We start from the raw sequence: 114576 nt of genomic DNA, 5'->3' as shown, positions 1-114576 counted from the left end.
CTCGGAGTTACTGGCGCTGCTCGATCCGGTTCGCCCGGCGCTGCGACATGCGCTTGCCGCGGAACTCGCCGCGCGACGCGCGCATCCCCAACGGGCGGCGGAACTTGCGGCGGCCTATGCCGGACAGGGCTGGATGACGGATGCCATCACGACGTGGCAAGCGATCGGCCGCTTCGACGAGGCCTCCGCCGTCTACGCTGCCGGCGGTGGCCGGTTCTACCTCTACCGGCACGGGGCCGCGGCGTTTGATCGCGTGCTCGCCGGCTTTCCGTCCGACTATGCGCTCGGCAACGACACGCTGGTGATGAGCCTCGCGATGCAGGCGCTCAAGCATGGCGAGGTGGCTCGTGCCCGCCGGCTGCTGGCCGATCGCTTCGGTAGCGGCATCAACGACTTCCACAGCGTCTTCACGCACCGCGAGAAGTACAGCACCGACCTGCTCGCCTTCCGCGTCGTCATGCTGATCTACGAGGATTACCAACTGACCGACGAGCTGTTTGAGCAGGTCTTCGACACCTTGGGCGACCTGCCGCTCGACGATCACATCGTGCGCGGCAGCTTCTACAACTCAGTGTTAGAATTCTACATCCGCGGCCGGCGCCTCGCGGCCGCCGAGGACGTCGCGCAGCGCGCCCTCTACCACTACGAGCAGGCCAAGGTGCCCATGCTCGCCTTTTACATCAGCCTGCACCAGGCGCTGGTGCGCCTGCTGATGGGCGATGCCAACAATGCCCGTCGGCACGCCGAGCAGGCGGCGCGTTACCTGCACGCTATCGCGTTCGACAGTCCGGGCGACGAGCGCCTCTTGGCGCTGCTCAACGCCTGCATCGACTACGAAGGCGGTAAGCCCGAGCCGCTTGCCCGCTTCCTCAGCACGGAACTCGACGATTTCGTCCACGGCGAGATCTGGCCCAGCCTGATCGAGTTCGCCCTGCACTATGGCAGCCAGGCGCTGAGCGAGCACTTTTCCACCCTCGCGGCGCGGAATTTCCTTGATCGCTGGCGGGTCTACCAGATCTCCAACCGGCAGTTCGGCCTGATGATCGAGCTGCGCGAGGCGGCGATCCTGCAAAATGCCAACCGCTGGCAGGAGGCGGCCGAGAAGATCGCGGCCCTCGCCACTCGCATCACCCGCTCATGGGTTGCGGCCGCCGGCGAGGAACTCGAGCGCCTTAAGGACCGCGACGAGATCGTCCAGGCGATGATCTGGCTCCGGCACATCGTCTATGAGCAGCCGACCCGCCCGCATCTCGAGCGGCAGCTTGGCTTTATCATCGGCAACCTGAACCTCACCGGACGCCAGCGGCTCTGCGCCGAAGTCTGGCTGGCCTTCGTCCACAAGCGGCAGCGCAACCTGTCGCGGGCGCGGGCACTGCTGCAGAAGGTGTTCGAGGAGGCAGCGCGGCTCGGCGCCATTGCCCCGCTGGCCGAGGAGCGGGTGTTCCTCAGCGAACTGGTGGAGCAGCAGCGTATCGGGGAATATCTCGAAATCTCCGCCCCGGTCCGCCAGGTGCTGCGGCGCCTGCGCGATGGCGGCCTGCCCAACTCGGCGCTTGGAGCCCAGAACGGGCTCAGCCGGCGCGAGACCAAAGTGCTGATGATGATCTCCGAGGGATCATCCAACAAGTTCATTGCCAACGCGCTCGGGCTCAGCGAGGCGACGGTAAAATTCCACCTGTCCAACGCCTACCGCAAACTCGGCTGCAAGCGTCGCCGCGAGGCGATCAGCGCGGCGCGTGCCCTCGGACTGGTGAGCTAGAACCTAGCCGATTTAGTCGAAAACCTAGCCTTCTTTGCGCCTTGAGCCTGATACCCGCATGTTGCGAAGCTTCCCCTATCGGGCTCGTGCGACCGCAAGGTGACAGCGAGCCCCGAGGGGCGCCGGCGCAGCCGGGCAGTCTCCGGCGCGCGGGGCTCAAGCGCCGGGTGGACAAAAAACGGGACAGGGAACAGCACAGTCATGACCAAGCACAGGCTTCTTGCAGCAACTGCACTTTCGACCCTCATGCTGGGCGCAGCGCCCGCCATGGCGGTCACCGTGACGATGAACACCGTGCAGATCTTCGGCACCATCGATCCGGCGAAAATCTCCGACTACACCGACTACATGGCGGCCGTGAACCTCTATGACGGGCTGGTCACGGTCGACGCCGCCGGCAACATCATCCCCGAGCTGGCCGAAAGCTGGACGGTGTCGGACGATGCCAAGGAAGTCACCTACAAGCTGCGCGACGATGCCAAGTTCGCCGATGGCTCGCCGGTCGAAGCCAGCGACGTGGTCTATACGGTCGAGCGCCTGCTGCGCATCAACCAGGGCCCGGCCAACCTCTTCGCCGGCGTACTGGCGCCCGGCTCGGTGACCGCCGTCGACGCCAAGACGGTGAAGTTCACCCTCTCCAAGACCTTCGCGCCGTTCCTCACCACCGTGCCGGCCATCTTCATCCTCAACGAGGAGGTGGTGAAGGCCAACGAGGGGTCGGACGACGGCCAGACCTGGCTGGCGACCAATGTCGCAGGCGCCGGCGCCTACAGCCTCAAGAGCTGGGATCGTGGCAGCCAGATGACGATCACCCGCAACGCCGACTACTACAAGGGTTTCGGCACCGGTCCGATCGACGAGGTGCATTGGATCATCACCAATGACGAGGCCACCGTGCGCTCGCTCGCGGCTTCCGGCGAGCTGACCATGTCGAGCCAGTTCCAGTCGCCCGACACCTATACCGCGCTCGAGGCGATGGGCCGCTTCGTCATCGCCAAGGAAGAGACCTCGACGGCGTTCTACCTCAAGCTCAACAGCAAGGCCGCGCCGACCGATGACGTGCACATCCGCAAGGCCATCGCGCTCGCAACCGACTATGCCACCATCCGCGAGGTGATCTCGCCCGGCGGCGTGCTGTCGACGCCGCTGCCCAAGGCCTTCGCCGCCTTCCATGCCGACGATATCCCCGAGCCGGTCTACGACCTTGAGGCCGCCAAGGCGGAAGTCGCGCAGTCAAAATATGCCGGCGCGCCGATCCCGATCACCCTCGCCTATGTGGCGGGCACCAAGTTCGAGGAAGAGATCAGCCTGCTGATGCAGTCGAACCTCGAGCAGCTCGGGTTCGTGGTGACGCAGCAGGCGGACCCCTGGAACCGCATCACCGAAATCGCCGGCAAGGTCGAGACCACGCCGAACGTCAACCAGATCTTCTTCGGCCCGACCTATCCGTCGCCGGACTCGATGTTCTTCACCCAGTACCACTCAGAAGCGGCCGGCACCTGGGCCTCGATGGAGTGGGTGCAGAATCCCGAGATCGACGCGATGATCGACGAGGCCCGCGGCACCGGCGACACCGCCAAGCAGGCTGAAATCTACAAGGCCGTGCAGCACAAGCTGGTCGACCTGCAGTCCGACGTGTTCCTCAACACCCAGACGGTGCAGCATGCCATGGACAAGTGCCTCACCGGCTTCAAGGCCGTGCCGATGATGTCATTCGACTACGACTTCACCCGCTACAGCTGGACCTGCTGATCGTAGCCGTCCCCGGCTTCGGCCGGGGACGCCCCTCCCGCACCACCCCTTCTCGGCTTACCAGGGCGGCTGCCTCTTGGAATTCCTGCTTTTCCTGTTCCGGCGCATTTTGTGGTCGATCCTCGTCCTCGTGGGCCTGTCGATCGTCATCTTCGCCATTGCCCGCGTGGTCCCGGGTGATCCGGCGCGCATGGCGCTCGGCCCCACCGCCACGGCGCAGCAGGTGGCGGACCTGCAGGAAAAGCTCGGGCTCAACAAGCCGATCGTCGAACAGTACGGCATGTTCATCGCCGGGCTCAGCCGCGGTGACCTCGGCCGCTCGCTGCTGACCGAGCGCCCGGTCAACGACGATATCCGCGATACGTTTGCGGCGACCTTCGAGCTGGTGCTGGCGACGATCACCCTCGCCTTCGTGCTGGGCGTGCCGCTGGGGGTGGCGGCGGCGCGCTGGAAGGACAAATGGCCTGATACGCTGGTTCGGGTGCTGGCGATCTTTTCGGCCGTTACCCCGAGCTTCTTTGCGGCGCTGCTGCTGCAGATCCTTGCCGGCTACGTGCTGCACATCCTGCCGACCACCGGGCGGCTGCCACACAATATGGAATTCGTCGCCGGAATCACCGGGCTCCTGACCGTCGACTCGCTGCTGGCCGGTCGCCTTGATGTGTTCGGTGAGGCGCTGCGCCACCTGCTGCTGCCGGCCACGGCGCTGGCGCTTGCCACCATGGGGCAGATCGCCCGCATCACCCGCTCGTCGATGATCGATGTGGCGAGCCAGGACTATATCGAGGCGAGCCGCGCCTTCGGCGTGCCCGAGCCGATCCGGGTGTTCAAATACATGCTGCGCCCGAGCTTCGTGCCGCCGCTGACCATCCTGGGGCTCGAGTTCGCCTCGCTGATCGGCAACGCCTTTGTCGTCGAGCTGGTCTTCGCCTGGCCCGGCATGGCTGCCTATGGCATCCGCACGATCCTGCAGAAGGATCTCAACGCGGTGATGGGCGTGGTGATGGTCTCGGGGGTGTTCTTCGTCCTGGTCAATCTGCTGATCGATGTGCTGGTCGGGTTCGTCGACCCCCGCGTCCGCATTCGTGGGAGCCGCTGATGGCCCAGGAATCGCACCCTAAAACCGTTCCCACCGCTCCGCCCCGCCGGCTCTCCAACGCCTACCAGAACTGGTATCGCTTCTCTCGCAACCCGACCGCGGTGATCGGCGCGGCGATCGTCATCCTCGCCATTCTCGCGGCGCTCCTCGCGCCGTGGATCACCCCCTATCCCGAGCATGTCGGGGCGGTGGTGAATTTCAGGGCCCGTCACCTGCCGCCCTCGGCGGAGTACTGGTTCGGCACCGACAATGTCGGGCGCGACATCTTCACCCGGGTGATCTTCGGGCTCAGGATCTCGCTGCTCTTGGCGCTGGTGGTGCTCGGCATCGCCATCCCGGTAGGCACGACGCTTGGCCTGCTCGCCGGTTATTTCGGCGGCTGGGTCGAAGTGGTCATCATGCGCCTGACCGACATCGCCCTCGCCATCCCGCCGCTGGTGATGGCGCTGGCGGTGGCCGCGGTGCTGTCGCCCGACCTGATCAACTCGATGCTGGCGATCGCCGCGCTATGGTGGACCTGGCATACGCGGCTGATCTACTCGATCACCCGACAGTTGCGCACCCAGGAGTTCGTCGAGGCGGCAGAGACGCTGGGCGCCAGCAAGTTCCACATCCTGTTCCGCGAGATCCTGCCCAACTGCGTTTCGGCGCTGGCGGTAAAAACCTCGCTCGACGCTGGCTTCGTGATCCTCGTGGGCGCCTCGCTGAGCTTTCTCGGCCTCGGGATCCAGCCCCCTACCCCGGACCTCGGCACCATGGTCGCCTCGGGTTCGGCGTTCCTGCCCGATTATTGGTGGGAATCGGTGCTGCCGGGCTTCGCCATCCTGATCGTCGCGCTCGGCTTCAACCTGCTCGGCGATGGCCTCCGCGACCTGTTCGACGTGCAGGAGGTGCGCTGATGGCCGACGCCCTGCTCTCCGTCCGCAACCTCAGCGTGCAGTTCACCACCTATGGCCAGACCAACCCGGTGCTGAAGGGGGTATCGCTCGACGTGCCGGCCCGCTCGCAGATTGCCCTCGTCGGCGAGAGCGGTTCGGGCAAGACCGTGACGATGCGGGCCATCATGGGGCTGTTGCGCAGCCCGCCGGCCAAGGTTACCAGCGGCGAGATTTTCTACGATGGCCGTGACCTGCTGACGATGCCGGACCGCGAGCGGTTGAAGCTGCGCGGCACCGCCATGTCGATGGTGTTCCAGGACCCGATGAGTTCGCTCAACCCGGTCTTCACCATCGCCGACCAGATGGGCACCATCCTCAAATACGCCGATCGCCGCCTCGGCCGCAGCCGCAGCGGCCGGGAGCGCATGGCGCGGGTGCATGAAGTGCTGGGCCAGGTGCGGATGCGCGACCCTGAGCGGGTGGCGCGCTCCTACCCGATCATGCTGTCGGGCGGCATGCGGCAGCGCGTGCTGATCGCCATGGCGCTGCTCAGCGAGCCCAAGCTGCTGATCGCCGACGAGCCCGGCACTGCCCTCGACGTCACCACCCAGGCGCAGATCCTGAAGCTGCTCAAGGATCTCGTCGAAGAGCGCGGCCTCGCCCTGCTGATGATCACCCATAATCTGGGCGTGGTGCGCGAGACCTCGAACTACGTCTACGTGATGAACAAGGGCGTGGTGGTCGAGCACCGGCCGACCGCCGAGCTCTTTGAAGCGCCGCGCGACGATTACACCAAGGCGCTGATCTCAGCCGTACCGCGGCTGACCGGCGGCACCAGCTTCGGCAATGCGGGAGCGGCCGCATGAGCGCCATGCTGGAAATCGTCGGGCTGACCAAGCTGTTCCCAGTCCGCAACGGCTTTGGACGGAAAACCGGCGATGTGCGCGCCGTCGACGACGTGTCGTTCTCGATCGAGAAGGGCAAGGTCTATGGCCTTGCCGGCGAGAGCGGCTCGGGCAAATCGACCATTGCCCGCATGATCATGGGGCTGGCCAAGCCGACCGGCGGCGACATCCGGCTCGATGGCCACAGCATCATCGGCGAGACCGGCACCCGAGCCTATGGCCGCAAGGTGCAGATGGTGTTCCAGAACCCCGGTTCGTCGCTCAACCCGCGGCGCACCGTGGGCCAGTCGATCGCCGTACCGCTCGCCGCGCACGGGACACCTGGCGGGGAGCACAGGCGGCGGATCGCCGAGCTGCTCGAGATGGTGCAACTGCCGGCGGATTTCGCGCTGCGCTACCCGCACGAGCTGTCGGGCGGCCAGAAGCAGCGCGTCGCCATTGCCCGGGCGTTGGCGGTGGCGCCGCAACTGCTGATCCTCGACGAGCCGACCTCGGCGCTCGATGTCTCGGTGCAGGCCCGCGTCATGGACCTGCTGGTCGATCTCGGCCGGCAGCTCGGGCTCACCTACCTGTTCATCTCGCACGACCTCAGCCTGATGCGGAACTTCGCCGACACGGTCGGGGTGCTCTATCTCGGCAAGATCGTCGAGACCGGCGCCACTGCGTCGGTGTTCGAGGCGCCGCAGCACGATTACACCCGCCTGCTCCTTGCCTCCGTGCCGGTGATCTCGGCCGAGGAGGAGGCGATGCGGCCCACAATTCCACTGATCGACGGGGAAATCCCGACGGCAGAGCAACTTATCGCGCTCCGCGCAGCAGTCTCCCAAAGGATAGAAAAATGATCAGAATTGGCATCGACGTGGGCGGCACCAATACCGACGCCGTGGTCATGGATGGCCCGACCGTCATTGCCGGGGTCAAGGCCGCCACCACCGCCGACGTGATGACCGGCGTGGTCAACGCACTGAAGGCGGTGCTTGAAGCCTCGAAGCTGGACGCCTCGGCCATCGACGTGGTGATGATCGGCACCACCCATTTCACCAACGCAGTGGTGCAGCGGCGCGACCTGGCAAAGACCGCCGCCGTGCGCCTCGGCCTCCCCGCTACTGCCTCCCTGCCCCCGATGGTCGATTGGCCCGAGGACCTGAAGCTGGCGATCGGCGGCACCGGCTACCTCGCCCATGGCGGCAACGAGTTCGACGGCCGGGTGATCTCGCCGCTCGACGAGCAGGAGCTGCTCGGCATTGCCGAGGACATCAAGGCCAAGGGCATCAACACCATCGCCATCACCTCGGTGTTCTCACCGGTGACCGGCGAGTTCGAAAAGCAGGCCGGCGAGATCTTCGCCAAGGCGCTGCCGGGCGTCCACATCACGCTGTCGAGCGATATCGGCCGGGTCGGCCTGCTTGAGCGCGAGAATGCGGCGATCATGAACGCCTGCCTGCGCGATCTGTCCAAGCACGTGATCGAAGCCTTCCGCAAGGCGATCACCGAGACCGGGATCAGGGGCCGCTTCTACCTAACGCAGAACGACGGCACGCTGATGGATGCGGCGTTCGCGGAGAAATTCCCGGTGCTGACTTTCGCCTCGGGGCCAACCAACTCGATGCGCGGCGCGGCCTTCCTCTCCGGGGTTGCGGACGCCATCGTCGTCGATATCGGCGGCACCACCTCCGATGTCGGCTCGCTGCATAAGGGTTTCCCGCGCCAAGCCACCGTGGCCGTGGAAGTCGGCGGCGTGCGGACCAACTTCCGGATGCCGGACGTCTTCTCGATCGGCCTCGGGGGTGGTTCGCACGTTGTCGAGACCGGCGGCGCCATCAAGGTCGGGCCCACTTCCGTTGGCTACCGGATCGCCACCGAGGCGCTGATCTTCGGCGGCTCGACGCTGACCACCTCCGACGTCATCGTTGCCTCCGGCCGCGCCGAGCTCGGCGACAGAGCCAAGGTCGCGCACCTGACGCCCGAGTTCGTCGCGCGCACCCAGGCCAGGATCATGTCGATGCTGGAGGATTGCGTCGAACGCTCGCGCCTCTCGCCCGAACCGCTGCCGGTGATCGTGGTGGGCGGCGGCTCGATCCTCGTCGATGGCCCGATCGGTGGCCTCGAGGTGGTGAAGCCCAACCACTTTGCCGTGGCCAATGCCGTTGGCGCCGCCATCGCCCAGGTTTCGGGCGAGGTCGACCGCGTCTATGCGCTGGCCGAGATCGGCCGCGACCAGGCGCTGGCCGACGCCAAGGAGCGCGCCACCGAAGCCGCAGTCGCCGCCGGGGCGCTGCGCTCGTCGATCGAGATCGTCGATGTCGAGGACGTGCCGCTGGCTTACCTGCCCGGCAACGCCACCCGCGTCCGGGTCAAGGCCGTCGGTGAACTGCATGTCGGATAAGGGTTATCTGCTCAAGGAGAGCGACCTGCTTCCGCTGTCGATCGGCGCGGCGCTGCTCGGCACCGGCGGCGGCGGCAACCCCTATGTCGGGATGCTCAGGGCACGCGAGCTGATCCGCAAGGGCGCCGAAATCCGCGTGCTGCCGCTCGATGCGCTGCCTGACGACGCCTGGGTCGGCGAAGTCGGCGGTATCGGCGCGCCCGTAGTGGGGGTCGAAAAGATCGAGGAAGGCGGCGAGTGCTATCGCGCCATGCGCGCCGTGGAAGAGACGGCCGGCGTGAAGCTCTCAGCCACCATCTCGGCCGAGATTGGCGGTTCCAACGCGCTCGAACCGGTGATCGCGGCGGCCTATGCGGGCCTGCCGGTGATCGACGGCGACGGCATGGGGCGGGCCTTCCCCGAAGTGCAGATGACCACCTTCTTCATCTATGGCGCCAAGGCCGCTCCGGCTGCCATCGCCGACGAGAAGGGCAATGTCGTCGTCTTCAAGGAGGTGATCGACATGTTCTGGCTCGAGACCTTCGCCCGCGGCGTCTCGGTCAACATGGGGGCGGCCGCCGGCCTCGCCATCGCTCCGATGTCCATGGAGTTCGTCCGCCGCACCGCCGTACCCGGCACCGTGACCCAGGCGCTCCAGATCGGCCATACCGTGCTCGAGGCTCGCCAGAAGCGGCAGAATGTCGTCGAACGCGTCGTCGCCTCGACTGGCGGCAAGCTGTTCTTCACCGGCAAGGTCACCGATGTACGGCGTGAACTGGTAGGCGGCTTCGCCCGCGGCCATGCGCATATCAGCGGCGTCGGCGATTGGGCGGGCTCGGAGGCGCGCATCGCCATCCAGAACGAGAACCTCGTGCTCTGGGTCGATGACGTACCGGTGATCATGGTGCCCGACCTGATCATCAACCTCGAGCTCGATACGGGCGAACCCATCACCACCGAAGTGCTGCGCTACGGTCAGCGCATCGCGGTGATCGGGCTGCCGGTGCATGACCTGATGAAGACACCCAAAGCGCTGGAAATCGTCGGCCCCAAGGCTTTTGGTTACCCCGAACTCACCTTCAACCCGCTCCAGCCCCAGCCCGTTCTGGCCTGAGGCGAAAGGAACCGCAGCATGAAGTTTCTTCGCACCATCCATGCCGAGGACATGGAAGACATCGCCACCGGCGGCGCCATTCTCGGGACCGGCGGCGGCGGCGACCCCTATGTCGGCAAACTGATGGCCCAGCAGGCGATCAAGCAGTATGGCCCGGTCAATCTCGTCGACATCGACGAGCTGCCCGACGACGCGCTGGTGGTGCCGGTCTGCATGATGGGCGCCCCCACGGTGATGACCGAAAAGCTGCCGCAGGGTGAGGAGCTGATCAACGCCTTCCGCGCGCTCGAGCAGTTGCTCGGCCGGAAGATCGACGCCGTGCTTTGCGGCGAGGCCGGTGGCGTCAATTCCACCACTCCGTTCGTCGTGGCGGCGATGGCCGGCTTGCCGCTGGTCGATGGCGACGGCATGGGCCGCGCCTATCCCGAGTTGCAGATGGTGACCTTCACCATGCACGGCGTTTCCGCCACGCCCATGGTGCTCTGCGACGACAAGGGTAACTCGCTGGTGCTGGAGACGGTCAGCAACGCCTGGACCGAGCGGCTCGCCCGCGCCGCCACGGTGGAGATGGGCGGCTCGGCGCTGCTGGCCTTCTACTCGATGTCGGGCGCCGTGGCGAAGAAGGCGATCGTGCGCGGCACGCTGACGCTCTGCTCCGAGCTCGGCCGCACGCTGCGTGAGGCCAAGGCCGGCCACGTCGATCCGGTCAACGCCATCGTCGACAAGCTCGAGGCCGATGTGATCTTCCATGGTCGCATCAAGGACATCGAGCGCCGTACCGTCGGTGGCTTCGCCCGCGGCACCGCCCGCTTCGAAGGGGTCGAGGAGTGGAAGGGCCACAGCTTCCGGCTGGATTTCCAGAACGAGTTCCTGATGGCCGAGCGGGATGGCGAGATCATCGTTACGACGCCCGACCTGATCACCGTGCTCGATGCCGAATCGGGGCTGCCGGTCACTGCCGATGCGCTGCGCTACGGCCTGCGGCTCAAGGCGCTGGCCATGCCATCCAACCCGCAATGGCTGACACCGGCCGGCATCGAACTCGTCGGTCCGCGCTACTTCGGCTACGACACCGACTACCGCGAGTATTTTGGGCGCTGACGGGGGAGCCTAAAACCGGGCCCCGCGTGCGGGGCCCGGCCAATCACCAGCGCGATCAGAAGTGGAAGTTGACGCCGACGCGGACGGCCGAGCCGTCGATGTCGAACTCATCTCCGTTGTTGTAGCCCTCGACCTCGACGGTGCCGAAGTTGGTGTAGAGGTACTCGGCCTTTAGCGAGACAGTGTCGGTCACCATGTATTCGGCGCCCACGCCGGCGACCCAGCCACCGATGCTCTGAGCCTGATCGTCAACATCGAGGTTGGCCACAGCGAGACCGGCCGTGCCATAGAGCAGCAGATCACCGACGGCGAAACCGAGGCGGCCACGGAGGGTGGCGAGCCCGTTGATCCCGTCGTCCGCGTCCCAGTGGTCGGTATCGCTGCCTTCGAGGATGCCGGCAGCCGATAAATCGGCCTCAACGCCGAGCACGACGGAATCGAACTGCACGTTGTAGCCGGCCTGGACGCCACCCAGCCAACCGTTGAGGGTGGCAAGGTCGCTGTCGTTGCCGTCATGCGCGGCATCGAAATCAGCGTAGCCAGCATGGGCGCCGATGTAGAAGCCAGTCCAGTCGCGGCTGGCGCTGACGATGGCTTGGTCCGGCGAGGGAACGTAGAGATCGGCAGCGCTGGCGGTGCCGGTGAGCAGCCCGGCAAATGCCAGGGCGGCGAAGATACGCGTAGTCATATAGACTCCAGTAAACTGAAGCCCCCCACCGCCGCTCCTCTATGGCGGAGGGGAATTTTTCAAGACCACCAAGGCGGTAGAGCGCTCTGCTATGGCAAAGAATCAACACTCGATCGCCGGCCTGATCTTGGCTGGGGGCCGCGGCGAGCGCCTCGGTGGAGTGATCAAGTCCGAACTGGTGCTTGGCGGCGTGCGCCTGCTCGAGCGTGTGGCGGAGCGGCTTAAGGCCTGCTCGCCGCTGCTGACGGGGCATGGGCGAATCGATCCAATAGCGCTGCACCTGCCGTCCGGGATGATCGCGGTGCCCGACCTCGATGGCGATTATGCCGGGCCCCTGGCAGGCCTCGCCGGCGCTATCGCCTACCTCAATGCCCTGGCCACGCCGCCGGAGCTGCTGGTCAGCGTCGCGGTGGACACGCCGTTCCTGCCGGCCGACTTCGTCACGCGCCTTCTCGAGGGGCTCGGCGAGGCACCCGCCGCTGTCGCGGCCTATGATGGACAGCCCTACCCCACCAACGCGATCTGGCGCGTGGCGCGATTCCGCGACCTGCCGGAGCGGGTACGGGCCGGAACCGCACCACGCAGTCTAAGATCGCTGTGTTCCGCGGCTCAGGGGCTCACTATCGAGTGGCCGAAAAGCGCTGCTGGCGATCCCTTCGCCAACGTCAACACCCCGGAAGATCTGGCCAATCTGCAGCTGCGAGTGGCCACGGCCGGGTCGCTTCGCGATTGAGTTTCCGAGATCGGAAATTCGGGCTTGGCAAAGGAAATCAAAACCGCTACACGGGCGCTGCTTCACACGAGGCACGTGTTCCGCGGTAGCTCAGTTGGTAGAGCATTCGACTGTTAATCGAATGGTCCTTGGTTCGAGTCCAAGCCGCGGAGCCAATCTTTTCCCCTCAGATCTGAGATGATCAGCGCAGGCCCCAAGCCGGCGCTTCTGGCGTTGCTCACCAGGCCAGCGACTTGCCGTCCAGCGCGGCCAGCAGCTTTTCGTCGTGGCCGTAGATATCCGAGCTGAAGTGGACGCCATCGGCTTCGACCCAGGCGGTCAGGTAGGTAATGTGCACCGGCAGCGGCGTCTTGAGGTTCACCACGGTGTTCTTGAGCGATGCGACGACGGAATCGATGCGCTGGTTGGACCAGCCGTCGACACCACCCGCCGCCAGCACCTGATCGGCCAGCTCGAGCGGCCGCGACAGGCGGATGCAGCCGTGGCTGAAGGCGCGCTCGGCGCGGCCGAACAGGCTGCGTGACGGGGTATCGTGCAGGTACACGTCATGGGCATTGGGGAACATGAACTTCACTCGGCCCAGGGCGTTGTTGGTGCCCGGCTTCTGGCGCAGCTGGAACGGGAAGCGGCTCGGCGTCACCTGCGCCCAATCGACCTGCCGGACGTCGTAGATATCCTTGCCGCGCACCGCCTCGAAACCGGCGGCGGCGACGGCCGCCGGGTTGCTCTTGAGCTTGGGCAGTTCCTCCTTGGCGGCGAGGCCGGCCGGCACGTTCCAGTACGGGTTGAACTCGAGGTAGCGGATGGCGTCGCTGAACACTGGCGTGCGGCTGTAGGGCTTGCCCACCACCACCGCCATCTTCTCCTTGATCTCGCCATCGGCGATGCGGCGCAACTCGAAGCCGGCGATGTTGACGATGATGTATTGCCGGCCGAGATCGTCCGGCATCCAGCGCCAGCGCTCCATGGCGAAATCGATCGATTCGATGCGATCCTCGATCGGCACATTCATGGCGACCAGTGAGGCCGGGCCGACGACGCCATCGACATCAAGGCCGTGGCGCGCCTGGAAGTGCTTCACTGCTTCGACCAGCACTTCGTCATAGAACTCGGGCTCGCCCGGCGCGGTGGCGGCAGCGCCGTCGGTGACGGCGAGACGGGCGCGCAGCGCCGGGATGCGCGGATCGGTCATCCCCGGCTTCAGGGTGTCGCCAAGTGGCACGGTGCCCCAGCCGCCGAGTACGGCCAGCGCGTGGTAGTCGTCGAGCGCCTTGCGCAAGGCTTGATACTCGGCGTTCTGCGGCTCCCAGGCGTGCAGCACCGTTTCGACATCGGCCACCTTGGCGACGCCCGCCAGTGCAGCGGCTTCGTCGATGGTGCGTGGGGTGAGGAAAAAGTTGGGGTCGATCTTGTTGGGCAGGAAGCGGCCGACCTTGAGGTCCGAGGCATATTCGAGGAAGGCGGCCGAGAAGTAGAGCTCGATGATGGCGAGGCTGCGCTTATCGGTCTCGCCGGCGGCGACCAGGAGGCTCGCGAGCTGCTGGCCTGGGTAGTCGTCCGGGTTGAGCCCGTCATCGGTAGCGTTGGTCAACCGCGAGACCATGACGCCGGCCCGGGCGCTGTTGAGCCAAAGCAGGTCGCCGCTCTGCTCTTCGTAATAGGTACGCAACACGTCGCGCCGCTGCTTGATCGGCAGCGGCAGGCGGGGCTCGTTGGCCAGCAGGTCGATGATGTTGATGCGGACCACCGCCAGGTCGCGCGGCGACAGGTCGACGCGATCCTGCGCTACCGCCGGCATGACAAAGAGCAGCGCCAGCAGCGCGACGACAAGGTTGCGGATCAGGTCAGGGCATGGGCGGCGCATAGAGAATCCCGCCTTGGGTCCAGAGGGCATTGACGCCACGACTGAGCTGCATCGGCGTTTCCTCGCCGAGGTTGCGCTCGAAGACCTCGCCGTAGTTGCCGACCCCGGCCAGCACCTTGACCAGCCAGTCGTCGGCAAGGCCCAGCGCCTTCACTGCCGGAGCCCCCATGGCTTTTGCAGTGTCGGCCCCGGCGCCCGCCATCGATGCCGCATCCAACTCCTGCTCCTCGGCATCGATCAGCGCGTAGAGGGTCCAGCGGATGAGGCTGGTCCATTGCGGATCGCTGTCCCGCACCACCGGGCCGAGCGGCTCCTTGGAGATGACGTCCTTCAAAATGACGTGCTCGTCGGGGGTCGGCAGTGCGGCGCGCTCGGCAGCCAGCGCCGAGCGATCGGCGGTATAGGCATCGCACCTGGCCTCGGCGTAGGCGGCGCGCGCCGCATCGCGCTCCTCAAAGCTCAGGAACGAGACCTTGAGACCAGCTTTTTCGAAATAGGCCGCCGCGTTGGCCTCAGTGGTGGTGCCGCTGACCACGCAGATGCTGGCGCCGTCGAGCTCCAGCGGACTGATCGCGCCGAAGATGGCGGGGATCATGAAGCCCTGCCCATCGAAATAGCTGGTGCCGGGGAAATCGAGCCCGAGGTCCAGGTCGCGCGACATGGTCCAGGTGCTGTTGCGCGACAACAGGTCGATCTTGCCGTCGCTGAGCGCGGCAAAGCGCGCCTCGGCCGAGAGCGGCAGGTATTCGACTTTCCCGGCATCGCCGAGCACCGCCGCCGCAACGGCGCGGCAGAAATCGACGTCAAACCCCTGCCAGACCCCTGCTCCGTCCTGTTTGGAAAAGCCGCCGAGGCCCTCACTGACGCCACAGATCAGCTTGTCGCGGGCGCGGACGTCATCGAGCGTGCCGGCAAAGCCGACCGAGCTCGATGCAAGAAAAGCCAGCAGTGCTGCTGCCAGTTGTCCTCGGTGCATTGGCCACCCCTCATGGCTGGATGCGAACCTGACAAGTCTTGTCCGCAACGGCGGCGACGCACAAGCCCTAGGCCATTGCCGCCGTTACGTGATCGTTGCCTCCCCCTCGCGGCCGCCTGCTCAGGCGCCGCGCGGCGGCAGGTTGGTCCGGGCACGCGGCACCGTCCCGGTCAGGCCCAGCTGGTCGAGCGCCCGCTCGATCTCGGCGTGGGTGTAGGGCTTTTCGAAGTAGCGCGCGCCCAGCGGCAGGTCCGGTGTTTCCCCGGGGCGCGGACGCGACACCACGATGATCTCGATGGTCGGCCACCGGTTGCGGACCGTTTCCGCCAGTTGGGCGCCGTCGATGGTACCGGGCACGTCGTATTCTATGAATGTCACGACGATGCCAGAGCGCCCCTCAAGATGCGCCACCGCCTCGTCGGAGCTGAAGGCGACCAGGGCTTCAAACCCCGCCGCCTCGAACAATTGCACTGCCCCAAGCATGATCATGGGTTCGTCCTCGACGATGAGGACCAGTGGCCGGCTGCTTCCGGTTGATGTCAATTATAGAGACCCGCATTTTTGTCACCCATTTCGCGTGGCGTTCCCGGCGCCACGCATTCGAGCCGAAGAGGCACCTCCTCGACTCCGAGCCGAAGAGGGCCCTCTTCGACTCGGCCCACGCGAATCCTTTCGCTCAACGACGGCAAAAGCGCGACCAGTGGCACGCACTCCCGTTCCACGCGCGAGGTGCGCATAAAGACCTAACGAATCCTCGCCGAATTCGTGCGACGATTAGATAAAGCTCCGAACAAAAGCGGCGACAGGCCCGATTTGCTTGGATTTTCGGGTACTGGCGCAAGGCGGCCAAGGTGGCTGGCGCGCAAATCGGCATCGTTGTCATCCCGTCGTCATCCGGGACGGAATGGGCAAAAACTGCCCAAAAAGTAATCACGCGACCGTGAGCATCGGAGCGAGGCACGGTTTCGCCGCAATGCGACCATGCTTCGAGCACGGATGAAATGCGCGGCCAACTGCCGCAACTCCGCAGGCTGCGTACGGTTTGGCGCGCTGGTTTCCCAAACACTGCAGGATGATGACGGTCGTACGTCATGCGCCAACCGCATGGCTCGTATGAGTCCGGGTTGCTTCTCAGCTTGGGGGCCAGCGAACAGGCTTTCACCCATCGGATGGCGAACAACGGCCATCCACCGGCAAGGATGCCAATACTAAGCGCCAACAACGATCACTCCAGCGGTGGAGAGTACGTGTGATGTCACTTAGCGTAACGGGGCCAGCGAGCTTGTAGCTCGTCGTTCTGTACTCAGTCGCCACTCAACAAACTTGCCCGTCGGGCGAGAACAATATTGCTCAACCTTCTGAAAGAGGACCGTCGTGGCCAAAATCAGCGTCTTTGGTATCGGGTATGTCGGAGTCGTCTCCGCCGCGTGTCTGGCGGATGATGGCCACGAGGTGGTGGCGGTCGATCTCGATCCCGCCAAGGTAAGCGCCGTCAATGCCGGCCTCTCCCCGATCGTCGAGAACGGGCTCGATGAGATCATCGCCCGTGCCGTGGCCTCGGGTCGGCTGCGCGCCACCACCGACGGCCAGCAGGCGGTGCTCGACACCGACGCCAGCTTCGTCTGCGTCGGCACCCCGAGCGACGACACCGGAGCGGTCGGGCTCAAATACGTGAAGGGCGTCTGCGCCGATATCGGCCAGGCGATCAAGCACAAGCAGAGCTTCCACTCGGTGATCATCCGGTCGACCATCGTTCCGGGCACCATGGACGAGACCTGCATCCCGGTGCTCGAAGAGGCCAGCGGCATGATCGCCGGCCAGGATTTCGGCGTCGGCTACTATCCCGAGTTCCTGCGCGAGAGCACGGCGATCGCCGACTACTACGATCCGGGCCTCATCGTCTTCGGCGCGCTTGAAGACCGCACCGCGCAGATCCTCAAGGACATCAACGCCCAGATGCCCGTGCCCTCGCATGTGGTGACGCTGAAGACCGCCGAGGCGGTGAAATATGCCTCCAACTCGTGGCGCGCCGTGAAGGTGACCTTCGCCAACGAGATCGGCAACATCGCCAAGGCCTCGGGCGTCGATGGCCAGCAGGTGATGAAACTCATCTGCGCCGACACCAAGGTGAACATCTCGCCTTACTTCATGAAGCCGGGGTTCGCCTTTGGCGGCTCGTGCCTGCCCAAGGACGTCCGCGCCCTGCAGCACCTCGCGGCGAGGACGGGCGTCCCCTCCCCGCTCCTCGACTCCGTGCTCATCGCCAACGCGGCGCAGATCGACCGGGCCGAGAAGATGGTGGCCAATTCCGGCGCCAAGACCGTCGGCCTCGTTGGCATCGCCTTTAAGCCGGGTACCGACGACCTGCGCGAAAGCCCGCTGGCAGAGCTCGCGAGCCGGCTGATTTCGAAGGGCCTCGAGCTGCGCGTCTATGATCCGTACGTCTCGCAGGCTGTTGCCGGCGGCGTCAGCGCCATGGGCCGCGGCAATGACGTGGTGCCGGACCTGCCGTCGCGGCTGGTCGGCAAGATCGAGGACCTGATCGCCGGGTCCGACGTGATCCTCGTGGGCAACCGTTACGAGGAGACCATCGCGCCGCTCAACTCGGTGAGCGAATACCGCTCGCTGGTCGACCTGACGCGCATCAACGCGTCGCTGCGCTCCAACGGCACCTACGAAGGCATCTGCTGGTAAGCCATGAACCTTCTCGCGCACGCCATCTACATCCTCTCGGTCGCGGCTATCGCCAGCACCGTGCCGGCCTCCGCCTTCTCGGGCGGCGCCGGGGTCTTCCTCACCCTAGGGGTCATCGGGCTCTGGCGCTACAGCTGGGCGCTGGTCAACTTCGTGCGTGCGCACCTCTATATCCGCGTCTTCTACCCTCGGCGGCGCGCTGCCGCCGAGGCGCTCTACGCCACGCGCCGCCCGGCGCACGCCTTCTTCCTCGCCACCAGCTACAAGATCGACGCGGCGATCACCTCGCGGGTCTATCGCTCGATCTTCGAGGCGGCGCGTCGCTCGCCCGGCGGTTCGACGGTGGTTGCCTCGGTGGTCGATCTCGCCGATGAGCGGTTGATCCGCGCCGTCGCCGCCCAGGTGCTTGAGGGCACGAACACGGTCGAGGTGGTGATCGACCGCATCGATGGCACCGGCAAGCGTGATGCGCTCGCCACCTCGCTCCGCTCTATCGCCCGCCGCTATCCCAGTGCCGACGACGTAGTGCTGCTGATCGACGGCGACACCCAGATCCCCGAGGACATCGTCGAGCGCGCCGCGCCCTTCTTCGCCAATGGCAAGGTCGGCGCCCTGACCACGCATGAACGCGCCGAGATCGACGATGCGCCGTTGTTCCGCGACTGGTTCAAGCTGCGCTTCACCCAGCGCCAGATGATGATGTCGGCGGTGGCGGTTGGCGGGCGCGTGCTGACGCTGACCGGCCGGATGTCGGTGTTCCGCGCCGACCTCGCCACCAACCCGGAATTCATCGCCTCGGTCGAGCAGGACTATATCGACCACTGGCGGCTGGGCCGGGTGAAGTTCCTTACCGGGGACGACAAGTCGACCTGGTTCTGGCTGCTCAAGAACGGCTACGAGATGGCCTACCTGCCGGATGTCGCCTGCGTCTCGATGGAGACCCAGCCCAAGCCCGGCTTTGTCGAGAGCGCCATCACGCTGATGCGCCGCTGGTTCGGCAATATGCTGCGCACCAATGGTCGCGCTCTGGCGCTGTCGCCGGCCAAGATCGGCCCGTTTGCCTGGTGGTCGATCCTCGACCAGCGCGTCTCGATGTGGACGACGCTGACGGCGCCGGTGGGCATCGTGCTGTTCTCGGTGTTCGTCGATCCGTTGATTGCGGTCGCCTACATCGCCTGGGTGATGGCGACCCGCTACGCCTATTGCTGGCTGCTCGCCAGCTTCGGCGGACCGTTCCCGATCACCTATCCGTTCCTGCTCTATTTCGGCCAGCTGTTCGGCGCCGCGATCAAGACCTCGGTCATGTTCCGCCTCGACCGCCAGCGCTGGACCCGCCAGTCGGCGACCAGCGTCAGCAACAGCGGCGGCTCCGAAGGGCGGGTCCGCTCCATCAGCTCCAGCTACATGCACGTGCTCGCCCTGGGCCTGCTCGTCGCCGGAGTGATCTTCGTCACGGGGCTCCTCAGCCCCTTCCCGATCCATGCCAACTGAGGGCTCAGTAGCAATGACCGAAGCGCATGCAGAACTCGACAAACCAAAAGCCAGCAGAAGCGCCTCGCCTGCCCCGTTCGCGGCGGAACCCGCCGTGCACGGCGAACACCCGGTCATCCGGCTGCCGTTCAACGTCATCATCAACGGCCGTTCGTTCCAGGGCCATGCGCTCAGCATCGTCGGGGCGGAAGCTACCGGGCTGATCGACCCGCAACTGCATGGTCGCGTGCAGTTGGTGACGCTGGTGTTCAACTTCCCCGGCTACGCCATCAGCCTGCCGGTGGACGCAGCGATCGGCGCCGGCGCGCCGGAAGCGGGCACGGTGACGCTCCGCTTCCTCGAGCCGACCGGCCCACACCTGCCGCAGCTGCGCTACATCCTCAACTCGGTGGTCGGCGGCGAGCTGATCGGCGTCGACGGGCTGATCCGCACCGCGGATAAGCCCGAGAAGGTGAAGTCAGAACTGCCCAAGGCGCAGCGCTCCGCTACGCAGGGCATCATGACCGGCATCCGCTGGGGCGCCTTTGCCGGCCTCGGCCTGCTGCTCGTCGGCTTCGTCGGGGTCAAGCTCTACGAGCGGCTGTTCGTCCTGCCGGTCACCGGGCTCTCCACCATCACGCTCGACGGCATGGATCTGAGGGCGATCAGCCCGGGCCAGCTCGATTTCGTCAATCCGGCGGCGACCAAGGGCGAGATCGCCTTCGCCATCCGCACCACCTCGGGCGAAGTGCTCGCCGTCTCCATGCCATGCGATTGCGTGGTCGCGCCGGGCGCAGCCGAAGGCGGCGCCACGGTGCTGGCCGGCGACACGGTGATGACCGTCGCGCCCAAGGATGCACCGGTGGTGATCTCCTCCAAGGTCGATGGCAACGGGCTCAGGGCACTCGCCTCGGGCGCCCATGCCGAGGTGCACATGCCAAACGGCGCCGTCACCACCGCGTCGCTCGATGCCAAACAACTGCCGGGACTGCTGCGGAGCGCCACGGACGGCACCGCCATCCCGGTCACGCTCGTGCCGGCCACCCAGCTCGACCAGAGCACGGTGGGCTCGCCGGTCGACGTGCTGATCAAATCCGACCCGCTGGCGGCGGTGGGGCGGTTCTTCTCCTTCAACGGACCGGCGAACGAGGGCCACTAAGATGAACGCCATCCATCCAGTCGTGCTTTGCGGAGGCGTGGGTACGCGGCTTTGGCCGTTGTCCCGCAGCCAGCAGCCGAAACAGTTCCAGCCGATCGACCATGAGGGCTCGATCACCTTCTTCCAGACCACCGTGCAGCGGCACCGGGGCGAACTGTTCCACGATCCCGTGGTGTCGGTCGCCGGCGGGCACCTGGGTACGGTTCGTCGCCAGCTTCGCGATGTACAGCGCAACGCGCGGGTCATCGCCGAGCCGGTGGCGCGCAATACCGGGCCGGCCGTGCTGTCGGCGGCGCTGCTGATCGCCCGCACCGATCCCGATGCGGTCATGCTGATCTGCCCCTCGGACCACGTGATCGAAGGCGATCTCAACGCCCGCATCCGGGAGTCGCACAAGGCGGCGGCGGATGGCCTGATCGTCACCTTCGGCATCAAGCCGCGCTACAACGAGACCGGCTACGGCTACATCATCGATGGCGGCGAGTTCTCCAACTATCGCGGCGTGCATCGCGCCGAGAAGTTCATCGAGAAGCCGAACGCCCAGACGGCGCAGTCGCTGATCGAGACCGGGCTCGCCTACTGGGCCTCCGGCATCTCGCTGATGCGGGCCGACACGGTGATCGAGGAATATCGCCGCTTCGACCCGGTGACCTTCGGTGCAGTCAGCGCCTCGCTTGCCAACGCGGTCAGCGAAGACGGCGCCCTGGTGCTCGAGGAAGCGAGCTTCGGCTCGGCCGAAAGCCTGCCGACCGAGCGGGCGGTGTTCGAGAAGTCGAAGACCGTGGCACTGGCGCCCGCCGATGTCGAATGGGACGACGTCGGCGCCTGGGCGGCGTTCCACACCATCGGCAAGAAATCGGAGGACAACAACGTCGTCAGCGGCGACGTGATGATGGTCAATTCGCGCGGCAGCTATGTGCGCGGTTCGGATCGCCTGGTTGCCGTGGTCGGCGTCGACAACCTCGTCGTCGTCGATACGCATGACGCCTTGCTGGTGACCACCCGCGAGCAGTCGCAGGACGTCAAGAAAGTGGTCGAGCAACTCAAAGCGCAGAGCCGCCGCGAGGCCGAGGACCACTCGTTCGGCGCCACCGACTGGGGCAAGCAGGGCAAGCTCGCCTCGGGCGCCGGCTACATGCTGCGGCACCTCACGGTGAACCCCGGCGCGAAGCTGCCGGTGGAAAGCGGCTCGGAGTTCCGGCGGCTGATGGTCGTCGCCTCGGGTGGCGGCATGCTGCACATGGGCAGCCGCCGCCGCGAGATCCGCGCCGGAGCCACCTTCGAGATCGGCCCGGAACAGACCGCCGAAGTGATCAATGACGGTACAGGCCCGATGCAGGTCATCGAGGTCGCCTGCCATGTGGACGGTCCCCTGACGCACCTCACCCCGCTGCTGGAACTGGCAGCGGTGGCCGACGGGAGCCGCGAACATGCGTAAGGCGTGGGTCTGCGCAGGTTTTGCCGCCGCGGCATGCTCTCTCCCTTGGGCCGCCACGGGAGCCGACTACGCGCGGACCCTCGCCTATGAAAAGACCGTCGCCGCCCTCGCGGCGATGGTCGAGGCCGGCCGGCCGGCCACCGACCTCCAGTCGGCGGCCGCGCCTCTCGGCTTCAGCTACAGCGCCGCCGAGCCGAAGCCGATGAAGGGGCTGGCGCTCGGTGGAGCGCAGGTCAGCGTCGTCTCGATCGACCTGGTACTGAGCCAGCTGGCGCTGCAGGCCGGCGCCAACTATCACGTGGCCCTGCGCCAGGCGCAGGCGAAGCCGGAAGTGCTGCTGGTCGAAACCGGGGTTACCAGCCTCGCGCAGCTCTATGACGCGGTGACCGCAGCCAAGCTCACCGGAGTGCTCGACAAGACCGACAGGGGCTATGTCGCACACCTGCCGATCGCGGTGTGGAACGGCGCGACGCTGTCACTGCAGCCGGGCGAAACGCTGCTGCTCGACCGCTCTACCGGCGCGTTCCTGCTTGCGGCCGGAAACCTCTTCGGCGATGCCGCCGCGATCGCCGGGATTGGCGAGGCCAACCCCCGCCTCAAGGATTTCAACCCGTTCGTCGTGGTTGCCCTGTCGGGCAGCGCCAGGCTGGAGCGGATGAGCTTTGCCGATCTCGGCTATGGGTTGTTCCCGCCGCTCACCGGCGTCACCATCCTCGAGGGTGGCTTTTACGCCAAGCCCTCGCCCTCACTGATCCGCGACAGCCGTTTCGACAATGTCGGCTCGCTGGCGCTGGTCGATGCCGATGCGGCGGTGGTCGACGGCAATGTGTTCGGAGCCTCGACCGGCCCTGCCCTGCTGCTGAGCGGCGGCACCGATATCGCGGCACGCGGCAACGTCGTGCTCGCCGGATCGGCCGCCCACGGCATCAAGGTCACCGGCGGCGCCAAGGCGGTCGAGCTCTCCGGCAACATCGTCATCGACGCCGGACTCAACGGCATCTTTGCCGACGCGGGCGCCGCGAACCTCAGGATCGACGGCAACCTCATCGCGGGCAGCAAGCGCTCCGGCGTCTCGGTCGCCTCGGCCGATTGCATCGACGTCACCGACAACCTGTTGCTGCAGAACGCCCAGTCCGGCCTCGCGGTGCGCGACAGCGCCGGCCTGAAGGTCAGCGCCAACCGGCTGATCGACAACGGCAATGCCGGGATCAGCGTGACGCATCAGCCGGATTACGGGGTGATCGAGATCGCCTCGAACGAACTCGATGGCAACCGGGTCGGCATCAAGGGCTCGACCACGGCGCGGCTCCAGTTCGCCATGAACGATTTCACCGGCCAGGCGCCACGACTGCTCGACGGTGAACTGGTGCAGTTCACCGATCGCTTCTTCAATCTCAGCGCCACCGACGCAACGCCGACGATCATCGACGGCCTGCAGCTCAAGGCCGGCGCCAAGCTCACACCCACCGGCGCCCTGCGCCCCACTAGCTGTACCTTCGAGGGGGATGCCTGATGGTCTTTTCGTCCGAGACGTTCCTGTTCCTGTTCCTGCCGATCTTTCTGGCGGCGTATTACCTGACGCCGCCGAAGTGGCGGAACCTGACGCTGCTGATCGAATCCTACCTGTTCTACGGCTGGTGGCGCTTCGACTTCCTGATGCTGCTCTGCGCCAATACGCTGTGGGCCTATGTGTTCTCGATCCTCGTCGAGAAGTATCAGGGAACGCCGAAGGCTAAGCTGTTCGTCGCCATCGGCGTCACCGGGCACCTGCTCGTCCTCGGGGTGTTCAAGTACCTCAACTTCTTCGTCGACAGCTTCGCCTCGCTGTGGGGGACGACACCCGATGCGCTCGGTATCCACTGGCAGCTGCTGCTGCCGATCGGCATCTCGTTCTACGTCTTTCACTCGATCAGCTACCTGGTCGACGTCTATCGCGGCGATGCCAAGGTTTCGCGCAACATCATCGACTTCGCGGCGTTCCTGGCGCTGTTCCCGCAGCTCGTGGCCGGCCCGATCCTGCGCTACAAGGATCTGGCGCCGCAGTTCGAGCACCGCGAGCACTCCTGGGAGCTGTTCAACGCCGGCTGGCAGCGCTTCCTGATCGGGCTGTCGATGAAGGTGCTGATCGCCGACCCGGTGGCGCCGCTCGCCGACGCGATGTTCTCGGCCCCGAACCCCACCGTCGTCGAATCCTGGCTGGGCGCGCTGGCCTATTCGATGCAGCTCTATTTCGATTTCGCCGGCTATTCGGCGATGGCGATCGGGCTGGCGCTGATGATCGGCTTCCGCTTCGCCGAGAACTTCAACATGCCGTACATCAGCCGCTCGATCACCGAGTTCTGGCGCCGCTGGCACATCTCGCTCAGCACTTGGCTGCGCACCTACCTCTACATCTCGCTGGGCGGCAACCGTAAGGGCACGGTCCGCACCTACATCAACCTGTTCCTGGTGATGCTGCTGGGCGGGCTATGGCACGGCGCTGCCTTCACCTTCATCCTGTGGGGTGTCTGGCACGGCGGCATTCTCGTCGTCGAGCGGCTCACCGGCTACGACAAGACGGCGCAGAACTACTGGTGGAGCCTGCCGCTCTGCTTCGTCGCCGTGGTGCTCGGCTGGGTGATGTTCCGCGCCCCCGATGTCGGCCAAGCGTTCCAGATGTATGCCGGCATGTTCGGCTTCAACGGCATCGGCATTCGCCCGGAAGTGGCCTGGATGGTGAGCCGCGAGGCGATGACCATGCTCGCCATCGCGATCGCCATCACCATTGCCGAACCGAAGATGCGGCACCTCTGGGAGCCGCAGATCACCGTCAACGCGGACGGCACCGCCACTGCGGCCGCCACCAGCCTGGTCAAGGCCGGAGCCCTCAGTGCGCTCGCCATCTTCTGCCTGATGCGGCTCGCCGAGCAGACTTACTCGCCCTTCCTCTACTTCCAGTTCTGAGGCCGGAAATGACCGTCGAATCCAACTTCACCGTGAAGACTTTCGCCTCGGCTGCTCCCGCCTTTGCACTGCCGGTGCTGTTCCTCGGCTATGCGGTGGTCGCCAATTACGAATTCGTCACCGGGCTCGGACGCGATATCGCCGAGATGCCCAAAACCGCCTCGGCCTACCTGAGCGGCGAGGCCGCCGCGCAGATCGATACCTATTACAAGAAGATCATGCCGCACCGGCTGCCCTCGATCGATGCGATGGGCGCGGCCCGCTACCTCGCCTTCCGCGAGGGACGGCCCGGCGTGGTGGTGGGCGAAGACGGCTGGCTGTTCTCCAAGGAGGAGTTCGAGGCGACGCTGAAGCGCACACCGGATCTGCGTGAGGCGGCGGCCGGAGTGACGGAAGTTCGCGACCAGTTGGCCGCCAAGGGCATCGAGCTCGTCGTCGTGCCGCTGCCAGCCAAGGCCGACATCTACCGCGAGCACGTCAGTTATCCGGCGATCCCCACCGATCTCGAGCGGCTCTACGAAGACTTCCGCACCGTGCTCGACAATGCCGGGATCAGGAGTATCGAAACCCGCGCGCCGCTGCTCGAGGCCAAGGCCAAGGGCCAGCTGTTCCTCACCACCGACACCCACTGGACGCCGCTCGGCGCCGAGGTGGTGGCGGACGCCGTGGGGGCGGCGCTCGGCAAGCGCGACACCACCTACAGCATCGCCGACACCGCTCCGGTGGAGCGTGAAGGCGATCTCTCGAAATTCATCGTTACCGGCGGGTTGGCACCTCTCGTCGGTCTGGGTCCGGAGACTGTCGTGCCGCGCGAGGCGTCTGCGCCCCCTGCAGCCTCGAGCACCGACATCTTCGGGCCCTCCTCTATTCCCTTCGTCCTGACTGGCACCAGCTACAGCGCCAATCCGCAGTGGAGCTTTGGCGAAAGCCTCAAGGTTTCGCTGGCCTCGGACGTCTTGAACCTCGCCGAAGAGGGCAAGGGTCCGGTGGCGCCGATGCGCGCCTTCCTCGACAGCGCAACGCTGCGCGACACGCCGCCCGAAGTGGTGATCTGGGAGTTCCCGATCCGCTACCTCGGCCAGACCCAGCTATGGAACGCCGAGCCGGCGAAGGCGGCAACCGAATGATCCGCGCGCTGACGCTAGCAGCGGCAAGCCTGGTCCTTGCGGCGGCGAGCTTCGTCGTCGCGGCTCCAGCCAGCGCCGCCACCTGCATGGTGCGGGTGCCGGAGTCGCTGTCGAGCAGCTCGGAGCGCGCCCGGCCGATGGTGCCAGGGCCGTGCAAGCCCGGCCAGGGGACCAAGCGCGTCGCCAAGCCGGTTGATCCGCTGAAGCAGATCCGTAACCGGATGGTTTCCGGTAAGGACGTCAGTTACAAGGACATGCAGACGCTGGCGGATTCCGGCGACGACCTGGCGCAGCTGCATCTGGCCAAGCGGATCGAGGCCGAGAACGATCCGGCGACGCTCGACGCCGCGGCCCGCTACTACCGGCGAGCCGCCGAGAATGGCCGCACTTCAGCCGTCCGCCCGCTGATCCGGCTGCTCAATGCCGACGTCTTCCTCGACCAGCCCAAGAATCTCGCCTCGTCGCAGGAGCTGCTCGAGAAGCTGGCCGCCGACGGCGACGCGGCGGCGCGGGACGGGCTGATCGCCATGTATCGCGCCGGCAAGCCGTTCGGGCTCGATCCGGCGCGTGCCGACGAGCTGCTGGTCGCCTCGGCCAAGGGGGGCGACGCCAAGGCGGCGCTAGACCTCGCCTTCGCCCTGCTCTCGGGCACGCCGGACGCGGCCAGGATCGAGGAGGCCAAGGGCTATCTCAAGGTCGCTGCCGCCTCCGACACGCTCAACATCCGGACGATGGCGGAGAACCTGCTCCGCACGCTCGAACCACAACTCACCGCCTCCACGGAGACGTCACAATGAACAAGACCCTGCTGCTCGGAGCGGCCCTCGCCGCGGCGCTTTCGGCCAGTCCGGCGCTTGCCGCCAACTCGGCCTTTGGCTGCAAACACCTGGAAGACAACCCGACCCTGCCATCGGTCGAAGGGCGTGACGGGTTCTTCTTCCGCATCTTCGCGGACCTGCGCATGCAGCACCCGTTCACCGAGGATACGGTGGCGCAGATGGGCAAACTCGCCGAAGCGCTGAAGGCGCGTGGCACGACCATGCTTTATGTGCCGATCCCCACCAAGAGCGTGACGCTGCCGACCTTCCTGCCGGACGAAGCCAAGCTGTTTGGCTTCAACGAAGATGTGGCGGTCGCCGTTTACGAGGACCAGGTGGCGCGGCTCAACGCCAAGGGGGTGATCGCGGTCGACCTGCTGTCGGCGCTGCGCACCACCAATGGCGGTGATCCGCCGTTCTTCCGCTCCGACTTCCACTGGACGTCGCGCGGCGCCGAAACCGCGGCGCAGACAATCGGCGGGATGATCAAGCAGCTGCCGGCCTATGCGGACGTCACGCCGGTTACCTACGAGACCAAGGCGACGGGCGCCGAGCTTGCCGTGTCGGGCATGCGCCGCACGCTGCAGGCCTATTGCGTGCTCAGCCTGCCGCCGGTGATCAGCACGTCCTACGAGACCGTGGAAGTCGCCAGCGCCGATGCCAGCCTCGACATCTTTGGCGACAGCGGCGGCGAGACGGAAGGCGCCACCAATGACGAGATCGCGCTGGTCGGCACCAGCTTCTCGGACGCTTTGGTGCCGAATTTTTCCGGCTTCCTCGCCCAGTATGCCAGCCTGCCGGTCGCCAATATGGCGATCACCGGCGGCAACCAGTTCGGCGCCATCACCTCGTATCTCACCTCGCGCGAGTTCCAGGCCGACCGGCCGAAGTTCCTCGTGTGGGAAAACCCGATCTACAACAACCTGGCGCAGTTCGGCACCGGCTCGTTGACCGAACTGATCGCGGCGGCGCGCGACGACTGCCAGCCGGTCGGCAATACCCCGGTCATCGACAAGGCCAAGGGCCTCTACCAGGCCGACCTGACCGGCACGCCGATCGCCCCGAACCAGGTGCTGCTGGCCGACGCCGGCGACAATGGCAGCCGAGACGTGGTGCTCAACTTCGAAAGCACCGACGGGCGCACCTTCACCCGCGAAGTGCATCGCGGCGACCGCTTCCGCGGCACCGGCCGCTTCTTCATCCCGCTCGAGTCGCTCGACAGCCTGGAGCTGTCGAAGGTCTCGATCCAGTTCGATCGCCTCTCCGAGGAGAAGGCGGCGATTTCCCTCTGCAACACCTAAGGAGAGCCAACATGCTGCGCTCAACCCCCAAACTCATCGCCCTGACCACCCTGATGTTGCTTAGCGCCACGCCTTTCGCACTGGCTCAGGATGACGGGCTCTACGATGCGCCGGTCGATCCGAACTCCGCGTTCGTGCGCGTGCTGGTGCCCGGCGCCGCCGTGGCGGTGGTGAACGGCACCACGGTCGACGACATCACCGATGGGCTCTCGGCCTATGTGAACGTACAGCCGGGCGACATTCCGGTCTCGGCCGGCGACGTGTCGGGCTCGGTGACCACGTCGCCGGGCGCCTACTACACCTACGCCTGGAGTGTCGAAGGCGAGCCGCTGGTGCTGCAGGACGATCCGGCCTCGGACCCCAGCAAGGCCACCGTCTATTTCTACAACCTCTCCGACCTTGCCAGCGTCGACCTGTTCGTGCCTGCCGCCAAGACCAAAGCGATCGAGGCCATTGCCGGCGACACCGGCAAGTCGGTGGCGCTGAAGGCCCCGCTGACCCTCGATTTCGAGGTGCAGGCCGAAGGCAAGCCGGTAGCCACGGTGGCCGCGCTCGACCTCAAGCGTCGCGGCGGCGTGTCGATCATCTTCAGCGGCTCGAACGGCACCTATACCGCCGCCGCTGTCGAGAACGCCTTCTTCCGCGCGCAGTAACTGTCCTAGAGCGGTTCACCGTTCAATTGAATCGGTGAACCGCTCCAAGTCTTTGATTTCGTCGCGCTTTCGACCGGAAGAGTCTGCAATCCCCGCCTTCGCGAGGACAGGCGTTTTCCTGTAAGCGCTCCAACCGGAGGCTCCGATGCCCTCATTCGTCCCCCGCCTCGCCACCGCCCTGCTGCTTGGCTCAGGTCTCGTATCCGCCGCTGTGGCGGCGCCTGTCGAGGTCACCTTCCTGCCGCCGGAAATTCCGGCACAGGAGGTCTGTGTTGCCAAGAAGGCCGACCCCGACGTGGTGGCGCGCTGGCAGGCGTGGGACGGGGCATCGGTGCCTGAAGGCGACCCCGAGCTGGTGCTGCGCGACGCGCGGCGCCTCAGGGACCTGAACCCAACCGGCAATTTCGAGCTGGTCGACAAGATGCTGGCAATCGTCGGCAAGATGCCAGCGCCCAAGGTGCCGGACACGGCGATCGACCGGATCAACCTCTATCTCAAGGCCGGCAAGGTGCCGCAGTTGCGCGAGACCGGCGTCATCGACGGCCTCGAGGCCAATGCGGGCGGCCTCGCCCCCAAGGCGCTCAACCTGCTGTCGACGCTCTATCTCGACGGGCTGGTGGTGAAGAAGGACAAGGAGAAGGGGCTCGGCTACCTGACCCGCGCCGCCATGGGCGGCAATGCCGACGCCCTGCTCCGCCTCGCCTCGATGAATATCGGCGGCGAACAGGTGCCGGGCTGGGAGCTCGATCCCAAGCTGGCCGTGACGATGGCGTTCGGCGCCCTGGTGGGCAAGCTCGACCCCGAGATCTGCGACCGTATCGGCCGCATCGCCCGCGAATATTCCAAGGGCCTGGTGGTCAAGCAGGACCACAACATTGCCGAGCAGTGGCTGCGACTGGCGGCCGACCTCGGCGATGCCGGCGCGGCCTGGAAGGTGGCGCAGCTGCATCTCGAGAGCGAGCTGATCGTCAAGAACAATGACAACCTGCTGAAGTACCTCAACCTCGCCTCCGACCGCGGTGTGGCGGCGGCACAGGTGGAACTGGGCAAGCTCTATGAAGCGGGCGCGCTGGTGCCCGAGGACAAGAACAAGGCCGAGGCGCTCTATGCCGAAGCCTCGGACATCGGGAGCCGTAACGCGCTGTTCCGGCTGGCGACCCTGCTCGAAAGCGAGCAGATGATCCCAGACAAGAAGCAGGCTTACCAGGCGCGGCTCAACCAACTCGTAGAGATGTCGCAGCCGCCGGGCTGGGCATTTTCCAAGCTGGCGAAGCTGGTGCTGACGGACAAGGGCCGCTGGGCCGGCGAGGCCGAGGCCAAGGCACTGCTCGAAAAGGGCGTAGCGCTGGAGGATGCGGACTCGGCGCAGGAACTGGCCTTCATCCTGTTGCGGCACCGGGACGAGCCGGGCGTGTTCGAACGGGCGACCGAGTTGCTCAGCTTCGCGGTGACCAATGCCGGCAAGATCGACCCGATGACCGACCTGCGGCAGGCCTACCTTTGCCGCGCGCCGAAGGGTGCCGACATGCGCCTTGCCGGCTTCTGGCAGCGCACCGAGGACGCCGCGGGCAACTCGACCGAGTTCATGGATTCCGACGATATCGACGCGCTCGACCCTGACGCCGACCCGCTGGCGCTGGCCAAGCTCCAGACCCATGCGCTCTACGGCCGGCCGAACTCGGTGGCCTACTACGTAGACTACCTGAACCGGAATGGCGCCAGCCCGGAAATGCTGGCGTTCTGGCAGTCGCGCATCGATCCGGTGCCGGCGACCATCGATGCGCTGGCACGGCAGCGGCTGACCGTATCGCCGACGCCCGAAGTGATCGAGGAGTCCATCGCGGCGCTGAAGCAGGCGCGCGCCGACGGCCTGCCGCGGGCGGCAGTCGACCTCGGTTCGGTGCTGCTCGACTACTTTCCAAACGACGCGGAAAAGCGGAGCGAAGCCATCGGCTACCTGACCGAAGCGGCCCAGCAGGGCTCGGGCGAGGCGATCCTGCGGCTCTTGCCGATCATGCAGGCCGAGGGCTTCTCGGATGCGGAGCTCCTGGCGCAGTATCAACAGGCGATCGAGCAGCGCGGCGACGCCGACGCGCTGATCTTTGCGGCCTCGAACACCAAGGACGAGGCGCAGCGGCACGACTATCTCTATCGCGCCGCCAGCGTGGTCGACTGCACCTTCGAGAACACCATCAAGCTGGCGGGCGCGTTCGTTGCCACCGAAGACGATAGCGAGACCGAGCACTGGCTGCAGGTCAGCCTGCGGCTTGCCGGCGAGGATGGCTGGCGCCACACCGCGATTGCCGATCGGTACATGGCGATGGGCGGCGAGGAGCGGGCCAAGACCGCCATCGAGCTGTTCGACCAGGCGGTGGCGCTCGGCGACGATACGGCAGTGAGCCGGCTGGTGAAGATCTATGCCGACCCTGACAGCGAGGACTATGCCCCGACCAAAGCGGTGGCGATGTTCAAGCGGATGATTGACAGCGCCCAGGTCGCCGATCTCGGCAAGATCCGCGACAAGGTGCTGAAAGCGCCGCCGGCGATCCAGACCGCGGTGATGGAGGAGGTCGACTGGTCGGCCCGCTATGCAGCGGCCGCCGCCTCTGGCGACGCGGTGGCAATGCGCGAGCTGGCGCTCTACCTGCGTTCGACCGGCACCACAGTGGCCGAGGCGAGGGATGCCAGTTCGTGGCTGAAGCGTGCGGCAGAAGGCGGCGACGCCATCGCGATGGTCGAACTCGCCAAGGCCTACGCCATGGGCATCGGCATCGAACCCTCGATCCAGGAGGCGACCGTGTTGCTGAAAGATGCGGCCGGGCTCGGCAATCCCGAGGCGCAGCGGTTGCTGGCGTCGATGGCAGTGGAGAACTGAGATGCGGATTGCACTCCCCCTGATCGCGGCGATGACGCTGGTGCTCGGGACTTCGGCTGGCCGGGCGGAGGACAAACCGTTCGCTTGCCCTGCGGTCCCTGCCCCAGTGGTCGCGCTCAATTTCGGCAGCCGCTACACCGACGACAGCAAGACCCGCTCGGATATCGATGAGGTGTCCAATGCCGAGGTCGATCGCGCCCTGCAGCCGGTGGAGAAGTTCATCGGCGAGCTGATGAAGATGGCCAACACCGCACTGATGGACGGTGACACCGCCCGCGGCGAATGTGTGCTCGACTGGCTCGACCAATGGGCGGCGGCCGGCGCGCTCACCGAGCTCGAGACGCTGAACGTCAAGCTCGCCATCCCGGCCCGCTATGCCGGGCTGGCGATAGCACTGCTGCAGGCGGAGACCGCCGGCCCCCTCGATCCGGCCAAGCGCACGCGCGTCGTCGGCTGGCTCACCGATGTGGCCACTGCGATGGAGCAGTTCTTCGACAATGACGCCCCGAAGAATGCCAAGCGGGCGAACCTGCGGGCCTGGGCCGGGCTCGCGGCTGCGGCGATCGGGCGGCTGAATGGCGACACGGCGATGCTCGATTGGGCCAAGGGCAGCTTCGAGCTCGTGACCTGCCAGGCCTCGCCGGATGGCAGCCTGCCGCTGGAGATGAACCGGGCCGACAAGGCGCTGAACTACCAGCTCCATGCCACCGCGCCGCTGATCGTCACGGCGGACCTGCTGAAGGCAACCGGCTACGATGGCTATGCCGCGTGCGACGGCAAGCTCAGCACCATTGCCGCGTTCAGCCTCAAAGCGATCGAGGATCCGTCGATCGTTCAGAAGATCAACGGCAAGGAGCAGACGTTCCAGACCGGCAAGCAGGCGCTGGAGCCATTCATGCTGGCCTGGGTGGAGCCGCTGCTCCGCCACGCTCCAGATCCGGCGGCCGACGCGTTCGTCGCGCCGCTGCGCCCGCTGGCGCATGCCAAGCTCGGCGGCAACCTCACCCGGCTGGGCGATTGGGTTGCACGTTTGCCGGCATCAACTAGTTAACCCTTCCGCCCGAATGACGGCGCCGCCTGCCCAATATGTGGCGGGCGGCGCTTTTCATCGTGGGTTCAGGTAGGTACCGTTAGAGCGCGGTAGAAAACTGCGCTTAGAGCTCTGTTGCTTGGCCCACAGCGCGCTTTCCGAATGAAAGCGAAATTGTACTTTGTCCAAGAAGCGTTCCTTAAAAGATTCTGCAGTAGGCCCGCGCCCGAACAGTCGGGGGCTCGTCCGACTTCGCCGCTCCCTTTCAGAAAGTGTGGCCGTGGTCTCTGCAACTGGTGTTGATGCACCCGCCGATCTGGGTGCGCGTTTTTCATCCGTCCTCGCCAAACTCGATGGCCGCAAGGTCAGCGCAGATGTGTTGTTCGAGACGTTAAGACTCGAAACGCTGGACTGGGGCATCGACAACAATGTCGAGACCTCCGCCGTCGCGCTCGAGGAGAAGCCGGTCACGGCAGGCGACGAGCGCTAAGTCATTGCACCGCGATAACTTCGCGTAGCGCAGCCGCGCCGCGGGCCGCCGCACGGCCCAAAATGCGTCAATAATTTGGCAACGCCCATTGCCGGACGCAAGTTATTGCAAGTTCACATTGTTCGAAACCGCACATTCGCCATCCCTGGCGCTCGATTCCCGCTGATCTGACAACAACATATCGACACTTCGCACTGTTTCGCACAATTGTCGGTTGTTTGTCGAAAATGCAACAACACCCTGCATTTACCGCCTTGTTAAGGACTCCAGGGACGAGTCCACCTAAACTCTTCGCTGCATGGGGCGTCTTTTCGCTCTATTATTGGAGGGTTGACTATGCGGACGAGATTCTTAGCTCTCGGTGCGACCTGCGTTTTTGCCACTGGCGCGGTTGCGGCCGATCTCCCAATCATCGAACCGATCTATTCCACCCCGCTCTACGACTGGAATGGGTTCTATGCCGGTATCAACGCAGGTTATGGCGGCGGGGTATTCAAGCATCCGTTCCAGATCATCGGGCCCGAGCCCGTTGAAGAGGAACCGGCACCGGCACTTGTGCCGCCCGGCCCCGGCGAGATCATCTTTGCCACCGGCTCGGCCGACGTCACGGCCGGCGGCTTCATCGCCGGCGTGCAGGCCGGCTACAACTGGCAGTGGAGCGAGAACGTCCTGCTCGGCATCGAGGGCGACATTCAAGGCTCATCGATCGATGGCCGCGTCTCGCTCAGCATCACCGACGAAACCGGCGAGTTCCTGCCGCCCGGTGAATCCGCCGACTTCGACCTCGGCACCCGCCTCGACTGGTTCGCCACGCTCCGACCCCGCATCGGCTGGGTGAACGATCGCTTCGTGGTCTATGCCACCGGCGGCCTCGCCTGGGGTCAGACGACTTCGTCGATCAACGGCACCATCGTGGGGCAGACGGTCATAGACGAGTCGATCACCAATGACCGCTTCGGCTGGACCATCGGCGCCGGCATCGAGTATGCGCTGACCGACAACATCACCTTCAAGACCGAGTATCTCTACACCGACCTCGGCAGCGAACAGATCGTCGATGCCGATTTCGGCGACGGCTTCAACTTTTCTGCCGACAGCGATGTGGCGTTCCACGTCGTTCGCGCCGGGCTCAATTTCCAATTCTGAGACGTGGGCCAACTGCCCCTCGGTCATCCGGCCGAGGGGCTCTTTGCCGCCCGTCTCTCAGTCCTGCGGCTGCTTACGCACAAGCGAGTCGAGAAAGGCCTTGAGGGGCGCTTTCCAGCTCGCTTCACGGCCTGCGGTAAGCGCCAGCGCATGGCCGTCGCCGCGCACGGCCGGCAGCAGGCGATACTCCGCATCCCCACCTGCTGCGACAAAGGCATCAACCATGCGGCGCGACAGTTCGGGCGCGAAGTAGGTGTCGTTCTCCGCGTAGAGCCAGAGCGTCGGGATCCGGGCCGTCCGGCCGTAGGCAGCGGCTGCGGCCACCAGCTTATCCGGCGCGCAATTGTTGTACGCTTTGTTGCGCTCGCGGCCGCCGCGCCCCCCGGAAAAGTCTACCACCGCAGCAACCCCGGCTGGGTTGTGGCTCGCCAGCGCCAGCGCAGCCCAGCCGCCGGCCGAGTTTCCGACGATCACAATACCACCGGGCTCGATGAACTTCTGCGCCTGCATGAAGTCTACCGCACTCTCTATACTACTGGCGGCAGCAAGTCCGGCGCGCTCGAAGTCCGGATTACCGCAAGCCCCCTGCCCCTCGAGGTAGCGCCCGCCAGTAATGCCGTGCCCGGGCCGCTGCGGCAGCAGCACAGCATAGCCACGCGCCACCAGCCAAGCCGCGAGCGCCGGGAATGACGGCATCGCCACCCTGGCCCGGCGCGCCCGGTCTTCGTCTGAGCCATGGTTGATCACCGCCAGCGGAAACGGGCCGTCGCCCGGGGGCCTGTAGAGGTAGGCGTGCATAAGCACGTCCTTGAGGGGGGATGGCACCAGCCAGAGTTGCTCGCGTTGCGGCCCTCCCTCGGGCCCGGCCGGACCGGCGCGAAGGTCTCCGGCTGCTTGGCTAGCCAGCGGGCTCCAAACCGGTAGAGCGACCGTGAGTATCGCGACCACAAGGACGGAAACTATCACTCGATGGATGCCTGGCATACCGCCCTCCGCCGCCCACGGCCACTCTGGCACCGTCTCGCCGCCGCGGCGACGATGGCGAGGCGCCACCGTATCAATTTCGTGACGATCGAGTCGTCAAACAGACGATCTTGATTCGCTTGGAGTCAATCTCATGCGAACAGCCGACGTGATGCAGATGAACTACATCTCTCTACATGATAACGCTATCCATCGTCTTGGAGTCTCTGCAGTTGTGGCTCACCTGCAACACCGCGAAGACTCCAGACGGAGTCCTTGAACGAGTTGTTAGACTCTCCTTGCTGTAATCGTGGAGTCCACCTAAGCATTTCGCTATCGCGTGGTAATCGGCCACAGGCGCCCAAAAGACGTTTGGCGTCGTCGGCACCAGAGGGACGGGGGACTGCATGTCGTTTATGGCAAAGCGCAAGACAACGAAGGGTGCTCGCGGGGCGGGGCGGCGCGAATTCAAGGTAATTCACGCACCGCGGACCAAGCGCTCATGGCTTCTGGGCAGTACTGCATTGATGGCAGGCGCGATGGGCGGGGCGCTGTTCGGCATTACTCCGGCATTCGCCGCGGCCTGCAACGCCAACCCGAGCACTTATTACACCTGCGCCGGTCCGGAAACCAACGCGGTGACGCTGGCGCCAAACGGTGACTTCCAGGCGGACCTCGGGCCGAACCCGAATTTCAATCCCTTCGTTCTGAGCGTAAACGACCCCGGTGCCGCCCTCACCATCCAAGCGGACGGCTACTCGACCGACAACGATGGTGTCCGCCTCTATCCCAATTCTTCCATCAACAACGAAGACGGCGTCGGCGTTACCATCCTGAACCCGGGCGAGCCCGGCGACCCGGTGACGTTCCGGATCGAGAACTGGGAAGACTCAGAATTCAGTGCGGCGAGCGTTACTGGCGGCACCACTGGCATCTTCGTCGGCAACACCGGCTCGAATCTGAGCCACGTTCGCATCGAAAACAATGGTCACGTTCAGGGCTTCGACGGGGCGGCGATCGAAGCCACCGGGGGCAACGAAGACGGCGCGCTGATCTTCGAACTGCAGAACCACAGCTATCTGTCGTCGATCGGCGCCATCGACGGCGTCTACGTTCATGACGACATTACCTGGACTGAGATCAGCAACGGCAACGGCCTGATCGCCGGCTTGACCAGGGACGGCGTCCGCATCGTCAACGTCGACAACGACACTGACCACAACGCTGTGCAAATCAACAACAACAGCGCTGGTGTCATCGCCGGCTACGGCAATGGTATCTATGTTTCGGATGTGTTTGGTGTCACCGAGGGCGACAACGGCAACGTCCAGATTAACAATGACGCGTTCTACGACTGGATGGGAACTGACGGGGATCCGCTCGACGATGTCTACCAGCGCGGCGGCTTGATCACCGGCGTTAACGAGGACGGTATTTACGTTTCCGATATCGGCGGGGAGTTGAACATCAACAATGCCGGCACGCTCGGCGATATGTTCGACTTGAGCGTCCTCGACCCTCAGGTTTGGAACAGCGAAGACGGCCTGCTGGACAATGGCTACCTGTTTGGCGGTGTCGCTGCGGAGATGGGCATCTGGGGCCAGCAAAATGGCGTCAGGGTCTACAATGTCGACAAGACCGTGAACATCAACAACGGCAGCTTCACCGATGAGTTCGGTCGTGAGATCGGCGGCGGTTTGATTGTCGGCGTCAACGAGGACGGCGTTCACATCTACGGCGTTGAAGGCGTCTATCGGGAAGAAGGCAGCAATAGCTGGTATCAAGCGGTCAACGTCAACAACAGCGACGGCCTGACGTGGGGCGGGGATGACGGCGTGTATGTCAGGAACGCCGACGGCAACGTCAATGTCGATAACTGGGGCGGTACGATCTTCGGTATCGAGGATGGCGTCCAGATCGACGACACCTGGAGGGGTGACGCCTTCGTCGGCAACGGCGGCGGACGGATCCAGGGCTTCTATGGCGATGCCATCAAGATCAGGGATGTCGACTCGTCCGGGATCTACGGTGGATGGGCGGGCGTCGCCAATGGCGACTTCGGCGGAAACACGGACCCTGAAAGCGAAGACTTCAATCCGAACTGGGGCACCGATGGCGGTCTGATCTGGGGCGCCGACAGGGCAATCAATATCGAGTCCGAGCGCGCCTGGATCGGCAACGGCGTTGGCGGCATCATCGTCGGCGACGGCGACTGGCAGCAGCCGGTGATCCGGCTTGAAACCTCCAATGACGAAGGCGCGGGAGGTGACATTGTCAACCTTGGCCTGATGACCAGCGGCAACATTCCGTATTTCGAGCGCGGCTGGACAGCGCCAGACGCCAAGATTGTTCCAGCTGATCCTCTTGATGCGGCTGACATCGAGCAGCTCGAAACTGATTACGCCGATGTTACAGACTTTGTCTGGAGCGGCGGACAGGCGGGCGACATCGGCAATCTCGACCTCTACGCCGATGCCGCCTCCGACATGCTGATGTGGACGCGTGGCGGCCGGACCTACACCGAAAACTACGGGGTGATGATCGGTCGTGTGAACATGGACGGACACACCGGCGACTGGCCGGACGTCGATGGCAACAGCATCAAGAATTTCGGTACCTGGCTGGTCACGGATAACGGCGAGTGGGGCACCGAGATGCACGGCAGCTCCAACGATGAGATTCAGAACGCTGGCCTGATCCAGACGGCGTTCGGCTGGGACACCTACGAGACGGCCAACTTTGGTGGGGTAAACAACTTCACCAACGGCGGTTATTACGACGATGGCTTCCACGCCGAGGCCGGCCTGCTCAGCATGATCGATGACGGTACGGGCGACTATACCTGGATCGACCATAACTTCCGCGGCGCCGAGGATGGCAGCCTCACCAGCTTTGTGGGCCTCGACGTGAACTTCGGCCCGCAGACCACCGCCATCGATGAGATGGATCCGTCGACGTGGCGTGGTGACTATCTCAATATCTATGACACGATCGAGGGCTCGACTGGCCTGATCATCAACAAGGTTGGCTCGACGGGCACCGATCTTCTGGGCGACAGGATCTATGTTGCCTATGCCTCGTGGGACAACAACAACCCGGACATGATGTGCGTCGATCGAGCTTGCGCCGAAGGCGACACGATGTACATCGACGCCGCATCCGAGGGTTACATCAACGTCAATGGCGTCGGAGCCATCCAGGACGGCTTCTATGCCTGGTATCTCTACGAGGAAGAAGGCCTCATGGCGCTCACCGACGCGCCCTCTGAAACTGCCATCGACCCGGACTTTGTGCTCGAAAGCGCTTGGGCGCCTCAGGCGGCGCAGTTGCCGACGCTGATCACAGCCGCTCAGAATATCTGGCACGATACAGCCGGCGTGGTTGCCGATCATATCTACGGCAATCACTTCCCGCTTTCGGGCAGTGGCGGCGCCGGTGCCGATCTGCCGGTGGGCGAACTGCCGGTTGCTCCGGATGCTGCTCCGGGTGCCGCGGTCTGGGCCAAGGTCACGGGCAATTGGACCGACCAGAACACCGAGGTCACCCAGGACATCCCGCCCGGCGCTCCGGTCACTATCGACACCAGCTTCGTGCAGAACACCTTCTCCATCCTCGGGGGCGCCGACTTCCAGCCGATGGGCGGTGGGGAGGATGGCCTGCGGGCTGGCGTGTTCGGCGGCTATGTCGGCTCGAACCTCGATTTCGACAGCTACGGAGCGGCCGCGGACTATAGCGGTGGCGTGATTGGTGCCTATGCTGCCTTCACCAGCGGCGGCTTCTATGCCGACGCCGAGGTCAAGGCCGACCTGCTCAACGTCACCTACACCGCGCCGATCAGCCCGGGCTTCGAAGTCTCGGGGGCCTCGACCAGCGTGGGTATCCTCGCCAACACGGGCTATCGCATGGAGCTCGGTGACAGCGCCTTCTTCGAGCCGATCGCGTCTGTGGCCTTCGTCTCGACCCAGCTTGACGGTTTCGACGCCGGCGGCGCCTCGGTCGAGTTCAGCAACGGGACAAGCCTGCAGGGCGGCATCGGTGCCCGTGCCGGCGTGACACTCGGCACCCCGGGCGACACCACCACCGAAATCTCGGTGATGGGCAAGATCTGGAACGAGTTCGAGGACGCGAACCAGATCACCATCAGTGACGGCATCAACAGCACCACCTTCAGCGACGGCATCAGCGGTGTCTTCGGGGAACTCAGTGGCACTGCCACTGTGTACAGCGCCGACCGGAGCTTCTCAGCCTTCGGCTCAGCGGGTGTGAAGTTCAACGAGGACTTCACCTCGGTCGACGCCAAGGCAGGCCTGCGCAAGGGCTTCTAAGGCTACCTCCAGAGCCAATCGAAGGGGCCGGTCGCAAGACCGGCCCCTTCTCCTTTAGGGAGGCGCATTCGGCGCTGCTTGTTGGGCTGCAGAGGAGAACGGGAGCGGACCTCCTCGCTGGACCCGCGCATCTCGAGGACAGCCCCACGACGAACCTGCGGGCCCATTTCTTTCCACAGTCGCTGGCTGGTCGGCTCGGCGATCCGATTTGACAGTGAGGCGCGCTAAATCGCCTCCCGTCGTGTCACTTCTGCCAGGACATGTGCTGCCGTGCCGAAGGCATCCAGGTGCGAGCGCCGGCGCGCTTCGTGTTCAGCACCGTCGATGGCACGCAACGGCGCCTGAAAATCCGAAGAGAAATGCCAGGTATTACCGCCAGGATTGAGCTCCAGCACATAGAGCCTGTCGGTGGCGGCATCGCGGATAATGTCGCAGCCTTGCAACGGCGCCTCGGGGACCGCCCGATAGGCGGCTCGCGCCAGCGCCACAACGTCCGCGCGATAAAGGAAGGTCTTGGTCTTGCCCAGCAGCACATTCATCGCAATGGGCGCGGCCTCGATTGTTTCGTCCGCGCTTGACAGGTCGACCCGGTTCTCGGCAGCCTCCGACATCTGGCAATAGAGCGGCTCACCAAACAGCGTCAGCACCCGATAGTGGGGCATGCGCGGGCCTGAATTGATGAACTGCTGCACCACCATTGGACCACGGCGTCCCGGATGATCCTCGGGATAGTCTTCCGGTTTGATGTAGCGCACCCGCGTGGTTCGCATCAGCTGAATGCCCTTGCCATGCGACGAGGTCGAGATGTCGGTGGGTTTCAGTACCACGAACTCCCCCCACTTCGCGGGGTCGAGCTTGGTGTCCGGTTGCAGCAGGGTACTCATCGGCACACGTACCCCACCGGCCGCGAGGCGCATCAGTTGCTCGAACTTGTGGATCAGACGGCCGTGATAGACTTTGCCGCGTTCCGGGACAAAGGCGCGAAGCGGGCCGGCCGAGAACACCAGGCTGGGCAATGTCGCGGCCCGCTTCTGCAGCTCGGGCTCGGGACGATCCGCGCGGATGATGAACACCCCGGTCGCCGGATCGATGCGACGCACCATTTGCGCTATCTCGTACCAATCACTCAGAGCCTGCCAGCCCGGCTGATGCACGATGACCAGATGACGTTGTAATGCCGGCTGGAAAGTTCTCGTCGGCACGACCGGTTCTAGCGCTGACTCCGCTGCCGGCTTACTTTTCGCTCGTGCCACCTTGCGCCCCTACGAGTTATCCCCATTCGACAGAACGATTTCGCGGCGGATGTCCTCGTCGACTACAGCGTATCTCACTTGCCGGTCGGTGCGAGAATGAAGGAATCCAACGCGTCACACGCTCCTGAAATGCTCAGATCGCTTCACGGCGCGTGACCTCCGCCAGCACGTGCGCGGCCGTGCCGAAAGCGTCGAGGTGCCAGCGTCGCTGGTGCTGCATTTCCGGCCCCTCGAATTCTCTGACGTCAGCCTGAAACGACGAGGAAAAGTGCCACGTATTCCCGCCAGGGTTCAACTCGAGGATGTAAGGTAAACCGGTTCGCGCATCGCAGACGATATCGCAGCCCTGCAGCGGCACTTCGGGAATGGCTCGATAGGCGGCGCGCGCCAATGCCGCAATCTCGGCCCGAAACACAAAGCTCTTCCGCTTGTCTTCCTGCGACAGTCCCTGATTGGCGATAACTTCCGCCTCGATCCGCGCGTCGGTGCTGTCCAAGCCGATCCGGTCGAGCTTGCTCTCTATGTACTGGATGTAGAGCGGCTCGCCGAACAGTGTGAGAATCCGGTAGAGCGCGATGCGCGGGCCCGTATCGATGTATTTCTGCACGAGCATCGGCCCCCTGCGGCCGGGGTGATCCTCAGGGTAATCTTGGGGTGGAATGTAGCGAACGCGCCGAGTGCGCATCAGCTGAATGCACGCGCCATGCGATGAGCTGCCAATGTCAGTCGGCTTCACCACGACGAACTCACCCCACAGGTCGGGGTCGAGCCTGGTGTCGGCCTGCAGGATGGCGGTCGGCGGCACCCGCACTCCTGCTCGATCGAGGCGAAACAACTGCTCGAACTTATGGATCGGGCGGCCGTGATAGACTTTGCCCCGTTCTGGCATAAACCTGCCGAGCGGCCCAGCCGAGAATACGAGGCTCGGTAGCGTCGTAGCCTGTTTCTGCAGCCGGGGGTCGGGACGATCGGCACGGACGATGACGACGCCGGTTGTCGGATCGATGCGGCGCACCATCTGCGCAATCTCGTACCAGTCACTCAGAGCCTGCCAACCCGGCTGGTGCACGATCACCAGATGACGCTGCAGCGCCGGCTGCAAAGACCTCGCCGTCTCGACGACCGACGCTGCAGCAGGTTCTGCCGCCGGCTTGTTCTTCGATCGTGCCATGTTCGCGCGCTGCCAGTTGTCGGCGCACGATACGGCAAAATTCGCGGCTAGAAAAGTCGCTGATTACAGTATATCTCAAAGACTTAGACGGCATTATGGTAATACCGGACTTGCGCTTTCATCGTCATTCTGTACATCCTGCATGTCAGGGGCGTGGAAACGAGGGAACGCAGATGGGACTGCGCAGTTTTCTGTATATCGTGGCCGTGGCAATGAGTTTTGCTGCGGCTCCGGCCTCGGCGCAGGAGCCGGTTCTCGGTGGCGAGGCCGATACGGCACCGGCGCCGACCGCGCAGTGGAGCGGTCGCTGCGTTTCCGATGCCCGCGCGTCGGGCGCCGAGTGCACGATGATCGTGCGCGCCTTCGTGGGCAGCAACCGCCAGGTGGTGGGCACCGCTTCGTTGAGCTTTCCGCCCGACGGAGCCGCGCCCAGCCTGCAGGTTTCAGTGCCGCTGGGTATCTATCTGGGGGCGGGGATCGGCTTCAACATCGACGGAGCAGCGGCGCAGCAGCTGGAACTGCAAACCTGCGACCGTAGCGGCTGCTATGGCAGCGGCGCAGTTTCACCCGAGACGCTCGCCGCGATGCAAAACGGGCAGAAGCTCAACATCGTGTTCCAGAGCATGAGCAAGCAGTCGGTGACCCTGGAGATGTCACTGGTCGGGTTCACAGCGGTCTATCAGAAGCTGAAGTGATGGGGCACAGGGCCGTCGAGCGCGAACACCACAGCGCCGGACGACACGGGACTTGAACGCGAGGGACCGGTCGCCAATGCCACGGGTACCGAAAGTCGAGCCACAGTTCGACGACGATCCGGACAGCGAGGAACTTCCGCGCCGCCATGTGATCGACAATCACCCGCCACGTCGAAAACGCCCTTGGCTTGCATGGCTCCTCTCGATCACCTTTGCCTTGGTGCTCGTCGTCGGGGCCGCCGTCGGCTACCTCCTGTGGAGGCAATCGCTTCCAACTGTTGCGGCTGTAGACGCCACTCCGGCCGCAGCGACTGACCCGACGCCCTCAGCTATCCCGACGACTGCACAGGACACCGCCCCCGTTGCCGCGAGCCCAAAGGTCGAGCAGATCAAGGACTGGTTCGTGATCTGTCCGGCCGATGCCGGGACTGCCTGCTACATGGAGCAGCAGCTTTCCGCCAAAGAGTCCAAAGGGATAGTGTTCGCGTGGACGGTGTGGCGTGATGCCGAGGGTGTCGTCCACGCCGCCTGGCGCACGCCCGCCGATGTCGCAGCCGATCGCGGCCTGACCCTCGATATCGGAGACGGCAAGCTTCGCACCGTGCCATTCGCCCAATGCGGCGCCGGCAAGTGCGTCGTTCAAGCGATCCTTGCGCCGGATTACCTGAGCAAGCTCGATACTGCGGCGAAGATCTCCGCCATCGTCGTCCCCACCACAACCGGCAAGCCGGTGAGGTTTGTGTTGAGTTCCAATGGCTTCACTGAAGCGTTGGCGCGGCTTGGCGCGACCAGGTAGTCGGCCCAGTAGCACCTGCGCCTGGGCTCAGCCGCCGGCCTTGATGGCGGCCAGTGGTGGTTGAGGAAACGCATCCGGCAAGGCCTGAGCCAAAGCTCGGCCCGCACTCCGGTCAGTTCGACCGTCAGCACGGTGGACTGAGCAGCGCCGTCACGGTGTCGGGAATGATTTCGGCCGCGGTGGCCTCGGTCAGGCGACCGGCCCGAACCTCGGCCGCCCCGGCGTGCAGGATCGTGTGGAAGCAAGCGGTCAGCCACTCGATCGGCTGATCGACGCGAAAACTTCCCTCTGCCTGGCCCCTGGCGATCAACGCGGCGACGCGCGCCATCGGCTGATGATGATGGCTGCGGATGCGCTCGGATGACAGCGCCACCTCCGCTGCTCCCAGCAACGCGTGTGATTCCGCCACGATCCGCCACGAGCTGCGGACGAGCCGCTCCATCGCCCGCCGCGCGTCGCCGCTGAGATCGACCGCCGACAACTCTGCCTCGGCCTTGGCCATGGTGCGCTCGAACACCGCGTCGATCAGTTCCTCCCGCGAGGAAAAATGTCCGTAGAGCGTCACCCGGCCGACTCCGGCCGCCTGAGCGATCTCGGCCATGCTGGCGGACGGGTTGAGCGCGAGACAGGCCAACGTCGCATCCATGATCGCGTCTCGGTTGCGCAGCGCGTCAGAGCGCCTCGCACGTTCACCGTCGGTAGTCGACATCGTCAGCCCTTTACTAAATCAAACACTGATGTATACGTTCCATCGTTAACTCAAACATACATGTTCATGTTAGGAACGTCCATGAACCATCACCTAGCCGCCGAAGCCCACCATCCCAGCGCACCGGAAGACGCCCCCGCGTCAGGTCGCTGGTTTGCCCTGGCTTTGCTCTGCCTCGCCCAGTTCATGCTGATTCTCGATGTCACCGTCATCAATGTCGCACTGCCCGATCTCAGCCGCGACATCGGCCTTCCTCCAACTTCCGCCGCCTGGACCATCGCCGCTTATGCCATCCCGTTCGCCGGCCTGATGCTGTTGGGCGGTCGATCCGCGGACCTCCTCGGCTCGCGACGTGTCTTTATGGCTGGCCTGATCGTTTTCACCGTTGCCTCGTTCGCCGCGGGCTTCGCCACCGACGCGACCATGCTGCTCGCCGCCCGCGCGGCGCAGGGTGTCGGCGCCGCTTTCCTGTCCCCCTCCGCACTCTCGACTGTGACCCGCCTGTTCACCGGCCACTCGCGCCATCGCGCCCTGGCGATCTGGGGCGCCATCGGCGGCTCCGGCGCTGCGGTTGGCGTGCTGCTCGGCGGCCTGCTCACCGCCGGTCCGGGCTGGCGCTGGATCTTTTTCGTCAACGTGCCAATCGGCATCCTCGTTGCCATGGCGGTACCGCTGGTCGTGCCGGCCGGCCGCGGGCTTGGTGACGGCAAGTTCGACGTGATCGGCGCGATCCTGGCGACGCTCGGCACCGCCAGCCTGGTCATCGGCATCACCCAAATCGGCTCGCTCGGCAATGGGATGCTGTTTATCGGCGCAGCGATCGTCATCCTCGGGGTCTTTGCAGCGGTCGAGAGCTTCGCAGCCAAGCCCCTGGTCGATCTCCGGCTATTGACCCGCCGGCCGATCCAGGCCGGAGCACTGCTGATGCTGGTGGCGACCGGCCTCCTCGTCGGCGCCTTCTTCCTGCTTTCCTTCGCGTTGCAAAGCCGCTTCGGCTGGACCGCCCTTGATACCGGCCTCGGCTTCCTGCCTGTCGCCGTGGCAACCATCGTCGGCGCCCACCTTGCCGGTCATGCTGTTGGCCACCTCGGCGCCCGGGTCGTCGCTGTTGCCGGGCTCGTCATCGCCGCCGCGTCGCTGGAATTCGCGACGACCGCGCTTGGCTCGCCCATGCTGTTGATCGCCTCGGTGGCGACGACTGCACTCGGACTAGGCACCGTATTCGTCAGCGCGACAACGACAGCGATGGCGCATGCCGGGCCACATGAAACCGGCGTCGTCTCCGGTCTCGTCAACACGTTCCACGAGCTGGGGGGAGCAATGGGCGCGGCCATCCTCGCGGCGATCGCGGCCGCAAGCCTTGCCGCGCCGTCGATTGCCAACGGCTTTATCGACGCGCTGACGCTCTCGGCCATTGTCGCCGGCGCGACGGCCGTGCTGGCGATCATCGTGGTGCCCGGCGGCAAGCCCGCCGCCGACGCCCCGCGTTTCGTTCACTAGGCTGTCAGTCGCTACAGTTGCCCCTCGGCCCTGCGGCCGAGGGGGTTGTTCAAGCCCTCACCGTCGGTGATCAGCTTCCCGCTGCCGTCACGTAGCAACCGCCGCCGTCGGCCTTGATGGCGGCGCAGATGGCGTTGGCGCGTTCGAGCGAAGGGGTCGGTACCTGGACGCGGTAGACGTTGCCGGCGGTCTCGACCTCGGGTTTGGCTTCGCCGAACAGCGTGCTCCAGCGGCCCTCGACATAGGCGCGCGACCGCTCGGCCTCGGCTGCGTCCGACTGGCTCGACAGGTGCACGATCGCCGCGCCACTGCTGCCCGGCGCCTCCTGTGGCTGTTCAAGGGCCACCGTGATGCTCAGCGGATCGCCGCTCAGGATACCGAACTCGGTCAGTTCGGCCGTGCTGAACACGTACATGTCGTCGGGTGGCGTGCGCAGCATGTGCGAGATGACCTGCTGGTGGACGCCGAATTCCTCGAGCGCATCGAGCACATCGCCGAGCGTCGTCTGCGCCAGCACCAGGTCGGCAACCTCGGCCGAGATCTGGTGCACGCCGAGTTCACCCTCGGCCTGCCGGTCGATGCCGGCAAAGAAGATATAGGCACAGGCCGAGTAGCAGCCCATGTCGCGCGGCACGAATGTGGTCAGCCCGCGCTTGTGGATTTCGTCGGCCATCTTCAGCGCTGAATCGACCGAGCCGCCGGGGCTGTTGAGCGCCACGATGCGAACGTTGGGGCGGGCGGCGAGGGCGCGGTCGAACTCGGACGACGTCTGGTCGGTGATATCGGCGTTGAGGAGGATCAGGTCCGGCTGATCCTCGGGCAGGACGAAGGCGCCGCGGGGTGGCGCACCGCCGGTGCCCTCTGCCTTCTTCAGCTCATCGGGCGGCGGCAGGTTGCCGAGCGGGGTGAAGTGCGAGGCGATGTAGACGGAGGTGACCGCGCCCTCGTGAGCGTAGTCCTTGCCCCAGGCGAGCGAGTAGCCGACTGCTTCGCCGGCGGCGCTGACGAACATGGTGTAAAACGAATAGTCGCCGATCTGCCCGGAGACGACGAACCGCCCTGCCCCGAAGCTGCGATAGGTGACGGTGCGCTCCGGATCGGGGCTGGTCATCACGTCGAACAGCGCCTCGAACGACTGGTCGGCGAGCGAAACATGCATGGTTTCGAGCGAAAACTCGCCATCCTCGCTGACGTAGGAAGTGCCGGCATCGGTCGGGTTGCGGATCGATAGCAGGCGCAGTGGGATCATCATGGCGACATGCGCCGGAGTGTCGCTGACCAGTTCGATGCCGAGCCTGCTATCGACCTTTCCGGCTTGATCGCGCAGCGCGCGGCGTTCGAAGTCGGTGAGAACGCCGGTCGTGGCCCTGCCCTGGTTCTTCTGGAACGCGGCGATGGCGTCGAAGGTGCCGCGGCCGAACTGACCATCGACCAGGTATTGGTAGTATCCGAGCAGGATCAGGTCGGTCTGGGTGGCGGAGCGTTCCTCGTCGCTCAGGCGTTCGAACCAGAGCTTCGAATCATCGAAAGAGGCGTGCGCGGCAGCGGTCGATGCCCACAGGAGCAGCAGCCACAACAGGAGCCGGAACGCGTTGCGCATGAGATACTAGCCAATCAACCTGACCGGCATTGTCGCATCGATCGGAGGGCGGCGCCAGCCGATGGCGAGGTGTTCACAGGAAGTGTGGTGGCTGTGTCTCAGTCGTCTCGCTCCCCCTCGGGGCGACCTCTTGTCGTCCCCCTTGTGGGGAGGGATCAAGGGTGGGGGTGGCAAGACGCGCGGAGCGTGTGAAGACCCCCACCCAGTTGCGCAACGGACTTGGCAATGCCAAGTCCTGCTTCGCTACCCTCCCCATGGGGACGACAAGAGGTCGCCCCGAGGGGGAGGGAGATCCCGTGCGTGCGGCGTTAGATCGAGTAGCCGGTGTCCCACTCGAAGACCCGGGCGTAGAGGTCGTCGGCCATCTGCACCGGATCCTGCAGCGCACCGTGCAGCACGATGTCGGGCTTTTCCGGCGCCTCGTAGGGGCTTGAAATGCCGGTGAAGTTCGTGATCTCGCCGCGGCGCGCCTTGGCGTAGAGGCCCTTGGGATCGCGGGCTTCGCACACCTCGAGCGGGGTGTTGACGAACACCTCGGTGAACTTCACATCACCCGCCACTTCGCGCGCCAGCCGGCGCTCGTTGCGGAACGGCGAGATGAACGAGACGATGACGATCAGCCCGGCATCAGCCATCAACCGCGCCACTTCGGCGACACGCCGGATGTTCTCGACGCGGGCCTCGTCGGTGAAGCCGAGGTCCTTGTTGAGGCCGTGGCGGACGTTGTCGCCGTCAAGGATATAGGCGTGGCGGCCTTCGGAGGTGAGCCGCTTCTCGATCAGGTTGGCGACCGTCGATTTGCCGGAACCCGACAGCCCGGTGAACCAGACGATCTGCGGCGTCTGGCCCTTCATCTCGGCGCGGACCCGGCGGTTCACGTCGAACGACTGGTAGCTCAGGTTCTTGGCGCGCTGCAGGCCGTACTCGATCACCCCGGCGCCCAGCGTGGCGTTGCTGATGCGGTCGATCAGGATGAAGCTGCCCGAGAGCGGGTTATCGCTATAGCTGTCGAAGGCGATCGGCTTGTCGGTGGCGATGGTGACGGTGCCGACTTCGTTCAATTCCAGAGTCTTTGCAGCCGATTGCTCGAGCGTGTTGACGTTGGTTCTGAACTTCAGGGCGGTGATCGAGGCCGGCACCTGCTGGGCGCCGAGCTTCAAGAGATAGGAACGGCCGGGGATGGCCTGCTCGTCGCTCATCCAGACCATGCGGGCCTGGAACTGGTTGGAATAGTCAGGCGTCTCGCCGGGGTGCACCAGCACGTCGCCGCGCGAGATATCGACCTCGCGATCGAGCACCAGGGTCACCGCCTCGCCGGCGATGGCGTGCTGCTGGTCGCCGTCCATGGTGACGATGCGGCTGATCCTCGCCGGCTTGCGGGAGGCGGCGACCAGGATGTCGTCGCCGACCTTCACCTCGCCCGAGGCCAGAGTGCCGGAGAAGCCGCGGAAATCGAGGTTCGGGCGGTTCACCCATTGCACCGGGAAGCGGAACGGCTGCTCGACGCGGTCGGTCGCGACCTCGATGCTCTCGAGATACGGCACCAGTTGCGGGCCATTGTACCAGGGCGTCTGCGGGCTGGGGTCAAGGATGTTGTCACCCTTCAGCGCCGAGAGCGGGATGGCGGCGAGGGTCTCGAAGCCAAGATCCTTGGCGAAGGCGCGATACTCGGCCTCGATGGCGTTGAACACGTCGGCATCGTAGCCGACGAGGTCGATCTTGTTGACCGCCAGCACCACGTGCTTCACGCCGATCAGGCTCAGGATGAAGCTGTGGCGGCGGGTCTGGGTCAGCACACCCTTGCGGGCGTCGATCAGAACGATGCCCAGATCGGCGTTCGAGGCACCGGTCGCCATGTTGCGCGTGTACTGCTCGTGGCCGGGCGTATCGGCGACGATGAACTTGCGCTTGTCGGTCGAAAAGAACCGGTAGGCGACGTCGATGGTGATGCCCTGCTCGCGCTCGGCGGTGAGCCCATCGACCAGCAGCGAGAAATCGATGCCTTCATCGCCGGTGGTGCGGTTGCGGCTTTCCTTGCGGAGGCTGGCCAACTGATCGTCGAGGATCAGCTGGCTGTCGTAGAGCAGCCGACCAATCAGCGTCGACTTGCCGTCGTCGACCGAGCCGCAGGTGAGGAAGCGCAGCAGGCTCTTGTCGGTCTGTTCGGCGAGCCAGAGTTCGAGGGCGGTTTCAGCAGACGAGGCGGTCATGGGTACGCTCGACATCAGAAGTACCCTTCCTGCTTCTTCTTCTCCATCGAGCCGACACTGTCGGAGTCGATGAGGCGCCCTTCGCGCTCCGAGGTGCGGGAGGCCTGCATTTCCATGATGATCGACGGCAGGTCGGCAGCGTCGGAGCGGATGCCGCCGCTCAGCGGATAGCAGCCGAGAGTACGGAAGCGGATCATCTCCTCACGCGCCGTTTCACCGGGGGTGAAGCGGAAGCGGTCGTCATCGACCATGATCAGGGTGCCGGAGCGCTCCACCACCGGGCGGCGGCGGGCGAAGTAGAGGTCGGGGATCTCGATGCCCTCGGCGTAGATGTAGGTCCACACATCGAGTTCGGTCCAGTTCGAGATCGGGAACACCCGCATGCTCTCACCGGGCGCCAGCCGCGTGTTGAAGATACGCCACAGCTCGGGCCGCTGGTTCTTCGGATCCCAGGCGTGCTGGGCGTTGCGATGCGAGAAGATGCGCTCCTTGGCGCGCGACTTCTCCTCGTCGCGGCGGGCGCCGCCGATGGCCGCGTCATACTGACCGGCATTGAGGGCCTGGCGCAGCGCCTGGGTCTTCATGATGTCGGTATGCACGGCCGAGCCGTGATCGAACGGGTTGATGCCGGCTGCCAGCCCATCGGGATTGGTGTGCACGATCAGATCGAGATCGTACTGGCGCGCCATGCGGTCGCGAAACTCGATCATCTCGCGGAACTTCCACCTGGTATCGATGTGGAGGACCGGAAACGGGATGCGGCTGGGGAAGAAGGCCTTGCGCGCCAGGTGCAGCAGCACCGACGAGTCCTTGCCGATGGAATACATCATCACCGGCCGCTCGAAGCTTGCCGCGACTTCGCGGAAGATTTCGATGCTTTCGGACTCGAGGGACTTCAGGTGGCTGAGGCCACGCGGGCCGACGGAACTCATTGGCGCTGGGGAACCATGTTGCAACGGCAGTCAAATACGCGCTCAACAGGAGGGCGGCAAGCGCCACTAGACTACCAAAAAAGTCAACTATTCCGCCTGTTTGCGCGTATCAGGCGTTGTAAAGGTGGAGCTTGTCGCATGATCGTCATGACAAGAACGGCTGCGTCGGAGATACCGAGCAAAGGAAAATCTATTCCATGACTGGAACGGCGCTGGCCTGGCTCAGAAACGACCTGCGGATCGCGGACAACCCGGCCTTGGTTGCGGCGCTGAAGCACGGCAAGGCGCACGCCATCCACATCGAGGCGACAGATGGCAGGCTGCGGCGGCGCGGCGCGGCGAGCCGTTGGTGGCTGCATCACAGCCTCAACCGGCTGGCGGAGGAGCTGGTGCAGCTTGGCGCGCCGCTCGAGACCGTCGAGGGTGAGGCCGAGGTAGAACTGTTCAAGGCGATCGCCGCGCGTGGTGTCGACGCCGTGTATTGGAACCGGCGCTATGGACCGGCGGAGCGCGAAATCGATGCCGGCATTAAGGCGCGGCTGAAGCGCGAGGGCATAACGACCGAGAGCTTTGCCGCCAATGTGCTGGTCGAGCCGTTCGAAATGGCAACCGGCGCCGGCAAGCCATACTCGGTCTACACGCCGTTCTGGAACACGCTGAAGAAGCGGGACATTGCGAAACCGCTGTCTCGGCCGCGCCACGGCGACGCAATCCAGCCGCAGCGTGTCGACAGGGACTATCGCGAGGCAGAATGGGGCCGGAAGCTCGGCGGGCACTGGCAGATCGGCGAGGCGGCAGCACGCGAGCGGCTCGATCGGTTTCTCGATGAACTGGTGCTCGACTATCCCGGGGATCGCGACATCCCCAGGAAGGCGGCGACATCCGGACTGTCGCCGCACCTGGCGTTCGGCGAGATCAGTCCAAGGCAGGTCTGGCACGCGGCGCATGCGATGGCGCAGCATGCGCCGGCCAGAGCTTCGGCAATCGACAAATTCCTGTCGGAGCTGGGCTGGCGCGATTTCAACTACAACCAGCTCTACCACCGCGACGACATCGCCACCGTGCCGATGGTCGAGAAGTATAGAGGGCTCAAATGGCGGCATGCCGATGCGGCGCTCGAAGCCTGGCGGCATGGGCGAACCGGCATCCCGATCATCGACGCAGGGATGCGCGAGCTGTGGGAGACCGGGGTGATGCACAACCGGGTGCGGATGCTCACCGCATCGCTCCTCGCCAAGAACCTGCTGATCGATTGGCGAAAGGGCGAGCAGTGGTTCTGGGACACGCTGGTCGACGCCGATCCGGCGAACAACCCCGGCAACTGGCAATGGGTGGCCGGCAGCGGGCTCGATGCCTCGCCCTGGTTCCGGATCTTCAACCCGGTGACACAGGGCGAACGGTTCGATCCGGCCGGCGACTACGTGCGGCGCTGGGTACCGGAAGTGGCAGGGTTGCCGGACAAGCTGGTGCACCAGCCCTGGGAGGCTCCGGATGCCGTGGCGCTCGACTACCCCGCACCGATCGTCGACCTCAAAGGTTCGCGCGAGCGAGCGCTGGAGGCGTTCAAGGCACTATAGGCCTGCCGTGACGCGCCTTTGTCTGGAGGACAAAGGGTCTAGAGGCAGACTGAACTCAGATGTGGCAAGGTCCGAAATTCCGACAATCCCGATGACCGCGCGAAATCCTGCCCTTTTCTCGTGCGGGCCGGAAAATCCCATACCATTCCGCAGCTTAAGCCTTGGCAGTGAAGGGGCTGCCGCCTAGGTTCAGGCCAACCTCCACAGCCCACCCTCCGGCCCCATGACCAACCACCGCGACGTTATCTCCGCCATCGGCAACACGCCCCTGATCCGGCTCAACCGCGTGTCCGACGCGACGGGCTCGGAGATCTGGGGCAAGGCGGAGTTCCTGAACCCGGGGCAATCGGTGAAGGATCGCGCCGCGCTGTTCATCATCCGCGACGCCGAGAAGCGCGGGCTGCTGCGGCCCGGTGGGACGATCGTCGAGGGTACCGCCGGTAATACCGGCATCGGGCTTTCCATGGTGGCCAATGCGCTGGGCTACAAATCGGTGATCGTGATCCCCGAGACGCAGAGCCAGGAGAAGAAGGACGCGCTGACGCTGCTCGGCGCCGAACTGATCCAGGTGCCCGCGAAACCCTACAAGAACCCGAACAACTACGTGAAGCTGAGCGGCCGGCTGGCCGAGAAGCTGGCTAAGGAATTGCCGGGCGGCGCGATCTGGGCCAACCAGTTCGACAATACCGCGAACCGGCAGGCGCATATCGAGACCACCGGCCCGGAGATCTGGGAGCAGACCGGCGGCAAGGTCGACGGCTTCGTTTCGGCAGTCGGCTCGGGCGGCACGCTCGGCGGCATCTCGATGGCGCTGAAGGCCAAGAACCCGAACATCCAGATCGGCCTTGCTGACCCCGAGGGGGCAGCGCTTTACAGCTACTACACTACCGGCGAGCTCAAGAGCTCGGGCAACTCGATCACCGAGGGCATCGGCCAGGGGCGCATCACCGCGAACCTCAAGGATATCGTCGTGGATCGCGCCTACCAGATCCCCGACAGCGAGGCCCTGCCCTATGTGTTCGACCTGCTCGAGCACGAGGGGCTCTGCCTCGGCGGCTCGTCGGGCATCAACATCGCCGGCGCGGTGCGGCTGGCGCGCGACCTCGGGCCGGGCAAGACCATCGTCACCATCCTTGCCGACTACGGCAATCGCTATCAGAGCAAGCTGTTCAACCCCGAGTTCCTGCGCTCGAAGAACCTGCCGGTGCCGCATTGGCTTGAGCAGAGGACGCCCATAGACTGGCAGTCAGTCGTTGAGGCGGAGCCTGTTGCGTGACTGAATTCATCTTTCGAGAGGACAGCTATGTCCGCTCGCTGCCGACGCTGGTCACAGCGATCACGCCCGAGGGCGGGATCGTGCTGGACCGGACGATCTTTTATGCGACATCGGGCGGCCAGCCTGGCGACACCGGCCGGCTGGAGCGGGCCGATGGCAGCTTCGTCAGCCTCGGCGGCACCATCCACCCCGATGGCGACAAGACGGTGATCGTGCACCTGCCGGCCGTGGGGCAGCCGCCGCTGGCGGTGGGCGATGAGGTGATCGCGCATCTCGACTGGGAGCGCCGGCACAAGCTGATGCGCATGCATACGGCGCTGCATCTGGTGACCGTCGTCCTCCCCTACCCGATCACCGGTGCCGCGGTGGGCGAGGACAAGGGGCGGGTGGATTTCAACCTGCCGGATGTACCCGACGCTGCCGAGGTCGAGCGGAAGCTCAACGACCTGGTCGAGGCGGCGCTGCCGGTCTCGGCCGAGTGGATCACCGATGCCGAGCTCGAGGCCAATCCCAGGCTGATCAAATCGATGAACGTCAAGCCGCCGATGGGCCAGGGCCGGGTACGGCTGGTGCGGATCGGTGATGTCGACCTGCAGCCCTGCGGCGGTACGCATGTCAAAAACACCAGCGAGATCGGCCCGCTGCGGCTCGGCAAGATCGAGAAGAAGGGCGCTATCAACCGCCGGGTGTCGGTGGTTTTCGGGTAGCTGGTGCCCTTCCCATAAGGGTAAGCGATCGCACATGCGTGGGGACAGTTCGGCGCGGGAAGTGCACCCCCACCCCTGTCCCCTCCCCGCAAGGGGGAGGGAGACGCTCACACCGGCGCCAGTGTTTTGGTCTCCTCCCCCCTTGCGGGGGAGGGACAGGGTGGGGGGTATCTTTCCCGCACCGGCCAGTCAGCCGCGTTTCCTCGAGCAGAAACTATTCGATCGGCGGGGCCCAGATCAGGCCGCCGTTGATCCACAGGGCGTTCTGGCCGCGGACCACGGCGGCGCCGGTGGCGGGGCCGAAGTTTCGCTCGAAGATCTCGCCGTAATTGCCGACAGCCTTGATGACATTGGCGATGAACATCGAGTCGAGCCCGATGCTGGGGCCGAAGGTGCCTTCAAGGCCGAGCAGGCGGCGAATTCGGTGGGTCTTGGCGGCGGCGAGCGAGCCGATGTTGAGCGAAGTGACGCCGGCTTCCTCGGCATCGATGAGCGCGAACAGGGTCCACTCGACGATATCGAACCACTGGTCATCGCCGGAGCGGATCACCGGGCCGAAGGCATCCTTGGAGATGCGCTCGGGCAGGATGCGGTGGGTGGCTGGCTCCGGCAGGCTGCGGCGCATGGCGTTGAGGAAACTGGCGGAAGCGGAGACGGCATTGCAGCGGCCTTCGCGGTAAGCAACGGTCAGGTCCTCGCGGTCCTCGTAAAGCACCTCGGTATAGGTCGCCTGGGTGCCGAAAAAGAACTCACGCAGGTTGGCAAGCCCCTCGGGCGCATCGACGATGCAGACACGGACATCGTCGAGCTCATAGGCCGAGACGACGCCGAGCGACTGCGGTACCATGATCGCCTGCCCGTCATAGAATGAGGTCGCGACGTAGCTGGCGCCGTAGCCGGTATCGCGGCGCATGGTCCAGGGGGCGTTGCGGGCGATGAGGTCGATGCTGCCGGTCTGCAACTGGGCGAAGCGGCTATCGCCCGAGAGCGGGACGAATTCCATCTTGCTGGCGTCGTTGAACACGGCGACCGCGATAGCGCGGCAGAAATCGACATCGAAGCCGGTCCAGCGCCCATCGGCGCCGGGCTGAGCAAAGCCGGGCAACGGGTCGGCGGTGGCGCAGATCAGATGGCCGCGGTCACGGATCGCCTGCAGTGTCGGACCGGCCATAGCGGGCGCCGCGGGCTGTGCCGAGGCCCAGGACGGGGTCAGTATCGCGATAGCAAGGATGACGCGGACGAGGCCACGCCAAACGGCCTGAACCGTCATGGTCTAAACGCTGCTCCAACTCGCCCTCGGCGCGCAATATCCCGATCGGGGGTGACCGGGTCAAGGCGGCATCATGGCCCGGGTACACGCAGGGCGACCGCCTATGGCGTGCGATAGCTCGGTGCGGGAAGACTGCCCCCACCCTGTCCCTCCCCCGCAAGGGGGGAGGAGACCAAAACACTAGCGTTGGTGAGAGCGTCTCCCTCCCCCTTGCGGGGACGGGAACAGGGGTGGGGGTACTCTTCCCGCGCCGGCCGGTCAGCCGCGCTGCCCAAGCCTCAGTGCAGGATCTGGCTGAGGAAGAGCTTGGTGCGTTCGTGCTGCGGGTTGGAGAAGAACGCTTCGGGTTCGTTCTGCTCGATGATCTGGCCCTGATCCATGAAGATGACGCGGTTGGCGACCTGGCGGGCGAAACCCATTTCATGGGTGACGCAGAGCATGGTCATGCCTTCCTCGGCGAGACTGATCATCACCTCGAGCACTTCCTTGACCATTTCCGGATCGAGCGCCGAGGTCGGCTCGTCGAACAGCATGATCCTGGGGTTCATGCAGAGCGAGCGGGCGATGGCGACGCGCTGCTGCTGGCCGCCCGAGAGCTGACCGGGGTACTTGGCCGCCTGCTCGGGGATGCGCACCCGCTCAAGGTACATCATCGCCGTTTCCTCGGCCTGCGCCTTGGGCACGCCGCGCACCCAGATCGGCGCCAGCGTCAGGTTCTGCAGGATCGTCAGGTGCGGGAACAGGTTGAAGTGCTGGAACACCATGCCGACTTCGCGCCGCACTTCATCGACGCGCTTCAGGTCGGAGGTCAGCTCGACGCCGTTGACGATGACCTGGCCCTTCTGGTGCTCCTCGAGGCGGTTGATGCAGCGGATCAGTGTCGACTTGCCGGAGCCCGACGGCCCGGCAATGACGATGCGCTCGCCCTTCATCACCTTGAGGTTGATGTCGCGCAGCACGTGGAAATCACCGAACCACTTGTTCATGCCGATGATCTCGACCGCTACCTCGGTCTTGGAAACCTGCATGTTGGTGGTGTCGATATCGCGATCGACGACGACTGGAGATACGTCTGACATCAGCTACCTCTTGTGGCCGGTATTGAGCCGGCGCTCCCAGTATCGGGAGTATCGGGAGATTGAGAAACAGAGCACCCAGAACACGGCTGCGGCAAAAATATAGCCGGTGACCGACTGCGTTGGCGATGCCCATTCGATGGCGTCGTTCTTGGTCTTCACCGCTTCGAGCAGATCCTTCATGCCGACGATGTAGACCAGTGAGGTATCCTTCAGCAGCGAGATGAAGTTGCCGACGATGCCGGGGATCACGTGCTTCAATGCCTGCGGCAGGATGATGAAGCCCATGCGCTGCCAATAGCCGAGCCCGAGGGCGGCGGCCGCCTCGTACTGGCCGCGGCCGATGGCCTGCATGCCGCCGCGCACCACTTCGGCCATGTAGGCCGAGGCGAACAGCGTGACACCGACCAGGGCGCGCACCAGTTTGTCCACGGTCGTCCCCTGCGGCATGAACAGCGGCAGCATGATCGAGGCCATGAACAGGATGGTGATCAGCGGCACGGCGCGGATCAGCTCGATGAAGGCGATGCAGAGGGTCTTGATGATCGGGAGCTTGGATTGCCGGCCGAGCGCCAGGAGGATCCCCATCGGCAGCGACAGGCTGATGCCGACCACCGAGATGATCAGCGTGACCAGCAGCCCGCCCCACTGCTCGGTCGGCACGTAGCGCAGGCCGAACATGCCACCCGACAGCATGACCACCGAGGCGATCGGGAACACCACGAAGAACAGGATGGCGTTGACGATCTTGAACGGGGCCGACGGCCAGAGCAGCGGCAGGCCGATCAGCGCGAGCATGGCGAACACGATGTTGGGGCGCCAGTACTCGGCCATCGGGTAGAAGCCGTAGATGAAGAACTCGATCTCGCTGGCGATATAGGCCCAGCAGGCACCGACATTCTCGACCCGGCACTGCTCGACCGTGCCGCCCGGAGGGACGGCGCGGCCGATCAGGAAGCCATAGAGCTGCGGGACGAGCCACAACAGCAGCACTACCGCGACGACGGTGAGGATAGTGTCCGAGACGCTGGCAAACAGGTTCTTGCGCAGCCAGGCGACGAGGCCAGTCTGGCTGCGGGGCGCCGGCTGGGCTTTCTCGATCTCGGAGCGGACGAAGGCGATATCGGTCATCTGCCGCTCCTAGCGTTCAACCAGCGCCACACGGGCGTTGTACCAGTTCATGATCGCCGAGGTGCCCAGCGACAGGATGAGGTAGACCAGCATGGTGAGCGCGATCACCTCGATGGCGCGGCCGGTCTGGTTGAGCGTCGTGCCGGTGAACACGTTGACCAGCTCGGGGTAGCCGATGGCGGCGCCGAGCGACGAGTTCTTGGTCAGGTTCAGGTACTGGCTGGTCAGCGGTGGGATGATGACGCGCATCGCCTGCGGGACGATGACCAGCCGCAGCCGGTCGCCATCCTGTAGCCCCAGCGCCTCTGCCGCCTCGGTTTGGCCGTGGCTGACCGACTGGATGCCGCCGCGCACCAGCTCGGCAATGAAGGCAGCGGTGTAGATGGAGAGGCCGAAAACCAGCGCCACCAGCTCAGGGGGCAGCTCGAGGCCGCCCTTGAAATTGAAGCGGTTGAGCACCGGCGGATCGAAGGTGACGGAAGCGCCGCTCACCACCCAGACGAGGCCGACGATAACCAGCGTGAGGGCGAGGCCACCGAGGAACACCGGGAAGCGTTTGCCGGTGCGCTCGAGGCGCGCCTTGGCCCATTGCCGCAGCACCAGCCACAGCACCAGGGCAACGGCGAGCCCGACCCAGACCCAGACGAACTGCTCGTCGGGGATGGGCTTGGGCACGAACAGGCCGCGCTGATTGATGAAGGTATCGAGCGGCAGCGCCAGCGAGTCGCGCACCGCCGGCATGGTCTTCAGGACCGCGAAGTACCAGAAGAACAGCTGCAGCAGCAGCGGGATGTTGCGGATGGTCTCGACGTAGACCGTCGCCAGCCGGGACACCAGGTAGTTCGAACTCAGCCGTGCGATGCCGATAGTGAAGCCGATGAGCGTGGCAAAGAAGATGCCGATGACGGCGACGAGAACGGTGTTGGTGAGGCCGACGAGGAACGCCTGCCAGTAGAGCGAAGTGCGATCGAACGGGAAGAGCGTGAAGCTGATGTCGAACCCGGCCGTCTTCCACAGGAAGTCGAAGCCCGAGGTCTTGTTCTGCGCCTTGAGGTTGATCGCCGTGTTGTTGACGATCCAGACGAGGAACACCACCACCAGTACCGCGACGACGACCTGGTAGATGACGCCCCGCACGACGGGATCGTTGAATGAGAAGCCCCGCGGCGGTGATTGCGCCGTGTCGATGGATGCCATGAGCTATGCATCTCCCTGCCCAGGAGAAGAAAAATACCGGCGCATGCGGGTTCCGCCTGCCGCCCGCCGGAAACGATCAGCCCGGCGCTGGAGCTCAGCGCCGGGCTGCAGAAGGTTTAGCGGATCGGCGGCGAGTACTGGATGCCGCCGTCTTTCCACAGGGCGTTCAGGCCGCGGGCAAGGCCGATCGGCGTGTTCGGGCCGACATGCTTGTCGTAGACCTCGCCGTAGTTACCGACCAGCTTGATGATCTGGTAGGCCCAGTCCTTGGTCAGGCCGATCGGGGTGCCGAAGTCGCCTTCAACGCCGAGCAGGCGCTTGATCGCCGGGTTGTCGGAAGCCAGCATCTCGTCGACGTTGGCCGAGCTGACGCCCAGCTCTTCGGCTTCGAGCAGCGCGTAGTAGGTCCAGCGGGCAATGTTGAACCAGCCATCGTCGCCCTGGCGCACCACGGGGCCGAGCGGCTCCTTGGAGATGATCTCCGGCAGAATGATGTGGTCAGCCGGGTTGGCGAACTTCGAACGCTCGGCGGCGAGCGCGGAGGAGTCAGTGGTGTAGACGTCGCAGCGGCCATCTTCGTAGGCCTTCACCACTTCGTCCTGGTCGACGAACACCACGGTGTTGAACTCGAGGTTGTTGGCGGCGAAGTAGTCGGCCGCGTTCAGCTCGGTGGTGGTGCCCGACTCGATGCAGACGGCGGCGCCGCTGAGATCGAGCGCCGAAGCGATGTTGTCGGCCTTGCGGACCATGAAGCCCTGGCCGTCATAGAACATGGTGCCGATGAACTTGATGCCCAGCTGGGTATCGCGGCTCATGGTCCAGGTGGTGGTACGCGACAGCACGTCGATTTCACCGGCGCTGAGCGCGGTGAAGCGCTCCTGCGAGGTGAGCGGCGTGTAACGGACGGAGTCCGCATTGTTGAAGATCGCGGCCGCCAGAGCGCGGCAGTAATCGACTTCGAGACCAGACCAGTTGTTGTTCGCGTCGGGGGCAGAGAACCCCGGCACGCCGCCGGTCACGCCGCATTGGACATAGCCCTTGGCCTTGACCGCGTCGAGCGTTGCCGAGGTTGTCGTCTGCGCGAAGGCGGCGGATGCGGAAAGGCCGAGGCCTGCCGCAAGCGCGACGGAAAGAAGCGATTTGATCATTGTTATTACCTTGTTTCCTGACCCTGTTCGTCGGGCAACTTGGCCCCAGCCTGTTGCCCGGCGGCACCTCCGCCTTGGAGGGCGGATGTGATGCTGGTAAGCATCGAAGCGGCAATTGACGGTTGCGTCAAGCGCTATGGCCGAAATGGGGCAGCAAACCTGACTGTTTTTTGCCCATATTTCTCTGGTGACTGCGTTTTGGGCAGAGTTTGAAATGACTGATAACAACGGGAAAAGCGGCACTCCCGCATCCCTCGCAACCGTCCTCACGCATGGCGGGCGAGCTTCGGACGAGCACCTGGGCTTTGTGAACATGCCGGTGTTCCGTGGCTCGACGATCCTGTTCAAGTCGCTGGACGAACTGGAAGATTACAAGGCGCCCTACCGCTACGGGCGAAACGATAACCCGACGACCCGGGCGCTCTGCGACCTCATCAGCGAGCTCGAAGGGGCGGCCGGCACCATCGTTGCGCCATCGGGCCTGTCGGCGGTTTCGACGGCGCTGCTGGCGGCCGTTTCGGCGGGCGATGAGTTGCTGATGACCGACTCGGCCTACGAGCCGACACGGACCTTCGCCACCGAGGGGCTGACCCGGTTCGGCGTGACGACTCGCTACTATGATCCGCGCATCGGCGCGGGTATCGCCGAATTGTTCACCGAGAGGACCAAGGCGATCTTCGTCGAGAGCCCTGGGTCGCTGACTTTCGAAATGCAGGACCTGCCGGCGATTGCCGCAGCTGCGCACGCCCGCGGCATCACGGTGATCGTCGACAATTCGTGGGGCACGCCGCTGTTCCACCGGCCGCTCGAAATGGGCGCCGATATGGTGATGCACGCCGCGACCAAGATGTTCGTCGGGCACTCGGACGCCATGGTGGGCACGGTTTCCGCCAACGAGAAGCTGTGGGCACGGCTGAAGCGCACCCACCGCATCCTCGGGGTGGCGGTATCACCGGACGATTCGTACCTGACACTGCGCGGCCTCAGGACGCTGGCGGTGCGGATGAAGCACCACAACGAGGCAGCATTGGCCTTTGCTGCGTGGCTCGAGGGGCAGCCTGAGGTTGAGGAGGTCTACCACCCTGCCCTGCCGAGCCATCCGGATCACGCGCTGTTCAAGCGCGATTTCACCGGCGCCGGGAGCCTGTTCGCCTTTCGGCTGAAGCAGCGCTCGCGCGACGCGCTGGCGGCGATGGTCAACGGTTTTCAGCTGTTCGGCATGGGCTATTCGTGGGGCGGCTACGAGAGCCTCTGCATCCCGTTCGATCCCTCGAACATTCGCACGGCCGTGGCGTGGGACGCCCCGGGGCAGATGTTCCGCGTGCATGTCGGGCTCGAGAGCCTCGACGACCTCAAGGCGGACATGGCGGCAGCGCTGACGCGCTACCGGGCTATCGCCTGACCAACAGGGTACGGAGCGCGGCGAACGGCCGGCGCTCCGTACCTGAAGCGGTCGCGGCGAACAACCAGCCGCGCGATACGAACAGTTGGCGCACCGCGTAGGCGCCGAGCAGGCCGAGCAGCGCGCCGGCGATGATGTCGGTGGGGTAGTGCTCGCCGACGACAATGCGCGACACGGCAATAGCGGCGGCAAACAGCATGGCCGGCCAGAACGCCCGCGGCCACAGGAATGCCACGACCGCGGCAAAGGCGAAGGCAGTGGTGGAGTGACCCGAGGGGAAGCTCTGGTAGTCGTAGGCGCTCCAATTGAAGCTCTGGAAGCTCAGCGGCGTTTCGGCCGTCCAGGTCTCGGGCCGCCCGCGCCCGATGGCGCGTTTGAGCAGCGTCGAGACGAGGCCAGGAAGGCCGACGCCGAGGAAAATGAAGCCGGCGAGGGCGGCCAGTTCCTGCAGCGCAAGGCGGAGGTTATCGCGCGTCAGTAGCGAAAGCAGCCACGCCACGAGCCAGGCGATGAAGGTGGGAATCAGTATCCAGTCGGATTTCCCCCATTCGGTGATCCAGAAGAAGACCGCCCGTACGTTGTCCGGTAGCCCCTGCCCCCAGGCCGAAAGCGGCCGATCGAGCAGATGCAGCACCGCGATCAGCACGACAAAGCCGAGGACGAACCAGGGCGCGCGGCGACGGGTGAGGCCAAAGGGCCAAGGCTTGCTCAGATCGATCATGGCGCTCTTGTCGGCGGAGACGCCAGTTCACGTCAACCGGAACTCAAATGGGCTTGCCCTGCTTGCTCTTTGCAGCAACTCCCGATAACGGAAGGGCGATAGTTCGGGGTATAGCTCAGTCTGGTAGAGCACCGGTTTTGGGAACCGGGGGTCGAGTGTTCGAATCACTCTGCCCCGACCATCAAAAAGGCAGCAGGCGCCGGAGCTTGCAGGCCTCTGTCCGAGCCGAGGCTAGTAGAAGCGTCCGCTATGCGCCATGTGTGGACGCCCGTGCGCCCTAGCATAATTCGGGCCCCTCCTGGCCATTGCCAGTAAGTCCCTGGCGAGCGAAAATGTTCTCGGTCCTCCCACCGGACGCCCACAATCGTCATGGCAGGCTGAACCATGAGCGAAATCACGCTGCCCGAGCCGACGCTCCCCGAGCCGCCAAGGCGTAAGCCATGGAACGTCTGGGGCACGATGGCTTCAGCAATGCTGCATGCGGGGGTGCTGGTGTTCTTCCTCTGGCAGCCGCGGCCTGACAGCGCCGAAGCCACACCTCCAGCGGCCATTGACGTGGAGCTAGTGCGGCCCCCGGAGACCAGCGAGCCGCCTGCGGAGGAGCCAGCGGAGGAGGAGTCGGCGGCAACCTTGCCGCCGGCCAAGACGACCCCAGCCAATCCGCCACCGGCAGAGCAAGCTGCCGGTCCAGCTCCATCGGCCGCGGAGGAGGTCTATCCGCCCGAAACGCCATCCGAAGCGGCGGCCCCAAAGACCGTAGACGAGGCCTCGGCCACCGCAGTATCGGAGCCGGTGCGGGGTGCGGAGACCTCGGCACAGGAAGCCCCGATACCGCTGTCGCGTCCCAGAGTGAGGGGGTTGACTGCCCCAGCCAGCGGGCCGGATGACGCCGTCACCGCAGTCACGGCCGACACTGGCGAGATGACGGAAGGAACGGCCCCGCCTGCTCCGTCGGCGGAGCCCGATGTCGCGACCCTCGAGCTGGGCGCGCCGCGCAGCGCCACACGCTTCTATCTCAAGGCGATGCTGAGTGTTCCCAGCATGGCGCAGGCGCGCGCGATGCTCGAAACGCTGCCGCCCGAAAAGCGGCTGGCGCAAACCTGCAACATCGAGGCCCTGGCCCAGATCGGCAATGCCGGGGAACGCTTCACGCCCGACGTGGTGATGACGGAAGCCTATGCCAGGTCGGAGATGACAGGCACGCGCCTCACAGCCACCGGCGCGATCTTCCGCTCCGGAGACAGGTGGTATGGCCTCGCTTTCGACTGCACACTCAGCGACGACCTTAGGAGTGTCACGGCATTTTCCTATCGGCTCGGCGCCGACGTGACGGACGCGGTGCTTGCTCGACTGAGCAAGACCTAGCCGGAGCGGCAGACGCTGAGCTCAGGCACGCCGCCGCTCGATCGCGTCCAGTCCAGCACTCCGACCTAAGTCTTGAGATACCTGCACCGCGTGCAATCGCCAATTGCGCAGCAGTCGAATCTCGAGAGGCTCACGTACGTGCTCGAGGCTAATGAAGGCCGGTTTCTCAGATGGCAGTGGAAGCCTGGTGTCGACGGGTTACTGGTTGAAGAACGTCTTCAGTACACGGGCCATGAGTTCGGGGGCGACGACGTGTCCCTGCCCGTCGAGCGTGTGTCGTTCGGTCTGGGGGATGGCAGCGGTTATCGCTTTCGCGGCGCGGTCGAAGAAGTCGGTCGGGAGGCCTGACAACTGGGGTTGGGTGATCGGACCCTCGGTGGTCACCAGGACCGACTGAGTGATGCGGGCAAGTCGGTCCGTGGGGATCTTATAGTCATTGAGGATCACGGCGTCCTTGACGAGCGTGTGGGCGAGCGCGACGGACGAGGCCCAGATCGGGTACTGTTTGAAAGTCGCGATGTCCGCGTCGGGTCCGCCGGTAAGCCTCATGAAGAGTTCCAGGAGCTCCTCGTCCCGGCCGGCTTTGTATGCCTCGTGGGTGTCCGCGAGGTACTGGTTGAACCTCGGCCACAGGTCGTCTCCGATCACGTACGGCACATCCCACACCGCGATCTTGTCGATCGCCGAACCTGCCGCTGCTGCCTCCAGCGCGAGGGCGCCGCCAGATGAGGCGCCGTACACGTGAGCTGAGCCGCCCGCTGTCGCAATCAGTGCGTCGAGGTCTTCCACCTCCCGCGCCAAGGCGTACGGCGGTGTATTGCCGCTGGCGCCCCGGCCGCGTCGTGCGTAATTGTAGACCGTGAAATGGTCGGCAAGGAGCCGGGCCAGCGGCGCGTTCTCAGCGCCGTCGTCCAGGGTGCCGCCGACGAGGATCACCGCCGGGCCAGCGCCTTCCCGGTCGTAGGCGATCCTCGTGCCGTCCGCAGAAGTGACATGGGGCATCTTACCTCTCCTTTGAAATCGTCTTGCGGACCCGTCTCGCCGGCACAGCAAAGAGCAGCCGGAAGTAGCGAGCTAGATGATCGAGGCTGTCGAGCGCGGCGGGCATACCGTCCAGCGCTTTGGCGAGGATGAACGCGCCTTGCACGACCGCCTGGGTGTGCAGTGCGAGGCTCTGGGCTGTGAGTTCGCCGCTGTAGTCGCTGCGAGCAATTGCCGCCTCGATATCCGTTTCGAGCGTCCGCGCGTGCAACACGATGCTGTTGGCGCAGGCCTCACGAACGGCGGGATGCGTCACATAAGCTTCCTGCACGATCGTGCCGGCGTAGCAGGTGGCCTCGGGGATCGTGTTGGTGAGCAGGGCTTTCCGCAGTTCGATGTAGCCCAGCAGCCGGTCGAGCGGCTCCGGTGCGGAATGGTAGCTCGCCGAGGCGAATAGTGTTCCGGTGACCACATCCCAATGGGCGGCCGCGGCGATGGCCAATTCTTCCTTGCTGGAAAAATGATGAAAGAAGCTGCCCTTCGTCAGGCCAGCTGCGGCGCAGACATCCTCGATGCGGGTGGCGTGGTAGCCCTTTTCCCGGACGACGTTGAGCGTCGCATTCAGAATTTTGAGGCGTGACTCGTGCATACCACGACCATACCCACTAGTTGGTACGGTGTCAAAAGCGCCCTGTGAGTCAGGACGAAGCCCTGGATCCAACAGCTCGATACAAAGACTTTCGCAAGGAGAAGTTCTGGTAGAGAAGAACAGGCGCAACCGCCTCGATCACTGCAGCCCTTTGACTAACCTGGAACGCGGGCGTCTGCTTTGGGCCACAAGCAGTCGTTGGGACGTTGTGTCACCGTCAGCGGCGCTGCGGTGCCCAACCAGCAACGCCTAACGCGGCTCGATTGAATCGAGGAACGCGGTGACGAAGTCTGTGCCGTCGTCCGGTTCGCTGCCGACGCGCACTGCGTTGGCGAAGCCGATGGCCGAGGAGATCGGGTTGTGGCGGCCGCTGCCGGCCCGAAGGTTCATCACCAGTGTGGGGCAGAGGAACAGGCCCAGGCGGATAAGCTGGCGCCAGTCTGCCGGCAGGAGGTTGCGATCCCGCAAATCCTGCAACAGCGGGCGCCAGGCGCGTTCGGCCTTCACTTGAAGCAGGTCCTCGCGGACCGGGGTCAGGGCCCAGTCCGTCTCGATGGCGAGGGTGCCGTCGCGATGGGTTGCGGTTGCGGTGTAGCACTTCGCGACTTCCTCGGGATCGTAGAGCCAGAGCGGGTGGGCGATGATGTTGTGGAAGGTCGTCTTCACCTCGGCGAGAAGCGAGGGCACGTGCTCGCCGGCAAACGCCGGATCGAAGAACGACAGGCTGGGCCCGTCCTGCCCCTCGGAATACCAGACGTTGGCATTGTGTGCGTCGCCATGCGCCACGACACCGCCGGCATCCGCCAGGCGAATGGGGTTCAGCCGGTGGTGCGCCAAGTCGAACAGCTCGCCGATCGAGTGGCGGTAGGCGACGCCGTTGACGATAAACTCGGCGCCGGCAAATTCGGCCCAGCTCAGTGTGGCGCCCGGAAACGCGAAGCTCTGGCCGACATAGAAGCTCTTGAGGCGCCCACCGGGATAGGCGCCGGTGACCGGATCGATGAGGCGCTCGAAGAACAGACGGTGCACCGGTTCGCTTTGCGACTGCGCCGACGTGATCGGGTGCAGGGTCTGCCGGTAGATGTCGTTGACGCAATCGCTCAGCGTCGCCTCGGCTGAGACCGCCGCGGCGCGACGCTCGGCATGGTCGTCGAGATCGAGGGCCCGCAGGACATCGGAGAAGCGCGGATCGGTGCGACGGCGGTAGACGAGGATCTGCTCGCCGGGGAGCGTCGAGGTGTAGACGGCCTGATCGACCGGCAATCCGGCCCGCGCCAGGATGTCGGCGCGATAATACTCGCCGCTCATCTGTTCTTCGCCCTCTTCCTGGTGGAACTTGAAAAAGAAGGCGCCGTCGGCGGTGTCGAAGAAGCCGTTGAGCGAGTTGAGGCTGTACTGGTCGCGATTGATCGCGACGTTCTGCGCTTCGATCTTGAATAGGTCGGCGAGCAGCGCCGCGAGCAGCGGTTCCGCCCGGCCGTCATGGTGCTTGGCGGCGGCGCGAATATCCGCCGTCCGGCTGGAAAACTGGGTCATGGTCGGGTCTGCCGGGCTAGCGGATGGAGATGATGGTCTTGAGGCCTTTGACATTGCCGGCCAGCAAGCGCTCGAAGGCGGCCGGCACCTGGTCGAGCCCGATCTCCTCGTCGATCAGGGAGAGCAGTTGCTCGCCGAGCACATCGGCCAGGGCGATTGCCTCGGGCAGTTCGTCCTTGAAGGCGTGACAGCCGACGAGCTGGATCTCGCGCTCGACCAGGTGATTGGGGTCGAGATCGAGCTTGCCGTGGCTGATGCCGACAAGGCCAAGCACGGAGTTCGGCCCGATGACATCGAGCAATTGCCGCAAGGCGGCGATGCTGCCGGTGGCATCGATGGCAAAGCGCAGCGGCCGGCCCTGGTTGGCGGCGGCGATGGCGTCCGGGGTGAGATCGACAACCCGACCGCCGGTGACCTTCGCGACCATCCGCGCCCGATCGGCATTGCGATCCGCCAGGAGGAGCGGGCCGTTATGGCGATGCGAGAGGGCGAGCGCACAGAGGCCGCCAATGGTGCCGCAGCCGACCACCAGCACGCCAGCGCCGTCGGCCGGTGCGACCTTGTTGATGGCGTGGAGGGCCACGGCGAGTGGCTCGCTCATTGCCGCGACGCGTGGGTCCATGGTCTCAGGTCGCGGCTGCACGAGCCTCGCCGGCAGGATGACCTGTTCGGCGAAGCCGCCATCGCAGACCTCGCCGACGAAGCCGAGGCGTTCACAGGCGTTGCGATGGCCGTCGCGGCACTGCGGGCACTCGCCGCACCAGAAGCGGGAATCGGCCACCACGGCTTGCCCAACCGACAGGCCGGACACCCCCTGCCCGACCGCGACGACCCGGCCGCAGAACTCGTGGCCGGCGACGCTTGGGCGGCGCGAAATCCACTGCCCGGTCGAGAAGTTGTGGAGGTCCGAGCCGCAGATGCCGGCGGCCTCGACGGCGATGAGCACCGAACCGGGGCCAGGCGCCCCGGGGGCAGCGACCTGTTCGAACCTCAGGTCCTTGACGTCATGGAGGCGCACCGCACGCATAGGATCGGCTACCGCACAAACTGCTGGCGCAGGTCCGAGACGGCAAGGGCATGCGACGAAAAACCCTCGTAGATGGCGAGCTCGTGGGCGTGCCTGGCGAGCAGCGGAAAACCTGCGGCGGTGACGTAACCGATCGAGCTGCGTTTGACGAAATCGGTAACAGAGAGCGGACCGTAGGTGCGGGCCCAGCGGCTGGTCGGCAGCACGGCATTGGGCCCGAGGCCGAAATTGCCGATACTGCAGGGGGTGTGCTGGCCGAGCAGGATTTCCGACGCCTCGGTGATCTTGCCCAGATGATCATAGGGCTCGGTGGAGAGGATCTCGAGGTGCTCGGGGGCATAGGCGTTGATGAAGTCGTAGCTCTCCTCGACCGACGAGGTGAGGATGATGCCGCCGGTCTTGCCGCCGGTCAGCACGGTGCGTGAGAAGGCGACGCGCTGCTCGGTCATTTTCGCCCAGATACCCGGCAGCGCGGCGATCGCCTCCTCGGCAACGCGTCGGCTGTGGGTGACGAGGTAAGCCGACGAATCCGGGCCGTGCTCGGCTTCGATGAGCAGATCGAGCGCGGCGAGGCCGCCATCGATGGTGTCGTCGGCAAAGATCACCGCCTCGGAGGGACCAGCAGGCAGGCCCGTATCGATGACGCCGGAGAGCAGGCGCTTGGCGGCGACCACCCAGGGGCTGCCCGGGCCGACAATCTTGAGCGCCGGCTTCACCGTCTTCGTTCCATAAGCAATCGCGGCAACCGCCTGGGCGCCGCCGGCCTTGTAGACCGTCTCGACGCCGGCGAGGCGCGCCGCCACCAGGGTTGCTGCGTCGACGCTGCCATCGGGCGCCGGCGGGGTGACGATGGCAAGATTGGGCACACCGGCGACGACGGCCGGCACGGAGGTCATCATGGTCACCGACGGGAACGAGCCCTTGCCGCGCGGCACATAGAGGGCGACCGACTGAATGGGGGTGAAGCGATCGCCGGCATAGGCGCCCGGCCGGATCTCCTTCATCCACATGGTCTCGGGCTTCTGCTCCTCGTGGAAGCTGCGGATGTTCTCGATGCCGAACTGGATGGCGTCGATAACCTTGCTGTCGACCGCCTTGAAGGCGGCGTCGAACTCAGCCGGCGTGACCTGCAGCGTCGCTTCGGTGACGTTCTCAGCCTTGTCGAGATCCCGCGCAAACCGGGCAAGCGCGGCATCGCCTTCGGTCCGCACCGCCTCGATGATCGGCTTCACCTTCTCGATGACGCCGGAGAGATCGGCCTCGGAACGCTTCAGCAGCGCTGCCCGCTGCTCGGTCGAGAGCTTCGCGTAGTCGTAGAAGGACACGTCAGACATAGTTCGTCTCACTTTGCGTACGGACGGCGGACCGTCATTTCGATTTGAGGAAGATGTCGAGGCCGACCAGGCGGTCGAGCAGCGCGATCACCAGGGTCGCGCAGACGATGAAGACCACCGAGATGGCCGCGAGGTCCGGGGTGATGATCGAGCGGATCGAATTGTAGATCTGCACCGGCAGCGTCACCGTCCGGGCGTCGGTCAGGAGCAGGCTGACCAGGAACTCGTTGAGCGCCAGGATGAACATTAGCAGCGAGCCGCTGATGATGCCGGGCATGACGCCCGGGATGGTCACATTGAAGAAGGTGGAGATCGGCCCTGCCCCGCAATTGGCCGCCGCCAGTTCGAGGTCGGGGTCGAGGCTCGCCGAGCTCGCCATCACCGCCCAGATCATGAACGGCAGGTTGATGACGCAGCAGGCGAGGCCAACCGGCCAGATCTGCCCGAGAATCCGCATCTCGCCGAACAGCAGCATCAGCCCGATGCCGGAACCGATCAGCGGGATGGTGAAGGGCAGCAGCAAGTAGATCTGCAGCGTCCGCTCGAACTTGATCGCATACTTGCTGAGCGCGATGCCCGCGAGGGTGCCGACCGGGATGGAAATCAGGGTGCAGATCAGCGCCACGGCCAGCGACCGGACGAAAGCGCTGCGCAGGTCATCGGCCAGCGCGATCTTGGCGTACCACTGCAGCGAGAACCCCTGCGGCGGGAACTGGATGATGTTGCCCGAGGTGAAGGAGGCGCCGAGGACCACGATCGTCGGGGCCGAGAGGACGATGAGGACCAGGGCCACCATCGTCCAGATGACGATGGACTTGCCCAGGGGTTGCTGGGTCATTTGCGATCCCTCCCCATGGCGAGGGTGCCGGCCCCGAAGATCGAAAAGACGATGCCAACGACCAGCGAACCGATGCCGACGAGGATGATGGTGAGCGCGGCGCCCATCCCCTGGTCGGAGGTGCGGAAGAACTGGTCGTAGATGGCATTGGCGATGAAATCCTGCGAGCCGCCGCCAAGGATGGCCGGCATGGCGAAATCGGTCAACGACAGCGTCAGGACCACGAGGCCGGCGCCGATCAGGCCGGGCTTGGCCATCGGCAGCACGACGTGGACGAAGCTCCGCCACCAGTTGGCGCCGAGGCTGCTGGCAGCGGACTCGATCTCCTCGGGGATGGCGGTGAGGGCCGGCGCCAGCATCAGCACGGCGAACGGGATCATGTACTGCACCAGCCCGAAGAGGACGGCTGGGTAGTTGTAGAGCAGCCGCATGGGGGGAACGCCGACCAGCCCCAGCACCTCGTTCACCACCCCCTGGTTGCCGAGGATGATGAGCCAGCCATAGGCGCGCACCACCTGGCCGATGAAAAAGGGCAGGAACAGCGCGATCAGCAGGAACTTGCGCAGCAAGGCCGAGGGCGTGCGCACCATCAGGTAGCTGTAGGGAAACGCGAAGACGAGGCAGAGCACGGTGACGATCACCGAGCCGAGCAGGCTCCGCCACAGGATCGACCAGTAGAGGCCGCTATTGAAAATCTGCTCATAGTTGGCCGAGCGATAGTCGGCCGAGGGCATAAAGGTGCTGGTGTCGAGGACGCGGGCGCTCTGGTCGGCGATCTGCACCATGCCGATCACCAGGAGCAGCACCAGCAGCACCGCCGGCAGCACCATCACGTAGGGCACCGCACCAGACAGGCGTCTCGGCCAGACGGCGGCCACGGCGGCCTCGATACCGTCCATGATCCGCCAGCCAAGCGGATAGGCCTTTCGATACGTTCGCATGATGCTCCTCAGGGGGTAGTGCGGGACGGCACCGCAGCGCCGTCCCGAGTTCGAGGCGAGATCAGCCCTGCATGATCTTCTTGAATTCGCCGAACCAGGTGCTCTCGTTCTCGACCTGGACCTGCGAGGAGATGCGGATCAGGTGCTCGAAATCCTCCGGCTTGGTCGGGTAGGACGGATCGCCGACGAGATCGGCCGGCGGAGTGAGACCGGGGACGACGCCCGGCAGTCCGAGGCCATCGAGCCACACCTGCTGAGCGTCCTTGGTGATGGCGAAGTTGATGTACTGCTTGGCCCAGTAGAGCTCGTTCTCGGGCAGGCCCTTGGGGATCCACAGACCATCGGTATCGAACTTGGCGCCTTCCTCGGGAACGGTCCAGGCGATGTTGACGCCGTTCTTTTTGGCTTCGCGGGCATTGGTCGAGATAGTCACCGCGAGGTCGATCTCGCCATTCTGGAACCAGGTGGTGAAATCCGGGTCCTCGCCGAGCAGCGGCGCCTGCTGCTTGACCTTGGCGATGAAATCCCAGGCCGGCTGCATGTTGGCGGGGATATCCTCGAGCTTGCCGCCGCCGGCGACCTGGGCAGGGAAGTGGAAGCCGATACCGTCGTTGTAGAGCGCGATGCGGCCCTTGAACTTGGGATCGAGCAGCACCTGCAGCGAGGTCGGGGCGCCATCCGGGAAGGCCTCGGGACGGTAGGCCAGCACGTAGACATAGCCGTAGGTGTTGACGATCGGATAGCCCTCGAGCCCGACAGGCTTGGCGAGGTCCGTGGTGCCGGCGAGGTTCGAGAGATCGGACAGATCCTCGGTCACGCCACGCAGTGCAGACTTGGTGGCATTGGTGGTGGTGTCCCAGTTGATGTGGATCGGGGGCACCCGGTTCTGCGCCACCGCCGCCCACACCTTGGGCTGGATCTCGTTGTCTTCGGTCAGGTCGTGCCGGACGGCGATGCCGGTGGCAGCGGTGAAGGGGTCGGAAACGCCCGCCTTGAGGCTATCGACCCACGAGCCACCCCAGGCCCGCACGATGATTTCGGCGGGCTTGGCCGGTTCCTGGGCAAATACCCGTGTCGCGAAGCCGGAGGCTGCGATGCCGCTCAGCGCGGCGGCGCCGCCGAGGAATTTGCGGCGGGACAGGGCAAGGATGGATTTGTGATCAGTCATGGTTTCTCTCTCCTATTGTCTCTACCAGCCGGCTCAGTTGGGGAAGGTCAGCACATCGCGTGCGTTCCAGCCCATCGCCACGTTGTCCCCGATGGCGAATTGTTTGTGAGCCGCTGGATCATGATCGAACACGCGCAGTAGCGTGCCCGGGGCTAGGTCTATCTCGTAGACGAGGCGTTCACCCTCGAAGATGGCGTCGCGGACGACACCGCGGCTGGTGGTCTGGCAGCCGGAAAGCTCGGCTTCGGACGATGCCAGCCGGACCTGTTCGGCGCGCAGCGCACCGGTGACCGAAGCGCCAACCGAGGGTGCAGGGCCTTGTGCCGCCCAGGTGCCGGTGACCTCGCTGCCACCGACATCGAAGCTGACGGCATCACCTGAGGTCGCCGTGACCTTGCCCGAGATGAAATTCGTAACGCCGATAAAGCCGGCGACAAAGGCATTGGCCGGCGTGCGGTAGGTCGCTGACGGTGGCGCCTTCTGCTGGATAACGCCCTTGTCCATCACGATCACCTCGTCCGAAACGACGAGGGCCTCGCGCTGGTCATGGGTGACATTGATGGTAGTGACGCCGAGCTCGCGCTGGATGCGGCGGAACTCGAGCTGCATCTCCTCGCGGAGCTTGCGATCGAGCGCCGCCAGCGGTTCGTCGAGTAGCAGCAGGTCGGGCTCGAACACCAGGGCGCGGGCAATGGCCACGCGCTGCTGCTGCCCGCCCGAAAGCTGGTGGATGCGCCGATCGGCATAGCCGCCGAGGTGGACGAGATCGAGATAGCGCTGCACCCGCTCCGGGATGGTGGTCGCATCGAAGCGCCGCATCTTGAGCGGGAACGCGACGTTCTCAGCCGCGGTCATGTGGGGAAACAGCGCCAGCTTCTGGAACACCATGCCGATCGACCGCTTGTGCGGCGGCGTGGCGCTGACCGGCTTGCCGTTGATGAAGATCTCACCCGCGCTGGGCTTCTGAAAGCCGGCGATCATCCGCAACAGCGTGGTCTTGCCGGACCCCGAAGGCCCGAGAATGGTCAGGAAGCGCCCGTCCTCGAGATCGAAGGAGGCGTCCTTGACGGCATGGAAATCGGCAAAGCTCATGTCGACATTGCGCACCGATACCGCGACGCGGGTCGCCTGGGCGGCACGACCTTCAATGCCGGCTTCAATAGTCATAACTTCCCCTCGAACAGGCCAGTCGCAGCCACCTCATGCCAATAATGTCTATACATATCGACCTGTGTGTCAACACGACTTGTGCAGTTTTCCTTTCTGCACAAAGATTGTGCAAATGGCGCGTCAGATGGAGGCAAGGTAGCCTCCGTCGATCGCCAGGCACTGCCCCGTCACATAGGCCGATGCGGTGCTGGCGAGGAAGACGACAGGGCCGCCGACATCCTCGGCCAGCCCGAAGCGGCCCTGCGGGATCTTTCCCAGCATGCCGGTGGCCCAGGCTTCTTCGGCATAGAAACCTTCCGTCATCTCGGTGCGGAAATAGCCCGGCGCGACCGCGTTGACGCGGATGCCGTGCCGAGCCCACTCCGCCGACAGGGCGCGGGTCATGCCGAGCAACCCGGATTTCGACGAACCATAGGGGACGGCGGTGGGCACGCCCACATAGGAGGTCAGCGAACAGAGGTTGATGATCGAGCCACCGCGACCGCGCGAGGCCATGCCGCGCGCCGCCGCCTGGGCGCAGAAGAAGCTACCCTTGAGGTTGGTGTCGACGATGCTGTCCCACAGCGCTTCATCGACATCGAGCGACGGCGCGACGCTTTCGAAGCCGGCATTGTTGACGAGGATGTCGATGGGCCACGCCGCGTCGAGTTCACCGATTGCGGCGGCGATGCCGGCGACATCGGTGACATCGAGCTCGAGCGCCCGGCCGGACGCACCGGCTGCTGCGACCTGGCTCAGCGTCGCGTCGAGGCTGGCGCGGGCGCGCGCCGTGACGCAGACCTCGGCGCCAGCTGCCGCGAGGGCAACGGCAATCCCCTGCCCCAGGCCGCGGCTGCCGCCGGTCACCAGGGCGCGCCTTCCCGTGAGGTCGAAGGCAGATTTGCTAGACATGCAGCCTCCTCCCAGAGATGCAGTTGACGAGTATCAGCACTTTCAGTCACTCATGTCTATACATAATGTCGGTAGGATCGCGACCTGATGCGCGGTCACGACGACGGGGTAAAGGTGGCGACGAGGGCGTGGCGATCGCCCGGATAGGTCAGCCGCACCTGAGTGACGGCAGCGCCGGCGCTCCAAGTCCGGCGCTCGATCACGAGGCAAGCCGTGCCCTGCTCGATCCCCAGTTGTTCAGCGGTCGTGGCGTCCGCCGCTGCCGCATGGATGCGGTGTTCCGCCGAGCTCCACGGCACCTGGCTCAGCAGCCATTGTCCGGGCGGGACCTTGGTGAAATCCGCCTGGTCGGCGCCCTCGACACTGGCAAGGTTGATCAGCCGCTGTTCAAGGCAGAACGGCTTGCCGCCCGCCAGGTGGACGCAGGTGATATCGAGGATCGCCGTACCGACGGGCACGTCGAGCAACAGCCGATCGGCGCCCTGGGCTTTCCGCTTCCCCGCCCGCGGAACATTGAAGGCGTAGGGGAGCTTGAGCGACTCCACTTCCTTGCGGATGTCGCTGATCTCGAGCACCGCGGACTGGGTGTGCGGCTGGCTGACGAAGCTGCCGCTCTTTTTCACCCGCTCGATCAGCCCGGCCCGCGCCAGCTGGGTCAGGACCTTGTTCACGGTCATCCGCGAGCAGCCATACTCGCGAGCGAGATCCACCTCGAACGGGATGCGGTGGCCGATGGGCCATTCCCCCGAAACGATCTTGCCTTCAATGTCATTGAGGATGCGCTGGTGGAGCGTGCCGGCTTCGGTGTCACGCTCGGCAGTCACTAGTGTGCTCACGCTCATCCAATCCCGTGCTTCAAACCAAAGCTAACCGATGTTCCGCCGATGGGGTCAAGCCCCAAGCAGGCGGTGCATGGTCGACTCGAACCGCCGCCGAATGGCGCCGGACTTAACATGTTTGCCATCGACCACTTGCTTGTTGCCGCCGACCCAGACATCCGCCACCGAGACGCCGGAGGCGAACACAAACGCGTCGAGCTGATCGACCGACGACAGGTAAGGCGCACCGGCGGCCGAGAATGACACCAGGTCGGCGGGGTTGCCGACTGCAATCCCCGACTGCACCCCGAGGGCCGCTGCACCACCCTTCGCCGCCAGGTTGACGAGCTCAGCGGCGGTCGACTGTCCGGCCCGCGCGATGACGTTGCGGCTCTGCCGCGCCAGGCGCTGGCTGTACTCCAGCTGCCTCAGCTCACCGGCCAGCGAGATCTGGACGTTGGAGTCCGAGCCCACGCCCAGGCGGCCGCCCTGCGCGACGAATGCGGCGCCGGCAAATATGCCGTCGCCAAGGTTGGCTTCGGTAATCGGGCAGAGACCCGCCACAGCCTTGGTGGCAGCGATGCCGGCCACCTCATCGGCGGTGAGGTGGGTGGCATGGATCAGGCACCAGCGCTGATCGACCGGCGCGCCGGCAAGCAGCAGCTCAACGGGGCGCGCGCCGGTGGCCGCAATGCAATCCTCGACTTCCAGCAATTGCTCGGCGACGTGGATATGCACGGGCTGTCCTTCGGCGAACGGCAGGATCTCCCGGATCTCGTCGATGGTCGCGGCCCTCAGGCTGTGCGGGGCGATGCCCACCACCGCGCCCTCCAGCGCGCGGACCGCGCGCCGCGACGCGGTCACCAGTTCGGCAAAGCGAGCCGTGTCGTTGATGAAGCGCCGCTGCCCCTCGATCGGCGGTTTCGGCCCGAAGCCTGAGTGGGCGTAGAACACCGGCAGCAGAGTCAGGCCGATGCCCGCCTCGGCGCTGGCGGCGGCGATGCGCTCCGCCATCTCAGCGATGTTGGCATAGGGACGACCATCGACGTCGTGATGCAGGTAGTGGAACTCGCCCACCCGCGAGAAGCCCGCCTCGAGCATTTCGACATAGAGCTGCGCCGCCACCGCCTCGACGTCGTCGGGCGTCATCGACAGGGCGAAGCGATACATCTGGGTCCGCCAGCTCCAGAAGCTGTCCTCATCGGGCCCGCGCTTCTCGGTCAGCCCCGCCATGGCGCGCTGGAAAGCGTGGCTGTGGAGGTTGGGGACCGCCGGCGCCAGCAGCGCATGGCGCTCGTCTGCGACAGCCGGCGCACTCCCCTGCTCTACCGAGGTGATCAGCCCGTTCTCGATCTCGATGCTGACATCGTGGGCGAGACCGGTGGGAAGCAAGGCAGCGGCGGCGAACAGCTTGGTCATCGAGCGATCCTGACGGGACAAACGGAAAACTCTCTTGTCATCGACCCCATTATGTCTATACATCTTTTAGGACGATTGAAAGCGGACATGCAATGCCGACACCAATCCCCAGCCGCGACGCCGACGTGAAACTATGGCGGAACGCCCGCCTCGTGACGATGGCCAGCCCCTCGGTCGAGCCGATCGAGAACGGCGTGGTCGTCACCTCCGGCGAACGCATCGTCTTCGCCGGCGCCGCGTCGGAAGCGCCCGATATCGACGGCGCGCAACAGATCGACCTCGGCGGCCGGCTGGTGACCCCGGCGCTGATCGATTGCCACACCCACATCGTGCATGGCGGCAACCGCGCCCGTGAGTTCGAAATGCGGCTCGACGGCGCCAGCTATGTCGAGATTGCCAAGGCTGGGGGCGGTATCGTCTCGACCGTTCGGGCCACCCGAGCGCTGTCGGTCGAGGAACTGGTCGAGCAGGCCCTGCCGCGCCTCGATACGCTGCTCGGCGAGGGTGTGGGGACCATCGAGATCAAGTCAGGCTATGGCCTCAGTATCGAGGCCGAGTCGAACATGCTGCGCGCCGCCCGCGAGCTGGGCAATCGGCGGGCGGTGCGCTTGGTCACCTCGTATCTGGGCGCCCATGCGACGCCCGAGGAGTACAAGGGACGCAACGGAGCCTATCTCGACGAGGTGGTGCTGCCCGGCCTGAAAGCGGCGCATGCCGACGGGCTGGTCGACGCTGTCGACGGCTTTTGCGAGGGCATCGCCTTTTCGCCCGAGGAGATCGCCCGGGTTTTCGACCTGGCGCGGGAGCTCGGGCTGCCGGTGAAGCTCCATGCTGAGCAGTTGAGCCATCTCGGCGGCACGTTGCTCGCCACCCGTTACGGCGCGCTGTCGGCGGATCATCTCGAATATATCGACGACGCGGACGCCGCGGCCATGGCCGCCGCGGGGACGGTCGCGGTGCTGCTGCCGGGCGCTTTCTACGCCATCCGAGAGACGCACAAGCCCGATATCGCCGCGCTGCGCCGGCATGGCGTCGCGATCGCTGTCGCCACCGATTGCAACCCCGGTACCTCGCCGCTCACCTCGCTGCTGCTGGGCATGAACATGGCGGCCACGCTGTTCGGGCTGACGGTCACCGAGTGCCTGGCCGGAACGACGCGCATAGCGGCGCAGGCGCTGGGGCTGCGCGAGCAGACCGGCACGCTCGAGGCGGGCAAATCCGCTGACTTCGCGGTGTGGAACTGCGCCTCGGTGGCCGAACTCACCTACCGCATCGGCTTCAACCCGCTGCACCGCCGCATCTTCAAGGGCAAGGCAACATGACTATCACGCTCACACCGGGGAGCGTCTCGCTCGAGACGCTGTCCGAGATCTTCTGGAACGGCACTCCCGCGGTGCTCGATCCGGGATTCGACGCGGCGGTCGACCGCGCCGCGGACCGCATTGCCCAGATCGCCGCCGGCAACGCCCCGGTCTATGGCGTCAATACCGGCTTCGGCAAACTGGCTTCGATCAAGATCGAAGCAGCTGACCTCGCCACGCTGCAGCGCAACCTCATCCTGTCGCACTGCTGCGGCGTCGGCGCGCCGCTGCCAGAGAACATCGTGCGGCTGATCATGTCGCTGAAGCTGGTCTCACTGGGGCGCGGCGCATCCGGCGTGCGGATCGAGCTCATCCGGCTGATCGAGGCCATGCTGGCCCGCGGCGTCATCCCGCTGATCCCGGAAAAGGGCTCGGTCGGCGCCTCCGGCGACCTGGCGCCGCTGGCGCATATGACGGCGGTGATGATCGGCGAGGGTGAGGCATTCTACCGGGGCGACCGGCTTACTGGCCGCGCGGCGCTCGAACGCGCCGGGCTCAGCCCGGTGGTGCTCGCCGCCAAGGAGGGCCTGGCGCTAATCAACGGCACGCAGACCTCGACGGCGCTGGCACTTGCCGGACTGTTCCGCGCGCATCGCGCCGCCCAGGCAGCATTGATCACCGGCGCCATGTCGACCGATGCCGCGATGGGTTCCTCGGCCCCGTTCCATCCCGATATCCATACTCTCCGGGGACACCAGGGCCAGATCGATGCGGCAGCGGCGCTGCGCACGCTGCTCGCCGGCTCGGCCATTCGCGAGAGCCATGTTGAAGGCGACGAACGGGTGCAGGACCCCTACTGCATTCGCTGCCAGCCGCAGGTCGATGGCGCCTGCCTCGACCTGCTCCGCACGGCTGGGCGGACGCTCGAGATCGAGGCCAACGCCGTCACCGACAACCCCCTGGTGCTGTCCGATGGCAGCGTAGTGTCGGGCGGCAATTTCCACGCCGAGCCGGTGGCCTTCGCGGCCGATCAGATCGCCATCGCGGTGTGCGAGATCGGTGCCATTGCGCAACGCCGCATCGCCTTGCTGGTCGATCCGGCCCTCTCCTACGGCTTGCCGGCATTCCTCGCCAAGAAGCCCGGGCTCAATTCCGGCCTGATGATTGCCGAGGTGACCTCGGCGGCGCTGATGAGCGAGAACAAGCAGATGGCCCATCCGGCCTCGGTCGACTCCACCCCCACCTCGGCCAACCAGGAAGACCATGTCTCGATGGCCTGCCACGGGGCGCGCCGGTTGCTGCAGATGACCGAGAACCTGTTCGGCATTATCGGCATCGAGGCGCTCACGGCGACACAGGGTGTCGATTGCCGGGCGCCGCTGCAGACCGGCACCGAACTGCTCAAGGCCCGCTCGGCGCTTCGCGCGGTGGTTCCCGAACTCGAGGAGGACCGCTACATGGCCCCCGACATCGCCGCCGCGGTGACGCTGGTCGCCAATGGTGGCCTGATCAGCGCCATCGGGCCTGGCATCCTGCCGGGGCTGGCGCACTGATGGAGATCTTCGAGCTCCACCAGGGCACCTCGCCCGTCATCCTGGCGTTCCCGCATACCGGGACTTATGTGCCGCCTCAGATCCGGGATCAGCTGAACGACAACGGCAAAATCCTCGCCGACACCGACTGGCATATCCACCAACTCTATCGCGACCTGCTGCCGGGCGCCTCGACCATCCGCGCCACCCACCACCGCTATGTCATCGACGTGGGTCGCGATCCCACCGGCGCCAGCCTCTATCCGGGCCAGAACACCACGGGGCTTGTGCCCGAAACCGATTTCGATGGCGCACCGATCTGGTCCGAGGGCGGCTTCGCCGATACGGCCGAGACGCAGCAGCGGCTGGCGGTGTACCACGCCCCTTACCACGCCGCGCTGGCCGCCGAAGTCGAGCGGGTCCGCGCGGCGCACGGCGTCGCCATTCTCTTCGATTGCCATTCGATCCGCTCGAATATCCCGTTCCTGTTTGAAGGCACGCTGCCGGATTTCAATGTCGGCACGGCCGATGGAAGATCCTGTGCGCCCGCCGTCGAGGCCGCCGTCTACGACGTCGCGCGGGCGGCCGAGGGCTACAGCTCGGTGCTCAATGGCCGCTTCAAGGGCGGGTGGACGACACGCCACTACAGCAACCCGGCCGGCGGCGTAGAGACGATCCAGCTCGAACTGGCGCAGGCGACGCACCTCGTCGCGGAAGCGCCGCCCTTCGCACTCGACCCCGTCAAGTCGGAACGCCTGCGCGCCCACCTCACTGAAATGCTGAAGCGCCTCGAGGCGCTTGCCCCCTCTCTCGCGGAAGCACAGCCATGACCGATCCCCGCCACAACATCCGAGAAGTCCGTGCCCCTCGCGGCACCCAGTTGCGCGCCAAGAGCTGGCTCACCGAGGCGCCGCTCCGCATGCTGATGAACAACCTCGACCCGGATGTCGCCGAGAACCCCAACGAACTGGTGGTCTATGGCGGGATCGGGCGGGCGGCCCGCACCTGGCAGGATTTCGACCGCATCGTCGCGGCGCTGGAAAAGCTCGAGGCCGACCAGACCCTGCTGGTCCAGTCGGGCAAGCCGGTCGGGGTGTTCCGCACCCACTCGGATGCACCGCGCGTGCTGATCGCCAACTCTAACCTCGTGCCGCACTGGGCGACCTGGGACCATTTCAACGAGCTCGATAAGAAGGGCCTGGCCATGTACGGCCAGATGACGGCGGGCTCGTGGATCTATATCGGCACCCAGGGCATCGTGCAGGGCACCTACGAGACGTTCGTCGAAGCCGGCCGCCAGCACTATGGCGGCAACCTCAAGGGTAAGTGGATCCTCACCGCAGGCCTTGGCGGGATGGGCGGAGCCCAGCCCCTCGCCGCCGTCATGGCCGGCGCCTCCTGCCTCGCCGTCGAGTGCAACCCGGACTCGATCGATTTCCGCCTCCGCACCCGCTACCTCGACGAGAAGGCGACAACGCTGGACGAGGCACTCGAGATGATCGCGCGCTGGACCAGAGCCGGCGAGGCGAAGTCGGTGGGCCTGCTCGGGAACGCCGCCGAAATCCTGCCGGAGATGGTGCGCCGCGGCATTCGCCCCGACCTCGTCACCGACCAGACGTCGGCGCATGACCCGATCAACGGCTACCTGCCCAAGGCCTGGAGCATGGCCGAATGGCGGGAGAAGCGCGAGAGCGCCCCGAAGACGGTCGAAAAAGCGGCGCGCGCCTCGATGCGCGAACATGTCGAGGCCATGCTGGCCTTCTGGGATCGCGGCATCCCGACACTCGACTATGGCAACAATATCCGCCAGGTCGCCAAGGACGAAGGACTTGAGAATGCCTTCGCCTTCCCGGGCTTCGTGCCGGCCTATATCCGCCCGCTGTTCTGCCGCGGCATCGGCCCGTTCCGCTGGGCGGCGCTCTCGGGCGACCCCGAAGACATCTACAAGACCGACGCCAAGGTGCGCGAGCTGACGCCGGGCAACACGCATCTCCACAACTGGCTCGACATGGCGCGGGAGCGCATCGCGTTCCAGGGGCTGCCGGCGCGCATCTGCTGGGTCGGCCTCGGCGACCGCCACCGGCTGGGCCTCGCCTTCAACGAGATGGTCCGCAGCGGCGAACTGAAGGCGCCCGTGGTCATCGGCCGCGACCACCTCGATTCGGGTTCCGTGGCCTCGCCGAACCGCGAGACCGAGGCGATGCAGGATGGCTCCGACGCGGTTTCGGACTGGCCGCTGCTGAACGCGCTGCTCAACACCGCGTCGGGCGCAACCTGGGTCTCGCTCCACCATGGCGGCGGCGTCGGCATGGGTTTTTCACAGCATGCCGGCATGGTGATCTGTGCCGACGGCACCGACGATGCGGCCCGCCGGCTGGAACGCGTACTGTGGAACGATCCGGCGACCGGCGTGATGCGGCACGCCGATGCCGGTTACGAAATCGCCCTCGATGTCGCACGCGAGAAGGGGCTCGACCTCCCCGGCATCCTTGGCTGAGGACGCTATGCGGCTCACGCGGTTCGAGGACCTGGCGGTCGTCCCCTGGCGAAACGGCGGCGGCGTTACCCGCGAGGTTGCCGCCCGCCGCGACGCCGGCGCCGGGTCCGACTTCCTGTGGCGCCTCAGCATCGCCACGGTCAATGCCGACGGCCCGTTCTCGAGCTTTGTCGGGACCGACCGGACGATTGCCGTTCTGGCCGGACGCGGCATCGCGCTGCGACTGCCCGATCGGACGGTCCCCGTGACCGACGACAGTGAACCGTTCTCGTTCGCCGGCGAAGCGCCAGTGCATGCCAGCGTCATGGACGGCGAGACGACCGACCTCAATGCGATGACGCGGCGTGGGTGGTTCACGCATAGGATGCGTCGGTTGCATCAGAATGGCACCTTCTCCATCGCAGGGGTGGCCGCCGAAACGGTGGTGGTGTTTGGCGGCAGGACGGTTGTCGAAGGGCTGGGCGACCCGCTTGCAGCCGACCGGTTCGATGCACTCGTGGGCATCGCGCCTGGACAGCGCATCACCGTCCGCCCGGAGCCCGACGCTCCGACTTACCTGATCGAGTTCTTCCGATCCCGAGGGGAACAGAAGGACTCGAAAGAGCGCCCAGAAACCCCTATGAGTTAGTCCAATTCGGACAACAGGACTCGAAGTAACGATGACGGCACGAATCTACCGGCCTGCGCCCAATGCCATGCAGTCCGGCCGGGGCAAGTCCAAGGAATGGATCCTGGTGCATGAGCCGACCGCCCCGCGCGAAATCGAGCCCCTGATGGGCTACACCTCGAGCACCGATACGCGTGCGCAGATTCGCCTCACCTTCGACACCCTCGAAGAGGCCGAGGCCTATGCGCACAAGAACGGCATCGCCTACCAGGTGCTGCCCGATCACAAGCCGACGGTGAAGCGCACCGCCTACTCGGACAATTTCCGCTCCGATCGCAAAACGCCCTGGACCCATTAAGGGACTGCGGCGATGAGGGCATTCCTCCGCCGCACCCTGTTGCTGCTGTCGTTGCTGGCCGGGCTCGCTCCCGCCGCAGCGCTGGCGGCCCCTGCCCTGTGGCGGGTCAGCGATGCCGACAGCTCCGTCTGGCTGTTCGGCTCCATCCACATTCTCGACAAGGACCGGGACTGGCGCACGCCGCGCTTCGACGCGGCGCTCGCCGAGGCCGAGCACGTCTATTTCGAGATGGTGCTGGACGTGGACGCCTACGCCACGTTTACCCGACTATCGATGCTCTATGGCATGAACCGGGACGGGCGGCAGCTCAGCGACTACCTGACCGGCGAACAGCAGGACACGCTGCAGGCCTTCCTCGATGAGCACGGCTTGCTGCGCGACCTGATCGAGCCGATGCGGCCATGGATGGCGGACCTGACGCTGATGAGCATGAGCCTTTCGGCAGGCGGTGGTGGCGAAAGCGCGATGACGCAGCAGGCCGGCGTCGAGCTGGTGCTGCTCGACGAGATTGTCGAGGACCGGCGGCGCGAGCTGGAAACAGCGGAAACGCAGTTCCGGCTGTTCGCAGGACTGCCCGATGCCGAACAGGTCAGCTCGCTGATGCGCACCATTGCGGCGACCGACAGCCCCGACCAGGGCCTGGGCGCCTTGGCCGACCTGTGGCACGCCGGCGACGTCGAAGCGCTGGCGCGCACGATGAATGCGGCGCTCGGGCCGGTCGACTCGCCGACCTATCGGCGCATGCTGGGCGATCGTAACCGCCGCTGGACCACCGAGATCGCTGAGATGCTGGCGAACAACGAGGACGCCATGATCGTGGTCGGCGCGGGACACCTCGCCGGCCCGGTCGGCGTGCCAACACTGCTCGGCGAAGCAGGATTCAAGGTCGAGCGGATGGATCGTTCGGTGGCGCCCGCCAGCGCGACCGGCCGGCCGAACAGGCGCCGGTAGCACGATGGACCAGATGCTGGTGTTGATCGCCGTCGGCGCGGCTTTGGCCGGGTTTGCGCAGGGCGTTTCCGGCTTTGCCTTCGCGCTGGTGGCGCTGTCGGTGTGGGCATGGGGCGTCGATCCCCGGCTGGCGGTGGTGCTGTCGGTGTTCGGTTCGCTGGTCGGGCAACTGGTGACGCTGCCCTTCGTGTGGCGCGGCTTCAGCGCGAAGGCGGCGCTGCCGTTCATCATCGGCGGACTGATCGGCGTGCCGATCGGTGCGCAGTTGGTAGGTGCGGCCGACCCAAATCTGTTCAAGTTCGGACTAGGGCTGTTCCTTGTCGCCTATTGCCCACTGATGCTGCTGCTGCGGCCCGACCTCCGGTTCAGTTGGGGCGGAGGGGTGGCCGACACGGCAATCGGCTGGATCGGCGGAGTGCTCGGCGGCATGGCGGCAATCTCGGGTCCGGTACCGACGCTGTGGACGACACTGCGCGGCTGGAGCAAGGACGAGCAGCGCGGCGTGCTGCAGGGCTTCAATATCGCCATGCACACGGCAACGCTGACCGTCTACCTGATCGCCGGGACGCTCGAAGCCGAGATGCTCGGCGCCCTGGCACTGACCGGCGTGGTGCTGGTGCCGTTCGCCATCCTCGGCGTGCTGGTGTTCAAGCGGCTGACGACAGTGGGGTTTCGACGCGTTGTGCTGGTCGGGCTGACCGCGTCAGGGCTGGTGCTGATCTGGGGGGCGGTGGTGGCTTGGGTGTAACGGCCAGCATCGCGGCTGTGGCCCCCCACCCTTGATCCCTCCCCACAAGGGGACGCGGTAGCGCCCTGAGGGGAGGGAGACGCCATTACCGGCATTTCGGTTCTATCGCCCTTCCCTCCCCTTGATGGGGAGGGATTAAGGGTGGGGTGGGGCCGCGATCTCGATAACGCCCGGCTCAAACCTCGCTGAGCTTGGTCCACTTGCCGTCGGCCTTCGACGAGGCGACGGAGGCCATGATGAACTCCATGCCTTCGACGCCGTCGGCAAGGCTGGGGAGCAGCCCGGCGACATCCTTACCTTCGCCGCGGATCACCTGGGCGAACTGGCTGTAGAGCGTGGCGAAAGCCTCGAGATAGCCCTCCGGGTGCCCGCCCGGGATGCGGACGTTCATCGCGGCAGCGGGCGGAGCGGAGATGGCGCCGCCGCGGGTCAGCAACTGCTTGGGTTTGCCGAACTCGGTGAACCACATGTAGTTCGGGTTATCCTGCCGCCACTCGAGGCCGGCCTTTTCGCCATAGACGCGCAGCTGCAGGCCGTTCTCCGAGCCCACGGCGACCTGGCTGGCCCACAGCATGCCCTTGGCGCCGCCCTGGAACCTGAGCTTGATCTGCACGTCGTCATCGAGCTTACGCCCCTTGACGAAGCTGGTGAGCTCGGCGCTGACCGCCTCGGTCTTCAGCCCGGTGACGAAGCGCGCGAGGTTATAGGCGTGGGTGCCGATATCGCCGATGGCGCCGCCGGCGCCGGAGCGCTTGGGGTCGGTACGCCAGGACGCCTGCTTGTTGCCGGGGTCGGCGGCATTGGTCAGCCAGTCCTGCGGGTATTCCACCTGCACGACGCGGATCTTGCCCAGGGCCCCGGATTTCACCAGCTCACGCGCCTGCCGCACCAGCGGATAGCCGGTGTAGTTGTGGGTGAGGAGGAATTTTGCACCCTTCTTGGGCTTGATTGCCGCCAGCGCTCGCGCATCGTCCAGCGTCGAGGTCAGCGGCTTGTCGCAGATGACGTGGATGCCGGCCTCGAGGAAGGCCTTGGCTGGGCCGAAATGCACGTGGTTGGGCGTAACGATGGAGACCGCCTGGATACCGTCCTTGCGGGCGGATTCCCTGGCGGCCATTTCCTCGTACGAAGTGTAGATGCGGTCCTCGGCGAGGCCGAGGTTCTTGCCGCTCTCGAGCGCCGTTGCCGCGTTGGACGACAGGGCGCCAGCGACCAGTTCATAATCGCCGTCGATGCGAGCGGCGACACGGTGGACGTAGCCGATGAAAGCACCGGTGCCGCCACCGACCATGCCCAGGCGAATGCGCGGAGCGCCGTTCTCTGCCATTTTCTTACTCCCTCAGTTCCATTGACGGGATGTCACCCCACCCACCGCGTCACCCCGGCGAAGGCTGGGGCCCATCCTGAGCTGCTTCAGCTCACCGTGTGGGTGAGAGATATCTCAGGATGGATCCCGGTCTGCGCCGGGATGACACCGCGTGTGGGGTTGCCCCAGTGCTTAGCTCAGACCGAGAATCTTGCGGTTGGCCGCCTTGTCGGTGCCCGACGCGGCGAAGTCGTCAAACGCCTTCTCGGTGACATTGATGATGTGGCTCTGGATGAACGGCGCGCCCTCGGCCGCGCCCTGCTCCGCCGACTTGATGGCGCATTCCCACTCGAGCACCGCCCAGCCGTCGAAACCGTAGGCGCTGAGCTTCGAGAAAATACCGGCGAAATCCACCTGGCCATCGCCGAGCGAGCGGAAGCGCCCTGCCCGGTTCACCCAGGACTGGAAGCCGCCATAGACACCCTGCCGGCCGGTCGGGTTGAACTCGGCGTCCTTGACGTGGAACATCCGGATCCGCTCGTGATAGAAATCGATGTACTGCAGGTAGTCGAGCTGCTGCAGCACGAAGTGGCTGGGATCATAGAGCAGGTTGGCGCGCGGGTGGTTGTTCACCCGCTCGAGGAACATCTCATAGGTCGCGCCGTCGAACAGGTCCTCGCTCGGGTGGATCTCGTAGCAGACGTCGACGCCGTGCCTGTCGAACTCGTCGAGGATCGGGGTCCAGCGCCGGGCCAGCTCATCGAAGGCCTCTTCGACCAGACCGGCCGGACGCTGCGGGAACGGATAGAGGTAGGGCCAGGCCAGCGCACCGGAGAAGGTAGCGTGCGCCTTGAGGCCGAGGTTCTTCGATGCCGCGGCGCAAGCCTTGAGGTGCTTTACCGCCCATTCCTGCCGCGCCTTCGGATTGCCGCGCACTTCCGGGATGGCGAAGCCGTCGGAGAGCGTGTCATAGGCCGGGTGCACGGCGACGAGCTGGCCGATGATGTGGCTGGCGAGCTCGGCGATCTCGAGGCCGTGGCTCTGAACGGTGCCCTTCACCTCGTCGGCATAGGTCTTGGAGGTCGCTGCCTTCTCGACGTCGACGAAATGGGTCAGCCAGGTCGGGATCTGCACGCCCTTGTAGCCGAGGTCGGCCGCCCAGGCACAGATGTGGTCGAGCGTGTCGAACGGGGCCTTGTCGCCCGCGAACTGGGCGAGGAAAATCGCCGGCCCTTTGATGGTGCGCATCAGAATACCTCCCTTGGAACGGCGCGGTTCCGCCGTCGCTTGTGCACGTACCTCAAGTCAGTGGGACGCCCTGCCCGCCAATGGTTCGAGAGATGGGTTGAGCCGGGCCGCCGCTGACATGTCGGCAGCTACCTTCATGCTCGGCTCGGAACTGTCAAGGTGACGGCGAACGGAAACCAGCAGGGTTTTGCGGCCTCTGCTCAGGGCCCGAGGCTCTCGAGCACCAAACGCTCGATGGTATCCATCAACCAGACCAGACCCGCATCCATCAGGCCGGCGCGCGGCGCGACCAGATGGACGAAGCTGGGATCGCCCTGGTCGAACGGCACCGGCGCGGTGCCGAGGCCGAAGCGGCGGGCATAGGCACTGACCACAGGCACCGGGATGGTGCCGATGAGGTCGGTTTCAGCGATGGCGGCAAGCGCCACGATGAAGTGCGTCACGGTGAGTTGCACCCGGCGGCTGCGGCCGAGCCCGGCTAGTACGTCGCTGGTGTAGCTGCCGACATCGCCCCGCGCCGAGACCATGACGTGGTTGGCTGCGCAATAGGCATCGAGTGAGGGATCGTCGAGGAACGGGTGGCCCTGGCGGGCAACGACGGCGAAGTCGCCGTGGTAGAGCGGGCGCGACACGAACCGGGACGGCACCTCGCCGAAGGTTACCGCGGCGAGATCGACACTGCGGGAGTCCAGTTCCTCGAACACGGCCTCCCATGGTCGGGCGCGGCTGACGTCCGGCATGATCTGCCGTGTGCCGATATCGATGCCCGGCGCCTTTGCCGAGAGCTCAGCGAGCAGAGCCGGCAGCGGCGCAATGGCGCTTCCGTCGGGCGAGCCGATCATGAAGCGGCGGCGCGACGTCCGCGGATCGAAAGGTTCGGCCGACGAAACCACCTGCCGGACCCGCGCCAGAATTTCGGCGATCGGCTCGGCCAGACCGAGGGCTCGCTCGGTGGGCACAACGCCGCGCGGGGTCTTGAGAAACAACGGATCATTGAGCTGTGCGCGTAGCCGGCCGAGGCCGTGGCTGACCGCCGAGGGCGATAGGTTGAGACGCTGCGCAGCCCTGCCGACATGCAGCTCCTGCAGCACGACTTCGAAAAGCACGAGCAGATTCAGGTCGGTACGAGATAGATCAATCTGGTGCAGCATATCGATGCATTCATATCACTGGATTCACGACCCGGCAATCGGGCATCCCGACGCCGCGGGTGGGCAACCTGAGGACTTTCTCTGATGTACCTGACCTTCATGATGATCGGCGACCGCTGGGCCGCGCGCCACAATATCTCGAAGCCGAAGCGCACACCGCCCACGACGCTTCGCTTGCCGGCACCCACCACACCGTCGGCGGCGCGCGAGGAGAGTGGGAAATGATGCTGGCTCAGTTCTCCAACGAGACACCCGACGAGGCGCTGCAGCTGATCGCATTCTGGCGCAAGGCGGGGCGCGAGCTGTGGTTCGCCAAGGACGCCGCCTTCGATGCGCTGTTCACCGAGAGCTACATCGCGCTCTATGAGCTCGCCGCCAAGGGGCAACTCGACCATTGGACCGGTACGGCGCGCGGTTCACTGGCACTGCTCATCCTGCTCGACCAGTTCCCCCGCAATGCCTTCCGCGGCACGCCCAAGGCTTACGCCACCGACACCCATGCGCGGCGCATCGCGATGCTGGCGACCAGTTGGGGTCAAGACCTGATGATCGATCTCGAGCTCAGGTTGTTCATGTACATCCCGTTCGGCCATTCCGAGAGCCTGGCCGACCACGTGCGCGGCGGCGAGCTGCTGGAACACATGGGCTCGCCCTATACCGATCACGCGAGAAAGTACCGGGCAGTGATCGAGCAGTTCGGGCGCTTCCCCCACCGCAACCCGATCCTTGGCCGCGAGGCCACCGGCGCCGAGGAAGAATTCCTGCGCAATGGCGGGTTCTCAGGCTGAAGGAGACAAACATGGCAATCATGATGATTTCGGACGTCGCAGGCCAGAGCGTCGAAGGCTATGAGCGGGTGCTCGAAACCGTGCAGCCGCACTATGCGGACGCCCAGGGCTTCCTGATGCACTCGGCCCACGCCACCGAGGGCGGCTGGCGGATCGTGGAGGTGTGGGAGAGCCGCGAAGATGCAGGGCGCTTCTTTGCCCAGCACGTCGCACCCAACCTGCCCAAGGGTATCCAACCCAAGGCACGGTTCGAGTCGTTGCACACGCTGGTGCGGCGCTGAGGCGGCAAGCCGCGAGGTGACGGTTCGGGTCGCACCGAGCCCTCCCCCGCCCTACTCCGCCTCGACGGCCAGGGATCTCCGTCTGCGATCGTGCCGTGGGCGCGAAAACGGAGGTTCCCGCTTTCGCGGGAATGACTTGGTGGTTGGGACCGGGGTCGGTGGTGACTGGTGATCGCCGAACGAAAGAGGCCCGGGTGACACCCGGGCCTCTTCAACACTGGATGGCGACAAGGGCTCAGCGCAGCAGGGCGCGGGCTTCTTCGATGCCGAGGGCGGCAGGGCGCTCGCAGGTGGTCTGCAGCGTGATCACCTGGCCGGTTTCGCCGGCACGGAGGATCGAGGTCATGACGTCGACGGCATGCAGCGCCACATCGAGATCGCAGCGCGCCTTCTTGCCGGTCTCGATCGAGTCCATCATGTCGCTCAGGCCGGCATTGCGGTAGTTGGCGCGCGGGTTGGGCTTGTCGAGATCCTGGTTGGCCTTGCCGAACGGGTGATCCCAAGGGGTCACCTTCTCCTTGGTGCCGGCGCGATCGGTGATGGTCACGTCGCCGTTGAAGAAGTTCGGATCGGGCACATAGACCGAACCTTCGGTGCCGTAGAGCTCGATATTATGGTGGCCATGGCTGGAAACGTCCCAGCTGGCGCCCAGGGTGATGATGGCGCCCGAGTGGAATTCGAGGATGGCGTGGATCGTGGTCGGGGTGCCGACCTTGATGAACGTGCCCTTGAACGGCGAGCCCTCGGTGGTCACCTCACGCTCGGCCCGGGCCGAGCCGGTGAACGCGGTGACGCGCTTGATCGGACCGACGAGGCTGATCAGGTCGGTGATGTAGTAAGGGCCGAGATCGAGGATCGGCCCCCCGCCGGGCTGGAAGAAGAAATCCGGGTTGGGATGCCAGTGCTCCATGCCGCGGCTCAGTACGTGCATGGTGCCCGAGGCGATCTTGCCGAGCTTGCCCGAGTCGATGATCGAGCGGGCCTGCTGATGCGCGCCGCCGAGGAAGGTATCGGGCGCGGAGCCGACCTTGAGCTTGTGCTCCTCGGCCAGTGCCTTGAGCTGAATGCCCTCTTCGACGCTGAGGACGAACGGCTTCTCGGAATAGGCGTGCTTGCCGGCCGAGAGGATGTCCTTCGAAATCGAGAAGTGGGTCGAGGGGATCGTGAGGTTCACGATCACGTCGATCTCGGAGTTCTTCAGCAGCTCATCGGGGGTCTGCGCCGCGACATTGTACTCCCCTGCCCGCTTCTGTGCGGCCTCGGGAATGATGTCGGCGATGGCGCGGACTTCGAGGTTCCTGAACAGCGGCGCGAGGCGCAGGTAGGCGGACGAGATGTTGCCGGCACCCATGATGCCGACGCCATAGGTCTTTGCCATGATCTTAGGCTCCGAGAGTCTTGATGAAGGTGATCGAGCGCGAAGCAAAGCGGTCGATGTCATTGGGGTTATCGTGCTCGGCGACGAAGTACTGCGCCTTGGTCTCAGTGCGGATGATCGGCCACAGCGTCTTCCACGGCACGACGCCCTGGCCGGCATCGGCCCAGCCATCTTCATCGGCGTTCTGGCCGGCTGGCGCGATATCCTTGACGTGTACGGCGACGATGCGATCGCCGAACTTGGGCAGCCAGGTCGCAGGGTCGGCCTTGCCGCGGACGATCCAGGCGACGTCGGCCTCGACGTTCACGGCCGGGGCGGCCTCGAGCAGCCAGTCCATGGCGTATTTGCCGTCATACGAGATGAACTCGAACTCGTGGTTGTGGTAGCCGAAGGTGAGGCCGGCATCCTGGAAGGGCTTGCCGATCTTCTGCAGCCGGTCGCCGAACTTCTTCCAGCCATCAGCCGAGGTGGGCCGATCGGTGGGGGCGAGCCAAGGGCAGACGACGACCTTGATGCCGAGCGTCTCAGCGAGCTTCAGGGTCTTCGAAGTATCCTCGAGGTCGCCGAGGCTCACATGCGCGGTCGGCATGGTGAGGCCGTTGGCATCGAGCTGCGCCTTCAGCGCCTGCGGGTCGGTGTAGAGCGAACCGTAACCCTCAACGTGGGTGTAGCCGAGCGCGGCGACCTTCTTGAGCACGTCCGCGAGCGGGTAATTGCGGGCGCTGAACAGCTGAAAACCGATATCCATTATGTGGCCTCTTTCACTTCCAGGCGGTGACGGCGGCGATCGAACGGGATGCGAAGCGGTCGACGTCGGCGGGGTTGTCGTGTTCCATCACCCAATAGCGGGCGTTGGTGTGGGCTTTGACGGCGTCCGAGAGCGCCGGCCAGTCGAGCGTGCCATGGCCGACATCGGCCCAGCCGTCTTCGTTGGCATTCTCCCCGGCGGGAGCGATGTCCTTGACGTGCACGGCGTTGATGCGGCGGCCATGCTTCTTGATCCACTCGATCGGATCCTGGCCGCCCTTCACCACCCAGGCGACATCCATTTCCCAATCATTGTTGGGCGCGGTGTCGAGGATGAGGTCCATCGGCAGCTTGCCGGTGGCGGTGGGGCGGAACTCGAAATCATGGTTGTGCCAGCCGAAACCGAAACCGCGTCGGCGGAAGGCTTCGCCGAGCTTGGCGAGGGTCTCGCCGAGCTCGATCCACTTGCTGTCGCCCTGCCCTGCCTCGCGCTCCTCCTTGGGGACCGCCGGGCAATAGAGGAACCTCATGCCGAGCGTTTCTGCGATCTTCAGCGCGGCCTCGGTATCCTTGAGCTGGGCGAGGCCGAAATGGCCGGTCGGCATGGTGAGGCCGTGCTGCTTCAACGATGCGGCGAGGCTATCGGGCTCGGCATAGAGCCCGCCAAAACCCTCGACCTGCTTGTAGCCGAGTTTGGCGAGACGCCCGAGCACGCTGTCCAGCGGCGGGAAATTCCGCGCGCTGTAGAGCTGAAAAGAAAAGTCCAACAGATGTCTCCTCCACTCGTGCACTTCTCCGTTTCGCTGAAACGGTGAGATGCACTCGATCCTCGGTTTGTCGCGCTTTCGACCCCGGAAAAGTCTGCAACTCTTCCTGAAAGCGCTCCGTAAAGCCACCGCCCCGGTCGTTGCCGGGGCGGCGCAGTGCTGATTTATCGCGGTTCGTAGCAGCCCGTTCGGCGGGCCGCTACGCGTCCGGTAAGCTCAATGAGCCGAAAGGTCAGATGCGGTTGCCGCTCGCTGCGTTGAAGACGGAACCACGACCCGGATCGAAACCGATCAGGACCTTCTGGCCCGGCTCGAGATGTACTTCGGCGGCAGCGCGGAAGGTGAGCGACTGCCCGGCGATCTTGGTCCAGGCGACGGTATCGGCACCCATCGGCTCGACGATCTCGATCTCCGATTCCATCTGCACCGGCATTTTCCGCGCTTCCTCGCCGACAGCGATGTGCTCGGGCCGAATGCCGAGGATCGATGCGCCATTGGTCTGGTTGGCGAACTGGTAGTTGCCAAGCGGGATGTTGGCCTGGCCATCGACGCTGAGCGTAGTGCCACTGAGATCGCCCTTGATGAAATTCATCGAGGGCGAGCCGATGAAGCCGGCGACGAACAGGTTGACCGGCCTGTTGTAGATGGTGTGCGGGTCGGCCAGCTGCTGGATCACGCCATTCTTCATGATGGCGATGCGGTCGGCCAGGGTCATCGCCTCGATCTGGTCGTGCGTGACGTAGATCATGGTGTTCTTGAGCCGGGCGTGCAGCCGCTTGATCTCGATGCGCAGGTCGTTGCGGAGCTTGGCATCGAGGTTGGAAAGCGGCTCGTCGAACAGGAACACATCGACATCGCGCACCAGGGCGCGGCCGATGGCGACACGCTGGCGCTGGCCGCCGGAGAGTTCGACGGGCTTGCGCTGCAAGAGCGGCTCGATCTGCAGGATTTCCGAGGCGCGCTTGACGCGGGCATCGACCTCGGCCTTCGGCATGCGGGCAACGCGCAGGCCGAACGACAGGTTCTTTTCGACCGTCATCTGCGGGTAGAGCGCGTAGGACTGGAACACCATGCCGATGCCACGGTCCTTGGGCTCGTCCCAGGTGACGTTCTTGCCGGAAATGAAGATCTGCCCGTCGGAAACATCGAGCAGGCCAGCAATGCAGTTCAGCAGCGTGGACTTGCCGCAGCCCGAAGGCCCGAGCAGCACGATGAACTCGCCCTGTGCGACCTCGAGATCGAGAGACTCGAGGACCTTCACATTACCGAAGTTGAGGCTGAGATCCTTGATGGAAACGCTAGTCGTCATTGAGGATTACCCCTTCACCGCACCGGCGGCGATGCCGCGGACGAACCATTTACCCGAGATGAAATAGACCACCAGCGGAACCGCTGCCGTGAGGATGGTTGCAGCCATGTTCACGTTGTATTCGCGGGTACCGGTCGTGGTGGTGACGATGTTGTTGAGCTGCACCGTCATCGGCATGTTCTCGCGGCCGGCGAAGACCGTGCCGAACAGGAAGTCGTTCCAGATGCCGGTAACCTGCAGGATGATGGCGACGATGGTGATCGGCACCGACATCGGCAGCATGATGCGGAAGAAGATGCCCCAGAACCCTGCCCCGTCAACGCGGCCTGCCTTGAACAGCTCGATCGGCAGCGAGGCGAAGAAGTTGCGGTAGAGCAGCGTCAGGATCGGCATGCCGAAGATGGTATGGACGACCACGATGCCCGGGAGCGTCGCGAACAGCCCCACCTTCGAGAGCCCGATGATCAGCGGATAGATCACCACCTGAAACGGCACGAAGGCGCCGAAGATCAGGATGCCGAACAGCAGCTCGGAACCCTTGTACTTCCAGAAGCTCAGGGCGTAGCCGTTGATCATGGCGATGACGATAGAGACCGGCACCGAGAGCGCAGTGATCTTCACCGAGTTCCAGAAGCCAGGCTTCAGGCCGTTGCAGTCGCGGCCGGTACAGGCGGTGTCCCAGGCTTTGAGCCACGGGTCGAAGGTGAGGAGCGCCGGCCAGTTGAACAGGTGCCCTTCGCGGATTTCCGGCATCGTCTTCAGCGACGTCACGATCATCACCCAAAGCGGCATCAGGAAGAAGACGGCCGAGATGATGAGGAAGGCGTAGACGCCGATCCGTCCGATGGTGACGGTCTTGGGCTTGGGGCCGCGCGGTCCGGAGAGCGTGCCGGCAGAAAGGCCCGGTGAGATGGCTTCAGTGGTCATTATGCCCTGCCCGCCTTGCGATTTGCGTTCCAGCGCAGCAGGTACTGCACGGCGATGAGAAGCATGACCGGCAACAACATCATCGTCGCGGCGGCCATACCCTGGCCGACGTTCACGCGGTCGGTGATGTGCTGGATGACGTAGACGGCCGGCATCTGGGTCGAAACGCCCGGTCCGCCCTGGGTCATGGCGATGACAATGTCGAAGACGCGCACGATGCCGGTCATCTGCAGGATGAAGGCGGTCGCTACGGCGCCTTTCATCATCGGCAACACGATGAACAGGTAGGTCTTCCAGGTCGGGATGCCATCAACCTTGGCGGCCTTCCAGATCTCGGAGTCGACACCGCGGAGGCCCGCCAGCAGAATGGCCATGGTCACCCCGACGCCGTTCCACAACCCGCCGAGCACGAGGCCGTAGAGCGCAGTCTCCTGCTTTACCAGCGGCGCGAACTCGAAGTTCGTCCAGCCAAGCTGGCGTACGGCGGACTGGATGCCGAGATTGGGGTCGAACATCCACTGCCAGACGAGGCCGGTAACGACCAGCGACATGGCGAACGGATAGAGGAAAATCGAGCGGAACAGATCTTCCTGCTTGATGCGCTGATCCATGAAGACCGCGAGCAGGTAGCCGAACACCATGCTGACGCCGATCGACAACACGCCGAACACGGCGAGGTTGCGGACCGAGATGTTCCACCGATCGTTCGCCCACAGCCGCTCGTACTGAGCCAGGCCAATGAAGTTGAAGTTCGGGAACAACTTGGAATTGGTGAACGACCAGATGATCGAAAAGATGATGCAGATCACGAACACCCCGACCGCCGTGACGATCATCGGCGTGGTGCCCAGCACTGACTGAATGTTGAATTTCCGGCGCGTGCGCGGTTTGTGCTCCGCTGCTGTGCCGGCAAAACCAGGCGCCGCTCGCTCGCCCGGTTCGGCGATCTGGGTCATGGTTCACTCCCCGCGTTGTTGAAACAACCGGCACCGGATCCCCTGCCCACCCGGATACGCCGAAAAAAGAGCCGGGCGGTGCTTTTGGCACCGCCCGGACATCATAGCACCAGATCAGTCGGCGTTCTGGAGGATCGTCACGTACTGCTCGGCGGCTGCCGCGGCAGTCATCGTGTCGTCAGCCCAGAACTGGGCGACGAGGTCGTTCATCTGACCGGTGGTGTCGTTCGACTGCCAGCGGCCGGCATCCACGGCAATGTTCGCCGGGTCCTTGATGATCTCGAGGCCGCGCTTCATGCAGTCGTCAGCGAGCGACATATCGACGTCGTCACGGATCGGCATGGAGCCCTTGGCGTTGTTGAACAGCGCCTGGACCTGCGGGTTGACCATCATGGAAGCCATCTTCAGCTGAGCCGCTTCGACAGCCGGATCCGACTGCTTGGGGAACAGGAAGATGTCGCCGCCGGTGGAGACGGTCGGGTGATCGATCGGCAGAGCCAGACAAGCGTAATCGACGCCGGCCTTCTCACCGGCGACACCGAACTCGCCACGGGCCCAGTCACCCATGATCTGCAGGGCCGCCTGGTCGGTCACGACGAGGTTGGTCGTGTCGTTCCAGTTGCGGTTCGCCGAACCGGCATCGGAGAACTGCTTGAACTGACGGAACTTCTCGAACACCGCCGGCATCTCTGCCTTGGCCAGCTCGAGGTCCTTGTCCTTCAGGATCTTTTCGCGCTTCTCGAGGCCGAGCAGCGAGGTCTGGATCACGCCGAAGGCGCCGTTGATCTGCCAGCTTTCGCCGCCGATGGCGAACGGGATAATGCCGGCTTCCTGAAGCTTCGGAGCTTCCGCGAGGAAGTCGTCAAAGCTGGTCGGGAGCGGCACGCCGGCCTTCTCGAATGCCGGGACCGAAGCCCAGGCCCAGTTCCACGAGTGGATGTTGACCGGCACGCACCACCAGTGACCATCGACAAGGCAAGCCTCGGAGATGGACGCCGGACGGATGAAGCCAGCCCAGTTCTCTTTCGTCGCCAGATCGGTGAGATCGAGCAGCATGTTGCCGGCGATCAGTTCTTCGTACTGACGGCCGGGGTTGAACTGCGCCGCGCCCGGAGGATCGCCACCGAGAATGCGCTGCAACGTGGCCGAACGGGCATTTTCGCCGCCGGCGATAGCAGTATCGACCCACTTGTCGCCGCCCAGGGCGTCGAACTCACGGGCGAACACCGACACGGCGGCCTGTTCGCCACCCGACGTCCACCAGTGAATGACTTCAACGTCCGCGGCGCGCACCGAGGTGCTGCCAAGCAAGGCGGCAGCCACCAGGGCCACCACCGACACGACTGACTTCATAATGTAATCCTCCCAACGTTCACCCAGGAGCAAAACGCCCCTCGCGAAATTTGCGCCAGCCGCGCAGGGGCCCCTCTTGTTGGGAAAGCTCCGGTGCTGGCTGCGTGTAATCGATTACACAACCCCTTGCAGAAGGTCAATGCAATCGATTGCAGGAGTTTCAGACATTCCTTGCGCGGCTGTCAAGGTCGATCTAGACAGAGCGGGCGAGCAGCGGCGAGGGAGCGCTGCGAACTCATGGTCCTGGCAAGAAAAACACCGACGATTCAGGACGTTGCCCGTCACGCAAGTGTGTCCGCGGCGACAGTCAGCCGTGTGCTCAGTTCGCCCGAAAGGGTGACGGAGACAACGCGTGAGCGGGTTTATGCTGCGGTGCGCGACACCGGCTACACCATCAACCAGGCGGCCCGATCGCTCCGGCTCAAGGCAGCGCGGACGATTCTGATGGCGGCGCCCAACATCGGCAACCCGTTCTACTCGACCATCGTCGACGCGGTGATCCGCGAGGCGGCCGAACGCGGCTACAGCGTGCTGGTGGCGAGCCGGATCGGCGATGACCCGAACCGCTGGCTCAGCGACTACCTGCTCTCCAACCGCGCCGACGGGCTGTTGCTGTTCGACGGCTCGCTCGACACCAACCGGCTGCATGGCTTGCGCGACGATGGCGTCGCCCTGCCGCTGGTGGCCGCCTATGACGAGATCCCCGATGCCAAGATCCACTCGGTGATCACCGACAACCGGCTGGCGGCCAAGCGGGCGATCAAGCACCTGGTGGAGCTCGGGCACACCGAGATCGGCCACATCATCGGGCCATCGCGCAACCAGTCGACCAACGAGCGCTTCATCGGCTTTGCCGAGGCGATGCAGGAGGCCGGGCTGGCGGTGCGCGAGGAATGGCTGTTCCCCGGCACCTACAACATGGAGTCGGGTACTGCCGCAGCCGAGCACCTGCTCGCCAGCGGCAAACTGCCGACGGCGGTATTCTCGGGCAATGACGAGATGGCCATCGGCCTGATCCACCGGCTGCGGCTCGAGGGGCTCGACTGCCCGCGCGACATCTCGGTGGTCGGCTTCGACGATATCGCCGTGGCGCGCTTCTTCGATCCGCCGCTGACCACCATGCGGCAGCCGCGCGAGGAGATCGGCCGGATGGCCACCCGCTCGCTGATCGACATCATCGAAGGTATCGCCCCCGAGGACGAGCCCATCCACGTGGTGCTCAACTCCGACCTGGTCATACGCGAGAGCACGCGCCGCGCCGGCTAAGACGCTTGCGGCCCGGGGCACGAGGTGCAAATGATGCGCCGTTGCCGGGGGGCACGGGACGCATCGTGGACTGGGGGATAGCCAAAGCCGGCGGGTCGGCCGTTGAGCTGCGCATGGCGCGGCGCGACCTTGTATTGCCGCGCCTGGCGGTGGCGTATTTCCTCGTTCTCAAGCTCGTCTACGCGCTGTTCGTGCCGCCAAACATCGACGAGGCCTACTACTGGCTGTGGGGAGCGCACCTGCAATGGTCGTATCTCGACCATGCGCCGCTGGTCGGATGGGCCGGCGGAGCAGCGGCGTTGCTGCTGGGCTGGACCCCGATCGCGGTGCACCTGCCGGCGCTGCTGAGTTTTGGCGTGCTGGTCTACGGCCTCGCCCGCAGCGCCGAGTGGCTGGCTACCGAGGATCCGGAGCGGCACTTCTGGGTCGGGCTGGCGCTGTTCTGTGCCTCGCCGCTGCTCAATGCGCTGACGACGCTCAACTATCCCGACCACGTGCTGATCTGCTTTTCGGCACTGTCGATGCTGCAGCTGGGTAAGTATCTGGGTGCGCTGCGCAATGGTGGCGAGGGCCGGCTGCGCGACCTCTACCTCGGCGCCCTGTTCATGGGACTGGCCGGACTCAGCAAGTACAATGCGGTGTTCATCGCCCTGGGGCTGCTGGTGGTGATCGTCGGCCAACTGGAATTTCGCCGCCTGCTCCGCTCGCCGCACCTCTATCTGGCGGGGCTGCTGACGGTGACGATCACCCTGCCGGTGGCGTGGTGGAACGCCCAGCACCATTTCGTCAGCGTCGGTTTCCACACTGCCGGGCGGTTCAATGCCAGCGGCAGCCACTTTTCGCTCGACGGCGTGACCTCGGTGCTCACAGCGTCGCTGTTCTACGTCTCGCCATTCCTCGCCTGGGGCTTGTTCCGCTTCCTGTTCGGTCGCGAGCTTGCCGGGCCGCAGGGCGCCTACCAGTTGCTGGGGCGGTGGACCGCCCTGCTCTCGAGTGTCGGCATGCTGGCGCTCGCCAGCTGGAGCGCCGCGGCAAACCAGGTGAAGCCGCACTGGCTGGTGCTGAGCTTTCTGCCGTTCGTCATCGTCGCGCCGCTGTTCGTGCGCTCGCGCTGGGCGATCCGACTGCACCTCGCCTGGGGCATGCTGCTGATGAGCCTGGCGACGCTCTATTATCTGGCGGCGCCACTGCCCACCCAATTGCTCGGCGTCCGGGACCGCGAGGCGGTAGAGACGTTCGGGCAGGAGCAGCTGGCAGCCGCGGCCAAGGCCGCCGCAGCGCTGCACGGCGCCTCGCTGATCGCCTCCACCACCTACGGCAACACCGCCAAGCTGGCCTTTGGGTTGGGCAGCGACGGCAACGTAATCGACCTCAGCGGCCAGCCGGGGCAGTTCCGCCTCTGGCGACAAGAGCTGCCGGATACGGGCAAGAACGTGATCATCGTCGCGCCGGCCGGCGCGCCGCCGAGCGGCTTCGCCGATCGCTTCGACAGCGTCGAGGACCTCGGGCCGGTTGACGCCGAGCGCTTCGGCCACCGGCTGACCACCTACCAGCTGCTGCTGGGGCGCGGCCTCAGGCCCTGATGCAGGGCGACAGAACAGCTGCATCACGCCAGCACAACACCACTGCAGCTAACCTCATTGCTGCCGCCGTTCGCGGCTAGGCTAGGTCTTTGATTTGTCGCGCTTCCGAGGTGGAAAAGTCCGCAATCCCCGCCTTTGTGGGGACTGGCTTTTTCCTGAGGCGTTCCAGGCAACCGCGAGCCGTATTCGGACGTTCAGGGCCGATCGGAGAGCAGTTTATGACGACGGTGAGAATTCTGGTGCGGCACGACGGAGCCGGCTGGCGAATCGCCAGCCCCGGCCGCGACCTCGACACGGCCTCGGGTCCGCGCCCCTACACGCAGCGCGATGAGGCCATCTCGGACGCGCTGTTCGCAGCCCGGATGCTGCGGGCATTGGGCGAGACGGCGTCGGTCTATGTAGAAAACAGCGACGGGCTGCGACTTGTCGCCGAGGAGGACGTACAGGTCTGGCGCAAGCATTAGTTTTGGTCTTGTGGCGTTTTCGAACGTCCTGAAGGCGCTGCAGGGCCAAACAGGGGGAACCGGATGCCGTCCGACAAAGAGCAGCATCCGGCCCACCCGATAGCGAGTGTGGACGCAGTGTCGGGCATGGCAATTAGCTGCCATGCCCGACACTGCCACAATCCCGACTAAGGTCGGTATGTCGCTGGTTGTGCAAGGAAAATGGTCTTGCACCATGCACCGGTGGTTGCGACCGGCGCCGGCAGTCAGGGAGCGCCGAGAAAGAACGGATGGCGGCGTCGGCAGGTCGGCCGGCTCGTCGCGGCCCACGCACCAACTCTCGGGGCGAAGAGGCTTGCAGCGCCCATTGACTGGGACGCACCGTCAACCCCGCTTACCCATTGCAAAGTTGATTGACGTGGCACTCGACACCCGCAGCGATCGCACATCGTGGGTGCAGGATCGGGGCCCCGCGATCTATGACCATCGAGCGGGGCTCGGTTCGTGAACGATCAGCGTAGCTCCCGGGGCGATACGCGCCCCTGCCCTGCGCGCGGCGATCTCACAAGCGCTGGCGCACATGCCTTCGACAACGAAGCTTCGCCCAAGCCCCTTGTACTTGTCGACGTGCCGCTCCCAGACCTGGACAATGCCGCCGAGCCCGGTCAGCACGCACACCGACTGCTCACATGCCGGGGGCCAATACCGAGCGTCGCCAATCATTTGGCGCACGCTAACCTCTCCGGCGCTGGTAAGACTCGAAACAGCCCAGATGATCAGCAGCCAGAGCATCCCCGACAGCACGAAGGCGCCCAGCCAGTACCAGGCACGCCCAAGGACCAACCTGCCTGAACTCCTTGCACCCTCGGCAGCCATCGTGCCCTCCATTTCGACCGGCAAAGTATCTCTGATACGGACTAAGGTCGCCAGTGACAGAAAAACCCAAATCTTCGCAAAATAACAGCCTTCTTTTCGACTCCCACAGGTCGATCGCCAAACCGACATCGATTCAAACCCTTAGTGATGGGCGCAGGTTCGGGGCTGAGAGATTGGCCGCATGGTTCGTGTTGGTTGCCACCCCAAGTAACCTGAGGGGGTCACGCCACTATACCGGCCGTCGCGGGCGGGCCCGGTGGTGTCAGCAACCGCGATGTGAGGATGGGTGACGCTGGAACAGGCTGAGCTTCACACCAAGCCGCTAGCGGAGAGGAGCTCGCGCTCCTCTGGCGGATGACCAACGCTGGTTGGGCGGGTGGCGACCTCGGCAGGATTCGAACCTGCGACCAACAGCTTAGAAGGCTGCTGCTCTATCCCCTGAGCTACGAGGCCGTGGCGCGGGTGTAGCGCAATCGGTCTCGATTGTCAGGCCTTGGGTTTGCCGACTCCCGGCAGCAATGGCAGGGTGCGCGCCACACTGGAGCGCTCCATCGCTCGTTGAAGCGATGAAACGCTCCAAGCGTTTGACTTGTCGCGCTTTCGAACCGGAAAAGTCTGCAACTTTTCCTGAAAACGCTCCGGGAGGACCCTGCCGTGTTCCCCTATCTCACGCGGATTTTCTGGCTCCTGGTGCAGCCGCTTTCGCTGGTTGTGCTGCTCCTGGTGGCCGGGCTGGCGTTGAGCTGGCTCAGGCGGCGGTGGATCTCGCGGATGCTGGTCGGGCTGGCGCTGCTGCTGCTGCTCCTCTGCTCTTTCACCACCTTCGGCTATGTGCTGATCACCCCGCTCGAGCAGCGGTTCGAACGGCCGGCGGAGCCGGCTCGGGTCGACGGCATCGTGGTGTTGGGCGGCGGCATGGATGGCGAGGTGAACTCGGTGCGCGGCGGCTATGAGTTCAACCGCTCCGGCGACCGGTTCGTCGAGGCCCTGCGGCTGGCGTTGCACCACCCGAACGCCAGGATCGTCATTGCCGGCGGGCCGGCGGCTTTGGTGCAGCAGGAGCCGGAAGCGCTGGCGGGCAAGCGCTTCTTTGAGGCGTTCGGGATCGCGCCCGAGCGCATCCTGATGGATGACCAGTCGCGCAACACCGAGGAGAATGCGCAGTTCGCCAAGCAGTTGGCAAAGGTCAGCGCGGGCGAGACCTGGCTGCTGGTGACCTCGGCCTTCCATATGCCGCGAGCGGTGGGGCTGTTCCGCAAGGCCGATTTCCCTGTCATCCCGTGGCCGGCGGATTACCTGGCGAGCGGCGCCGAAGGGGTGCGGATCAAGCCGGACCAATCGACCGAGAACATCTCGGTGAGCAGTCTCGCACTGCGCGAATGGGCGGGGCTGCTGGGGTATTACCTGACCGCCCGGATCGACGAGGTGCTGCCGGGGCCGTGAAGGGGCGAGGACCACGAGGCGCGCCACACACTCGATGTCATCCCAGCGAAAGCTGGGACCCATCCATCGGCTGGCACAGGCTGCGAGCGGACGAGGGCAAGAGCCCTCGCCGCGGGGTCCCAGCTTTCGCTGGGATGACACCGGTGAGTTGGGACCAGCAGCCTAGAGATCGAAGAACGACAGCTGCGGGGTCTGCTTGGGCGGCGGGGCAACGGGTTCTGCTTCGGCCCTCGGCTTGGCGACGCGCGGCTTGGCCGGGGCCTTGGACTTGACGACAATGATCGGCTCCGGGGGCGGTTCGGAAGCTGCGACCATGGGCACCGGAGCCGGCTCGGGTGCGACCAGAACGGGCTCCGGCGCAACCACCGGAGCTGCGACGATCGGCTCAGGCGCGATCGGCTCAGGGGGACGTACCGGCGCTTCGACGGTTTCTGGAGCTTCGGGGGCGACAGCTACCGCCACCGCAGCCTTCCTCGCCCTGCCCGGCTTCTTCTGATGCGTTTCCAGCCAGGCCATGCCGGGCTTCAGCTCGTCGCGCTGGAACGAGTAAAGGTTCTCGCGCCCCTGCTTCACCTCCTGCACCAGCCCGGCTTCCTTCAGCACCCTCAGGTGCCGGGAGATGGCCGGGCGGCTGATATCGAAGGCGGCCGCCAGCTCATGCACCGGGCGGGCCTTGTCGTGCAGCAGCTCGAGCACCCGGAGACGGGTGGGATCGGCGAGGGCGGAATAGAGGTCGGCGAGACTCATTTCGTCTTCCGAAACAATGGAGTGCGCGGACAGTTGTAACAACTGCGTTACGTGTCAAGCGGCCGGAGTGCGGAATGGGTTGACTGTGACAGTCCGATGACGGGATTGTCACAGCTTATTTGCTTCGGAGCGTTTCGACGAAAAGTCGAAGCGCTCTGCGCCGTTATCCTTTGTCGCGCTTTCGAACCGGAAGAGTCCGCAACTTTTCCTGAAAGCGCTTGTGAGAGAGCCCTGAAGCGCCGTGACGACCGAGACGACCATTGCCCGAACCTGGTGGACCCGGGGCCGCCCCTTTTCCCTGCCCGAGCTGATCGCGGACGGGGTGGTGCATGGCATCGGCATCGTCGTCGCCGTGGCGCTCGGGGCGGTGCTGCTGGCCTTTGCCGGCTACGAGACGGCGCCGAACGAGCTGCCGGCGCTGGTGCTGTATGTCGGCAGCCTGCTGCTGGTGCTCAGCATTTCGCTTGCCTTCAACCTCTGCCCGATCGCCTCGCCGGCGAAGCGTACTTTGGCGCGGCTCGACCAGGCGGCGATCTTCCTGTTCATCGCCGGCACCTATACGCCGTTCCTGGTGCTCTTGGGCGCAACACCCTCGAGCATCATCATCGGGCTGTTGATCTGGGGCGCGGCGCTTACCGGCATGGCGCTGAAGCTGTTCGTGCCGCACCGCTTCGGGCGGGGCGCGATCATCCTCTATCTGGGCATCGGCTGGAGCGGTGTGTTCGTGTTCCAGGCGCTCGCCTCGCACCTGCCCGGCGTCGCGCTGTGGCTCCTGGTGGCGGGCGGGCTCTGCTACAGCGTCGGGCTGATCTTCCACCTGTGGGAGCGTCTGACCTTCCACAACGCCGTATGGCACGGCTTCGTCGTCGCCGGCGCCAGCCTCCACCTCGTGGCGGTGCTCGACTGCATGGTAATCAGCCGGCTGTAGCGCCGTTCTTGATGCGATCGTGCACGACGCGATCGCCGGCGGCGATGCCCAGTTCCTTGGCGCGGCCGCCCGGAATTTCCAAGACGAACATCACCGGACCATCGGACGGGATCGAGGTCAGATCGAGCGGCCGGGCGTTGGCGTGGATATTGGCCACCAGCCCCTCGGCGGTGATGAACACCATGTCGAGCGGGATCAGCGTATTGCTCATCCAGAAGCTGACTTCGCGGCTTTCCTTGAAATCGAACAGCATGCCGGCATCGGGCGCCAGGGCTTCGCGATACATCAGGCCCTTGGCCCGGGATTCTGGCGTATCCACCACCTCGACGGTGAAGGGATGGTTGCCGTTGCGCGACTCGATGACCAACCGGTCATCAGAGGCGCAGGCGGTGAGCGTCAGGAGCAGGAGGGCGATAAAGGCGCCATGCAGGGCCCGGAGGATGTTCATGGGTTCTTGGGGGGTTAGTGCGAACTGGCGGCACCTTATCGCGCCACCGAGGCTTCGGGAACAGCGTCAAGAGACGCGTTCGAGAACAGCGCGAAAGGCTATTGACCTCAACTGCTGTTGAGGTCCGACAAGCCTGGCATCCCAGATGGAAGGAAACCCAGATGAATGCCCGGCGGACTGCCGATATCGAGACCATCCACCGCTTTGTTGCCGCGGTTGAAGCGTCGCAGCGCAACCGCAGCCCCGACGATTTCATCGCGCTGTTCTCGCCCGATGCGGTGTGGGTAACGGGCGGCGGCGTGCGGCTGACCGGGCGCGACGAGATCGACGCCTTCACCCGTCGGGTGCTCACCCCTGCCCTGGGCGACGTGCACGCCACCTACAAAGTGGAGCACGTGCTGTTCGTCGATGACGACGTCGCCGCGGTCAATGTGCGGGCTACGCCCGAGCATGCCGATGGCTCACGGATCGAGGGCGAGCTCGAGGGCACCAAGCTCTATGTGCTGAAGCGCAACGCCGAAGGCTGGAAGTTCGCCTCGAGCCATAACGGCTTCATCCAGCCGCAATAGCGGCCGGACAACCGCCCTCTAGCATGCATGATAAAGTCGCCTCCTCGCCGTGCGGGGAGGCGCAAGATCAGTGTGAGGACGGCGCGTCGCCCCAGCCGTCTGGACGGATCTCGGCGACCATCAGGCCCTTGGGGCCAGTGCCGTAGCGGACGAGGACGTGCTGGCCGGGGCGCAGCTCGGTGATGCCGAAGCGGCGCAGCGTCTCCATGTGGACGAAGATATCCGGAGCGCCGTCACCGGCCGAGAGGAAGCCGAAGCCGCGGATGCGGTTGAACCACTTCACCTCGAGGCGCTCGAGGCGGCTGGTCGGCTCGACGGTGACATGGGTGCGCGGCGCCGGCATCTGCGCCGGGTGCTTGGCGGTCGAATCGTCCATCGAGAGAATGCGGAAGGCCTGCAGCCCACCCGGTCGCGCCAGCGCCTCGACGACGATGCGCGAGCCCTCATAGGCGGTCTGGTAGCCGTCCCGCCTCAGGCAGGTCACATGCAGGAGCACATCTGGGCGGCCATCGTCGGGGACGATGAAGCCGAACCCCTTGGAAACGTCGAACCACTTGATCGACCCAACCACCTCGATGACATCGAGATTGGCGTCGCCGCCGTGGTCGGATGCCGGGTGCTGTCCGAGCGGGCCGGTCTCGTCGGACCGGAACCCGGGTTCGTCACCGTCGGCTGTAAACTTGGCCCCCATGCCTCAAGCCTTTTCGTACTCGCCCCGCCGCTGTTCGGGGTACGCCACACATGAGGCACTGTGTCCGATTCAGCCGGGGAAGTTAAGAAGCGTTTACGATTTTGTCAGGGGTTTTTCGCAACCGCTTTGGAGGACCGGCAATACCGGCGCTTCCAGCCCGGTATTCGATGACCCGTGTGTCGTCGACGAGTGTCCAACTTGATGCGGGCGGCCAGCCGTTGTAGGCCGCACCAACACACTCTCCGGGAGGACCAGACGTGAAGTATCTCCACACCATGGTGCGGGTCACCGACATCGAAGCGAGCCTGAAATTCTATCGCGACGGCCTCGGGCTCGAGGAAGTCCGGCGCACCGAGAACGAGAAGGGCCGCTACACGCTGATCTTCCTCGCCGCCAAGGGCCAGCACGAGACGCCGGTCGAGCTCACCTATAACTGGGACCCCGAGGTCTATACCGGCGGCCGCAATTTCGGTCACCTCGCCTACGAGGTCGCCAACATCTACGATTTCTGCGCCCATATGCAGAAGCTCGGCTACACCATCAACCGCCCGCCCCGCGACGGCCGCATGGCGTTTGTCCGCTCGCCCGACAACATCTCGGTCGAGATCCTGCAGGAAGGTGCGGCGCTCGCCCCGGCCGAGCCCTGGCTGTCGATGCCGAACACCGGCGCCTGGTAAGCCGCCCCCCGGGGGCAGCCATCCGCAGCCCCTGAGGTAACCGACCGCTAACCAATCGGCTTAGCCGACGGTTAGCCAAGACTTTGTAGCTTCCTCGCGAGCGCCGGCCGGGCAAGGGCCGGCGTTCTGCTACCGCCCTGACGCGCGGCATGGGAAGTGACGAATGATCCGACTGATTGCGGTGCTGGCAAGCGCCCTGCTGCTGAGTGGCTGCTTCTTTTTCGGCGGCGGTGGCGGCGCCTCCTACAAGGGCTACGTGCAGCGGGCCGGCATGTTCCTGTCGTCGACCGATGTCGACAATTCCTGCATCTCGCCAAAACTGCGCTCGGTGATCAGCTCGTTCGAACGCAAGTTCGGCAAGAAGATCGTCGTCAACTCCGGCTATCGCGATCCGATCCGCAACATCATCGGCGGCGGCGAGGATTCGAGCTACCACATGCGCTGCATGGCGGTGGATTTCTTCATCCCCGGCGTTTCCAAGGGCCAGCTCGTCGCCTTCGCCCTGCGCAACGAGCAGGTCGGCGGCCTCGGCTGCTACCCGGGCCGCGGCTTCATCCATGTCGACGTGCGCGACCGGCCGCGCGGCTGGAAGAAGCCCGTCACCTTCTCAGGCTGCTGACCTTCCACAGGGGCTGACATAAGCGCGTGTTTCTTCGAAAAACACCCTTGCCAGCCCGAATGAACCTCCCTATACGGACGCCACCGCGGCGCCCTTCGTCTATCGGTTAGGACGGCACCCTTTCACGGTGCAGAGAGGGGTTCGACTCCCCTAGGGCGCGCCACTTTCCCCTCATGGGCTGGTGGTTGACGGTACGGCGCTCATCGCCGATAAAGAGTTCCTCCGCGCCCATCGTCTAGCGGTCAGGACACCGCCCTCTCACGGCGGGAACAGGGGTTCGATTCCCCTTGGGCGCGCCAATTTTTCCAAACATCTAAAAGACTTAGCTGGGGCGCGTTGGTTCCCGTCCAATCTTTGTCCAATATTGTGGGCGCGCTGCCTTCAGCGCTACTTGGTCTACTGCACTTTCATGGTGACGGTAATGGCAGGTCCGGTTAGCGATCGACGGCCGGCGGCCGAGCACTCCTAGTCGTCGCGATAAGCCTCGTGCACGCGGGCCTGCGTCCACAGATCATGCGCGCAATTCGGGCAGTTGCCCGGTGCAACGGCCTCTTCAGTTTGGTGGAGTTGGCCACAGCGGCGGCATGCCAGTAGCGTGCTGTTGGACGTGGCCGCGAGCGCTGAGATTTTCACCGGCGGTTCGATTTCCCAAGGAGGGACGATCGGCAGTCCTGGACGGTCGTCCGCCTTGTCCCGGAAAACTGTCAACACACCATCCGGCTCGATGTAGGCACGAGCGACCTGCCCCAGGTGCTCAACGCCATGATGACGCAACTGCTGGAACAGTTCGCTGCCGCCAAGGGACACGTCGTTGAGGAACTTCCTGTCAATGACGCCGTCAGTGATGACCTCTTTGGGCACACCATCGAGCAGTCGCTCGGCCGCCTTGTTGCGGGCAATCAGCATGTCAAGCAGCTTGTTGGCGACAACTACGACGGTAACAACCAGCAGAGCGTGAATGAGCGGCACATCGGGATAGAACATCGCGTCGCCCACGGCCGAGCCGAGCGCGATCACCAGCAGGAACTCGATGGTCGACAGCTGCCCGATCGTCCTGCTACCCAGCCAGCGGAGCAGCAGCAGGGCATAGACGTAAACGATCAGCGTGCGGAAGATGATCTCGAGCAGGAACAGCGGCGACTCATCGCCGAACAGCATGCGCTGCAAGTCGAAGGCTGCAATCGGCTCCAAGAGGCGCTCCAAGCTGTGTGACACCCCCTGCAAACGCGGACATTAGGGGTGTGTTCCGGCGTGCCAGCGCGTTGCCGGAAGGACACACCAGTCGCTGCGTCGGAGTGAGGCTACCTTGTGCCTCCGTATCTCATAGGGAACTGCGTGAGCGCGGCTGAATTAGCGTCTTCAGTGCTGGAGACGAAGTCCTTATGGCCCGAACTCAATCTGCTTTGTCGACGTCGGAACAGTCCGCGAGGGGCTCCGTTCGCGTCCACATCCAAAACCCACCGACGACCCCAAATGCGCTGACGCTGGCTCCGTCTAAATTGATGGAGGCCTTGGCGGCTCGCGACTTGGCACGGAAGGTCATCGTTAGTGTGGACGATGGTGGTGACGAGCTACCGAAAGAGTTTAGTGCCGAGGTCCTCGTTACTTTGCCGAAGGTCGACCTCGCGAAGGCTCATAAAGCCAACCCGAATTTGCGGTGGGTTCAAACAACCTTCGCCGGCGTTGAAGGCATGGTGGATAAACTCCCCCGCGGCCTTCGGGTGACCAACGCGTCCGGTGTTCACGCTGAGAAGGGAGGCGAGTTCATCCTTACGGCCGCCCTGATGCTCACCCATGAGGTTCCTCGCTACGTTACTGACCAGGCCAACAAGGAGTGGAAGCCATTGTTCGGCCCGGTCCTGAAAACGCACCGCATTACCATCCTCGGAGTAGGCGCAATCGGTGCCAGCGGCGCACAACATCTCAAGCAGCTCGGCTGCAAGGTCACCGGCGTGACACGATCCGGACGTGCCAGGATTAAGCTCGACAGGATCGCAACCCTTGCCGAACTCGATGAGGTGCTCGCACAAACCGACATCCTGGTTTCAACATTGCCGGACACCCCACAGTCCCAGGGGCTAATCGATCGCCGTCGGGTCGACTTGCTGCCCGACGGCGCCGGGATCGTCGTCGTCGGTCGCGCCGCTCCGTTGGACTATGAAGCCATAATGGATCGGCTTGATGCGGGGACGCTGCGCGGTGCACTTCTTGATGTGTTTCCTGAAGAGCCAATCCCCTCTCGGAACCGGGCATGGAAGACCCCAAGGCTGATCATCACGCCCCACTGCAGCGTCGACGACCACACGACCTACATCGACCGCTGCATCGAGATCTTCGTGGACAACCTCCAACGGTACCTGTCCGGCCGCAAGCTCCTGAATCTGGTCGACCCAAAGCAGGGTTATTGAGATGAAGGGCAAAAATGTACTCGTGACCGGAGCGGGTTCCGGTCTCGGAAAGGCTTGTGCCCTACTATTGGCGGCTGAAGGCGCTAACCTGGCTTTGCTTGGACGTACGCCCAAGGAGCTAGAAGAAACGGCCTCGGCCGCCAACGCGCTCGGAGGCTCAGCAATGACGCTCGTCGCTGACATCGCCGATGAGGGGGCAATGCAGTCGGCCTTCAAGCAGATCGAGAAGAGGTTCGGCAACCTCGACGGAGTGTTCGCGAACGCCGGGATCAACGGTACGTGGGCCCCTATCGATGACCTTACCTACGAAGAGTGGAACGAGACTGTTCGCATCAACCTGGGCGGAACGTTCCTCACCTTGCATTTGTCCGTGCCGCTGATGAAGCGAAATGGCGGTTCGATCGTCATCACTTCCTCGATCAACGGCACTCGAACATTCACCAATGGGGGCGCGTCGGCCTATTCAACGACCAAGGCTGGCCAGCTGGCTCTGGGGCAGATGGCAGCGCTCGAACTCGCCCGATATCGCATCCGAGTAAACGTTATCTGTCCAGGGGCCATCGAGTCCGAGATTGGGGACAACACCAACCGCCGCAACGTTCGCCGCGCCTCCGTCCGTGCAACGTTCCCGGATGGACGCGTCCCGCTGACCAAAGGAGAGCCTGGAGCGGCGGGAGACGTGGCGCGACTGGTTCGATTTCTGTTGTCAGACGACGCCGGGCACATAAGCGGGACCCCGATCTGGATCGATGGCGCTCAGTCGCTTCTGATTTAGGCGCCCCCGCCCCACCCGATCCTGAAGGGCTAGTAGGGCGCCAGCAGCGACGTACGACATCAATTCCCGGAGCCCATTCCGGGGCGGCTCAGCAGGTCGTCAGCGATGAGGGCTTGGGGCTTGCTGCTACGCCCCGCGCTACGAGGTGGTGTCGTTCGGAACGACCCCGCACACCATGCGTTGCGCTCGGATACTTCGATGGAGGTGATCGTGGCAGTTCGTCCTTACTGGAAAGGCTATTTGAAGCTGTCCTTGGTGACATGCGCGGTAACCCTGTCGCCGGCAACGACAGAGGGGAACCGCGTTCGCTTTCATACTCTGAACCGCACCACCGGCGACCGGATTTACACCCGGTACGTCGACGGCGAGACGGGAAAGACCGTGGATGATGATCATCAGGTGAAGGCTTACGAAAAGGCGGAAGACGAGTATGTGGTCCTCGAAGATGAGGAGCTGGACGGGGTAAAACTCGACAGCGTGCGCACGATCGACATCGATGAGTTCGTTGAGGCCGATACGGTGGAGTGGACTTATTTCGACACGCCCTACTTCGTGGTACCGGCCGACGAGGTGGGCGAGGAGGCCTTTTCGGTAATCCGCGAGGCGATGGCAGATCAGAACGTGGTTGGCATTTCTCGGCTGGTCCTCGGCAACCGAGAGCGCGCCGTGATGCTGCAGCCCTGGGACACTGGCATTTTGCTTTGGACCCTTCGCTTCGGCGACGAAGTTCGTGACGAGGACGAGTATTTTGAGAAGGTCGAGGAAGTAAAGCCCGACAAGGAAATGCTCAGCATGGTCGAAAGGATCATCGAGGAGCGGACAGCCGCCTGGAACAAGGACATGGTCAAAGACCCGGTTCAGGCCAAACTGAAAGAGATCATCAAGGCCAAGGAATCGCCAGGGCGGAAGTCGAAGCCCGGAAAGGCGGAGGCCGAGCCCGAGGCGCCTTCTAACGTTATCAACCTCATGGCCGCATTGAAGAAGAGCCTGCAGAACAAACCCGGTCAGAGAGCCAAGGGCGGGCGCTAGCCCGCCTTGCGCCGCGCCGGAGCAGCCTTGCTTGCCGGCTCCGCCCTCTTCGCCTTCGACTTGCTGGCAGACCGACGGGGCGCCGACGCGCCCTTGGCGCCGGCGCTGAGCCGGAGGGCCTCTAGCAGGTCGTTTTTCTTGGTGGGCTCCGGCGGGCGGATGGGGACGATCTTCTTGCCGTTGATCTTGGCCTGCACCAGATCCGCCAGGGCCCCCTCGTAGCGATCATCGAACTTATTCGGGTCGAACTTGCCGGCCTTGGTCTTCAGAATATGCTTGGCCAGGTCCAGCATTTCCGGCTCGATCTTGCTCTTCTTGATCCCTTTGAAGGCGTCGGAGGCTGAACGCACTTCGTAATCGAAGTTCAGCGTGGTCGCGATCAACCCGTCGTGGTGTGCACGGATCAGAACCGGCCTAAGCCTGCGGAACAGTACAGCATGCGCGATCGCCGCGGCTTTTCGCTCTCGCAAAGCCTCTCGGATCAGGACGAAGGTCTCGTTCCCGATATCAGTGGTTGGCAGCAGGTAGTAGGGTTTGTCGAAGTAGGTGGGCTCGATCTTGTTGCAGGCAATGAATTGATCGACCGTGAGAGCCTTGTCACTGTTGGGCACCGCGGCCGCGATCTCATCGGGCTCCAGCACCACGTATTGGCCATCGCTGGTTTCGTAACCCTTCACCTGGTCCTCGAGCTCGACCGGTTTGTCCGTTTTCTCGTCCACATAGAGACGCTTGAGCCGGTTTCCGGTGCTGCGATTGACCATGTGCAATGAGATGCGCTCGGACTGCGACGCGGCTGCGTACATCGACACGGGACACACGATCTCAGCGATCTTGATGACGCCTTTCCAGATTGCTCGAGCTGCCAATTTGCGCGACCTCCATTGAGTTCGGACAACGGTTGGCAGGCAGCACTGTTCCCTCCTGGTGAACGGCAAGCCCATAATCGACGCGACTTCACCGCCGAGCAAGCCAATGAGGTCCCAGGCTCCAAGGATCTGGTCAAAGCCCCTGAGCTTGAGCACATCCAGCGGATACATGGTGTCAGCGCCTGACCTACACGGATTGCACTCCATCCGGCTCGAGACTTGGCATACGAAAACCAACGGCGAACGCGGGCTTACGAGCCTGCTGCAGGTTCGGCAAGACGACCTGGAAAGTCGAGCGTAAACACATAACCGTTGTTCTGGCTGTGAATGATTTCGCCTCCTAGCTGGGCGGCAAAACCCTCGACTAGGCGACGTCCTATCCCCTTCGCGGGTACCGAGGGATCGAAGCCCGTACCGTCGTCCTGAACGGAAAGCGATGCCCGACCATCGGGAAGCGCCTTCAACTTGACAAGGATCCTACCATCTTCGCGTCCAGCAAATGCGTGTTTGAAAGCATTCGACAGAACTTCATTGAGGATCAAACCGAGGGAAGCCGCGCTGTCCTTGCCGACGACGATGTCGTCGAGATCTGCTTCGACCTCCACGCGGGGATCGGCGCCCGCCCGGATGTTCTCGATCAGGGTCCGAAGATACTCGCGGACATGAACGTCGTCGAAGCTGCTGGTGCGATAGATGTGCTCATGCACGGCTGACATGGCGAAGATTCGCTTGCTCATCTCCGCCCTTACCTCGCGCGGGATGGGGTGCAGCTGCAGCAGCGAATTGATGGATTGCAGGTTGTTCTTCACTCGGTGATGCACTTCCTTGAAGAGCACCTCGTTGTGTTCGAGCGCCGCGGCGAGGGAGCGCTGCGCCGCTCTGGTTCGCCGCATGGATTTGGCCGTCAGCAGCGAGCCGACCAGCAAGGCAACGGCGATCGGCGCCAGCAGCAGGGACACGACCCAGATCGAATACCACAGCCCTGCAAGGGCAGTTTCCTTTGAGACTGAGGCAACTGCTATGAAGCCGAGATCAGGCACCCTTTTGAAGCCGACAAGGCGGGCAATGCCGTCGACAGGGGATGCGGCCGATTCGTAGGTCCCCTGGTCGGCGGAGTTCAACGTCGTCATGCCGGAAGTTCCGCTCAGGTCCGCCGCGTGAATGAGCGCCGGGTTTCGGGCGACTACCCATCCATCGCTGCGGACGATGCTTATCGTCGAATCTTTGCCGAGCTCCTGAGGAACTGCCAGGCGCTCGAGAACGCCTCCGTCAAGGAATACGACTACCGCACCAGCAAAGGCCCCCGCCACCTGCTGGCGCTTGGCCACCGCAAAGACCGGCCGGCCCGACAGTTCTTCCTGGCTGCCGAGTGCCCATTCCTCGGGGCCAGTGAGGGCATTGAAGTAATCATGATCATCAATCGACATGGGCGCCGTCGGCATTGATCGTTCGCGGATGATCCGACCAGAGGCGTCGTAGACGCCGAGCACAAGGCTCGTCGGAAGCTGACGCGACACATCACTAAAATGGTCGAGTGCGGCACCGGGGGTGGAGCCGGCCGTCGAGGCAGTTTCGACTGCCGTCCTCGCCGAAGCTATGACCCATCGCGAACCCTCGGCGACCACGTTTGCGGCCCGCTGAGCCTTGGCCTTTGCTTCGTCTATGGTGGTCCCATAGCCCTGCACGCACAAAAGCACGAATACGCCGATGATCACGGAAACAAGCAGTACGCTGCCGGCAATGACGGCGTCGGCCGCTTCCCATCTTCTTTTGCGCTCGATCGATTGACCTGTCTGGTGCGGCAAAGCGCTGGCCGTCATGTGCTGCGCATCTCCTCGATGGCCGCCTGCATAACTTGGTCGCGAAAGGGCTTGGAGAAGAACCGGGCGCCCGCAGGCAGTTCGTTGTCAGCCGGTGCCACCTTGCCAGACATCACGATCAACCGAACCGGCGGCCAGCGCCCCGCAACATATTTAGCGAGGCCGATACCGTCCATGGTGCCGGGCATATTTATGTCGGTAACCACCAGTTCAATCGTCTGATCGGCTTCGAGGGCGGCGATTGCAGCAGCCGCGTTACCTGCGGAAACGGCTTGATGCCCCCACTCCTCCAATAGACTAACCAGGCCGAGGCGGATCAGCGGCTCATCGTCCACGACCAATATGTTCATACGAAACCCCAGGGACCCTCCGCGCGATAACATCGAAGCAGGAATTTAGTTGCACCGGGGGAGAGGATTCTTCCTGCCAGGCGACGGCTTAGAATACGCCTCTGCCCTTAGGAGTGACGCGAAGTTGCTCTGCGCGTTTCTGGTGGCCTTGCATGCAACCTCTGATGCACGCGCAGTTCCTTACGAGGAATGTGCCGGAGCTGGTGGTCCGCCGCGGCCGTCGTGAGGGCCGGTAGAAGCGCTCGTGTCCCGCGAGGTTTCCCCACGGGACACGAATACGGGCAGGGCCCAGGTATGCGGCGGAAGGATAGGACCCTTGCCGATGTGAATTACATCTTGGGCAAGAGCACCGCATCGATGACGTGGATAACGCCATTCGACTGGACGACGTCGGCGATCGTCACGTTGGCCACGCCACCGTTCTCGTCGGTGAGGGTGATCTTGTCGCCTTCGTACTTGGCGGTCCAGACGCAGCCACCGACGGTCTTGACGGGGTGAGCGCCACCATCATCAGCCACCATTTTGGAGATGGCAGTCGACAGTGCATTGGCGGCGACCACATGACAGGTCAGGATCTTGGCCAGCTGTTCCTTGTTCTCGGGCTTCAGCAGGTTGTCGACGGTACCGGCCGGCAGCTTCTCAAATGCGGCATTGGTCGG

Annotated in this window: 103 protein-coding genes and 5 tRNA genes (2 of these 108 cut by a window edge); 59 read left to right on the top strand and 49 right to left on the bottom strand. The window is 64.8% G+C overall.

Annotation, left to right across the window (positions count from 1 at the left end; all coding sequences use genetic code 11):
• The 9 genes from ASC89_RS05645 to ASC89_RS05605 form a co-directional block, all read left to right on the top strand.
• Window positions 1-1759, top strand: the 3' portion of a protein-coding gene (locus tag ASC89_RS05645; protein ID WP_244488404.1) for a LuxR C-terminal-related transcriptional regulator. It extends 596 nt beyond the left edge of the window; 1759 of the gene's 2355 nt are visible here — the last part of the coding sequence; the start codon falls outside the window, past its left edge; its stop codon occupies window positions 1757-1759.
• A 201-nt stretch (window positions 1760-1960) separates the two neighbouring features.
• On the top strand, window positions 1961-3511 hold the full coding sequence (locus tag ASC89_RS05640) for an ABC transporter substrate-binding protein (protein WP_055995652.1): 1551 nt from the start codon (window positions 1961-1963) through the stop codon (window positions 3509-3511).
• A 76-nt stretch (window positions 3512-3587) separates the two neighbouring features.
• A complete protein-coding gene (locus ASC89_RS05635; RefSeq protein WP_055878527.1) occupies window positions 3588-4610 on the top strand; it encodes an ABC transporter permease in 1023 nt (340 codons plus the stop codon).
• Entirely contained in the window at window positions 4610-5509 is a 900-nt protein-coding gene (locus tag ASC89_RS05630; protein WP_055995649.1) for an ABC transporter permease, read from the top strand. Before ASC89_RS05635 ends, ASC89_RS05630 begins: the two co-directional genes overlap by 1 nt.
• Window positions 5509-6354 carry an ABC transporter ATP-binding protein gene (locus ASC89_RS28920; protein WP_055878530.1) on the top strand — a complete coding sequence of 282 codons (846 nt, stop codon included), beginning with the start codon at window positions 5509-5511 and terminating at the stop codon, window positions 6352-6354. Before ASC89_RS05630 ends, ASC89_RS28920 begins: the two co-directional genes overlap by 1 nt.
• Window positions 6351-7235 carry an ATP-binding cassette domain-containing protein gene (locus tag ASC89_RS28915; protein ID WP_055995646.1) on the top strand — a complete coding sequence of 295 codons (885 nt, stop codon included), beginning with the start codon at window positions 6351-6353 and terminating at the stop codon, window positions 7233-7235. Before ASC89_RS28920 ends, ASC89_RS28915 begins: the two co-directional genes overlap by 4 nt.
• Window positions 7232-8779: a hydantoinase/oxoprolinase N-terminal domain-containing protein gene (locus tag ASC89_RS05615; RefSeq protein WP_055995643.1), complete on the top strand. Its 1548-nt coding sequence runs from the start codon at window positions 7232-7234 to the stop codon at window positions 8777-8779. Before ASC89_RS28915 ends, ASC89_RS05615 begins: the two co-directional genes overlap by 4 nt.
• On the top strand, window positions 8769-9872 hold the full coding sequence (locus tag ASC89_RS05610; RefSeq protein ID WP_055878536.1) for a DUF917 domain-containing protein: 1104 nt from the start codon (window positions 8769-8771) through the stop codon (window positions 9870-9872). The genes ASC89_RS05615 and ASC89_RS05610 overlap by 11 nt, the downstream gene beginning before the upstream one ends.
• Before the next feature lie 18 nt (window positions 9873-9890).
• Entirely contained in the window at window positions 9891-10973 is a 1083-nt protein-coding gene (locus ASC89_RS05605; protein ID WP_055878538.1) for a DUF917 domain-containing protein, read from the top strand.
• A 55-nt stretch (window positions 10974-11028) separates the two neighbouring features.
• Here the strand turns inward: ASC89_RS05605 and ASC89_RS05600 are convergent, their stop codons facing one another.
• Window positions 11029-11661: an outer membrane protein gene (locus ASC89_RS05600; protein ID WP_055878541.1), complete on the bottom strand. Its 633-nt coding sequence runs from the start codon at window positions 11659-11661 to the stop codon at window positions 11029-11031.
• Between the two features lie 91 nt (window positions 11662-11752).
• Between ASC89_RS05600 and ASC89_RS05595 the strand changes: the two genes are divergently transcribed.
• Window positions 11753-12394 (top strand): molybdenum cofactor guanylyltransferase, encoded by a 642-nt coding sequence (locus ASC89_RS05595; RefSeq protein ID WP_055878544.1) that lies wholly within the window; start codon window positions 11753-11755, stop codon window positions 12392-12394.
• Window positions 12395-12473: 79 nt separating this feature from the next.
• A tRNA-Asn gene (locus ASC89_RS05590) sits at window positions 12474-12549 on the top strand.
• A 62-nt stretch (window positions 12550-12611) separates the two neighbouring features.
• Here ASC89_RS05590 and ASC89_RS05585 read toward each other — a convergent pair.
• From ASC89_RS05585 to ASC89_RS05575, 3 genes are all read right to left on the bottom strand, one after another.
• Entirely contained in the window at window positions 12612-14258 is a 1647-nt protein-coding gene (locus tag ASC89_RS05585) for a murein L,D-transpeptidase (RefSeq protein WP_055995640.1), read from the bottom strand.
• A complete protein-coding gene (locus ASC89_RS05580) occupies window positions 14239-15234 on the bottom strand; it encodes an amino acid ABC transporter substrate-binding protein (protein WP_055995637.1) in 996 nt (331 codons plus the stop codon). Before ASC89_RS05580 ends, ASC89_RS05585 begins: the two co-directional genes overlap by 20 nt.
• 120 nt (window positions 15235-15354) lie before the next feature.
• Complete coding sequence (locus ASC89_RS05575; RefSeq protein ID WP_274532684.1) at window positions 15355-15777, bottom strand: response regulator; 423 nt, start codon at window positions 15775-15777, stop codon at window positions 15355-15357.
• Window positions 15778-16608: 831 nt separating this feature from the next.
• Between ASC89_RS05575 and ASC89_RS05570 the strand changes: the two genes are divergently transcribed.
• From ASC89_RS05570 to ASC89_RS05505, 14 genes are all read left to right on the top strand, one after another.
• A complete protein-coding gene (locus ASC89_RS05570) occupies window positions 16609-17928 on the top strand; it encodes a nucleotide sugar dehydrogenase (RefSeq protein ID WP_055995634.1) in 1320 nt (439 codons plus the stop codon).
• A gap of 3 nt (window positions 17929-17931) precedes the next feature.
• On the top strand, window positions 17932-19419 hold the full coding sequence (locus tag ASC89_RS05565; RefSeq protein WP_055995631.1) for a glycosyltransferase: 1488 nt from the start codon (window positions 17932-17934) through the stop codon (window positions 19417-19419).
• A gap of 13 nt (window positions 19420-19432) precedes the next feature.
• The gene (locus tag ASC89_RS05560) at window positions 19433-20557 is read left to right on the top strand and encodes a hypothetical protein (protein WP_055995628.1); all 1125 of its coding nucleotides are present in this window, start codon (window positions 19433-19435) and stop codon (window positions 20555-20557) included.
• Between the two features lies 1 nt (window position 20558).
• Window positions 20559-21995, top strand: a complete 1437-nt coding sequence (locus ASC89_RS05555; protein WP_082533197.1) for a mannose-1-phosphate guanylyltransferase/mannose-6-phosphate isomerase — start codon at window positions 20559-20561, stop codon at window positions 21993-21995.
• Window positions 21988-23508: a right-handed parallel beta-helix repeat-containing protein gene (locus ASC89_RS05550; RefSeq protein WP_082533196.1), complete on the top strand. Its 1521-nt coding sequence runs from the start codon at window positions 21988-21990 to the stop codon at window positions 23506-23508. Before ASC89_RS05555 ends, ASC89_RS05550 begins: the two co-directional genes overlap by 8 nt.
• Window positions 23508-24938 (top strand): MBOAT family protein, encoded by a 1431-nt coding sequence (locus ASC89_RS05545; RefSeq protein ID WP_055878566.1) that lies wholly within the window; start codon window positions 23508-23510, stop codon window positions 24936-24938. Before ASC89_RS05550 ends, ASC89_RS05545 begins: the two co-directional genes overlap by 1 nt.
• An 8-nt stretch (window positions 24939-24946) precedes the next feature.
• Window positions 24947-26065 carry an alginate O-acetyltransferase AlgX-related protein gene (locus ASC89_RS05540; RefSeq protein WP_055995619.1) on the top strand — a complete coding sequence of 373 codons (1119 nt, stop codon included), beginning with the start codon at window positions 24947-24949 and terminating at the stop codon, window positions 26063-26065.
• A complete protein-coding gene (locus ASC89_RS05535) occupies window positions 26062-26862 on the top strand; it encodes a hypothetical protein (RefSeq protein ID WP_156384518.1) in 801 nt (266 codons plus the stop codon). Before ASC89_RS05540 ends, ASC89_RS05535 begins: the two co-directional genes overlap by 4 nt.
• The gene (locus ASC89_RS05530) at window positions 26859-28184 is read left to right on the top strand and encodes an alginate O-acetyltransferase AlgX-related protein (RefSeq protein WP_055995613.1); all 1326 of its coding nucleotides are present in this window, start codon (window positions 26859-26861) and stop codon (window positions 28182-28184) included. Before ASC89_RS05535 ends, ASC89_RS05530 begins: the two co-directional genes overlap by 4 nt.
• Window positions 28185-28195: 11 nt before the next feature.
• Window positions 28196-28837 carry an alginate O-acetyltransferase AlgF gene (locus ASC89_RS05525; RefSeq protein WP_055995610.1) on the top strand — a complete coding sequence of 214 codons (642 nt, stop codon included), beginning with the start codon at window positions 28196-28198 and terminating at the stop codon, window positions 28835-28837.
• 145 nt (window positions 28838-28982) lie between these two features.
• The gene (locus tag ASC89_RS05520; RefSeq protein WP_055995607.1) at window positions 28983-31712 is read left to right on the top strand and encodes a tetratricopeptide repeat protein; all 2730 of its coding nucleotides are present in this window, start codon (window positions 28983-28985) and stop codon (window positions 31710-31712) included.
• Between the two features lies 1 nt (window position 31713).
• Window positions 31714-32763, top strand: a complete 1050-nt coding sequence (locus ASC89_RS05515; RefSeq protein WP_055995604.1) for an alginate lyase family protein — start codon at window positions 31714-31716, stop codon at window positions 32761-32763.
• Between the two features lie 259 nt (window positions 32764-33022).
• A complete protein-coding gene (locus ASC89_RS05510) occupies window positions 33023-33232 on the top strand; it encodes a hypothetical protein (protein WP_156384517.1) in 210 nt (69 codons plus the stop codon).
• Between the two features lie 336 nt (window positions 33233-33568).
• Window positions 33569-34378, top strand: a complete 810-nt coding sequence (locus ASC89_RS05505; protein ID WP_055995601.1) for an outer membrane protein — start codon at window positions 33569-33571, stop codon at window positions 34376-34378.
• A gap of 57 nt (window positions 34379-34435) precedes the next feature.
• Here ASC89_RS05505 and ASC89_RS05500 read toward each other — a convergent pair whose 3' ends face one another.
• On the bottom strand, window positions 34436-35176 hold the full coding sequence (locus tag ASC89_RS05500; RefSeq protein WP_162247907.1) for a S9 family peptidase: 741 nt from the start codon (window positions 35174-35176) through the stop codon (window positions 34436-34438).
• 572 nt (window positions 35177-35748) lie between these two features.
• Here ASC89_RS05500 and ASC89_RS05495 point away from each other — a divergent pair.
• Window positions 35749-39666, top strand: a complete 3918-nt coding sequence (locus ASC89_RS05495) for an autotransporter outer membrane beta-barrel domain-containing protein (RefSeq protein WP_082533194.1) — start codon at window positions 35749-35751, stop codon at window positions 39664-39666.
• Window positions 39667-39890: 224 nt separating this feature from the next.
• Here the strand turns inward: ASC89_RS05495 and ASC89_RS05490 are convergent, their stop codons facing one another.
• Both ASC89_RS05490 and ASC89_RS05485 read right to left on the bottom strand, forming a co-directional pair.
• Entirely contained in the window at window positions 39891-40868 is a 978-nt protein-coding gene (locus ASC89_RS05490; protein ID WP_156384516.1) for a hypothetical protein, read from the bottom strand.
• A 184-nt stretch (window positions 40869-41052) separates the two neighbouring features.
• The gene (locus ASC89_RS05485; protein ID WP_055995589.1) at window positions 41053-42090 is read right to left on the bottom strand and encodes a hypothetical protein; all 1038 of its coding nucleotides are present in this window, start codon (window positions 42088-42090) and stop codon (window positions 41053-41055) included.
• Between the two features lie 173 nt (window positions 42091-42263).
• Here ASC89_RS05485 and ASC89_RS05480 point away from each other — a divergent pair, with 173 nt between their 5' ends.
• Complete coding sequence (locus ASC89_RS05480) at window positions 42264-42785, top strand: invasion associated locus B family protein (RefSeq protein ID WP_055995586.1); 522 nt, start codon at window positions 42264-42266, stop codon at window positions 42783-42785.
• 76 nt (window positions 42786-42861) lie between these two features.
• Window positions 42862-43581, top strand: a complete 720-nt coding sequence (locus tag ASC89_RS05475; protein WP_055995583.1) for an invasion associated locus B family protein — start codon at window positions 42862-42864, stop codon at window positions 43579-43581.
• A 124-nt stretch (window positions 43582-43705) separates the two neighbouring features.
• On the opposite strand, the gene ASC89_RS05470 is transcribed toward ASC89_RS05475, so the two are convergent.
• Window positions 43706-44290 carry a TetR/AcrR family transcriptional regulator gene (locus ASC89_RS05470; RefSeq protein WP_055995581.1) on the bottom strand — a complete coding sequence of 195 codons (585 nt, stop codon included), beginning with the start codon at window positions 44288-44290 and terminating at the stop codon, window positions 43706-43708.
• Between the two features lie 81 nt (window positions 44291-44371).
• On the opposite strand from ASC89_RS05470, the gene ASC89_RS05465 reads away from it, so the two are divergent.
• Complete coding sequence (locus ASC89_RS05465) at window positions 44372-45790, top strand: MFS transporter (RefSeq protein ID WP_055995579.1); 1419 nt, start codon at window positions 44372-44374, stop codon at window positions 45788-45790.
• A 70-nt stretch (window positions 45791-45860) separates the two neighbouring features.
• Here ASC89_RS05465 and ASC89_RS05460 read toward each other — a convergent pair whose 3' ends face one another.
• The 3 genes from ASC89_RS05460 to cysD form a co-directional block, all read right to left on the bottom strand.
• Window positions 45861-47390, bottom strand: a complete 1530-nt coding sequence (locus ASC89_RS05460) for a peptidoglycan-binding protein (RefSeq protein WP_055995576.1) — start codon at window positions 47388-47390, stop codon at window positions 45861-45863.
• A 308-nt stretch (window positions 47391-47698) separates the two neighbouring features.
• Window positions 47699-49615 (bottom strand): sulfate adenylyltransferase subunit CysN, encoded by a 1917-nt coding sequence (gene cysN, locus ASC89_RS05455; protein ID WP_055995573.1) that lies wholly within the window; start codon window positions 49613-49615, stop codon window positions 47699-47701.
• Complete coding sequence (gene cysD / locus ASC89_RS05450) at window positions 49615-50532, bottom strand: sulfate adenylyltransferase subunit CysD (RefSeq protein WP_055995570.1); 918 nt, start codon at window positions 50530-50532, stop codon at window positions 49615-49617. Before cysD ends, cysN begins: the two co-directional genes overlap by 1 nt.
• Before the next feature lie 197 nt (window positions 50533-50729).
• Between cysD and ASC89_RS05445 the strand changes: the two genes are divergently transcribed.
• The 3 genes from ASC89_RS05445 (at window position 50730) to ASC89_RS05435 (ending at window position 54092) form a co-directional block, all read left to right on the top strand.
• Window positions 50730-52109 (top strand): deoxyribodipyrimidine photo-lyase, encoded by a 1380-nt coding sequence (locus tag ASC89_RS05445; RefSeq protein ID WP_055995567.1) that lies wholly within the window; start codon window positions 50730-50732, stop codon window positions 52107-52109.
• 223 nt (window positions 52110-52332) lie between these two features.
• Window positions 52333-53385 carry a cysteine synthase A gene (locus tag ASC89_RS05440; RefSeq protein ID WP_055995564.1) on the top strand — a complete coding sequence of 351 codons (1053 nt, stop codon included), beginning with the start codon at window positions 52333-52335 and terminating at the stop codon, window positions 53383-53385.
• Complete coding sequence (locus ASC89_RS05435) at window positions 53382-54092, top strand: alanyl-tRNA editing protein (protein WP_055995561.1); 711 nt, start codon at window positions 53382-53384, stop codon at window positions 54090-54092. Before ASC89_RS05440 ends, ASC89_RS05435 begins: the two co-directional genes overlap by 4 nt.
• Window positions 54093-54306: 214 nt before the next feature.
• Here ASC89_RS05435 and ASC89_RS05430 read toward each other — a convergent pair whose 3' ends face one another.
• The 5 genes from ASC89_RS05430 to ASC89_RS05410 all read right to left on the bottom strand — a co-directional run bounded on the left by ASC89_RS05430 (window position 54307) and on the right by ASC89_RS05410 (window position 59914).
• A complete protein-coding gene (locus ASC89_RS05430) occupies window positions 54307-55362 on the bottom strand; it encodes an amino acid ABC transporter substrate-binding protein (RefSeq protein WP_082533192.1) in 1056 nt (351 codons plus the stop codon).
• A 278-nt stretch (window positions 55363-55640) separates the two neighbouring features.
• Entirely contained in the window at window positions 55641-56441 is an 801-nt protein-coding gene (locus ASC89_RS05425) for an amino acid ABC transporter ATP-binding protein (RefSeq protein WP_055878623.1), read from the bottom strand.
• A 3-nt stretch (window positions 56442-56444) separates the two neighbouring features.
• Window positions 56445-57569 (bottom strand): amino acid ABC transporter permease, encoded by a 1125-nt coding sequence (locus ASC89_RS05420; protein ID WP_055878624.1) that lies wholly within the window; start codon window positions 57567-57569, stop codon window positions 56445-56447.
• A gap of 9 nt (window positions 57570-57578) precedes the next feature.
• Entirely contained in the window at window positions 57579-58766 is a 1188-nt protein-coding gene (locus ASC89_RS05415) for an amino acid ABC transporter permease (protein ID WP_055878627.1), read from the bottom strand.
• Window positions 58767-58882: 116 nt separating this feature from the next.
• Window positions 58883-59914, bottom strand: coding sequence for an amino acid ABC transporter substrate-binding protein (locus ASC89_RS05410; protein WP_055878630.1), 1032 nt, complete (start codon window positions 59912-59914; stop codon window positions 58883-58885).
• 214 nt (window positions 59915-60128) lie between these two features.
• Here ASC89_RS05410 and metC point away from each other — a divergent pair, with 214 nt between their 5' ends.
• Window positions 60129-61316, top strand: coding sequence for a cystathionine beta-lyase (metC, locus tag ASC89_RS05405; protein WP_055995555.1), 1188 nt, complete (start codon window positions 60129-60131; stop codon window positions 61314-61316).
• Here metC and ASC89_RS05400 read toward each other — a convergent pair.
• Window positions 61306-62037: a phosphatase PAP2 family protein gene (locus tag ASC89_RS05400; protein WP_055995552.1), complete on the bottom strand. Its 732-nt coding sequence runs from the start codon at window positions 62035-62037 to the stop codon at window positions 61306-61308. The two genes, metC and ASC89_RS05400, sit on opposite strands and share 11 nt — an antisense overlap.
• Window positions 62038-62141: 104 nt before the next feature.
• Here ASC89_RS05400 and ASC89_RS05395 point away from each other — a divergent pair.
• Together ASC89_RS05395 and ASC89_RS05390 are read left to right on the top strand one after the other, a co-directional pair.
• Window positions 62142-62218: transfer RNA gene (locus ASC89_RS05395), tRNA-Pro, on the top strand.
• Between the two features lie 203 nt (window positions 62219-62421).
• Window positions 62422-63402, top strand: coding sequence for a DUF930 domain-containing protein (locus ASC89_RS05390; RefSeq protein WP_055995549.1), 981 nt, complete (start codon window positions 62422-62424; stop codon window positions 63400-63402).
• A 198-nt stretch (window positions 63403-63600) separates the two neighbouring features.
• Here ASC89_RS05390 and ASC89_RS05385 read toward each other — a convergent pair whose 3' ends face one another.
• The 12 genes from ASC89_RS05385 to ASC89_RS05330 all read right to left on the bottom strand — a co-directional run bounded on the left by ASC89_RS05385 (window position 63601) and on the right by ASC89_RS05330 (window position 76174).
• The gene (locus ASC89_RS05385) at window positions 63601-64404 is read right to left on the bottom strand and encodes an alpha/beta fold hydrolase (protein WP_055995546.1); all 804 of its coding nucleotides are present in this window, start codon (window positions 64402-64404) and stop codon (window positions 63601-63603) included.
• Between the two features lies 1 nt (window position 64405).
• A complete protein-coding gene (locus tag ASC89_RS05380; RefSeq protein ID WP_055995543.1) occupies window positions 64406-65032 on the bottom strand; it encodes a TetR/AcrR family transcriptional regulator in 627 nt (208 codons plus the stop codon).
• Between the two features lie 249 nt (window positions 65033-65281).
• Window positions 65282-66568: a hypothetical protein gene (locus ASC89_RS05375; protein WP_055995540.1), complete on the bottom strand. Its 1287-nt coding sequence runs from the start codon at window positions 66566-66568 to the stop codon at window positions 65282-65284.
• Between the two features lie 16 nt (window positions 66569-66584).
• Window positions 66585-67595, bottom strand: coding sequence for a zinc-binding dehydrogenase (locus ASC89_RS05370; protein WP_055995537.1), 1011 nt, complete (start codon window positions 67593-67595; stop codon window positions 66585-66587).
• Between the two features lie 8 nt (window positions 67596-67603).
• Window positions 67604-68929 carry a histidinol dehydrogenase gene (hisD, locus tag ASC89_RS05365; RefSeq protein WP_055995534.1) on the bottom strand — a complete coding sequence of 442 codons (1326 nt, stop codon included), beginning with the start codon at window positions 68927-68929 and terminating at the stop codon, window positions 67604-67606.
• A 34-nt stretch (window positions 68930-68963) separates the two neighbouring features.
• Window positions 68964-69767, bottom strand: a complete 804-nt coding sequence (locus ASC89_RS05360) for an ABC transporter permease (RefSeq protein WP_055878662.1) — start codon at window positions 69765-69767, stop codon at window positions 68964-68966.
• Window positions 69764-70708: an ABC transporter permease gene (locus tag ASC89_RS05355; protein ID WP_055995531.1), complete on the bottom strand. Its 945-nt coding sequence runs from the start codon at window positions 70706-70708 to the stop codon at window positions 69764-69766. Before ASC89_RS05355 ends, ASC89_RS05360 begins: the two co-directional genes overlap by 4 nt.
• A 61-nt stretch (window positions 70709-70769) precedes the next feature.
• The gene (locus ASC89_RS05350; protein WP_055878668.1) at window positions 70770-71876 is read right to left on the bottom strand and encodes a PotD/PotF family extracellular solute-binding protein; all 1107 of its coding nucleotides are present in this window, start codon (window positions 71874-71876) and stop codon (window positions 70770-70772) included.
• Window positions 71877-71909: 33 nt separating this feature from the next.
• Entirely contained in the window at window positions 71910-73043 is a 1134-nt protein-coding gene (locus ASC89_RS05345; protein ID WP_055878671.1) for an ABC transporter ATP-binding protein, read from the bottom strand.
• Between the two features lie 123 nt (window positions 73044-73166).
• Complete coding sequence (locus ASC89_RS05340; protein WP_055995528.1) at window positions 73167-73937, bottom strand: SDR family NAD(P)-dependent oxidoreductase; 771 nt, start codon at window positions 73935-73937, stop codon at window positions 73167-73169.
• A 95-nt stretch (window positions 73938-74032) separates the two neighbouring features.
• On the bottom strand, window positions 74033-74773 hold the full coding sequence (gene hutC, locus ASC89_RS05335) for a histidine utilization repressor (RefSeq protein ID WP_244488403.1): 741 nt from the start codon (window positions 74771-74773) through the stop codon (window positions 74033-74035).
• Window positions 74774-74827: 54 nt separating this feature from the next.
• Window positions 74828-76174: a formimidoylglutamate deiminase gene (locus ASC89_RS05330; RefSeq protein ID WP_055995522.1), complete on the bottom strand. Its 1347-nt coding sequence runs from the start codon at window positions 76172-76174 to the stop codon at window positions 74828-74830.
• Window positions 76175-76266: 92 nt separating this feature from the next.
• Between ASC89_RS05330 and hutI the strand changes: the two genes are divergently transcribed.
• From hutI to ASC89_RS05290, 8 genes are read left to right on the top strand one after another with little or no spacing between them, the layout of a single operon-like run.
• Complete coding sequence (gene hutI, locus ASC89_RS05325; protein WP_055995519.1) at window positions 76267-77496, top strand: imidazolonepropionase; 1230 nt, start codon at window positions 76267-76269, stop codon at window positions 77494-77496.
• Window positions 77493-79028: a histidine ammonia-lyase gene (gene hutH / locus ASC89_RS05320; protein ID WP_055995516.1), complete on the top strand. Its 1536-nt coding sequence runs from the start codon at window positions 77493-77495 to the stop codon at window positions 79026-79028. The genes hutI and hutH overlap by 4 nt, the downstream gene beginning before the upstream one ends.
• Window positions 79028-79837 (top strand): N-formylglutamate deformylase, encoded by an 810-nt coding sequence (gene hutG / locus ASC89_RS05315; protein WP_055995512.1) that lies wholly within the window; start codon window positions 79028-79030, stop codon window positions 79835-79837. The genes hutH and hutG overlap by 1 nt, the downstream gene beginning before the upstream one ends.
• Window positions 79834-81504, top strand: coding sequence for a urocanate hydratase (gene hutU / locus ASC89_RS05310; protein WP_055995509.1), 1671 nt, complete (start codon window positions 79834-79836; stop codon window positions 81502-81504). The genes hutG and hutU overlap by 4 nt, the downstream gene beginning before the upstream one ends.
• Before the next feature lie 7 nt (window positions 81505-81511).
• The gene (locus ASC89_RS05305; RefSeq protein WP_055995506.1) at window positions 81512-82132 is read left to right on the top strand and encodes a HutD family protein; all 621 of its coding nucleotides are present in this window, start codon (window positions 81512-81514) and stop codon (window positions 82130-82132) included.
• A 31-nt stretch (window positions 82133-82163) separates the two neighbouring features.
• Entirely contained in the window at window positions 82164-82469 is a 306-nt protein-coding gene (locus ASC89_RS05300) for an ETC complex I subunit (protein WP_055995503.1), read from the top strand.
• A gap of 12 nt (window positions 82470-82481) precedes the next feature.
• Complete coding sequence (locus ASC89_RS05295; protein WP_055995500.1) at window positions 82482-83420, top strand: TraB/GumN family protein; 939 nt, start codon at window positions 82482-82484, stop codon at window positions 83418-83420.
• 13 nt (window positions 83421-83433) lie between these two features.
• A complete protein-coding gene (locus tag ASC89_RS05290) occupies window positions 83434-84168 on the top strand; it encodes a sulfite exporter TauE/SafE family protein (RefSeq protein ID WP_162247906.1) in 735 nt (244 codons plus the stop codon).
• A 175-nt stretch (window positions 84169-84343) separates the two neighbouring features.
• On the opposite strand, the gene ASC89_RS05285 is transcribed toward ASC89_RS05290, so the two are convergent.
• The 3 genes from ASC89_RS05285 to ASC89_RS05275 form a co-directional block, all read right to left on the bottom strand.
• On the bottom strand, window positions 84344-85495 hold the full coding sequence (locus ASC89_RS05285) for a Gfo/Idh/MocA family protein (RefSeq protein WP_055878706.1): 1152 nt from the start codon (window positions 85493-85495) through the stop codon (window positions 84344-84346).
• A 171-nt stretch (window positions 85496-85666) separates the two neighbouring features.
• On the bottom strand, window positions 85667-86722 hold the full coding sequence (locus ASC89_RS05280) for a sugar phosphate isomerase/epimerase (RefSeq protein WP_055878707.1): 1056 nt from the start codon (window positions 86720-86722) through the stop codon (window positions 85667-85669).
• A gap of 200 nt (window positions 86723-86922) precedes the next feature.
• Entirely contained in the window at window positions 86923-87873 is a 951-nt protein-coding gene (locus ASC89_RS05275) for a LysR family transcriptional regulator (protein ID WP_055878710.1), read from the bottom strand.
• A gap of 84 nt (window positions 87874-87957) precedes the next feature.
• Between ASC89_RS05275 and ASC89_RS28395 the strand changes: the two genes are divergently transcribed.
• Genes ASC89_RS28395 through ASC89_RS05265 form a run of 3 tightly spaced genes read left to right on the top strand, consistent with a single transcriptional unit; the run spans window position 87958 to window position 88942 of the window.
• A complete protein-coding gene (locus ASC89_RS28395; RefSeq protein ID WP_156384515.1) occupies window positions 87958-88098 on the top strand; it encodes a hypothetical protein in 141 nt (46 codons plus the stop codon).
• Window positions 88095-88661 (top strand): DUF924 family protein, encoded by a 567-nt coding sequence (locus ASC89_RS05270; protein ID WP_244488402.1) that lies wholly within the window; start codon window positions 88095-88097, stop codon window positions 88659-88661. The genes ASC89_RS28395 and ASC89_RS05270 overlap by 4 nt, the downstream gene beginning before the upstream one ends.
• Before the next feature lie 11 nt (window positions 88662-88672).
• Window positions 88673-88942, top strand: coding sequence for a hypothetical protein (locus tag ASC89_RS05265; protein ID WP_055878713.1), 270 nt, complete (start codon window positions 88673-88675; stop codon window positions 88940-88942).
• 235 nt (window positions 88943-89177) lie between these two features.
• Here the strand turns inward: ASC89_RS05265 and ASC89_RS05260 are convergent, their stop codons facing one another.
• The 7 genes from ASC89_RS05260 to ASC89_RS05230 all read right to left on the bottom strand — a co-directional run bounded on the left by ASC89_RS05260 (window position 89178) and on the right by ASC89_RS05230 (window position 96379).
• On the bottom strand, window positions 89178-90320 hold the full coding sequence (locus tag ASC89_RS05260) for a Gfo/Idh/MocA family protein (RefSeq protein WP_055878715.1): 1143 nt from the start codon (window positions 90318-90320) through the stop codon (window positions 89178-89180).
• Between the two features lie 4 nt (window positions 90321-90324).
• Complete coding sequence (locus ASC89_RS05255; RefSeq protein WP_407065057.1) at window positions 90325-91068, bottom strand: sugar phosphate isomerase/epimerase family protein; 744 nt, start codon at window positions 91066-91068, stop codon at window positions 90325-90327.
• Between the two features lie 13 nt (window positions 91069-91081).
• Entirely contained in the window at window positions 91082-91837 is a 756-nt protein-coding gene (locus tag ASC89_RS05250) for a sugar phosphate isomerase/epimerase family protein (RefSeq protein ID WP_407065060.1), read from the bottom strand.
• Between the two features lie 229 nt (window positions 91838-92066).
• A complete protein-coding gene (locus tag ASC89_RS05245) occupies window positions 92067-93143 on the bottom strand; it encodes an ABC transporter ATP-binding protein (protein WP_055995497.1) in 1077 nt (358 codons plus the stop codon).
• A 6-nt stretch (window positions 93144-93149) separates the two neighbouring features.
• Complete coding sequence (locus ASC89_RS05240; protein ID WP_055878726.1) at window positions 93150-94070, bottom strand: carbohydrate ABC transporter permease; 921 nt, start codon at window positions 94068-94070, stop codon at window positions 93150-93152.
• Window positions 94070-95026 (bottom strand): carbohydrate ABC transporter permease, encoded by a 957-nt coding sequence (locus tag ASC89_RS05235; RefSeq protein WP_082528073.1) that lies wholly within the window; start codon window positions 95024-95026, stop codon window positions 94070-94072. The genes ASC89_RS05240 and ASC89_RS05235 overlap by 1 nt, the downstream gene beginning before the upstream one ends.
• A 114-nt stretch (window positions 95027-95140) precedes the next feature.
• Window positions 95141-96379 carry an ABC transporter substrate-binding protein gene (locus ASC89_RS05230; RefSeq protein WP_055878729.1) on the bottom strand — a complete coding sequence of 413 codons (1239 nt, stop codon included), beginning with the start codon at window positions 96377-96379 and terminating at the stop codon, window positions 95141-95143.
• 237 nt (window positions 96380-96616) lie between these two features.
• Here ASC89_RS05230 and ASC89_RS05225 point away from each other — a divergent pair, with 237 nt between their 5' ends.
• From ASC89_RS05225 to ASC89_RS05215, 3 genes are all read left to right on the top strand, one after another.
• Window positions 96617-97645, top strand: coding sequence for a LacI family DNA-binding transcriptional regulator (locus ASC89_RS05225; RefSeq protein ID WP_082528074.1), 1029 nt, complete (start codon window positions 96617-96619; stop codon window positions 97643-97645).
• A gap of 113 nt (window positions 97646-97758) precedes the next feature.
• Complete coding sequence (locus ASC89_RS05220; RefSeq protein ID WP_055995493.1) at window positions 97759-99228, top strand: glycosyltransferase family 39 protein; 1470 nt, start codon at window positions 97759-97761, stop codon at window positions 99226-99228.
• 218 nt (window positions 99229-99446) lie between these two features.
• A complete protein-coding gene (locus tag ASC89_RS05215; RefSeq protein WP_055878738.1) occupies window positions 99447-99692 on the top strand; it encodes a hypothetical protein in 246 nt (81 codons plus the stop codon).
• 456 nt (window positions 99693-100148) lie between these two features.
• Here ASC89_RS05215 and ASC89_RS05210 read toward each other — a convergent pair whose 3' ends face one another.
• Together ASC89_RS05210 and ASC89_RS05205 are read right to left on the bottom strand one after the other, a co-directional pair.
• Window positions 100149-100547 carry a hypothetical protein gene (locus tag ASC89_RS05210; protein ID WP_055878741.1) on the bottom strand — a complete coding sequence of 133 codons (399 nt, stop codon included), beginning with the start codon at window positions 100545-100547 and terminating at the stop codon, window positions 100149-100151.
• A gap of 377 nt (window positions 100548-100924) precedes the next feature.
• Window positions 100925-101000 (bottom strand) — tRNA-Arg (locus tag ASC89_RS05205).
• A gap of 201 nt (window positions 101001-101201) precedes the next feature.
• Between ASC89_RS05205 and ASC89_RS05200 the strand changes: the two genes are divergently transcribed.
• Window positions 101202-101990, top strand: coding sequence for a YdcF family protein (locus ASC89_RS05200; RefSeq protein ID WP_055878744.1), 789 nt, complete (start codon window positions 101202-101204; stop codon window positions 101988-101990).
• Window positions 101991-102152: 162 nt separating this feature from the next.
• Here the strand turns inward: ASC89_RS05200 and ASC89_RS05195 are convergent, their stop codons facing one another.
• On the bottom strand, window positions 102153-102737 hold the full coding sequence (locus tag ASC89_RS05195) for a helix-turn-helix transcriptional regulator (RefSeq protein ID WP_055878746.1): 585 nt from the start codon (window positions 102735-102737) through the stop codon (window positions 102153-102155).
• A gap of 241 nt (window positions 102738-102978) precedes the next feature.
• Here ASC89_RS05195 and ASC89_RS05190 point away from each other — a divergent pair, with 241 nt between their 5' ends.
• Entirely contained in the window at window positions 102979-103665 is a 687-nt protein-coding gene (locus tag ASC89_RS05190) for a hemolysin III family protein (protein ID WP_055995490.1), read from the top strand.
• Here ASC89_RS05190 and ASC89_RS05185 read toward each other — a convergent pair.
• Complete coding sequence (locus tag ASC89_RS05185; protein WP_055878753.1) at window positions 103652-104113, bottom strand: DUF192 domain-containing protein; 462 nt, start codon at window positions 104111-104113, stop codon at window positions 103652-103654. The two genes, ASC89_RS05190 and ASC89_RS05185, sit on opposite strands and share 14 nt — an antisense overlap.
• A gap of 161 nt (window positions 104114-104274) precedes the next feature.
• Here ASC89_RS05185 and ASC89_RS05180 point away from each other — a divergent pair, with 161 nt between their 5' ends.
• Entirely contained in the window at window positions 104275-104682 is a 408-nt protein-coding gene (locus tag ASC89_RS05180) for an SgcJ/EcaC family oxidoreductase (protein WP_055995487.1), read from the top strand.
• Between the two features lie 67 nt (window positions 104683-104749).
• On the opposite strand, the gene ASC89_RS05175 is transcribed toward ASC89_RS05180, so the two are convergent.
• A complete protein-coding gene (locus ASC89_RS05175; RefSeq protein ID WP_082533190.1) occupies window positions 104750-105373 on the bottom strand; it encodes a cold-shock protein in 624 nt (207 codons plus the stop codon).
• Window positions 105374-105630: 257 nt separating this feature from the next.
• On the opposite strand from ASC89_RS05175, the gene ASC89_RS05170 reads away from it, so the two are divergent.
• From ASC89_RS05170 to ASC89_RS05155, 4 genes are all read left to right on the top strand, one after another.
• Window positions 105631-106050 carry a VOC family protein gene (locus ASC89_RS05170; RefSeq protein ID WP_055995483.1) on the top strand — a complete coding sequence of 140 codons (420 nt, stop codon included), beginning with the start codon at window positions 105631-105633 and terminating at the stop codon, window positions 106048-106050.
• A 163-nt stretch (window positions 106051-106213) separates the two neighbouring features.
• Window positions 106214-106669: a D-Ala-D-Ala carboxypeptidase family metallohydrolase gene (locus ASC89_RS05165; protein ID WP_055995479.1), complete on the top strand. Its 456-nt coding sequence runs from the start codon at window positions 106214-106216 to the stop codon at window positions 106667-106669.
• Between the two features lie 88 nt (window positions 106670-106757).
• Window positions 106758-106832: transfer RNA gene (locus tag ASC89_RS05160), tRNA-Glu, on the top strand.
• A 61-nt stretch (window positions 106833-106893) separates the two neighbouring features.
• Window positions 106894-106968 (top strand) — tRNA-Glu (locus ASC89_RS05155).
• A gap of 166 nt (window positions 106969-107134) precedes the next feature.
• Here the strand turns inward: ASC89_RS05155 and ASC89_RS05150 are convergent.
• A complete protein-coding gene (locus ASC89_RS05150; RefSeq protein ID WP_055995475.1) occupies window positions 107135-107860 on the bottom strand; it encodes a DUF421 domain-containing protein in 726 nt (241 codons plus the stop codon).
• A 335-nt stretch (window positions 107861-108195) separates the two neighbouring features.
• Between ASC89_RS05150 and ASC89_RS05145 the strand changes: the two genes are divergently transcribed.
• From ASC89_RS05145 to ASC89_RS05135, 3 genes are all read left to right on the top strand, one after another.
• Entirely contained in the window at window positions 108196-109077 is an 882-nt protein-coding gene (locus ASC89_RS05145) for a D-2-hydroxyacid dehydrogenase (protein ID WP_162247904.1), read from the top strand.
• 1 nt (window position 109078) lies between these two features.
• Window positions 109079-109852, top strand: coding sequence for an SDR family NAD(P)-dependent oxidoreductase (locus ASC89_RS05140; protein ID WP_200940419.1), 774 nt, complete (start codon window positions 109079-109081; stop codon window positions 109850-109852).
• 198 nt (window positions 109853-110050) lie between these two features.
• Window positions 110051-110881, top strand: coding sequence for a Ku protein (locus tag ASC89_RS05135; protein WP_244488401.1), 831 nt, complete (start codon window positions 110051-110053; stop codon window positions 110879-110881).
• Here the strand turns inward: ASC89_RS05135 and ASC89_RS05130 are convergent.
• The 4 genes from ASC89_RS05130 to ASC89_RS05115 all read right to left on the bottom strand — a co-directional run.
• On the bottom strand, window positions 110878-111747 hold the full coding sequence (locus ASC89_RS05130; RefSeq protein WP_055995467.1) for a Ku protein: 870 nt from the start codon (window positions 111745-111747) through the stop codon (window positions 110878-110880). The genes ASC89_RS05135 and ASC89_RS05130 overlap by 4 nt on opposite strands.
• A 251-nt stretch (window positions 111748-111998) precedes the next feature.
• On the bottom strand, window positions 111999-113567 hold the full coding sequence (locus ASC89_RS05125; RefSeq protein WP_055995464.1) for a sensor histidine kinase: 1569 nt from the start codon (window positions 113565-113567) through the stop codon (window positions 111999-112001).
• Window positions 113564-113917: a response regulator gene (locus ASC89_RS05120; protein ID WP_055995461.1), complete on the bottom strand. Its 354-nt coding sequence runs from the start codon at window positions 113915-113917 to the stop codon at window positions 113564-113566. Before ASC89_RS05120 ends, ASC89_RS05125 begins: the two co-directional genes overlap by 4 nt.
• A gap of 329 nt (window positions 113918-114246) precedes the next feature.
• Window positions 114247-114576, bottom strand: the 3' portion of a protein-coding gene (locus ASC89_RS05115) for a fasciclin domain-containing protein (RefSeq protein ID WP_055995458.1). Its footprint extends 234 nt past the window's final position; 330 of the gene's 564 nt are visible here — the last part of the coding sequence; its start codon lies beyond the right edge, outside the window — the gene reads right to left on this strand; it ends in the stop codon at window positions 114247-114249.

It is taken from the genome of Devosia sp. Root413D1 (assembly GCF_001425235.1).
In the GTDB taxonomy this organism is placed as follows: Bacteria; Pseudomonadota; Alphaproteobacteria; order Rhizobiales; family Devosiaceae; genus Devosia_A.
This window is presented reverse-complemented; position numbering and strand designations above follow the sequence as displayed.

Bases quoted from the DNA above. Each gene is read 5' to 3' on its own strand.
- ASC89_RS05640 (WP_055995652.1), top strand. From the start codon at position 1,961: ATGACCAAGCACAGGCTTCTTGCAGCAACTGCACTTTCGACCCTCATG.
- ASC89_RS05630 (WP_055995649.1), top strand. From the start codon at position 4,610: ATGGCCCAGGAATCGCACCCTAAAACCGTTCCCACCGCTCCGCCCCGC.
- ASC89_RS28920 (WP_055878530.1), top strand. From the start codon at position 5,509: ATGGCCGACGCCCTGCTCTCCGTCCGCAACCTCAGCGTGCAGTTCACC.
- ASC89_RS28915 (WP_055995646.1), top strand. From the start codon at position 6,351: ATGAGCGCCATGCTGGAAATCGTCGGGCTGACCAAGCTGTTCCCAGTC.
- ASC89_RS05615 (WP_055995643.1), top strand. From the start codon at position 7,232: ATGATCAGAATTGGCATCGACGTGGGCGGCACCAATACCGACGCCGTG.
- ASC89_RS05610 (WP_055878536.1), top strand. From the start codon at position 8,769: ATGTCGGATAAGGGTTATCTGCTCAAGGAGAGCGACCTGCTTCCGCTG.
- ASC89_RS05605 (WP_055878538.1), top strand. From the start codon at position 9,891: ATGAAGTTTCTTCGCACCATCCATGCCGAGGACATGGAAGACATCGCC.
- ASC89_RS05600 (WP_055878541.1), bottom strand. From the start codon at position 11,661: ATGACTACGCGTATCTTCGCCGCCCTGGCATTTGCCGGGCTGCTCACC.
- ASC89_RS05595 (WP_055878544.1), top strand. From the start codon at position 11,753: ATGGCAAAGAATCAACACTCGATCGCCGGCCTGATCTTGGCTGGGGGC.
- ASC89_RS05585 (WP_055995640.1), bottom strand. From the start codon at position 14,258: ATGCGCCGCCCATGCCCTGACCTGATCCGCAACCTTGTCGTCGCGCTG.
- ASC89_RS05580 (WP_055995637.1), bottom strand. From the start codon at position 15,234: ATGCACCGAGGACAACTGGCAGCAGCACTGCTGGCTTTTCTTGCATCG.
- ASC89_RS05565 (WP_055995631.1), top strand. From the start codon at position 17,932: ATGAACCTTCTCGCGCACGCCATCTACATCCTCTCGGTCGCGGCTATC.
- ASC89_RS05560 (WP_055995628.1), top strand. From the start codon at position 19,433: ATGACCGAAGCGCATGCAGAACTCGACAAACCAAAAGCCAGCAGAAGC.
- ASC89_RS05555 (WP_082533197.1), top strand. From the start codon at position 20,559: ATGAACGCCATCCATCCAGTCGTGCTTTGCGGAGGCGTGGGTACGCGG.
- ASC89_RS05550 (WP_082533196.1), top strand. From the start codon at position 21,988: ATGCGTAAGGCGTGGGTCTGCGCAGGTTTTGCCGCCGCGGCATGCTCT.
- ASC89_RS05545 (WP_055878566.1), top strand. From the start codon at position 23,508: ATGGTCTTTTCGTCCGAGACGTTCCTGTTCCTGTTCCTGCCGATCTTT.
- ASC89_RS05540 (WP_055995619.1), top strand. From the start codon at position 24,947: ATGACCGTCGAATCCAACTTCACCGTGAAGACTTTCGCCTCGGCTGCT.
- ASC89_RS05535 (WP_156384518.1), top strand. From the start codon at position 26,062: ATGATCCGCGCGCTGACGCTAGCAGCGGCAAGCCTGGTCCTTGCGGCG.
- ASC89_RS05530 (WP_055995613.1), top strand. From the start codon at position 26,859: ATGAACAAGACCCTGCTGCTCGGAGCGGCCCTCGCCGCGGCGCTTTCG.
- ASC89_RS05525 (WP_055995610.1), top strand. From the start codon at position 28,196: ATGCTGCGCTCAACCCCCAAACTCATCGCCCTGACCACCCTGATGTTG.
- ASC89_RS05520 (WP_055995607.1), top strand. From the start codon at position 28,983: ATGCCCTCATTCGTCCCCCGCCTCGCCACCGCCCTGCTGCTTGGCTCA.
- ASC89_RS05515 (WP_055995604.1), top strand. From the start codon at position 31,714: ATGCGGATTGCACTCCCCCTGATCGCGGCGATGACGCTGGTGCTCGGG.
- ASC89_RS05505 (WP_055995601.1), top strand. From the start codon at position 33,569: ATGCGGACGAGATTCTTAGCTCTCGGTGCGACCTGCGTTTTTGCCACT.
- ASC89_RS05500 (WP_162247907.1), bottom strand. From the start codon at position 35,176: ATGCACGCCTACCTCTACAGGCCCCCGGGCGACGGCCCGTTTCCGCTG.
- ASC89_RS05495 (WP_082533194.1), top strand. From the start codon at position 35,749: ATGTCGTTTATGGCAAAGCGCAAGACAACGAAGGGTGCTCGCGGGGCG.
- ASC89_RS05485 (WP_055995589.1), bottom strand. From the start codon at position 42,090: ATGGCACGATCGAAGAACAAGCCGGCGGCAGAACCTGCTGCAGCGTCG.
- ASC89_RS05480 (WP_055995586.1), top strand. From the start codon at position 42,264: ATGGGACTGCGCAGTTTTCTGTATATCGTGGCCGTGGCAATGAGTTTT.
- ASC89_RS05475 (WP_055995583.1), top strand. From the start codon at position 42,862: ATGCCACGGGTACCGAAAGTCGAGCCACAGTTCGACGACGATCCGGAC.
- ASC89_RS05470 (WP_055995581.1), bottom strand. From the start codon at position 44,290: ATGTCGACTACCGACGGTGAACGTGCGAGGCGCTCTGACGCGCTGCGC.
- ASC89_RS05465 (WP_055995579.1), top strand. From the start codon at position 44,372: ATGAACCATCACCTAGCCGCCGAAGCCCACCATCCCAGCGCACCGGAA.
- ASC89_RS05460 (WP_055995576.1), bottom strand. From the start codon at position 47,390: ATGCGCAACGCGTTCCGGCTCCTGTTGTGGCTGCTGCTCCTGTGGGCA.
- cysN (WP_055995573.1), bottom strand. From the start codon at position 49,615: ATGTCGAGCGTACCCATGACCGCCTCGTCTGCTGAAACCGCCCTCGAA.
- cysD (WP_055995570.1), bottom strand. From the start codon at position 50,532: ATGAGTTCCGTCGGCCCGCGTGGCCTCAGCCACCTGAAGTCCCTCGAG.
- ASC89_RS05445 (WP_055995567.1), top strand. From the start codon at position 50,730: ATGACTGGAACGGCGCTGGCCTGGCTCAGAAACGACCTGCGGATCGCG.
- ASC89_RS05440 (WP_055995564.1), top strand. From the start codon at position 52,333: ATGACCAACCACCGCGACGTTATCTCCGCCATCGGCAACACGCCCCTG.
- ASC89_RS05430 (WP_082533192.1), bottom strand. From the start codon at position 55,362: ATGACGGTTCAGGCCGTTTGGCGTGGCCTCGTCCGCGTCATCCTTGCT.
- ASC89_RS05425 (WP_055878623.1), bottom strand. From the start codon at position 56,441: ATGTCAGACGTATCTCCAGTCGTCGTCGATCGCGATATCGACACCACC.
- ASC89_RS05420 (WP_055878624.1), bottom strand. From the start codon at position 57,569: ATGACCGATATCGCCTTCGTCCGCTCCGAGATCGAGAAAGCCCAGCCG.
- ASC89_RS05415 (WP_055878627.1), bottom strand. From the start codon at position 58,766: ATGGCATCCATCGACACGGCGCAATCACCGCCGCGGGGCTTCTCATTC.
- ASC89_RS05410 (WP_055878630.1), bottom strand. From the start codon at position 59,914: ATGATCAAATCGCTTCTTTCCGTCGCGCTTGCGGCAGGCCTCGGCCTT.
- metC (WP_055995555.1), top strand. From the start codon at position 60,129: ATGACTGATAACAACGGGAAAAGCGGCACTCCCGCATCCCTCGCAACC.
- ASC89_RS05400 (WP_055995552.1), bottom strand. From the start codon at position 62,037: ATGATCGATCTGAGCAAGCCTTGGCCCTTTGGCCTCACCCGTCGCCGC.
- ASC89_RS05390 (WP_055995549.1), top strand. From the start codon at position 62,422: ATGAGCGAAATCACGCTGCCCGAGCCGACGCTCCCCGAGCCGCCAAGG.
- ASC89_RS05385 (WP_055995546.1), bottom strand. From the start codon at position 64,404: ATGCCCCATGTCACTTCTGCGGACGGCACGAGGATCGCCTACGACCGG.
- ASC89_RS05380 (WP_055995543.1), bottom strand. From the start codon at position 65,032: ATGCACGAGTCACGCCTCAAAATTCTGAATGCGACGCTCAACGTCGTC.
- ASC89_RS05375 (WP_055995540.1), bottom strand. From the start codon at position 66,568: ATGACCCAGTTTTCCAGCCGGACGGCGGATATTCGCGCCGCCGCCAAG.
- ASC89_RS05370 (WP_055995537.1), bottom strand. From the start codon at position 67,595: ATGCGTGCGGTGCGCCTCCATGACGTCAAGGACCTGAGGTTCGAACAG.
- hisD (WP_055995534.1), bottom strand. From the start codon at position 68,929: ATGTCTGACGTGTCCTTCTACGACTACGCGAAGCTCTCGACCGAGCAG.
- ASC89_RS05360 (WP_055878662.1), bottom strand. From the start codon at position 69,767: ATGACCCAGCAACCCCTGGGCAAGTCCATCGTCATCTGGACGATGGTG.
- ASC89_RS05355 (WP_055995531.1), bottom strand. From the start codon at position 70,708: ATGCGAACGTATCGAAAGGCCTATCCGCTTGGCTGGCGGATCATGGAC.
- ASC89_RS05350 (WP_055878668.1), bottom strand. From the start codon at position 71,876: ATGACTGATCACAAATCCATCCTTGCCCTGTCCCGCCGCAAATTCCTC.
- ASC89_RS05345 (WP_055878671.1), bottom strand. From the start codon at position 73,043: ATGACTATTGAAGCCGGCATTGAAGGTCGTGCCGCCCAGGCGACCCGC.
- ASC89_RS05340 (WP_055995528.1), bottom strand. From the start codon at position 73,937: ATGTCTAGCAAATCTGCCTTCGACCTCACGGGAAGGCGCGCCCTGGTG.
- ASC89_RS05330 (WP_055995522.1), bottom strand. From the start codon at position 76,174: ATGACCAAGCTGTTCGCCGCCGCTGCCTTGCTTCCCACCGGTCTCGCC.
- hutI (WP_055995519.1), top strand. From the start codon at position 76,267: ATGCCGACACCAATCCCCAGCCGCGACGCCGACGTGAAACTATGGCGG.
- hutH (WP_055995516.1), top strand. From the start codon at position 77,493: ATGACTATCACGCTCACACCGGGGAGCGTCTCGCTCGAGACGCTGTCC.
- hutG (WP_055995512.1), top strand. From the start codon at position 79,028: ATGGAGATCTTCGAGCTCCACCAGGGCACCTCGCCCGTCATCCTGGCG.
- hutU (WP_055995509.1), top strand. From the start codon at position 79,834: ATGACCGATCCCCGCCACAACATCCGAGAAGTCCGTGCCCCTCGCGGC.
- ASC89_RS05305 (WP_055995506.1), top strand. From the start codon at position 81,512: ATGCGGCTCACGCGGTTCGAGGACCTGGCGGTCGTCCCCTGGCGAAAC.
- ASC89_RS05300 (WP_055995503.1), top strand. From the start codon at position 82,164: ATGACGGCACGAATCTACCGGCCTGCGCCCAATGCCATGCAGTCCGGC.
- ASC89_RS05295 (WP_055995500.1), top strand. From the start codon at position 82,482: ATGAGGGCATTCCTCCGCCGCACCCTGTTGCTGCTGTCGTTGCTGGCC.
- ASC89_RS05290 (WP_162247906.1), top strand. From the start codon at position 83,434: ATGCTGGTGTTGATCGCCGTCGGCGCGGCTTTGGCCGGGTTTGCGCAG.
- ASC89_RS05285 (WP_055878706.1), bottom strand. From the start codon at position 85,495: ATGGCAGAGAACGGCGCTCCGCGCATTCGCCTGGGCATGGTCGGTGGC.
- ASC89_RS05280 (WP_055878707.1), bottom strand. From the start codon at position 86,722: ATGCGCACCATCAAAGGGCCGGCGATTTTCCTCGCCCAGTTCGCGGGC.
- ASC89_RS05275 (WP_055878710.1), bottom strand. From the start codon at position 87,873: ATGCTGCACCAGATTGATCTATCTCGTACCGACCTGAATCTGCTCGTG.
- ASC89_RS28395 (WP_156384515.1), top strand. From the start codon at position 87,958: ATGTACCTGACCTTCATGATGATCGGCGACCGCTGGGCCGCGCGCCAC.
- ASC89_RS05270 (WP_244488402.1), top strand. From the start codon at position 88,095: ATGATGCTGGCTCAGTTCTCCAACGAGACACCCGACGAGGCGCTGCAG.
- ASC89_RS05265 (WP_055878713.1), top strand. From the start codon at position 88,673: ATGGCAATCATGATGATTTCGGACGTCGCAGGCCAGAGCGTCGAAGGC.
- ASC89_RS05260 (WP_055878715.1), bottom strand. From the start codon at position 90,320: ATGGCAAAGACCTATGGCGTCGGCATCATGGGTGCCGGCAACATCTCG.
- ASC89_RS05255 (WP_407065057.1), bottom strand. From the start codon at position 91,068: ATGGATATCGGTTTTCAGCTGTTCAGCGCCCGCAATTACCCGCTCGCG.
- ASC89_RS05245 (WP_055995497.1), bottom strand. From the start codon at position 93,143: ATGACGACTAGCGTTTCCATCAAGGATCTCAGCCTCAACTTCGGTAAT.
- ASC89_RS05240 (WP_055878726.1), bottom strand. From the start codon at position 94,070: ATGACCACTGAAGCCATCTCACCGGGCCTTTCTGCCGGCACGCTCTCC.
- ASC89_RS05235 (WP_082528073.1), bottom strand. From the start codon at position 95,026: ATGACCCAGATCGCCGAACCGGGCGAGCGAGCGGCGCCTGGTTTTGCC.
- ASC89_RS05230 (WP_055878729.1), bottom strand. From the start codon at position 96,379: ATGAAGTCAGTCGTGTCGGTGGTGGCCCTGGTGGCTGCCGCCTTGCTT.
- ASC89_RS05225 (WP_082528074.1), top strand. From the start codon at position 96,617: ATGGTCCTGGCAAGAAAAACACCGACGATTCAGGACGTTGCCCGTCAC.
- ASC89_RS05220 (WP_055995493.1), top strand. From the start codon at position 97,759: ATGGCGCGGCGCGACCTTGTATTGCCGCGCCTGGCGGTGGCGTATTTC.
- ASC89_RS05215 (WP_055878738.1), top strand. From the start codon at position 99,447: ATGACGACGGTGAGAATTCTGGTGCGGCACGACGGAGCCGGCTGGCGA.
- ASC89_RS05210 (WP_055878741.1), bottom strand. From the start codon at position 100,547: ATGGCTGCCGAGGGTGCAAGGAGTTCAGGCAGGTTGGTCCTTGGGCGT.
- ASC89_RS05195 (WP_055878746.1), bottom strand. From the start codon at position 102,737: ATGAGTCTCGCCGACCTCTATTCCGCCCTCGCCGATCCCACCCGTCTC.
- ASC89_RS05185 (WP_055878753.1), bottom strand. From the start codon at position 104,113: ATGAACATCCTCCGGGCCCTGCATGGCGCCTTTATCGCCCTCCTGCTC.
- ASC89_RS05180 (WP_055995487.1), top strand. From the start codon at position 104,275: ATGAATGCCCGGCGGACTGCCGATATCGAGACCATCCACCGCTTTGTT.
- ASC89_RS05175 (WP_082533190.1), bottom strand. From the start codon at position 105,373: ATGGGGGCCAAGTTTACAGCCGACGGTGACGAACCCGGGTTCCGGTCC.
- ASC89_RS05165 (WP_055995479.1), top strand. From the start codon at position 106,214: ATGATCCGACTGATTGCGGTGCTGGCAAGCGCCCTGCTGCTGAGTGGC.
- ASC89_RS05140 (WP_200940419.1), top strand. From the start codon at position 109,079: ATGAAGGGCAAAAATGTACTCGTGACCGGAGCGGGTTCCGGTCTCGGA.
- ASC89_RS05135 (WP_244488401.1), top strand. From the start codon at position 110,051: ATGGAGGTGATCGTGGCAGTTCGTCCTTACTGGAAAGGCTATTTGAAG.
- ASC89_RS05125 (WP_055995464.1), bottom strand. From the start codon at position 113,567: ATGACGGCCAGCGCTTTGCCGCACCAGACAGGTCAATCGATCGAGCGC.
- ASC89_RS05120 (WP_055995461.1), bottom strand. From the start codon at position 113,917: ATGAACATATTGGTCGTGGACGATGAGCCGCTGATCCGCCTCGGCCTG.